Here is a 115,343-nt window from a genome sequence, read left to right on the forward strand (position 1 = left end):
CACCGCATCATTGACAGCCTAAGCGATATGGTTGCCGTCTTTGGTGCCAAAAGGCAAGCCGCCCTGTGCCGTGAGCTGACCAAAACCTTTGAAACCATCAAAAAACTGCCTTTGGGCGAGTTGCTCGATTTTGTCCAAAATGACGGCAATCAACAAAAAGGAGAAATTGTTTTGGTGGTCGCAGGCAGCACTGACGAGCATCAAGCACAAGATTATGACGATTGGTTGCTGCGTATCGCCAAAGAGCTGCCGCCCAAAAAAGCCGCTGGCATCGTCGCCGATGTGCTGGGGCTAAAAAAATCTGCCGTCTATGATCGCCTGATGGCACTACAAAATCAGCCATCTTATTAATAGTTTGATTAGTTTAATTAATTATTTAAATTTACCACAGATTAAAGGAGTCTATTATGACGCTAAAAAATTCACTCACCGAAGCGGTAAAAACTGCAATGAAAGCCCGTGAAATGGACATTGTCAAAATCCTACGCAATGTGCAAGCAGTAATCAAAAAAGTAGAAATCGACAACCAAACCGAGCTTGATGATAAGGCAGTGTTAGAATTACTACAAAAACAAATCAAACAAAGACAAGAATCTTTGGAAATTTATCAAGCCAATGGCCGTGAAGATTTGGCCGCCAAAGAGCAGCTGGAGATTGAAGTGATTGGTCAGTTTTTGCCAGCACAGCTTGACGAATCGGCACTGACCGCCATCATCGCTGCCGCCATCAGCGAGCTAAACGCTGAAGGCATGAAAGATATGAGCAAAGTGATGAATCTGGTCAAAGAACAAACGGTCGGTCAAGCCGATCCTTCGGTGATTTCAGGCTTGGTCAAAAAAGCTCTAACTGCTTGATTTTATTATTTTAAATTGACAAAAACGCATCTGGGTGAAAGATGCGTTTTTTTGTTTTGGTGGATAAATTATCAACTATTTATTCCAAATCTTTTTGTATTTTGCCAACAGCTCATCTGGCGTTTCGGCTCGCTCATCGTCTTTGATGATGCAATCAATCGGGCAGACTTTATCACAGGTCGGCTCATCATAAAAACCCACGCACTCGGTACATAGATCTGGATTGATGACATAGGTTTTTTGACCTTTTTGGTCATAGCTGATGGCATCGTTTGGGCATTCTGGCTCGCAGATGTCACAGTTGATGCAGTCGGTGGTGATTTTTAGTGCCATAGTGTGGGGTTTGTATTATATTTTAATTATTTGTAGCGTATGCCTTTAATTTTCATTGCTTACAATCTGTGTTAGAATTAGCGAGTAGTATCATTGATCTTTAAACCGTAAATTTTAGTATTGATGCAATATACATCATCAAGAACGATCTCTTTATCAACATGACCAATCTTCATCTTACGATTGTGGCAAGTGTTTCGATAATTTCAATTTGAAATGTTTTTGACATGATAAAAACTTAGACAGTTTATGAACCTTTATTTTAACACAAAATTGGCAGAAAATTATAAAAGCCCTGCCCAGATTATTCGTATTCTCACCGAAGATTGGCTCATTCATAATGTCTATTGTCCTTGCTGCGGAGCATTTCCTGTCAATGCTTTTAACAACAATAAGCCTGTGGGCGATTTTTATTGCTCTTTGTGCGCAGAGCAATTTGAGCTAAAAAGTAAAAATAGTAAAACATTGGGTAAAAGTGTTGCCGATGGTGCTTATCACACCATGATTGAGCGTATCAATTCTGATACCAATCCAAATTTTTTCTTCTTAAATTACAGCAAACATGATTATTCTGTCAAAAATTTGGTCATTGTACCCAAGCACTTTTTTACATCTGACATCATTATTCCCAGAAAAAATGGTATCCCCAATCGCCCCAATTATATCATGTGTTCAATTAATACAGCCGCATTGCCCAATAATGGTAAAATTAGCATCATCAATCAAGGGCAAATTGTCGCTCAAGAAAAGGTATTGGAACAATGGCAGCAAAATTTCTTTTTGCGAAACATGAAAAAAGAAAACAAGGGCTGGCTTTTGACCATCATGAATTATTTGGATAAAATCCCCAATGGTGAATTTTCACTCAAACAAATCTATGACTTTGAGCCTGAGTTGGCACAAAAATATCCAAATAATAACCACATTAAAGATAAAATCCGCCAACAATTACAGTTTTTACGAGATAAAGGTATGATTGAATTTTTGGGCAGTGGTCGTTATCGCAAGGTGATATGATGAGTTTGATTTTTGATATTCATGAATTTAATAAGTTAAAAATGATGAATGTTGCAAATACCTTCTCAAGTAAGATAGATTTTGAGCAACAAGAATGGCACTTTATACTATCGCCCAATAAAGACCTAGATGTTAAAATCAGCTATTTATTTCAATTTGACCGCTTAGAAAATGATACTGTAGAAGTGTATTATAATGGCGTAGATGAATCTACATTACGCTATGATATTTTGGCTTTGGCTCAATACCACATACAAGATTTGAAATATCAACTAAATTAGTTGCAATCACTTATTTTATGAAAAACAGCGGCAATTTCACCAATCAGGTTACTCTTGCCGCCTGCCCATTTTAATAATGGTTTCATCAATTACCCACTAAGTATAAATCGGCTCACTCACGCTTTTCATCACCAACGCAAATTGCAGATCGTCAGCAGCGATGTCATTGAAGGGATTTTTGATTTTGGCAATCCAGCCAGAGCCTAACGCCCCATCGATGCTGGCATCTTTTTTGTCCCACATTTCGGTCAGTTTATAGGTAAGATTGCCTTTTGGTGTCATGATTTCAATATCATCGCCGACCATCAGTTTGTTCTTAATCGACAGCGTCAAAAACTCATCGCTCACTTCGCTCACTTCAGCGACGAACTGCTGATGATCGGTCTTTGATGAGCCGTATTCATAATTTTGATAATCCGAATGCACATGGCGGCGTAAAAAACCTTCGGTATAGCCACGATTAGCAAGCCCATCAAGAGCGGTAATCAGACTGGTATCAAACGGCTTGCCTGCCACAGCATCGTCGATGGCACGGCGGTACACTTGAGCGGTGCGAGCAACATAATAATGCGACTTGGTACGCCCTTCGATTTTTAAAGAATGCACGCCCATATTAACCAAATCAGGGACTAGCTCCACCGCACGCAAGTCCTTAGAGTTCATGATATAAGTGCCATGCTCATCTTCATACATCGCCATCAGCTCGCCTTTGTGGCCTTGCTCTTCGATTAGCACCACTTCATCGGACGGTTTTTGGACATAATCATCACCCATCACCACATCGCCGTTGAGATTGACCGTGCCGATGGCGTTGTCTTGGGCGGCTTGATTGGGGATAAACACCTGCGGATTTTCTTGGGTATTTTGCACAGGGACGATGTCGCCTGTCTCATTTTCCACCGCTTGATAAGTATTATACGACCAGCGGCAGGCATTGGTGCAAGTACCTTGGTTGGCATCACGCTTATTGATATAACCAGACAGCAGACAGCGTCCAGAATACGCCATGCACAACGCCCCATGGACAAACACTTCAATCTCCATATCAGGGACTTCTGCGATGATTTGTTCGATTTCTTTGAGTGATAATTCACGGCTGACAATCACACGGCTCACGCCCATTTGTTGCCAAAATTTCACCGTCGCCCAGTTCACGGCATTGGCCTGCACCGATAAGTGAATCGCCTGCTCAGGGAAGGCTTCTCGCACCATCATAATCATGCCAGCGTCCGACATGATGAGTGCGTCAGGCTTCATCTCAATCACAGGGCGAATGTCTTCGATAAAAGTTTTTAGCTTGGCGTTATGGGCTTGGATATTGACCACCACATAAAACTTCTTGCCAAGCGAATGGGCATAAGCGATGCCCTTGGCAAGGTTTTCTTCATCAAAATCGTTATTTCGCACACGCAAAGAATAGCGTGCCTGCCCTGCATAGACAGCGTCCGCCCCATAAGCAAAGGCGTATTGCATATTCTTAAAAGTGCCTGCTGGGCAAAGCAGCTCGGCTTTTTGGGTGGGTTTGTCCAAATGTTCGGTGGTCATAAGATTGCCTGTATTGGTCATTTTTTTCATATCAAATTTAATGTCAAATTGTGCCTATTATAGCAAATTTTGGACTCAGATGGTTAAAATCCTTGGGCAATTCTCCGTTTTGTGGCATTTTGATGCGATAAAATTCTGCGGCATTGGGCGGTTTTTGATTGGTAATGTTAATTGGCGTTAATTGATGGTTTTTAACTGATGACATCAAGCCATTTTTAACTTTTAATCAATTTGGCAGCTTGGTTTGATGATTTGCCTGACGGCTTATTTGGTTATTTATTTGATTTTTTTATCATATTTTTAATTTTTACTTTCTTAATAAAAAAAACAAATAATATAATTTTATTTTTATCATAGATGTGGTATATTATTGAGCAAATTATTATAATATTACATTTTGCACTGTTGAGAGATTATTTTAGAGTATTGTTTTTGTTATTTTTTTAGAGATTATTATGAAAAAACTCATTCCTGTGGTGGTGATTATTGGTATCATCGCCTTAATTGTGGCACTGATTAACCGCCCCAACCCACATCAGCAAACCACTACCCAAAACACCAGTGATGGCGATGATAAACAAACGCTCACCGTGGTAACGCCTTGGGAGCTGACTTCCACCGATCCCAGCACTTCAGGTTTTATTTATCAGCGACTGGGCATCGCTGAGACTTTGGTTGATGTCGATGAACAAGGCAAGCTGATACCTGCTTTGGCAAGTGATTGGCACAGCGACGATCATGGCAAAACTTGGTATTTTCGCCTGCGTGATGGTATCAAATTCCACGATGGCAGCACTTTGGACAGCGATGCAGTGGTCAATGCCCTAACCATTGCCCTAGGCAAACCAACCGCACTGGAATCGGCACATATCCAAGCCATCAACGCCACCGATGCCGACACCGTGCAATTTGTCCTACAATCACCACTGCAAGCATTCCCTGCTTATTTGGCACACGCCACCGCCATTATCCTATCACCAAAGGCTTATGATGCAAAAGGCGAAGTTGCCCAAGTTATCGGCACAGGTGCTTATCAGGCCACGCTCATTGAGCCGCCACAAAAGGTGGAGCAAGTGGCTTTTGATGGCTATTGGGGACAAAAAGCACACATCAAGCACATCACTTATCTGGCAAACTCTCGCAGCGAATCACGCACACTGCTTGCCCAAAGCAGCCCAAACCATCTGGTATATAACCTTGATGCAGCAAGTCTGGCACGCCTGCAAGCTGATGACAATTTGCAAGTGCATACCAAATCCATCGCTCGCACCATTCAATATAAAGTCAATGCCAAAGCCGCTCCATTTGATGATGTCAAAGTGCGTCAAATCCTAAGCCAAGCCATCGATCGCCAAGGCATCAGCGAATCTATTCTACAAATCGACGGCGGCATGGCAGAGCAGATTTTGCCGCCATTATTTGCCGATTGGCAGCTTGATTTGTCCCACAAAAAACCAGATTATGACGCACTCAAGCAAGCACTGTTTGAGCTGGGCTTTAGCCAAAATGCCGAAGGCAAACTGCTAGACAGCCACGGCAAGCCTGTCAAATTCACCCTAAAAACTTTCTCTGATCGCCCTGAGTTGCCTTTGGTTGCCACCGCATTGCAGGCACAATTTGCCAAGCTGGGTATCGATGTCGATGTCGCCATTGGCAATTTTTCGGACATTCCTGCATCGCACCAAAACGGCACATTACAAATGGCACTGTACGCACGCAATTATGGGCTAATCCCCGATCCTATCGGCACGCTGATGGAAGATTTTGACGCCAAAGGCAGCGACTGGGGCGTGATGAATTGGCAAAATCCAACTTTGACCACTTTATTAACCCAACTCAATAACGGTCAAGGCGGCGAGAGTAACGACATCGCCACCAAAAAACAAATTTCGCAAATTATCCACGATGAACAGCCCATCACGCCGATTGTGTATTATCAGCAACAAGTGGTTGCCAATAAAAAGTTGAGCGGCGTAACCTTAGATCCTTTTGAGCGTCATTTTCATCTAAATCAGCTGTCGTGGTAACTTATGCTTGAATTACTCATTAAGCGGCTGGTGCAGCTGCTTTTGGTCATCTGGTCGGTCGGCACGCTGACATTTGTGCTGACTTATAATCTGCCCGGCGATATGGCATATCGTATCGCTGCCAGTCGCTACGGCTACGATCAGACTAACGCCGCCGCTGCCGAGCTTGTCCGTGCCGAGCTTGGCTTGGATCAATCGTGGTGGCAGTCGTATTTTGGCTGGTTTGTTGATTTGTTGCAGTTAAATCTTGGCAAATCGCTGGTCAGTGGCGAGTCGGTGTGGGTCGAAGTCCAGCATCAATTCGGGCATACGCTCAATTTGGCTTTGGTGGCTTTGCTGATTTCTGCAATCATCGCCCCACCCATTGGGCTGTGGCTGGCTGGCAAAACTGGCAGCATCGCCGATCGTGTCAGCCTTGGCATCAGCATCGTGATCCGCTCACTGCCTGTGTTTATCATCGGCATTTTATTTATCAGCGTGTTTGCAGTCAAATTACAATGGCTACCTGCGGCAGGTTATGGCTCGTGGCAGCATTTTATCCTGCCTGCTTTGACGCTTGCCACAGGTCTTACTGCCATCGCTGTCCGTGTCAGTCGCCAAGCCATGATTGCTGTGGCCAATTCGCAATATTATCATCATGCCAAGCTCAAAGGCCTAAGCCACTGGCAAAGATTTTATCGGCATGGTCTTAGAAATGTCGCCATTCCCATCATCGCCTACCACTCAGTGCAGCTGATTTATCTGATCGAAGGCGTGGTGATTGTGGAGACTTTATTTGCTTGGCCAGGCAGTGGTCATGCCTTGGTGCATGCCGTCATCGCTCGTGATATTCCGCTGATTCAGGGAACGGCACTGGTGATGGGCGTGTTGTTTGTTTTGTTAAATTTGTGCGTTGATATGCTAAGCAGTCTGATTGACCCACGCATTGATGAACCCTAAACCAAGGAAAATCACATGAAAATTATCCATATTTGGCGGTATTTTTCGCCGCTACAAAAGCTGGGCATGATAATCTTGGTTGGGTTGTTTGCTTTTGGTTTTTTGCAGCCGTGGTATTATCCTGTGGACGGTGCTGCCCAAAATTTGAATGCCATTTTGCAAGGCTCAAGCCGCCTGCACTGGTTTGGCACGGATCATTTTGGGCGTGATATGCTCTCACGGATTGCCGCTGCCATTCGTCTGTCTTTGGGCATGGTCGTGGTCAGTGTCGGCTTGGCGTTGGTGTTTGGGCTGCTGGCAGGCATCGTGGCAAGTCTTGGTACGCTGTATGACAAAGTGTTAAGTTTTATTTGCGATGTCATCATGGCACTGCCCGGCTTATTGTTTGTGCTGTTATTTGCTGCCATCGCCCCAAATTCATTTTGGGCATTGTATTTAGGCATCGCTTTGGTGATGTGGGTTGAGTTTTTTAAGATGGCTCGTGCTATCGCCAAAACTTTGGCCACAAGTCCACAGCTGGAGTCATCACGGCTGATGGATATGGGATTTTGGTATTGTATTAAGCGGCATTATCTGCCAAGTCTGTTGCCCATGCTGCTGCCCTTGGCGGCTTATGGGGCAGGCAATGCCATCTTGGCGTTGGCGACGCTGGGCTTTATCAATGTCGGACTGCGTCCGCCCACCGCCGAACTGGGTCTGATGATGACCGAACTTTTTGCCTATTATTATCAAGCACCTTGGATTTTTGTCCAGCCGATTATCGTAACTTTGCTGCTGGTGCTAAGTTTTCATCTGCTTTCGGGAAATACACAATCATGATAACCGCCGACACACAAACCGCACCGCCTTTGATGCGTATTGACACGCTGTCTGTGCATACGCCTGATGGGGTAGCTTTGGTTGAGCCGATAAGTTTTGATTTGCACGCCAATCGTGCGTTGATTATCCTAGGCGAAACTGGCTCTGGCAAAAGCCTGCTGGCTCAAGCGATTATGGGTGCTTTGCCAGACGGTTTGCACACCAAAGGTAAGATTGACTACCAAGGCGAACCGCTCACTCCCCAAAGCACTGCCAAACTTTGGGGGCGAAAACTTGCCATGCTCGCCCAAGAGCCGACCTTGAGCCTAGATCCGACCATGACGGTGTTTGGGCAAGTTTATGAAGGCTTTTATTATATCGCCAAGCAGCCCAAATCTACCGCCCAAGCCAGCACCCAAAGCAAATTATCACAGCTTGGTCTAAAGGATTTTGGTACGCATTATCCGCATCAGCTCTCTGGTGGCATGGCACAACGCAGTGCCTTTGCCACGGTCAGCACTGGCGGTGCTGACATCATCATTGCCGATGAGCCAACCAAAGGGCTGGATAGCAAAAATCGGCAAATCGTTGTCGATTTATTAAAGCAAATCATCACAGATGGTGGTACTTTGCTCATCATCACCCACGACATCGAAGTCGCCAGCAGTTTGGCCACCACGCCTAACGCCGCCTTGATGGTGATGAAAAAAGGCCAGCTGCTTGAGCAGGGACTGGCAAGCGAAATTTTAGCACGCCCCACCGCCGACTACACCAAACAAATGCTAAAAGCCGCACCAAGCCACTGGCAGGCATTGGGCAAAACTAAGCCTGTGCATTGTTATCATAATGCTCAAAATGATATTAAAAATACCCAAACAAGCACGCCAAAAACGCCACTTTTGACCACCGAAAACCTTGGCATCAGCCGTGGCAAAACAACGCTGTTTTCTGGGCTAAATTTCACACTTTATCATCAAGACATTATCGGCATCACAGGTGCTAGCGGCATCGGTAAGAGCTCACTGGGTGATGTGTTGTGCGGACTTTTACCACCCAGCACAGGGCGGCTACACTGGCACCAAACGCTCAAGCGTCATCAACTGCTCAAGCTGTACCAAGACCCTTCATCGGCATTTGCCACGCACATCAGCTTACAGACCTTGCTTGATGATGTGGTTAAAAGACACCGACTAAATACCAGCAAAATCCCAAAACTGCTGGACGCTCTACACCTTGAGCCAGAGCTGCTACACAGAAGTGCCAGCCATGTCTCAGGCGGTGAGCTGCAGCGGTTTGCCATTTTGCGGGCGTTATTACTTGAGCCTGTGGTGCTGTTTGCCGATGAAGCGACTTCACGGCTTGACCCCATCACCCAAGAAATCACCATGGATCTGCTCGTGGAACAATGCCAAAATAACCGCTGTGCCTTGGTGATTGTCAGCCATGATTTGGATTTGGTGCGGCATTATAGCCGACAAACCATTGATTTGACCGATTATTTGCCACAATCCGCCCATATTTAGTGAGTCAGTCGGTGGCGTATTGGCTAATTTCTAACAAATTGCCGTCAGGATCATAGCAATACACCGAGCGAATACGCCCCACAGCTCCTGTTCTGTCCACGATACCACCTTGCAATATTTCAACGCCAAAACTTGTTAAAATATCCATCACCTGTATCAATGGCGTATCGGTTAAAAGACACAAATCCGCCGTGCCAGTGTCGGCATGGCGAGCATTGGGCTTGATTTCGTGGTGCTTTTGGTGCAGGTTAATTTTTTGCTTGCCAAATTGCAACGCCTTGCGATTATCACCAAAAGTCACCACCGCCATGCCCAGCACTTGCGTATAAAAACGAATGCTGGCATCAATGTCCGCCACGGTCAGCACCAGATGATCCAGTGCAGTAATTGCAATTTTGTCGGCTTTGGGTTGGGTAAATTTATCCATCTTACAATTCCGTCAGTTCAAATTATTCTACAAGCAAACATTATCCACTGATATATAAAACCTGACAAGTTAATTTTTATGACAAAATCCATTAAAAAACTTGCGATAATCTGCTATCATAAGCATTTGCACACTTTGTTACAGCCGAGTAAATTATGAGTACACATCAAGCATTTTTAGACGCCGTCGCCGCCCAACTGCCCAATGTCGCCATCAAAACCGACAGCGAGTCTTGTGGTCATTGGGGTCGTGATTGGACGGTGCATTTTTCGGTCGATTGTCAAGCCGTCCTATTTCCAAAAACCACCGAAGATGTCGCTGCCATCGTCCGCTTGGCGAACGAACATCGCACGCCACTGGTTCCTAGCGGTGGACGCACTGGACTGTCGGCAGCGGCGGTAGCGGCGTTTGGTGAGATTGTGGTGAGCTTTGATAAGATGAACCAAATTGGTAAATTTTATGAAGCTGATCGCATGGTCGAAGTGGAAGCTGGCGTGGTAACTAAGGCATTGCAAGAATTTGCCGAATCCAAAGATTTGTACTATGCGGTGGATTTTGCATCATCTGGTTCAAGCCAAATCGGTGGCAATATCGGTACTAACGCTGGCGGCATCAAGGTGATTCGCTATGGCATGACTCGCAACCAAATCCTAGGGCTGACGGTCGTTACTGGCAAAGGTGATATTTTACAGCTCAATGGCGGTATGCTAAAAAACGCCACAGGCTACGACTTACGCCACCTATTTATCGGTGCTGAAGGTACGCTGGGCTTTGTTACTCATGCTTTGATTAAGCTAGAAAAACAGCCTGTCAATCTGACCGCCATGGTGCTGGGCGTGAGTGAATTTAGCCATGTGGTGGCACTGCTTGACCGCTTTGGCAAGGCGTTGAATTTGACTGCTTTTGAGTTTTTTGACCAAATTGCTGTGGATAAAGTCGTCAGTGCAGGCCATACCAAAGCCCCATTTGATAGCCGCACGCCATTTTATGTGCTGCTGGAATTTGAAGCACTCAGCGATGAAGTCTTGGATACGGCGATGGGCGTGTTTGAGTCGTGTGCCGAAGACGGCTTGATTGTCGATGGCGTGATGAGCCAAAGCGTCGGACAACTGCAAGAGCTGTGGAAATTGCGTGAATCCATCTCAGAAACCATCTCGGTGTTCACTCCTTACAAAAACGATGTGTCGGTGCTTATCAATCATTTGGGTGATTTTATCAGCGATATCGAGAGTATCGTCAAAAACAATTACCCAGGTTTTGAAATTTGCTGGTTTGGGCATATCGGCGATGGCAATTTGCACCTAAATATCCTAAAACCTGAACACCTAAGCAAAGATGAATTTTTTGGCAAATGCCAAACAGTCAATCAATATGTGTTTGATACCGTCAAAAAATACCAAGGCTCAATCTCTGCCGAGCATGGTGTTGGCATGACCAAAAAACCTTATCTGGGCTATACCAGAAGCCAAGCCGAGATTGACTACATGAAAGCCATCAAAGCAGCTTTTGACCCCAACGGTATCATCAATCCAGGCAAGATTTTTGATTGATTTGCCCCACTGCTGCGAGCGTCCCAATTACCAATGATTTTAATTATTTATTGATAATAAATTAAGATTTATTGGCTTTTGTGAACTGTGGGTCAAATAAAACCCAACAAAACTGCCATCAAATGCGGTATGATGGCAGTTTTTCAGCGGTAAATTTTAGCCGTAAACTTCAACTGTAAATTTCAGCGGTAACTTGTAACTGCAAATTTTAGCCGTAAATTTTATTGCCATTCATATTGACATTGACATTAATATTGACACCAATTATGCCGAGCCAAACCGATAAGCTAAAAAAATACTTCGAACCCATCAAACTGGGGCAGACCGAACTTGGTAATACTTTGCTTGTTGGGCTAAATTATCAATTTAGCCAACCAAAAAAGCAAGGATTGGCTGCCATGCTTGCCAAATTGCCCCTGCCGATTTATCTGCTTCGCCAAAAAACTTTGGCCGTCGATGTGGATTTGTCCTGCTTTGTGCTGGACAAAAAACAAACCATCATCGAAACCATCTGGTACGGCAATCTTAGAAATGCCAGCCAATCGATTCGCCATCAAGGTGATGCTCTCATCGGTGCCAAAAGTTTTGCCGATGCACTACTGCCCCAAGAGCAGATTTTGCTTAAGATGGATAAGACGCCAGACGCTGCCCATCAGCTGATTTTTGTGCTAAGCAGCTATCACAATCAGCCGCTCAAAACTGCCGAAAAAGGCATGGCGTATTTTGGCGATAAAGAAAAACCCAAATGCCACAGCGTGGATTTTGGGCAGGTAGATGACGACTGCCAGTCGCTGGTTTTGTGGCAAATGACTCGCTGCGATAGTGATTGGCAATTAAGCTCACCTATGTACAATCTGGGCATCAAAAAACTTACTGGCAAATCCATCGATACGCTGACATCAGCGGTGAATGATTATGTACAATCACAACAGCGTTGGTGATTCATCGGTTTTTAAATGCTTTGAATTTATCAACAAGTACATCAGTACATTTTACCAACTGACAAATTAGCAAAACCATAAAATCCACACTATATAAAACGGCAAGCCATGCAATATTGGTTGCCGTTTTTTTATGGAGTTTGTGGCTTTTTTAGCTCAGACAAATTGCCCCATCGCCCAAATCCTTTTGCCTTGCACGGTTTTGGTTTGGGCGTTTGAGCATTTGAATATTTGGGCGTTTGGGTGTTTTAGCCATCTAAAACATTTAAACCATTTTGGCGATTTACACCATCTAAACTATTTGAGCAAATTTTTTATCACACCCATCAAGCCACGACTGATGGCACGAGTGGCTTGTTTGTTCAGCTGATTGCCCAATTGGTCGGCGACATTGTACGCCACGCCTTGGCCAGATTTTTTACGGCTGCCCATCAAACCACCGATAAAACCGTCCAATGCCGTCGCCGCTTTGCCATCATCAGCTTTGGCGGATTTTTGGGCGGTTTGAGTTTTGGAAGTTTGAGTGTTTTGCGTGCTTTGCTCGGCAATTTGGTCTTGCTCGGCTTCAGTTTTTGCCACATCATTGAGTGCTTCAAATGCCGAATAATTATCCACCATATCTTTATAATAGCGATACAAAATATCACCCTGATACGCCTGATTTCGCTCATCATCACTAAGTGGTGTCAGCTGTGATGATGGCGGTAAAATAAAGGCACGCTCAACCACGGTTGGCATACCTTTATCGTCCAAAAACGACACCAACGCCTCGCCCACACCCAGCTCACTGATGACACTGGCGACATCGAGCTGTCCATTGCTGCGGAAGGTTTCGGCGGCAGATTTGACCGCTTTTTGATCTCGTGGCGTAAAGGCACGCAAGGCATGCTGAATGCGATTGCCCAACTGCCCCAAGATGGCATCGGGCAAATCCAGCGGATTTTGGGTAACAAAATACACACCCACGCCCTTTGAGCGAATCAGACGCACCACTTGCTCAATTTGCTTGGTCAAAGCCTGCGGCATGCCATCAAACAACAAATGTGCTTCGTCAAAAAACAGCACAAATTTTGGCTTATCCAAATCGCCCACTTCTGGAAAAGTCTCAAAAATCTCCGCCAAAAACCACAACAAAAAAGCCGCATACAAGCGTGGCGATCGCATCAGTTTTTCAGAATTTAGGATATTAATCACACCTTTGTCGCCATCGGTTTGTAGCCAATCTGCCAAATTCAGCGACGGCTCACCAAAAAACTGTTTCGCCCCTTCGCTCTCAAGTTGTAGCAGCTGGCGTTGGATTGCTCCGATACTTGCCGCTGAGATGTTGCCGTATTGCACACGAAATTCTGCGGCATGCTCTGAAACATAGACCAGCATACTGCGTAAATCTTTCAGATCAAGCAAATGCCAGCCTTTATCATCGGCAACTTTAAATACCAGATTTAATAAGCCTTCTTGGGTGTCATTCAGCCCCATCAGGCGTGATAATAGCGAACTGCCCAGCTGTGAGATGGTAACTCGCACAGGAATGCCAGTCTCGCCATACACGTCCCAAAAACGCACAGGAAATCCTGTCAAATAATCGTCCGTCAGGCCAAATTCTGCCATTCGCTCGCCAACTTTACCTGTCGCTGTGCCACTTTTTGCGATGCCTGACAAATCGCCTTTGACATCTGCCAAAAACACAGGCACACCTTCACGGCTAAAGCTCTCTGCCATCTTTCTTAGGCTGATGGTCTTACCTGTACCTGTCGCCCCTGCGATTAGCCCATGGCGGTTTGCCATCTTAGCAATGACGCCCAAGTCGGCTTTGGTGTCGGTGGTTTTTGCAAGATTTAATTGCATGATGTATCCTTGGTGCTGTACTTTTAAATCGCTTATTATACCGTCAGTGGCTCTGTTGCGGCAGTGGATTTTTGTAAATTTGGAAAATTGCCACCAAGACATTGTCGGATTGGTAAAAAACAAGTCCAACACCCAAATAGACAAATCCCCCAGCCATCAGACTGAGGGATTTGCTTAGGTTAGTTAGCTAATCGGTTGGGATTAGATAATTTGGATACCTTGCTGGATATAAACAACTTCGTCATTGACTTGACCAGTTGAACCTTGGTATTGGTATTTATCATATACCACACCATCTTTAACAATATTGGCATCGGTTTTTTCCCATACATTCCAGTTTTGTTGCAATGCACCGCCACTGTCTTTGAATTGGATTGCACCATTACCACCTTGTTTGGTTGCTTCACCATTGCGGCCAAAGTCCACGGTATCGTTAACATCACCTTTAATGTACAGTTCTTTAACTGTATCACCTTCTCGTTGCAGGTCGTCTAAAGTTAAGCTAACTGTTTGGTTACCTATGGCACCAACGATAGCACGCATATCAATGGTTTCAAAGTTCAATACTTGGCTGTAATCTAAGTTTAGATCTTCACCTCGCAAGACCAGTGTGTCGTTACCTTCACCACCATCAATACGACCTTGAGCGGTATTCACTTGGCTACCAGTAATCGTCAAGCTATCATCACCAGCACCGAAGTTAATTTTGACATTATCGGCACCTGTTTTGGCAATGCTATCAACAGTCAGACTGTCGTTGCCATCACCAAATTCAATCGTACCACCGGCAAGTGTGCCTTTGATATTCATGGTGTCGTTGCCGTTACCGAAGGTAAATGTACCATCTGTATCAACATTATTACCCACTTCAACCAAGTTATCACCATCACCGAGGTTAAAGGCTTGTTTTTGACCTGCAATAGTGCTGATATCACCTTTTACTGAGATGACATCATCGCCACTACCTGTGGTAAAGTCAATTTTCTTAACAAGGTCATTGCCACCTTTTGGACCATAACCAACACGCAGAGTGTTATTACCTTCGCCCAGATCGATATTTTTGGTACCATCATAGTCACCGCCAACATCGATGGTGTCGTTACCATCGCCACCATAAATATTAGTGGTCGCTGCATTTACAATATCACCACCGACACGAAGAATGTTGGTATCCCCAGCTTGGTCAACGCCTTTACCTAGGTCAAAACTATAGGTACCGATAACAAAACCACGTTCAAGAGAGATGCGGTCACTACCCGAGCCAGTTGCTACCAAACCAGCGTTCATTGATTGACCAGTACCACGGAATTGAAGGCTATCATCACCTGCCCCAAGATCAACTTTAAGATCATAACCAACGGTTGAGCCAAGCGAGCCATTTGACACACCAAAGCCACCAAATGGTTTATAATCCAAGCCGACAATAATGGTATCGTTACCATCAGTTGCCGTAATCGCACCTTGTTCAGCCGTACCTGTTTTTTGTTTACCTAGGAGTTTTCCGTTGGTAATCAAAGATTGGTCAAAGTCTTTATCCGGATTGGTTAATGGACCACCATCGGTAGTTAAATCACTGAATAAGTTACGCAACAAGCTCACTTTGCTTTCAGACACATTACCTGCCGCATCAGTAACACGCAGTTCTAATGTGCCAGCAACTTTACGGTCGATATTTGGCAAGGATAGGTGGTATTTGCCATCATTTTCAGCAGAAACTTTAACCCAATCAGTTTTTCCTGTACCGGCAGTATATCGATATTCAATGGTTGCTTCGACTTCAGACAAGCCAGCTGGTACAAACACCACTTCACCGGTTGCAGGATCGAATTTCTCAACTGACATTTGCTCGACTAAGGTATCCAAGCGGAAGTCAAATGTGCCTTTGTCGCTGGTTGATAGCTCATCGCCATTTTTATCTTCAATAACCACTTTATAACGGTAGCTGGTGTTGAAAGTATCACCCAACACATTGTCACCTTTTGGTGTTAATGTGTAGTTCAAACCGTTATGAGTTAAGTCGGCAGACACATCGTTTTTGTCAAACTCGGTAAATTCTTTTACTTCTACAGGTTTTCCATCTGCCCCTGTCACTACTTTTGTCCCTTCAGACAAGGTGTAACGATAGACTTTAACCGTTTGCCCTGCTGCTGGCTCTTTATCCAATGTAAAGGTTAATGTTGCATCTTTATCGTTGGTTAAGCCAGTAGCTAAGTTTACTGCATCGTCTGGATTAGCCGCACTTGTAACATCACCCACAAATTTCGGATCGTTGTCTTTGTAGAAATTGCTATACTGATATTTGCCTGCTACAAGCGGTTCGTCAGTCAAATTATCGTGCAATTTGATGTCGGTTACTTGTGGTGTGCCGGCAGTATTGTCAATATCAGTCGCTGTTTTACCGTCCGCTGAATTGCCTGTTGCTTTTACGCTGTACTCTTTGGTTTGTGAGTAATTTGCTAACGCATTAGCTGGGAATGTTACAGTCCACTCACCTTTTTCAGACGGCATTGCTTTGGCGGTTGCCAATACTTGCTCTGAACCTTTTTCAGTGATGGTAACAGTTACTTCACCTTTAATATTTTGGCTAATACCTTTCACTAAGAAACCTGCGGCAGCTTCGGCTGGGCTGATTTGTGCGTACACATCACCAGCTGCAGAGCCATCATCTTTTGCAGCTGCTGCTTGTTTATCGCCTGAAATTTCGGTGATATCAATAGTTGGTTTCACTTCATTGGTAGAAGTATCTTTCACCGTCACTTCATTACCATCAATGCCACCCACTTTGAATTTACCTTTTTCTACGCCTTCGGTAACATTATCTGCTTTTACCGGCGTGGTGATGGTAAATTCTTTAACACCAGCTGGTACATTCAATGTGCCGTCTTCGTTCAAGGTTACGTCTTTAGAGAACTCTGACTTATCAAAATCATCTTTGCCTAATTGACCTTCACCTGTGCCGTTTGGCAACTCGAACGGTAGATTTTTATTACCATTGTTGTTAGTCAACTTAACAGTGGTAACAAAATTTGTACCCTCATCTGTGGTGTCTGGTGTAGTTACCACACCTTTACCATCTTTAGGATCAACATTGGCTGGGATATTGTCATCTGTTGTGGTGTCTTTATCCATACCCGGTTTAGCAGCAGGATCACCATTTGTACCTTCTGCTTTCACCTCTGATTTGTCTTTCACTGCTTCAGGATCGATGGTTACTGTACCGTCTGACTCAACTTTTACACCCGCTGGTTTGGTTGTACCTTCTTTAAGTGTCCAAGTATCGTCTGCACCTTTAACGATGGTTACTTCTTGTGGCTTCTCATCTTCATCAGTGAATGTTACTTTCACTTCAGTGTTGTCAGGGCCCGGAATAACATGCGCACCGCCGTTACCTTCAGCCACAACATTTGGATCGTTCGCTGGTGGAGTAGGTGGAACGGCTGGATCGTTAGAAGTGTCGTTTACGGTCACTTCGTTACCTTCAACGCCACCGACAGTGAATTTACCTGTTTCTGGGCCTTCAGTAACATTATCTGCTTTCACAGGCGTGGTGATGGTAAATTCTTTAACGCCGGCCGGAACCTTCAATGTACCGTCTGGATTTTGGGTTACGCCGTTAGAGAACTCTGGCTTATCAAAGTCATCTTTGCCTAATTCACCAGGTTTTGTGCCGTTTGGTTGAGCAAATGACAGGCTTGGATTACCGTTTTCATTGGTTAATTTAACGGTTGTTACTAGCTCTTCACCTTCGTTTTTCGGTGTTGTAGTTTGTACACCTTTGCCGTCTTTGTTATCAACACCAGCAGGTTCTGGCGTAGGCTCTGTTGGCATAGGATCTGTTGGTGTAGGTTCTGTATGTACAGCAGGAACTGTGCCAGTGCCTTTATCTGAAGGTGTTTTCTCTGGTGCTTTTGCAACCACTTCTACTTTATCACCTTCTTTTAATACAGGTACATCAACGCTATATTTGCCGTCTTTATCTGCTTTGGTGGTTTGGGTTGAGCCATCAGGCAAGGTTACAGTTACATCTGCATTTGGATCTGTTTTACCTGAAATGGTGGTTTTATCATCAGCACCATTACCATCGGTATCTTTGTTGGATACATCAACGGTTGGGGTTGTGGTTTTTTCAGGTGTAGGTGGTACAACAGGAACGACAGAAGTATCCACGGTCACCGCTGAAGAACCTTCAGCAGAGGTGTTGCCCGCTGGATCCTCAACTTTAGCGGTAACTTTAATTTCGCCGTCTTGTTTTACCGGTACATCAACGGTGGTAAAGCCATCTTTCAACATTTCTGCTGTTACAGGGATTTCTTTCGTTTCTGGACCTTCTGGGGTCGTAATGGTTACTTTAATAGTGTCACCAACTTCGGTCTTATCCGGGATTGTGATGTAAACTGGTGTAGTTTCCTCACCATCTTTTGAACCCAATTCTTGTTTATTCAATTTACCGTCAAGGTTGCCATCTTCACCGAATACGATATTTGGTGCACCGTTTTCGTTGGCTGGCACTTTTTGACCATTTGGCAATTCTACTTCTTTGCCTGAATCATCATTATCGTCTACTTTACCATCGCCATTAGTATCACCAGGGATTTTGGTATCCACAGAAACGGTTTTTTTGCCTTCGCCAGAAGTGTTGCCTGCTGGGTCAGTTACTTTGGCGGTTACTGTGATATCACCGTCTTGGTCTTTGGCAACCGGTACAGACTCTTCAATATAACCTTTAGCAATATCTTCTTGAGTCAATACCACATCTTTTTCAGTGGTTTTGCCATCTGGTGTAGTCACTTTAACGTGTACGGTATCGCCAGCTTCGGTGTTATCTGGAATAGTGATGTAAACCGGTGTTTTGTCGGCTGGATCTTTTGAACCTAATTCTTCTTTGTTCAATTTGCCGTCGTCATTTTTATCTTCACCGAATACGATGTTTGGTGCACCATTATCGTTTGCTGGCACTTTTTGACCGTTTGGCAATTCTACTTTCTTGTCTGAGTCATCAGTGTCATCAAGTTTGCCGTCGTTATTGCTGTCGCCTGGGATTTTGCTATCCACAGAAACGGTTTTGCTACCTTCGCCAGATGATTGACCGGTAGAATCGGTTACTTTGGCGGTTACTGTGATATCACTGTCTTTGGTAACAGGCACTGATTCTTCGATATAGCCTTTGGCAATATCATCTTTGGTTAATACCACATCTTTTTCTCTGACTTCGCCATATGGGACTCCGCCATCTGGTGTAATCACTTTAATGTGCACGGTATCGCCAGCTTCAGTGTTATCTGGAATGGTGATGTAAACCAGTGTTTTATCGGCTGGATCTTTTGAACCTAATTCTTCTTTGTTCAATTTGCCGTCGTTGTTTGCATCTTCACCAAAAATGATGTTTGGTGCACCGTCGGTATTTACAGGTACTTTCTGACCGTTTGGCAAGGTAATTTCTTTGCCTGAATCATCATCACCATCAATTTTACCATTGTAATTGCTATCGCCTGGGATATTATCGACCGCCACAGCTTTATCTGCATCAGCTGTGTTGTCTTTGTCATCTGTACCTCTGGCATTAACATCAGAACCATCTTTGACTTTATCCGCTGGGATAGTGAATGTGCCGTCTTGGTTTTTGACTAAATCAGGGTTGTCCGTACTCCAGTTGCCGTCTTTGTCTTTGGTCAAAGTGACTTCTTTTTGGCTGTCGTCTGCGTCGATGTATGTCACTTCAACTTTAGTGTTGTCTGGACCTGGTTTAACAGTGACTGAACCGTCATCTTTCGCAGTTAAGATTGGCTTGTCGGCTGTGGTGTCGGGGTTATTACCCACTGATGCCGGTTCGGCTTCTGCTGGTGTATTATGATTGTTGATGCCAGTTGCTCCAACCTTAGAGCCGTCTTCAATCAACTCAGCTGGAATGGTAAAGGTTGCATCTTTGCCCGGGCCGCTGATTATCACTCTGTCATCATCTTCAGGCTCTGGCGCCCATTTTTCACTTTGTGAATCATATTTCACCACAACTTTTTGTGGTTCACCATTTTCATCGGTAAATTTCACCACAACTTCGGTATTATCTTCACCAGGGGTGACAGTGATGGAGCCATTGTCATCAGCCAAAGTGGGCTTGTCGGCATCATCTTTAGCTGTTACTGTTTTGGTGGCGGTATTGCCGTTGTCATCAGTAGAAGTGGCGATTACCGGTGTATTAAACTCCACTTGTTTTGGCGGAATGGTGGTTTTACCGCTTTCAGGGTCGGTGGTCAATGCAGGATCGTTTGAAGTCCACTTGCCATCTTCACCTTTGGTAATGGTGGCGGTATGTTCTTTGCCGTCTTCGTCGGTGTATTTGACCTCAACTTTAATATTATCACCTTTTGGTGTGATGGTGACAGAACCATCATCATTAGCCAAAACTTCAGGTGTATCAGCTGTCGTATCCACCTTAGCGGTTGCTGTTGCTTCATTTGAAGACTGGCTGCCGTCTGGGTTGGTGACTTTTGCTGTTACTTTGATTTCACTTAAGTCTGTGGTTGGTACATCGACGGTGGTAAAGCCATCTTTCAACATTTCTGCTGTTACAGGGATTTCTTGGTCTTTGCCATTGATGGTTACGATAACTTTATCGCCTTCTTCGGTGTTGTCAGGAATGGTTACATACACTGGGGTAGATTGATCGTCACCGATTTCTGTTTTATTCAAAGTACCGTCTTGGTTTGTATCTTCACCGAATACGATGTTTGGTGCACCATCGGTATTGCGTGGAACGGTTTTGCCGTTTGGCAATTTCACTTCGTTATTTGAATCGTCATCACCATCAACCTTGCCATCGTTATTGCTGTCGCCAGGGATTTTGGTGTCAGTTGGTTGTTCTGGTTCAGATGCTGGGTTGTTGCCTGCAATTGCTTTATCCGCATCGGCCATATTGCCTTTATCGTCAGTACCTTTGGCATTCACATCAGAGCCATCTTTGACTTTATCTGCTGGGATAGTGAATGTACCGTCTTGGTTTTTCACCAAATCAGGGTTGTCTGATGTCCAGTTGCCGTCTTTGTCTTTGGTCAAAGTGGCTTCTTTTGGATTACCGTCTTCATCGGTGTATTTCACAACAACTTTGGTGTTGTCTGGACCTGGTTTAACGGTGATTGAGCCATCGTCGTTAGGAGTTAAATCCGGCTTGTCTGCTGTGGTGTCAGTTTCGGGGGTAGTTGGGTTGTTGCCAGCAGTGGTAGTTCTGGTGGCTTCATTACCTTTATCGTCAGTACCTTTGGCAGTCACTTCTGAGCCATCTTTGACTTTATCCGCTGGAATGGTGATTATGCCTGTTTTTGGATCGACAACCAAGTTAGGATCGGTGCTTGTCCAGTTGCCGTCTTTACCTTTGGTAATGGTAGAAGTATGCTCAACACCATTTTCATCGGTGTATTTCACATCAACTTTGGTGTTGTCATTACCTGGTTTAGCAGTGACTGAACCATCATTGTTAGGAGTCAGATTTGGCTTGTCTGCTGTGGTGTCAGCTACAGGCTTATCGTCATCATCACTCGCCAACGCTGCAATACCACCTGCACCCAATAGACCACCGATTAGCCATGGCCAGATGGCTGCTTTGGCTTCTGTTGCACCTAGCCACCATGGAGCGGCGACTGGGTTACCACCTAGGGCTTGACCTTCGACATCACCGATTGCCAGTTGGGTGACATAGTCAGCGACTTCACCAGTATCTGGTAGGTAGTAGTAGAATTGACCGTTTTCTGCTTCACCGATTAGAGTGGCAGCGTCGTTGTCATAAAAGTCTTCGATAATCAGATCGGTTTCTTGACCTTCATCTTCTAGTGAGACATGTAGGTCTTTGCCCACACGCTTGGTGATGATGTGGTCAGGACCACGGCCAGTGGCTTGGTCGATGAATTGATAATTGACATTTTTGGCAGCTTTGATGACGGTGGCTTGACCATCATTAGTGACCAAATTGACTTGTTGTACAGTTTGTACAGCGTCATTGATTTTTACAATAATATTTTTCATAAATACTCTAAATAAAATCTATTTTAATATGTTTAAAATATAAAATAATACATAAAACAATAATCGCTTGGGGATTATTGGTTAGGAATCACAACCATCACACGGCGGTTTTCTTGACGACCTGCATCGGTGTCATTAGTTGCCACTGGGCGTGATTCGCCAAAACCTTGAGCAGTTAGGCGTGCGGGGTTGATGCCGTGGTTTTTGATTAGGGCATTGCGTACTTCGTTGGCACGACGCTCAGACAGTTTTTGGTTATAAGCATCGCTGCCTTTTGAGTCGGTATGACCTTCGATGATGGCAACAGCATCTGGGTATTGAGCCAAGAAATCAGCGGCTTTTTGGACTTCGCCTTTGTATTGGGCTTTGATGTTTGATTTGTCAAAGTCAAATAGGATATTTAGGCGGACATTTGGGCGTGTCTCAACATAGTACTCAGTCGCTGGTGCGGCAGCGACAGCCACTGGTTGTGGTGCTGGCATCGGTGCAGGCTTTGGTGCTGGGCAGTTTTCAGGATTGACACGGCTGATTTGATGGTTTTGTTTGTAAGTGCTGTTGGCTTGTAGCGTTTGAGCAGCTTGTTCTGGGGTGATTTGTTGTAGCACTGGTAGGTAGTTTTGTGCTGTGTTCACCAAGAAGTACTGTGTTTCACCAGCTTTTAGGTTGATGGTGGCAGCACCTGCAGCCAAATCGTTAATTTTTTGGGCGGTTGGTACAGCACTTAGTTTGACATCACCAGCACACACGATACCTGCTGAGTAGTGACCGTCTTGCAAGCTGGTCAAAAAGCGACCGTCTAAGCCAATGTTGGTGCTGGAGTCTGATGTTGGCACATCGTTGCTTGATGGGCGGATAAAGACAACAGCAGCGGTGCGGTCAGTCAATGCCAAATTGCTCAAATTGCCAGAGGCTGATTTGTTCCAAGCCACATGACTGCCTGGAACAACGACAGTGTTGGCTTGAGCGGATACCGCCAAAGCTGAAACGGCAATCGCTCCTGCCAGTGAAAGTTGTTTGATAGATAGCATAGTTTACCTTAGTAAATAATTAAGATGGTGTTACTATTGGCTCCATCTCTTAGTAAAATCAGCACAAAATTTAATCACGATCTAAATTTGTACTGCCTCAAATAATCATACCTTGGTCGCATTCAAATCATTAGCATGCAAAGCAACTGTTCCAAACCTAAGCCATCAACACAAATATTCTTGCAATCCAAATATTCAAATTCTTTAAAATGGCTAAATAATTTAAATTTAGTTTTGGGTGAACTTATAATTAATAAAAATAATTTTTATCGCCTTTATGCATGGTTTGATTTAAAAAGATATAAAAATTAATTGAATTAATAATAAATAATGTAGCAATCAATGCAATGATATATTGTATGACACTCGCATTATACCAACTTAATTATCCGCAATCAAAGAGATGAACTGAGCAGTCAGTTTTGGCAAATCCATATACAACTAAAGCAACTTATTGATTTTTCTTACAATTTTTTATTATTTAAAATTTGTATAATATTTTATTTATTACAAAAATACTAAAAAATTTTACCCCCCCCCTTGAGATTTTGATAGTAAATTCCCTATTTATCAATCGGATAAGGTTGTATTTTATAGAAATAATTCAGCAACATTTGGTTAATATGATTAAAAAATACCCAAATCTTACAGTTTAAATTAATAATTGTATATAAAATTGCCAAGATTTCATCTTGGATTATTCAATCCATCATACATTTCACTGATAAAAAAAACATATAGCCAGTCAGCTGAGTGCTAACTGGCTATATAAGAAATCAAAGCATTTAAGATGCTAAAGATTTAAATTTTAAAACCAAATTGGCTATCAATGAATGCCATAATTGGCAAGCAATGCTTCTAATTTTGGCTTGCGTCCACGATAGGCAACATACAAATCCATTGGTGGGCGTGAGCCGCCTTGGGATAAGATGGTGTCTTCAAACTTCTTACCGACCACAGGGCTTAGCACGCCTTCTTCTTCAAACTTGGCAAAGCCGTCCGTAGATAGCAGCTCCGACCACAGATAGCTGTAATACCCTGCCGCATAGCCACCTGCAAAGATGTGACTAAAGAAATTGGGGCGGCGTACATAGTCTGGAATCGGCGTTACGCCAATGTCTTTGGTGGTCTGCAAATACAACGCTTGAGCGAAATTATCAGGCTTATCCGCCGTGTATTCCATATTGACCTTCATATCAAAAATGGCAAATTCCAACTGGCGAGTTAAGCTGATTGCCCCTTGATAATGCTTGGCTTCAAGCAATTTATCCAGCAAATCACTTGGCAGTGGTTCGCCCGTCTGATAATGTGCCGAAATAAACGGCAAGGATTCACGATTGGTAGTAAAGCCTTCCATCAACTGGCTGGGCATCTCGATGGCGTCCCACGGCACGCCGTTTAGACCTGTTACGCCCTGCACCTGCATTTGGGTAAGCATCAGGTTCATGCCATGCCCAAACTCATGAAACAGCGTGGTTACTTCATCATGTAACAACAGCGATGGCTGACCTTCGCTGGGCTTGCGGCAATTTAGCACCAAAATCGCCACAGGCAGCTGCACACTGCCGTCAGCATGGCGAATGCGGTCAATGGCAGTCGCCATCCAAGCCCCTTCTTTTTTGTTTTCTCTAGCATACATATCCAGATAAAACGAAGCCTTATGGCGGTTTTGGGCATCAAACACTTCATAAAACCGCACCGACTTATCCCACACATCGGCTTGGGCTTCACGGATAGTCACGCCAAACAGTCGCTTGGCAATCTCAAACAATCCGCTCAAAACTTTTTGTTCAGGGAAATAGACTCGCAGTTTTTCTTTGTCAAATGAATATAAGGCATGGCGGTGCTTTTCGGTATAATAAGCAATGTCCCACGCATTGAGTTTATCAACGCCATAATTTTGTTTGGCAAAGGCGGTCAGTTCGGCAAGCTGTGCTTGTGCTTGCTTGCGACTGCGAGCTGCCAAACCATTCAAAAATTCCATCACTTCAGCAGGGCTGTCCGCCATTTTGGTTGCCAGTGAATATTCGGCATAATTTTTAAAGCCCAAAAGCTGTGCCAACTGCAAGCGTAATGACAAAATCTCAGCAATCACTGGCGTATTGTCCCACTTGCCAGCATTGGGGCCAGCATCCGATGCCTTGGTTGCAAAGGCTTCATGCACTTTGGCACGCAATGCAGCATCATCGGCATAATTCATCACCGCCACATAGCTTGTGGTATTAATACCAATGCGATAGCCTGTCTCGCCCTTGTCTTTGGCGGCCTGCTTAGCACTTTCTAAAGCAGATTCGTTTAGCCCTTTTAGAGCATCGGCATTGTCAAAGGTTTGCGACCAGCCTGCGGTAGCGTCCAACACATTGTTGCTGTATTGACTGGACAGCTCGGACAGTCTTTTTTGGATTTGAGCAAGTTTTTCTTGCTTGTCGGCTGGCAAATCAATGCCTGACAGACGAAAATCCAAAATCGCATCATCGATGGATTTTTGTTGTTCGATGTCAAAACTGGCAAATTCGGCAGAGTTTTTTAGCGTCATCACCGCATCAAATAATGGCTTGTGCATGCCACGCCAGCTATAAAAATCACTGGACAAACCCAGCATTTCATTATAAGCATCTCTTAGCTCATCGCTGTTGGCCACAGAGTGTAAATTTGACGCCACCGACCACGCACGATTGATTTGGTTGTCAATATTTGCCAAAGGATAATAGAAATTTTGCCAAGTAATCACAGGCTGGGCAGCGACAGTATCGATGACGGTTTTGGCGGTGTCAAACAAAAACTGCATTGCAGGCACGATATGCTTGGGCTTGATTTGTGAATATTTTGGCAAACCTGAAAAATCAAGCAGCGGATTGTGCTTGAGATGCTCAGGAATAGTTAAGGCAGTGGCAGGCAAATTGCCCAAAGCAAATTTTGGCAAACCTACCAAGCCCAAGGCGATGGCACTGCCCGTACCGCATAAAAAACGACGACGATTCATCATTGATACTCCATGTAAAATAACAGTCAAAATTTAAATGATAATCTTTTGGGTTGGATTATTGTAGCACATCAAAATTATAAAAAACACCCATCAACAGATGAGTGTTTGTAAAACCGCCATAGCGATTGGCAACGCCAAATGAGTAATTAACAATTGGCAATTGGCAATTGGCAATTGGCAATCAACAATCGCTTGTCAGTCTGCCGCAATGATTGCAATAAAACAATCATTGCGATTGGGCAGCGTCATTTTCTGCCTTAGGCAATGGCTGGGCGATGACGGTTGCCGACTCGCCTGCCACAGGCTGGGCGGTATTTTGTGCTTCATCACTGGCAAGCGTCGCTGTCCGCATGGCTTCACGCTGGCGGTTAAACTCAGTGATTTGCTCTGCCGTTAAGTTAGCACCGCCGCCTAGGGCTTGGTACAACTGGATTTGGCTCATCAAGCGAGCCAGCTCAAGCTGCAAAATGCCCTGCTGATTGGCAAACAATGAACGCTCAGCGTCCAATACCGTCAGATAATTATCCAAACCTGAGCGAAAGCGTGCATAAGCGATGTTATAAGTCTGCTGATAGTTGTCTTGCAGTCGAAACTGCGACTCTATCTGCTGACCCAAAGTCGCACGCTCTGCCAGCACATCGGACACTTCTTTAAAGGCGGTTTGAATGGTTTTTTCATAATTGACCAAAGCCAATTTTTGGGCAATTTGTGCCATCTCGTGATTGGCACGGCGGCTGCCTGCATCAAAAATCGGCAAGCTAATCGCTGGCCCAAACGACCAACCAAACGCACTGGATTTTAGCAAATCGTCCAAACTGCTACTACCAAAACCAATGCTGGACGATAGGCGAATTGATGGGAAATATGCCGCTCGTGCGACATTGATATTTGCCCCAGCTGCTTTTAGACTGTGTTCAGCTTGCACAATATCAGGGCGATAATACAACAGCTCACTGGGCAGACCTGTGCTAAACAAAGTCTGCGATGTGATGTCGCCCAGTCGCATATTGCGATTGACGCTTGGCAAAAGCTCATTTGGCACAGGGCGACCAATCAGCATTTGTAAGGCGTTACGAGCTTTTAGGATATTGGTATCGGCAGCATAGACCGCCAATTTTGCCGCTTCTAGCGAGCTTTCGGCTTGCAAACTTGGCGTCTTGGCATCAATTCCTGCTTCAAAGCGTTTTTTGGTGATGACCATCGCCTGCTCACGAGTTTTTAGCGTCTCTGCCGCCAAATGTCTTTGAGCCAAAGCGTGTCCCAAATTGACATAAGCCTGAGCCACGCCAGAGATGATGGAGATTTGTGCCGCATCTTTGGCAGCATTGGTTGCCAGATATTGATGCAACGCTTGCTCTTTTTGACTGGCGACTTTGCCCCACAAATCCAGCTCATAGCTACTCATTGCCAAGCCGACATTATAGCCAGTGGCTGGGTTGGCATCGATGCTGTTATTGGCTTGGCGAGTGGCAGCTGCCGAGCTGCCAACCTGTGGCAAACTGTTTGCTTGCGTAATTTGAAATTGGGCACGAGCCGACTGCACCGCCAAAATAGCCGCTTGCAAGTCTTTGTTGTTTTCAAGTGCCAACTCAATCAAGGATTTTAACTTTTCGTCAGTATAAAAATCCTGCCAACGCAGCGACGCCACACTGGGTGCTTCAGCGGTGCTGACGGTTTCGGCATCATACACTTTATAGGCATCATTCATCGGTACATTCGGCACCGCCAAAATCGGCGCCGAAGTATCCACTTTTTTTGGTATGCTGCTACACGCCGCCATACTGATGCTAAGCACTGACAATGTCAAGACATGCAAAGTGGTTGAAGTTTTCATAATAAGTCCTTAAACTTTTTCAGTAGTCTTGGCCGCAGCCACAGCTTTTGGCTTATAAGGGAACAGCGTACGAATCCACACATAGAACATTGGGATAAAGAACACGCCCAATACGGTTGCGGTAATTACGCCACCCAAAACCCCTGTACCAACTGCATTTTGACTGCCAGAACCTGCACCTGATGACAGATACAGCGGCACAACACCCATACCAAACGCCAATGAAGTCATGATAATCGGACGCAAACGCAAGCGTGCCGCCGTCATAACCGATTCTTTGAGCGATTTGCCAGATTCTTGGATTTCTTTGGCAAATTCGATAATCAAAATGGCGTTTTTGGCAGACAGACCGACCACGGTCAATAGTGCCACTTGCAAATACACATCGTTGGCAAGTCCGTGTACTTTGGTAAGCAATACCGAACCGACCACGCCCAGCGGAATGACCAAAATCACTGCAAATGGTACAGACCAGCTTTCGTACAGTGCCGCCAAGCACAAGAACACCACCAAGATCGAAATGGCATACAAGAACGGTGCTTGACCACCTGATTTTTTCTCTTCAAGCGATAAACCAGACCATTCAAAATCGATGCCTTCTGGCAGCTGTGCCGCCATCTGCTCCATTGCCGCCATCGCTTGACCAGTACTCATGCCCGGTGTCGCTGCACCTGTCAATGCCATCGACGAAAACCCATTATAGCGAGTCAAACTTGGGCTGCCATATTCCCATTTGCTGGTAGAAAATGCCCCAAAATTCACCATCTCGCCTGCGTTATTACGCACATACCATTGATTGATGTCTTCTGGTACGACACGGCTATTGGCATCGCCTTGGATATAGACTTTTTTGATGCGTCCACGGTCAATAAAGTCATTGATATAGCTGCCGCCCCACGCTTGTGAGATGGTGGTATTAATCGCTGCCAATGGCACGCCATAAGCAGATGCTTGTTCTTGGTTGATATCCACTTTCAGTTTTGGTGCATCTTCTTGACCACCCGGGCGAATCGAAGCAATCGCTGGGTTTTGCATTGACATGCCCATCAGCATATTGCGAGCTTCAAGCAGTGCTTCATGCCCCACGCCACCAACATCTTGCAGCTGCAAATCAAAGCCGCTGGCATTACCAAAGCCTTGGATAGATGGCGGTGCTACTGGGAAAATCAGGCTGGCTTCAGGAATCATCACATTCATCGCCATCGCACGACCGACAATCGCTTGGGCGGTGTTTTGTTTGCCCTTACGCTCGTCCCAGTCTTTAAGATCGACGAATGCCAAGCCAGCATTTTGACCTGTACCCATAAAGCTAAAGCCAGAGATAGTAAACACAGAGTTAATATTATCCGTCTCTTGGGTTTGGTAATAATTGGCGATTTTGTCCATGACATCATTTGTCTGCGACAAAGTTGAGCCTGCTGGTAGCTGTACCAAAGTCATCACCGCCCCTTGGTCTTCTTCGGGGACAAATGAGCTTGGCAGACGCATAAACACAAACGCCAACACGCCAACGATACCAAAATAAGTCAGCAGATAAATCAATTTGGCAGCAAAAGTTTTACCGACAAAATTTTCATAACGCTGACTGGCATTATAAAACAGGCGGTTAAACCAGCCAAAGAAACCTTTTTGGCTGTGAATATCTTGATGGGCTTTACGCTTTAAGATGGTCGCACACAAGGCTGGCGTAAACACCAACGCAATGATGGCGGATAAGGTCATACTGGTAATCAAAGTTACCGCAAATTGACGATAAATCACCCCAGTTGAGCCACCAAAGAAAATCATCGGTACAAATACCACCGACAAAATCAACGCAATACCGATGACTACTTTACTGATTTCGTCCATGGACTTGGTGGTGGCGTCAAGCACTGACATGTTTGGATCTTCTTCGAGCAGACGCTCGACATTTTCCACCACGATAATCGCATCATCGACCAACAGACCGATGGCAAGCACCATGGCAAACATGGTCAAAATGTTAATACTATAACCAAATACCGACAACACGGCAAATGTTCCCAAAATCACCACTGGCACTGCCAAAGTCGGAATAATAGTTGCACGCCAGTTTTGTAGGAATAATAGCATCACAAAAAATACCAGCACCACCGCTTCAAGCAGTGTATGCACTACTTGTGTGATGGACAAGCGAACAAATGGCGTGGTGTCATAAGGCACAACCAATTTCATGCCTTGTGGGAAATTTTTGGACAGCTCATCTAAGCGAGCACCGACTGCTTCACGCACTTCTAGGGCGTTGGCACCAGATGCCAACATAATCGCCATACCTGATGCTGGCTTGCCATTAAACTGGGCGCGGAATTGGTAGTTTTCGCTACCAAGCTCTACACGACCCACATCTTTGATGCGAATTTGTGCACCTGCAGTGTCCGTTTTTAGTAGAATGTTTTCAAAATCTGATACAGTTTGTAGATAGCTTTGGACGCTGACAACAGCATTAACCACTGTGCGATTGTCGTCAGTCGGCAAAGTACCCAATTGACCAGCCGATACCTGCACATTTTGTGACTGGATAGCACCTGCCACATCTGATGGCATCAAGCTATAAGCACGCAATTTTTCAGGATCGAGCCAAATACGCATCGCATAAGACGAACCAAAGACATTGGTACCGCCCACACCTTCGACACGGCTGATGGGATCGACGATATTGGCATTGAGATAATCGGCAATGTCCGACTGATCCATGCTGCCATCTTCGGACACAAAACCCGCCACCATCAAAAAGTCGCTGGCAGATTTTTCGACATTTAGCCCCAGACGCTGCACCATCTCAGGCAGTGAGCTGGTCGCTGCTTGCAGTTTGTTTTGGACTTGCACCTGTGCGGTGTCTGGGTTAGTGCCATTTTCAAAGGTTAGCGTAACGGTTGCTGCACCTGCCGCTGACGAGCTTGATGACATATACATCAAGCCGTCTAAGCCTTTCATTTGCTGTTCGATGACTTGCGTTACCGAGTTTTCGATGGTTTCGGCATCGGCACCGGGGTAGGCGGCATGGATAGACACCGTCGGCGGTGCGATTTGTGGGTATTGCTCCACAGGCAGACCACGAATTGCTAGGACACCCACCAACATGATTAAGATGGCGATAACCCAAGCAAAAATCGGTCTATGAATAAAAAAACGAGACATACATTACCTATTTTGTTGGATTATTTGCTTTCATCAGTGGCAGGCTCATCAGCAGCTGGAGCGGCAGGTGCTTGAGCTGGCGGTGCTCCAGCATCGGCATTGGCTTCACTGCTGGTCGCTGGTAGCTCACGCACGGTAACTTCTTGATCTGGTTTGACCTTTGAGCCGCCAATGATAACCACTTTTTCACCTGAATTGATACCGCCTGTGATGATCCAATTGCCATTATAAGTCCCTGCTGTCGTTACATTACGCAGCTCAACTTTATTGGCACCATTGACCACATAAACTTGGGTTTCGCCTTTTGGTGTGCGAATCACCGCACTTTGGGGCAGTAAAGCAGCATTATGCACCACGCTTTGGATTAGGCGTGCATTGACAAACATACCCGGGATTAGCTTGCCTTCAGGATTTGGGAAAATGGCACGCAAGGTCATATTGCCAGTGGCTTTATCCACGCTGGCATTGGCAAGTAACAATCTACCCAAGGCTGGATAAGTTTGGCCATCTTCTAGTACCAATTGCACTTCGGCACTGCCCTGACCTGCTTGACCTGATTCGATTTGCTCACGCAGGCGTAGCATTTGGGTTGATGATTGGCTGATGTCCACAAAGACTTCATTTAGGCGGCTAATAGTAACCAGTGGTGTGGGCTGATTGGCAGACACCAACGCCCCTGCCGTCACCTGCGAGATGCCTGTTACGCCGCTGATAGGTGCTTTGACAATCGTACGACCATAGTCCAGCTGACTGGCACCAAGATTTGCCTTGGCACTTTGTACCGATGATGCGGCACTGTGGACAGTGCTGTCTGCTTGGGCAACTGCCGCTCTAGCAGCTTCGACATTGGCCTGTGCGGTACGCACCGCTGTGACGGCTTGATCGTATGATTGGCGTGAAATCGCTTCAGCTTCTAACAAGCCTTCTAGTCGTGCCAAGTCTGCACGAGCTTGTGCCAAATTGGCTTCTTGAGCGGTCAAATTCGCCTGTGCCGACGCTTTGGTCGCTTGGGCATTGCTCACCGCAGCTTCGGCATTTTTTACCGCCGCTTCACCAGCTTGGATAGCACTGGTGTAACTGTCCACATTGATGCGATATAGCGGCTGACCTGCACGCACGACGCTGCCTTCTCGAAACAGCACTTCATCAACGATGCCTGTTACCTGCGGACGGACTTCGGAAGTCTCACTGGCTGCCACACGCCCTGCAAAATTTTGGATAATCGGCACTGTCTGCAAAGTAACCGTCTGAACATCGACGGTAGGGTTTGGCATTTGTTGTTGTGCGGCGGCTTGCTGGTCTGATTTGCCGCACGCAGTCATCAAGCCTGCACTCGTCATCAGCCCGATAATCACCGCTGCTTGTAAATTTAATTTCATAACAACCTACTTTATTACACTAAAATAATTTTATGGCTTTACCTACTTATCCGCCATGCCAATGCCAGCAAATCAAGCAAAACCTTAAAACCACTTGTTAGCTCCCATTGATTTAAAGGGTTTGGGAGTAAATCTGTCCATTATAGCCCATTTTTTCATCAATTAAAGGGGAATATTTCTATTATTTTTGCACATAGTGTCAAATTTTTGTCTTGCATTTTGCTGGGTTTTATGTACAACTTAATAAAAATGCGACTTTTTTATCAAATTTTTAAAATTTTGCTTGTATTTTTAAAATTTTTTGGTAAGATATCAGGACTTAAAGGGCTGGATGGCAGAGTGGTCATGCAGCGGACTGCAACTCCGTGTACGCCGGTTCGATTCCGACTCCAGCCTCCATTTTTTCGCCCGGGTGGTGAAATTGGTAGACACAAGGGATTTAAAATCCCTCGCTCTTTTGAGCGTGCCGGTTCAAGTCCGGCCCCGGGCACCACCCTATGGTGTTCAAAACCCCAATGCACTGGTATTGGGGTTTTTGTTTTGCTGTTTGGTTTTGTTGGATTATGTTTTAACGGACTGTGTTTTAACTTTAATCATGTCTTGATTTGTGCCTTGCTTTGATTGGGCTTTTTGGGCGTGATTTACCAATTGATTATTTCACCATTTGTTCATTGCACTTATGCACTCACTGCCCAAATTTGCCAATGCCTTTTATAAAATCAGTATAAAATTAGCACAGCGATGGATTGATTAATCAATCATCAGTTATTAATTATCGAGCATCTATCAATCGAAAACCAACAATATCCATCGCCCCATCAGTCAGCATGGCAAAGTCAATATCCACCTTGGCATATCTGAGCGTAAACGGTGTGTCAATTTCGCCTTGGCGGTAGGCAGGTCTTGGGTCTTGGGCAATAAGATTTTGGATAATCTCAAGGTCTGTTTGGGTAAGATTGCCTTGATTGATTAGCTCATTTAGCTTAAGCATTGCCTGCTGATTGATTCTCACCGTGCGAATCGGCGGCGTGTCTATCGTGCCACAGACCGCCTGCGGCACGCTATCAACAAATGGCAAATACGGCTTGATGTCCACAATCGGCGTACCATCAACCATGTCCGCACCGATGATGTGCAGACGCACTCGCTGCTTATCAATCTCCAGCCGATGCAGCCGCACCACCGACAAACCCAATGCCGATGGGCGATACATGCTGCGTGTGGCAAAAACGCCCATTTTGGCATTACCGCCAAAGCGTGGCGGACGCACCTGCGGACGAAAATTGTCCTGCGACTTGTTTTGGTGAAATTGCCACACTATCCACAGATGGCTGTACTGCTCGATGCCCACAAAGGCCGCTGGCGTATCATAAGGGGCGATAAACTCAATAGTACTTGCCACATTGACCAGATTTGGCTGTCTGGGAATGCCAAATTTTTGGGTCAATGGCGAATGATGACGGCCAATCACTGGCAAATGAATCATAGTCATAGAGAATTTTTCTCGTTTATGCTAAAATGCGTGTCGCTTATTCCAAATTTACCCTAAACCCAAGGCACAAAACTCGCTATCATACGCCAATGTTTTTTTCTTTGGCTTTTGTTGGCGATTTGACTGCCACCTTGATAATAAGAGAATATTATGTCTAAGTTTATCACAGAAACCGTCACTTATGTACATCACTGGAATGATAGCCTATTTACCATCAAGACCACTCGTGGCGACAGCCTGCGTTTTCGCAATGGTGAATTTGCGATGATTGGCATCATGGTTGATGGCAAACCTTTGGCTCGTGCTTATTCTATCGCCAGCCCAAACTGGGCAGAAGAGTTGGAATTTTTCTCCATCAAAGTCCCTGATGGTCCACTGACTTCACGCCTACAACACATCAAAGTTGGTGATGAATTGCTTATCAGCAAAAAACCAACTGGCACGCTGGTACTGGACGATTTGCTACCTGGTAAGCACCTGTATATGCTTGCCACAGGTACAGGTTTAGCACCGTTTTTGTCATTGTGCCGTGATCCTGAAGTTTATGAACGCTTTGAAAAAGTCATCTTGGTGCATGGCGTGCGTCATGTCAATGATTTGGCGTATAAAGACTTCTTTGAAAATGAGCTGCCAAATGATGAAATCTTTGGCGAATGGGTGCGTGAAAAATTCATCTACTACCCAACCGTCACTCGTGATGAGTTCAAAAACACAGGGCGTGTTACCGACTTGATGAAATCAGGCAAATTGTTTGCAGACATTGGCCTACCGCCAATTAATAAAGACGACGACCGTGTGATGATCTGCGGTAGCATGGCGATGAATGCCGACACCGCCGAGATTTTGGACGGTTTTGGTTTGACAGTATCGCCACGCATGGGCGAACCTGCCGACTATGTGGTTGAGCGTGCCTTTGTCGGCTAAGTGATTGATTTTATTATTATTATTATTATTAATTGTATTTAATTAATCACATTGTCCATCTGATTTTAAGATTATATTTGATAGATAAAAAGACGCATGATTTAATCAATGCGTCTTTTTGTTTTAAGCACTTGCCCTTTACTGGCTACATTAGAGCATTGGAACATTGGGATATTGAAATATCAATAATTTTTTAGATAATTTTAAATTGTTTTAAATCTATAAAATTATCGTTAAATCAAATCACGCAATCGCCGCTGACAGTTTTGCCGCCAGTGCCGCCAACGCTTGCGGATCAGCCATCGCTGTTTCATGCTTGGCAACTTCGCTAAAATGTGCTGGCACCAAATGCATGTGATAATGAAATACCGACTGCCCTGCTTGGGCGTCATTAAGCTGCATCTGTGTGATACCTTGGGTGTTTAGGACGCTGCGTTGGGCTTTAATAATTTTTTGGGCAGTGGCAATCACCGCTGCCGCATAATCCAACGGCAAGTCCGACAGCTCAACCGCTGGGCATTTGGGAATCACCAGCACATGCCCCGTCGCCACTGGCATAATGTCCATAAATGCCAAAGTTTTATCGTCTTCATAGACCTTATGGCAAGGGATTTCACCACGCAAAATCTTGGCAAAAATATTGTTGTCATCATAAGCTACCGTCATCATCGCACTCCTAGGTTGTTTTGGTGGTTGTCTTGGTAATCGTTTTATTTGACACATTGTAGCACAGCTGCGATGATAATTTAATCTGATTTTGTGGGCGGTTTTGTGGTATAGTAGTCAATTTATCAACTCCTTAAATCAATTCATTAAAGCACACCGACACCATGGATCGCACCGACAAACCTTTGCTGATATTACAAGAATTATTCGCTGACGACAGTTTTGTTTTTCGGACGCACAATGTCAAGCTCGCCAAAATCCAAACTGCCCAAGATTTGCCGCAGATGTTTTTGGCACATTATGATAGTTTGCCTGATGACATCAAGGCAGATTTGCCACTGACGCCATCGCTGCTTAAGCAAATCAACACGCCGATGACCGCCGCCCAAGCCTGCACCGCACTTGGCTTGCCGTTGGGCAGCATATCACCAGCGTGGCATATCAAAATCAGCGGCACGGCGGTGATTGCCTGCGATGCTTTATCTCTTGCTCTACATACACAGTTTACCAATACTGCAAAAAGTAGCCAAGCTGTCTATGGCGAAAAACATACACTCATCGAGCAAGAAGCCACTCGCTGGCAACTGGCTGGCTGCGTCAATGTATTGTACAAAAACGCTGCGTATCAATTAATCAGCGTGGATTTGCAAGGCGATGATTTGGAGCTGACGCCAACCGTTGATGGCTATGTTCGCCTACCAAATGCCCACGCACTGGCCACGACGCACGCCATCAACACCCTAAAAAACAACCACCCTGATAAGATGAAATATCTGCACGATGCCATCTTAGAAAAAGTAACCGCCACCACGCTATAAAGCCAAATTATTAATTCATTAACCAATGATTAGTCGGTAAAATAAATCAAAATAAATAAACCCACTTGCAAGCACACAAGTGGGTTTGTTATTAACAGTCATGATGATGCAAACCTATCACGATAATGCACTACGGCAAATCAAGCCATTAGCCTTGCTCATCATCAGACTTGGGCAATGGCAATGGACCACCCAGCAGATGCTCATCGGTCATTTCATTGTGCGAATTATGCTCGGCAGATTCTTCGGTGATGTACCATTGACTGTTGCGATATAGGGTCAGTCTATCACGACCCAAGCCACGCCACAAACAATACATCATCACAAAAATCACCAGTGCAAATGGCAAACCTGCCACAATCGCCGCCGCTTGTAATGCCCCCAAACCGCCTGCTGCCAGTAGCACCGCTGCCACGATGCCTTCAGAGCTGACCCAAAACAATCGCTGAATCTTTGGCGGATCGGTCTCACCGCCAGCGGTCAGCATATCCACCACAAGGCTAGCACTATCTGCCGATGTTACAAACCACAGAATAATCATCACCAACGCCACACTGATTAAACCTTGGGTAAATGGATAATATTCCAGCAGTTTAAAAATCGCACTACCATAATCTGCCTGCACCGCTTCAAGCAAGCCAAACGAGCCATTTAGCTCCATGTGGATTGCCACGCCACCAAAGGCAGTGAACCACAAAAACAGCAGCAGCATCGGCACAAGCAGCACACCAAACAAAAACTCTCTGATGGTACGCCCACGAGAAATGCGAGCGATAAAAATCCCCACAAATGGCGACCAGCTGATCCACCACGCCCAATAAAACACCGTCCATGATGCCTGCCAATCGGTGTCTTTATAGGCTTCATTCCACAGACCCAGCTCAATGAGATTGCCGGCATAATTACCGATATTTTCGACAAAACTGTCCAAAATAAACTGCGTTGGCCCCATGATAATCATAAACGCCAAAAACAGCAGCGTTACGATGATGGTAATGTCGCTCAATCTTTTGACGCCCTTGTCCAGCCCTGCCATCACCGAGATGGTCGCACAAGCGGTAATCACCGCAATCAGAGCGATTTTTAGCATCAAACTGGGCGTTAGACCCCACAGCTGCACCAAACCTGTCTCCAGCTGCATCACGCCCAAGCCAAGCGAAGTTACCACGCCAAAAATCGTACCAAAAACCGCCAAAATATCGACCGTATGCCCCCAACCGCCGTAGATTTTTTTACCAATTAAGGGAAAAAGCACCGAGCGAATCGACAGCGGTAAACCACGCCGATAATGAAAATACGCCAAAGACAACGCCACCACCGCATACACCGCCCATGCGTGCAGCCCCCAATGCAAAAATGAGATTTTCATCGCATCAACCGCTGCCGCCATCGTTTCAGGTTCGGCCTTTGGCGGTGCAACGAAGTGATATAATGGCTCTGCCGTTCCCCAGTACAAAAGCCCAATGCCAATGCCTGCCGAAAACAGCATACCAATCCACGAGCCAAAACTGTATTCAGGCACTTCGGTCTGATGCCCCAAGCGAATATCGCCATAGCGACTCAACGCCAAATAAATACAAAACACCACAGCGGCATTCATCAAAATAATCAGCACAAAGCCAAATTTATGGCTAATCAGGCTCTGCATTTGCCCAAAAATCTGCCCTGCCTGCTCACTAAACAGCGAGCCATACAGCATAAACAGCACTACGAGCAACGACGAAATGGCAAAAACAGGCACACTGACCTTGGGGAAAATGCCAAATCGGCTGATTTTCACCCCTTCGGTCATGATGTGAGTGTCGCTTTCGTGCTTGCTGGTGGGTTTTTTGGGTGGTGTGTCGGATACACGCATTCATCTCTCCTTGGTCTGTAATTTTTGTGAGTTTGACTGTTGATTTATTGCTCATTAAAATTTAAGTTTAACTTAAAAAGTTTTGATAAAATTTATGATAACTTTTAAAATTTTAACTTAAAAAAAATTTAACAAATATCAAACAAATCCTAAGCAATCAGACAGTTGGACAGATTTTTAATTGTATTATCAAGCCAATCAATATGGCTGATGTGTCGGCAAATGTCAAATTATCCTTTGGCGTTTGCCAGCGTTTGTACCAATCCTAGGCAAAAATACAATTAAAAATCAATCAAAAATAACTTAAATACACCATAATAAATACCACAAAAAGCCAATCCTGTGGCTCAAAAATTGATACGCCAACGGATTAACCATTTATCAGTAAACGCCCTAAGCCTAGCAAGAATTGCGATATTTTGCAAATATTGTGATATATTATTGGTAAATTTTTGGGAAATTTATCCAATTTTAGCCAAAATTATTGATTTAACTATTTGATTTATATTGGTTTTTTATAAAGTCGTGAATTTGTTGCTCTTTTGTAATTTTATGATATTATCCAATAAATTGCTTTAAAACCATACAAAAACACCACTTATAACCAAAATTTATAATCTTGCCAAAAAATCAAGCAAGTTTTTGCTCGTAAAAAATGCTAAAATACCAAGAAAATTGTTAGCCAACCGCCAATTTAGCATTGGATTTGTTAGCATAAATTTACATGAAAATAGGAAAAACAATTATGCCAATCTATCGCTCCAAAACTTCCACCGCTGGCCGCAACATGGCAGGGGCTCGTGCGTTGTGGCGTGCCACAGGCATGACTGATGGCGATTTTGATAAGCCGATTATCGCCATCGCCAACTCTTTTACCCAATTTGTCCCAGGTCATGTGCATCTGAAGGACATGGGTCAGCTGGTCGCTCGTGAAATCGAAAAAGCCGGCGGCGTCGCCAAAGAATTTAACACCATCGCCATCGATGACGGCATCGCCATGGGGCATGGCGGTATGCTGTATAGCTTGCCAAGCCGTGATTTGATTGCCGATAGCGTTGAATATATGGTCAATGCTCACTGTGCCGATGCGTTGGTATGTATCTCAAATTGCGATAAAATCACCCCGGGCATGCTGATGGCCGCCATGCGTCTGAACATTCCAACCATCTTTGTCTCTGGCGGCCCGATGGAAGCTGGTAAGGTCTTGGCAAGCGAGCTGCACGATGGTCATACCGCCCACGAGACGGTGGTCAATGACAGCGGTCAAAAAGTGCGTAAGCTGGACTTGGTCGATGCAATGATTGATGCTGCTGATGATTTGATCAGTGATAATGATGTCGCCAGTGTCGAGCGTTCGGCTTGCCCAACTTGTGGCTCATGCTCTGGTATGTTTACCGCCAATTCTATGAACTGCTTAACCGAAGCACTGGGTCTGTCGTTGCCGGGTAATGGCTCGCTGCTTGCCACGCACGCCAAACGCAAAGAGCTGTTTTTGGAAGCTGGACGAATGATTGTTGAGATTACCAAGCGTTATTATGAACAAGATGACCATTCAGTATTGCCAAAAAGCATCGCCACCAAAGCCGCCTTTGAAAACGCCATGAGCCTAGACATTGCTATGGGTGGCTCAACCAATACCATCTTGCACCTATTGGCAGCTGCCAGTGAAGCAGGCGTGGACTTTAAGATGGCGGATATTGACCGCCTAAGTCGCTTGGTGCCTTGCTTATCAAAAGTCGCCCCTGCCACCCAAAAATACCACATGGAAGATGTGCATCGTGCTGGTGGCGTGATGGGGATCTTGGCTGAACTAAACCGAGCTGGGCTACTAGCCACCGATGTCTCAACCGTACACGCTGCCACAATGGCGGACGCCTTAGCCAAGTGGGATGTCATGAATCCTGACAACACTGATGCTCGTGAACGCTACATTGCCGCCCCCGGTGGCGTGCGTACCACTCAAGCCTTTAGCCAAAATAAAGTCTGGAGCAATCTGGATCTGAACCGTGAATCTGGCTGTATCCGCTCCAAAGAATTTGCCTACTCTCAAGATGGCGGTTTGGCGGTGCTGTTTGGCAATATCGCCGAGCGTGGCTGTGTGGTCAAGACCGCTGGCGTGGACGAAAGTATCCTAAAATTCACTGGCCGTGCCAGAGTGTTTGAGAGCCAAGACAGTGCGGTAGAAGCGATTTTGGCAGATAAAATTGTTGCAGGCGACATCGTCATTATCCGCTACGAAGGCCCCAAAGGCGGCCCCGGCATGCAAGAAATGCTCTACCCAACCAGCTACCTAAAATCCAAAGGCTTGGGCAAAGCCTGTGCATTGCTGACCGATGGTCGTTTCTCAGGCGGTACTTCTGGATTATCGATTGGACACGCCAGCCCAGAAGCTGCCGAAGGCGGTGCGATAGGCTTGGTCGAAGAATTTGACACCATTCACATTGACATTCCAAATCGCAGCATTCATCTAGATATCAGCGATGACGAACTTGCCAATCGCCGTGCCGCCATGGACGCTCGTGGCAAAAACGCTTGGAAACCTGTCAATCGTGAACGCCATGTTTCCCAAGCCCTGCGTGCCTACGCCGCCATGGCAACCAGTGCCGACACAGGGGCGGTGCGTGATGTATCACAAGTAGAATAATCCGCTTTTGTCCCAACATTAAGCCAATGGACAAAACCCATCGGCAAAACACAGACTACAATGAGCGATAAGACATGGGTCAAAATACACGGTGAATATATTTTACCAATATTTTGCCCATGTTTTTTTTATGATGAAGTTTTGTAAATTTGGCATAAATATGCATGATTTGTGCCAAATTTCTGTTATCATATAGCTATCTTTGGTCCACTCATTAAGGATATGTTATGAAAAGTCTAAAAATCGCCGCTGCCGCTGCCATCATCGCCCTGTCAGGCTGTGCAGTTACAACAACCGACGCTCAAAAATCAGCCGCTCACAATGCTGGCGTTGCCAGTGCAAACCTGTTTAACAATGCCGTTAAACAAACCTGCCAAACTCAACTGGCCAACAATCAATACTGGAAAGCCGCTGCAGCTACCATGAAAACCGAAACGCAAGCCAAAGTCGTTGACGCTACCTGCAGCTGCGTTGTCAAAAAGGCCCCAGAAGTAGTGAACTTGACCGAAGTGCTAAACGCTGCCATCAACGCCGACACTCGTGCCACTGTCGCCCAAAAAATTGTATCGCATTCTTTGAAAGCCTGCGTAACCGACACACTAAATAACAAATTGGACACACTGCTTAAGCCTTAATTGGTTAAGTTTTAGTTAAATAAAACCACCTTTGGATTGTCCGAAGGTGGTTTTATTTGGCTTACAATGTTTGGCTTGTGGTATTTGACTTATGACATTTGACTTGTCATTTTATTGAATCCGTATGGTTAAATCAATTTATCGCATCAATTAACTTAGATTAAATTAACTTTTTCAAATGATTACAATTTTAAAAATTCATCACAGTCCAATTTCACCAATGAATGGCAAATGGCGGTATTTTTGGTCATAATCCAAGCCATAGCCTACAATAAATCTGTCTTCAACTTCAAAACCACAGAAACTCACCGCCATTGGGATTTCTCGGCGTGATGGCTTACTCACCAAAGTGCAAATTTCGATGGAATTTGGCTCACGAGTTTGTAAAATCTCAACCACTTTTGACAAAGTACGCCCAGAATCGATAATATCTTCGACAATCAGCACATCTTTGCCTTTGATTTCGCTGTCCAAATCTTTGATAATTTTAACATCGCCGCTTGAGACGGTGGTTTTGTTGATATAGCTTGACACGGTCATAAAGTCAATTTCGTGCGGCTTGGCAATTTGACGGCACAAATCCGCCATAAAAATCACCGAACCACGCAACAAGCCGACCAATACCAATTCTTTATCGCTGTTGGCATAATGGGCATTGATGGCTACGCCCAGCTCTTCGACTTTGGCGGCGATTTGTTCGGCAGAAATCATCACATTCAATTCTCGTGGTTCGCTCATGGATACTCCAAATATACGCTTGTTAAGATTATTAAAACTATAAAAACTGTTAAAATTGTTAAAACTATTAAAATGATTGATATGATTAATCAATGCTAAAATTTATCACTGCTGAAATTTTGCCAATGCCAATTCCGACAGAGCAAATTGGCGAATGTCGTTGAGCATTGTGGTATCAAAATTATGAATAAAAGCAAATGCCAGCTGACGCTGTGGATCGCAAAACGCCACCGAGCCATTATAACCCATATGTCCGTACGCTTGCTTGGCATCTTGTAGGCTAAATACACGATGAAAACCCAGTCGCCACTGCATATCCGCTGGCATCACCGCATCAAAGCCGCTCGCCTGCACCGCTCGCAGCTGTGCCATAGTATCGGCATCAATCAAGGTCTGACCCTGCCAGCTGCCACCAGCGGCGTGCATGGCGTAGATGCGAGCCAGTGCGTTGGCCGTTGAGATGCCATTGGCGGCAGGAATGGTTGCCATCAGCACCGCATCACGGTGATACTCCAGACCGTCTTTGGCGTTGGGCATGAGAGCATTTTTATAATTTGCCAAATTCATGCGACTGGTGTCAAAATACAGACGGTTAATATTGGCAGTGTTGGCAGTCGTATCGCCCAATGCTGCTTGCCACAATTGACTCACGGGCAAATTGGCAAAGGTCTGCAAAGTCGCTTGGCTGTCAGGCTTTAGCACTGGCTTATGGCGTGGCGTGTTGTCATTTGGCGACTGATAAAAATACCGCACAGGCTTGGCAACTTGATCAAGCAGCTCACTACCAATCCCATAATACAGCTCGCCCACCACACCCAAAGGCTGTGCCAGATAATGATTTAGGGCTTGATTGACCGTCATGCCTGTTACTCGCTCCACCAAGCCGCCCAGCACCCAGCCTGACACCAAAGCACTGTAAGCACTGGCATAGTGGTGCGTTTCTTGGTTTTTTGGCGTGCCAATGGGCATGGCAGCGATGTGGGTTAGCATAAATTGCCAATCCAACAACGCTTGAGCGTCGGTTGCCACCGATGTGATGTCAAATAGCCCTGCTCGATGGCTAAGTACTTGTTTTAGCGTGATATTTTGTTTACCATTTTGGGCAAATTCTGGCCAATATTTGCTCACACAAGCATCATAATCCAAAAGCCCTTGGGATACCAAAACAGCGATTAGGGTTGCCATCACGCCCTTGCCGATGGAGAAATTCACCGACAAAGTCTGCACAGACCAAGGCTGATTTGGCAAGGCTTGCCCTATGGCGGCATTGACCACCAATTTGCCCTGATGATAAATCGCCAAAGCACCGCCAGCTGGGGCATCGTCCAGCTGCAACGAATCCAGTACCGACTGAAAATCTGTTTGTAACATGAAACACTTACCGCACAATCAATATCAATGATAAATCATCAACAAATCATGAAAAAAAAATTATAACAATCAAAAACTTACAAAAAAGCCACCGTACCCAACAGGTGCGTTTTGTCCGCATCTTTGGCATATAAGCCAAACTCAATGCCCAGCTGACAAGGTGCATCACTTAATAGCTCAACCTTTGATGGCAAAAATACTGGCAACTTGAACGACACATCAACTCGATATGCCGCTGGCAAATCAAACTGGCGACTGATGGCAGCCAATGAGCGTGCCTTTGTCCACATGCCGTGAGCAATCGCCTTAGGAAAGCCAAACGCTCGTGCCGACAAGGGGTGCAAGTGAATGAGATTAAAATCACCAGAAACAAAGGCATAACGCCGTCCGATGTCTTCGGCAATCTCTAGACTTAGGCAGATGCCGCCTTCGACAGCTTCAGGCTTGGCAGGCGTTGGTTTTTTGTCCGTGGTTTTGTCGTTTTTGGCGGCTTGGCGGTCGGCTTTGGATTTTTTTTGACGAGATAAATAAGTGGAAACGCCCTGCCAGACCAGCTCATCACCCACCATCACCGTGGTCAAAAAATCAAACTGCTGTCCTTTGTCATGCACACGCAAATTGTCCAAGCGTACCGACATACTCACCGTTTCGGTGTCAAAAATCACTCGGTGCTGGGTAACGCTGTTTTCTAAATGCACCAGCCCCAACATCGCAAAAGGAAATTCGCCTGTTGCCATCATATTCATCTGCAAAGTCTGCGACAGCACCGCAAAATAAGTGGCAGGCACTCGCCCATCGTCCACAAAGCCACAAATTTTGCGATAATCACGCAAATTGCTTTGGTCAATCGCCAGCTTATCCACGGTATAGACCGACTCAGGCAAGCTTAGCGCTGCCGTCTGGGCAGATGGCAGTAGGCTTTTGATGACATTGGCGTAAGTCGTGTGCATTTTGGGCAATTCGCTAAAATGTTTGTCCGACATAAAATTTCCTTTGGCTAACTGGCTAATGGGCAAAACCCAATGAAAAATCAGCGATAAGTTTGGTAAATCGTGCCTGCGATGCTTGAGCTTTAAATTTGAAATAATGAAAAATCACCGCTCAAGCATCAAAATTTAAATTAACTCAATTAAATTGCAATCACGCACCCAACAGGCTTTGACCGCAGACACGCACGACATTACCATTGATACCGCCAGCTTGTGGCGACAGCAGCCAAGCGATGGTCTCGGCGACATCGACAGGCTCGCCGCCTTGGCTCATCGAGTTCATGCGGCGGCCAGCTTCACGGATAGCAAATGGGATTTGACCTGTCATTTTGGTCTCAATAAAGCCCGGAGCGACAGCGTTAATGGTGCGTGATGAACCTTCTAATAGCTTGGCGGTTGCTTCAACCAAGCCGATCACGCCTGCCTTACTGGTGGCATAATTTGACTGACCCAAATTGCCAGCAATACCTGAAATGGACGACACACACACGATGCGTGCCGATGGGCTAAGTCCTTGATTGGCGAGCAAATAATCGTTAATGCGTGCGATGGCAGCAAGGTTAATCCCCAGTACCAAATCCCACTTGTCTTCGCTCATCTTCGCCAAAGTCTTATCACGAGTTACGCCAGCGTTATGCACCACGCCGTCAAGCTCACCACAAGCACGGACAATCTGCTCGGCAGCATTGGCATCAGTGATGTCCAATGGCAATGCCTGACCGCCAATGCGTCCAGCAACTTTTTGTAAATCCGCCAAACTGGCTGGTACATCAAGACAATACACCTTTGCCCCATCACGAGCCAACACTTCGGCAATCGCCTGCCCAATGCCACGGCTTGCCCCAGTAACTAGGATTTTTTTGCCTTGCAAGGTGTCGGCATTTGTTTGTTCGGCATTTGCTTGGCCAATATAAATCGGCTGAGCAGACACATAGGCAGATTTGGCAGACATAAAAAAGTTTAGCGTGTGTGCCAGCTGATTTTCTGCCCCATTTTGCACATACAGCACTTGGGCGGTGATGCCTTTTTTGAATTCTTTGGCGATGGATTTGACAAAGCCCAATAATGCTCGCTGTGCTAGGGCAAAATGCACATCCGTGCCTGTGCAGCAGCTGGGGCGAGCGATGATGATGACTCGCCCTGATGATTTGATACGGCGTGCCAATGGCTGAAAAAATTCATACACTTGCTTTAATTCATCGGCATTTTTGATATTGGTGGCATCAAAAATCACCACCTTAAAGCGGGCATTTTCGTCATCAAGACGAGCGGACAAATCGCTGCTTTTGGCAGGGTATTGTGCCGTTTGGTTGCAGGCAACTTTGGCATCGTGAGTCGTCAAAATCTGTGCCAACGCTTCACGCACCGCCACATCATCGCCCACCGACAGCCCCAACGCCACTTCGCCACGCACCACTGGCTGACCCAGCTCAAACCGATCCAGCTTGATGGGCATTGGCAAGCCTAGGTTTTTTGCCACTTTTCTGCCCAAAGGGGATTGCACCAACTCTCCGTAACGATCGCTCATCTTGCTCTCCTGATTTGCTTGTGTATTTGCCGAAAATTCTAGATAGTTAAATTCCAGACAATTCCAGAATAAATCAAATATCCATTGGCAAAGATAAATTTGTAATATAGCACCCTATTGTATCACAGAATCGGCATAATCAAAAATGGTTGGCGGCTTTTGCCATATTTTTTTAACAATTTTCCATCAATTGACACAAGCTCCCACAAATGCCACCAAATACGGATTATGCCAAGTGTTTGTCATGGTTCGTTACTGATTGGCGACTGGGATTAATCATGACTTGATGGTCAATGGTATGTTTTTATAAAAAATAGTAATTTAAAATAATTTTTGTATAATATTTTGTTATTTATTATCGGAAAATTCCCACAGGACGAATTAATAGTGTTAAGCTAACTGGGTCTTGATGGTCAATTTTGCCATTTGTGCCGTCTGATTTTGGCGTTATTTGGTATCAATTGATAATAAATTCACAAAAATTTAAGGATAAACCATGAGCATTCAAAAAGTCGCCATCTTAGGCGGTAATCGCATTCCTTTTGCACGCAGTAACGGTGTCTATGCCGACGCCAGCAATATCGATATGCTGTCGGCGGCGTTAGATGGCTTGGTGGCTCGCTTTGAATTGGCGGACAAGCCAATCGGCGAAGTGGTCGCAGGCACGGTACTCAAGCACAGCCGAGATCTGAACCTAACTCGAGAATCGGTGCTAAATACCGATTTGTCGCCAACCACGCCTGCTTATGACATCTCACAAGCGTGCGGCACAGGCCTGCAGGCGGTGTTTGCTGTGGCAAATAAAATCGCCCTAGGCATCATCGACAGCGGTATCGCAGGCGGTACGGATACCACATCGGACGCACCGATTGCACTGGGAGACGGTCTGCGTAAACCATTATTACGCCTAAGCAACGCCAAAAACGCCAAGCAACGCCTATCTGCCATCAGTAGCATCAACCCCAAAGACCTATTGGCACTGCCCCAAAATGGCGAACCCCGCACTCGCCTATCCATGGGCGAACACCAAGCCATCACTGCACTGGAGTGGGACATCGGCCGTACCGAGCAGGACGCCTTGGCATATCGCAGCCACCAAAACCTTGCCGCTGCCTATGAAGCTGGGTTTTTTGCCGATTTGATGACGCCTTATAAAGGCTTGGTGCAAGATAACAACCTGCGAGCCGACACCACGCCAGAAAAGCTTGCCAGCCTAAAACCTGTCTTTGGCAAAAAAAATGCCAACCCCACGATGACCGCTGGCAACTGCACGCCACTGACTGATGGTGCATCGTGCGTGCTGTTATCCAGTGAAGCGTGGGCGGCAGAGCATGGCTTTGAGCCGTTGGCGTATCTGACGCATCAGCAAACGGCTGCTGTCGATTTTATCGGCAAACAAGGCCTGACCGAAGGCCTACTCATGGCACCTGTCTATGCCGTACCAAAAATGCTGGCTCGTGCTGGTCTTAGCTTGCAAGACTTTGATTTTTATGAAATTCACGAAGCATTTGCATCACAAGTGCTGTCCACCTTGGCCGCTTGGGAAGATGAAACTTTTTGCAAAACTCGCCTAGGCTTGGACGCACCACTGGGAGCGATTGACCGCAGCAAGCTTAATGTCAATGGCTCAAGCCTAGCTGCAGGACACCCCTTTGCTGCCACTGGTGGGCGTATCATCGCCACCGCTGCCAAGCTGCTTGCCCAAAAAGGCTCAGGCCGTGCCTTAGTGTCTATCTGTGCTGCTGGCGGTCAAGGCGTGGTGTGCATTTTGGAGCGTTAAGTGTTAAGTATCAAAAATCAGGCATAAAAGCTCAAATTTGCCAAAAAAACACCATCTGCCAATTTTGTGGTAGATGGTGTTTTTATTTAAAATTATATTAAATATATTGAATTTTAATTTTGATGAATAAACCAATTGGCTAAATTTTATTATTCAACCAAGGCGGTTGATTGTTATGATGTTCTAGGGCGTGATTGCTCAAAGTCGGCATCATCTGCCGGCCAAATTGCTTAACTTCTGCCATACTCAGCCCCATATCGGTGAGTTGTTTGGCAGCATCTTTGAACGCTCTAAAAAATTCAAAGGTGTAATTGACTGTAAATTGCCCTGTTGAGATACCGACAGCACCGACATCGCATAGCCTTTTAAAGACTGCTTTATCATTCAATCTGCCACCGTTTTCCCAAGTTACCGCCAGCGACAATGCCAAATCCCTTGGAAAAAAATAACAATTGGTATCGATATGTCTGGGGGTGACTCGGTTAAATTTCATCTTAAGTTTTTGATTCTTTGATAAAATATCAAGATAAACTTCGCTTGGCAAGCTGTCGTAATCGCCCACTGATTCCCAATGATCAGGGCAAATCAAATCGCCAGATTCATCACAAAAATTACGCAAGGCATAGGCATAATGTGCTTGGCTCTTCTGCAAAGTATGCACCAAACTTGCAATATGGTTTGGCTCATACCAGTTATCATCGTCCAAATAGCAGACATAATCTTCTTGGGTCAAAAACGGTGCAATGGCGTTAATTGTGCTGTTAATTTTGCCGTTAGCCCCAGTATTCATCGGCAAATACACCGTGACGACTTCAGGATATTTTTTAACAATTGCTCGCACTCTGTCGGCGAATTGATCGCCATCGACAATCACATAATGCTTGGCAGAATAAGTCTGGGCTTTGACGCTTAGGATTGCACGCTCCAATTCGCTGCGCCCGGTACTTGATGTGATAACGGCGACGGTTTTTTGATGAGAATTTTTGACTATCATGCGTGTTGATTTCCTATAATTTGCGACCAATCCTGCGAATAATAAAACCAATACAATTCACGCAAACGAGTGTGAAATAGATTTTTCCAAGGCTTGGCTGCGGTAGAATAATGGACAATTAATGGCAATCTCTGCCCAAAATCATCTTGGCTTTGGTTGGTGATTTTGTGCATTTTATGCATAAAATCAATACCAACTTGATAATTAAATCCCCGTGCCAATTTCAACCAACGATCACGAAATAGCTCATTTAGCACTTCTTGATCGCCATCGGTAATCAAGTCTTTGTATTCGGTGGTATAAGCCAATGCCTTATCGCAAATCTCTTCACCACGCCACAGTTTGCTATTAATCAACAGCACGCCTGCGTTAAATTCGCCTTTATATTGATAAATTTCGTTGGCAATTGGGTCTTTGACTGCCGCCACAAAATGCTTGCCAAGCTCAATATCAAACAAATCACGCAAAGAACCATTGACCACCAAATCACAATCCAAATACAAAACCTTATCAAAATCAAGCAGTTGTGGAATAAAATAGCGAAAATAAGTGGCGTCTGAATTGATGTGCGGATAAGTTTTAAATTGCTTGATGGTTGGGTTGTCGATTTTGATGTCCGTGATGGTACTGTCAAATGCTGATAATTTCATCTGAATTGCTTTGAACCACTCACTGGGAAAATCACGATTTAACACATAAAAATCCACCTGCCTGTTATGATAACAGATGGATTTTAGGGTAACGACCAACTGCTCAGCATAGCTAAAATCTGCACCAAAAACAACTTTGATTCTATTCATCGATTTTATCCGTCTTATCCATCGTTAATATCGCTAATCTTACAGAGTGCGTGATGATTACAATTCGTCCAGCCACGCCATTTGGATTGCTTCCAAGATACGCTCATTGGATTTGTTCGGATCATCGCCAAACTCCGCCAGCTCGCAGACATAGCGGTGCAAATCGGTAAAGCGAATGTATTGCACATCTTCATCGGGGTATTTTTCTGCCAAGGCGATTGCGATATCCAAAGTGTCTTGCCAAGTAAGCATCGTCATCTCCGCTTTTTATTCAATGATTTAACCAAATTTTCAATGGTTTAAAAAATGATTTATAAATTGGCTTGTCAAATTAGCCGTAAAATTTGGCAAATTATAGCACACATGGCACACATTGCCCAGTTAAGTCGGTGTTATGCCTTAATTCTATCGCCAAACATAAGCACCAATAAGCCAACCAGCATCACCGCCATGCCCAGATATTTGTACCAAGACAAAGGTCGAACAGGCATCTGAATCAAACCAAACAAATCAATCGCCATGCCTGCAACCAGCTGCCCTAAGATGACCAAAAATACCATATTTACCAAACCAATCTTTGGGGCAAGCATCGCCATCGAAAACACAAAACCTGCACCAATGATGCCGCCAAGCCACCGCCACCACGGCTGAGTTGATAAATTATCCAGCAGTCCGCTAAAGTTGTTTTGATACAGCATCACCGCCGCCAAGCACAGCGTACCGATAAGAAACGACACAAACGCCGCCGACAGCGTCTGATTGCCCAAGCCGTGTGCCAATCTGGCGTTAATCGCTGCCTGCACCGCCGAACCCATGCCCACGGCAAAGGCCATCAACCAATAAACATATTGCATCATTGCACCTGTATCTGATTAATAAGTCGCCATCATACACCAAAACACTCCATTTGCCAAAACAAACACGCCCTGCCAAGCGGTCAGAGCATGTTTGGTGGTGGTGTGTTTTGATGGCTATTTGTTAATGAATATCAAAACAATTTAGCTGTTCATCATCAAATATTCAAAGGCAGACAGGCCAGCTTTTGAACCTTCGCCCATGGCAATGTTGATTTGCTTATATGGCACGGTGGTTACATCGCCACAAGCAAAAATCCCCGGTTTGTCAGTGCGGCATTTGGTGTCAATCTCAATCTCACCTTGGGCGGTGGTTTTTACCAAGCCTTTGGCGATTTCAGAGTTTGGTACCAAGCCGATTTGGACAAATACTGCCGACAGTGGCAAGGTTTTGTTTTCGCCTGAAGTGCGATCTTGATAAATCAAGGCATTGACCTTGCTGCCATCTGTGGTAATCTCTTGGGTGGCGGCAGATTTGATGATGGTGATATTATCACGAGCTTGGGCTTTGTCCACCAGTACTTGGTCGGCACGCAAAGTATCGCCAAACTCAAGGATAGTTACATGCTTGACAATACCTGCCAAATCCAACGCCGCTTCCACACCTGAGTTGCCGCCGCCGATAACCGCCACATCTTTACCCTTAAAGAATGGACCGTCGCAATGTGGGCAATACGCCACGCCATTACCAATGTTCTCATCTTCGCCTTTGACGCCAAGTTTACGCCATTTTGCCCCTGTGGCAAGGATAATGGTGCGTGAAGTCCAGCTAGCACCTGTATTTAGCGTAACTTGATAACCGCCCTTGACTTCTTCGATGGCTGACACGCTGACATGCTCTTTGACGGTGATGTTATATTCTTTGATGTGCGTTGCCAAATTTGCCGCCAAAGTGTTGCCATTGGTCAAAGGAATAGAAATCAAGTTCTCAATATCTTGCGTGTCCTTGACTTGACCACCGATGCGATCGGCAACCATCGCCACACGCAGCCCCTTACGAGCGGTATAAATCGCCGCCGCCGAACCTGCAGGACCGCCGCCGATGACGGTTACATCTTGGGTTTCAAGCTGTGGCTCATCGCTGGCTGCCAGCAAATCTGGATATTGCTCTTGCAATTTTTCGATCAATTTGGCAGTGTCCACTTTACCGTTGGCAAATGGTTTGCCGTTCAAAAATACCGCTGGCACGCCCTGAATGCCTTTTTCGGCAACCAATTCAGGGAATACGCCGCCGTCAATCATTTCGTTTTCGATGCCGTCATTTAAGATGGCAAATTGGTTCAACGCCTGCACCACATCTGGGCAGTTGTGGCACGATAGTGAAACAAAAGTTTGGAATTTTAGCGGTGCTTTGATGCGTTTGACCAAATTTTGGATACCTTCGTCCAATTTTAGCGTGTGTCCGCCTGCCTGCAAAATCGCCAAAATCAATGAAGTAAACTCATGACCACCCGGAATGCCACTAAAAACGATGCCTGTATCACGGTTTTCGGTAGTGATTTTAAAACTCATTGGCGTCAAGTTGGCATCAGTGATGGCAGCATCAAAGGTGATTTTGTCGGTTGTGCCAGCGATTTTGGTCAAAAAATCCACCAATTCGCCACGCTTTGGGTGTTCACCTTGACCGATAACCAGCTGGATTGGGCGAGTCATGTTGCTGCTATAAGATTTGACAGCGTCTAATAAACCTTGATCTAACATATTGCTCTCTCTGTGTCTTTGCTGTTGTTGATGAATGTTGTCATTAATGATGAAATGGCTGCTTGCCACAATATGCGTTCATTATAACAAAACCATCATGATTAAAAAATTTAGGAATTTAAAACACTGTTATCACAATCATCAAATCATCAACGCCTTTTGCCAAACCTTTGGCACAAAAATTACAAATGATGTTGATTTAACTTGATAATTGGCGGCATTCTTGCTAATATAATCACAAGATTAACACTAAAAATGCTGGCGTTTATCTGTGGATACTCCATTGATCGTTCATTGGTGATTCGTTGATGCTGTCGGCACAATCCTTGGGAGAATACCATGTTACCAGAATACAGAGATTTGATGACCAAGCTAAAAGCTGAAGGTGATCTACATTTCCAAAAACTTTTTGACGAGCATAACGAGCTGGACACTGAAATCGAAAAACTAGAAAGCGATCCAGTGGCTTCTGTTAGCCGTAAAGCTGAAATTGACGAAATGAAACACAAAAAACTTCACCTAAAAGATGAGTTGCGTGTTTATCTAGAAAGCCTAGAAAGCGAAGCATAATTCGCCAATTGATTGCTGATTTTATCAGTTAATCATGCCCATTAAGCCTGTGCCTTGCGTGCAGGCTTTTTCTTGTGATAAATTTTGCTAAACTCTTGGCAAATCACCAATTTCAAACCCAAAATGTCATTTAAAAATGATAAGCAATGATGAGCAAACAAAAACCCCAAACCATCAAGGCTTGGGGTTTATAACTAATATTATCTAAAAAGATAAATTAGATTTTACCAACTAGGTCTAGGCTTGGTTTCAAAGTTTCTTGACCCGCTTCCCATGCTGCTGGGCAAACTTCGCCGTCGTTTTCACGCACATATTGAGCGGCTTTGACTTTGCGAACCATGTCTTTGGCAGAACGGCCGATGCCTAGATCGTGGATTTCAGCAACTTTGATGAAACCATCTGGATCAACTAGGAAAGTACCACGCAATGCAGCGTTGTCTTCTTCGATCATGATGTTAAAGCCACGAGTGATTTTGCCAGTACCGTCGCCAAGCATTGGGTATTGTACTTTTGAAATCGCTGGTGATGAATCGTGCCATGCTTTGTGTACAAAATGCGTGTCAGTAGATACGGCATACACTTCTACGCCAAGTGCTTTTAGCTCTTCGTAATGAGCTGCCATGTCTTCAAGCTCAGTTGGGCAAACGAAAGTAAAGTCGTGTGGGTAGAATAGGAAAATCGCCCAGCCGCCTTTGACATCTTCAGAAGTGATGGTTTTGAACTCGCCGTTTACATAGGCTTGGGTTGAAAACTCAGGAATTTGTTGATTGATAATTGCTGCCATAATATTACCCTTTTTAGTTTGGCTAAATTGACTAAACAACCAAAACGAAAACCGCTCGGCTTTGTCTTGGCTCATGGTTATAATACAACAAAATTATCCATTTTCAACAGTTAAAACTTCCAAATATGTTGTTTTATTTTATCAAACTTAGGTACAATAGCAGCAATTAGCCATGGCAATATTTATTGGTAATATTGATTGATGGTATTCGTTGATAGCATTATTGCCAAAAATTACCAAAACGCTTTTTTAGCCCAGACTTTATAAGGATAAGGACGATTATGATTACGCTTCGCCAATTAGAATTTGCCCTTGCGGTTGCCAAGCATCGCCATTTTAAGCGAGCTGCCGAAGAATGCAACATCTCACAATCTGCACTCAGCCTAGGCATCGCCGAGCTAGAAAAACAACTGGACACCCAGATTTTTGAGCGTAATAACAAGCAAGTGCTAATCACACCCATCGGCGAAGAGCTGCTGGAGCGAGCACAACGCATTTCTAGTGAAATCAATGACTTAATCACCAGAGCTCACAGCCACCAAGTGCCGCTGGCGTATCCGATGACCATCGGCATCATTCCAACGATTGCCCCTTATCTGCTGCCCAAAGTATTGCCAACGCTCAAAAGCCAGTATCCGAATTTTGAGCTGTCGGTCATCGAAAAGCAGACCGAGCGACTCATCGACCAAGTCCGCTATGGACACATTGACACCGCCATCATCGCCCTGCCGTATCCACTGGACGGCTTGCACGCTTTTGAATTTTGGGCGGAAGATTTTTTTGCCATCTTGCCAGAAAACGATACGCACATCAGCATGGGCAAAATTAACAGCGATGATTTGTCAAAAACCAATCTGCTACTATTGGGCGAAGGGCATTGTTTGACCGACCAAGTGCTGTCGGTGTGCGCCTTGAGCAAAAGCGAAATCCGCTCAAGTTTTTCAGATGCCAGTCTTAATACGCTGATTCAGATGAGTCTGGCTGGCATGGGGACGACGCTGGTGCCAAAAATGGCATTGGATCAGCTTAATGACAATAAGGCCATTCACGCTGTGCCACTGGCAGAGCCGGGGCCGCACAGACGCTTGGCGTTCATCACTCGCCTAAACTACGCTCGGGTCAATGATGTGCGACTGCTTAGCGAAATTTTCCGCCAGACGCTCAATCAAAGCGAACAAAGCCAAAACTAAAAATCAAAGCTAAAAGCTAAAGACTGCCGTGTCGTGATTTGAGTAAGCCATGCCAATACTGATAATCTGGCATGGCTTTTTTGACGCTCGCCCAAAATGCCTGACTGTGATTGGCGTGGTGCAAATGGCACAATTCATGCACCAAAACATACGCCAAACAGCCGACAGGATAGGCGGCCAAATTGGTACTTAGGGCAATTTTGGCGGTGCGTACATTGCAGCTGCCCCAGCGACTGGACATCTTTTTTAGGCAGATGGCTGTGGCGGATTTGCCGACCACAGGCTGCCATTTGTCCAATAACTCTGGCAAAAGCCGTGAAATTTCATCTCGATAAATCCAATCCAGCAGCATCTGCTCATCGTCCAAAGTGTCCAGTCGGCGAAAAGTGCGTGCATGAATCAGCGTCCGCCGCTCGTGCAGCCACGCTTTGGCATCAAAAATCTCGCCCCATAGTCGTGGCGGTGATTGGTTTTTGGCAATCAAAGCCTGATGTGTCCGCACCGCCCAATCCATGCGACTGTCTATCGCTGCTATCAGCCGCTCTTGGCTGATGTGGCGTGGCGTGCTGATGTGCAGCCCATCGGCTTTGATGCGAAAATTGATATTTTTTACCGCTTTATTAGTGATAAACAGCGACATGCCATGATTGGCAAAACGCTCATTCAGCTCAATCATGGCAGCGGATAACGGGTGCATTGGGCGGATAAATTACAAAGTCTGTGCCAAAATACGCACACACAATTCGGCAAAATCAATGCCACGAGCCTTGGCAGCCATCGGTACAAGACTGTGATCGGTCATGCCCGGCACGGTGTTTAGCTCAAGCAAATACAAAGTGCCATCATCGCCCTTCAAAAAGTCCACACGAGACCAGCCCTTACCACCGATGGCGGCAAATGCTTGTTTGGCGATTTTTTGCATTTGTTGTTCTTGCTCGGCGGTCAAGTCCGATGGGCATTGATACACTGTATCATCACGCAGATATTTGGCTTCGTAGTCGTAGAATTTGCCTGTTGGGATAATGCGAATGCTCGGCAAGGCGTCATCGCCCAGCAATGAGCAGGCATATTCGCCACCTGTGATGGCTTTTTCTGCCAAAATCGCCCCATGATATTGCTTGAGTGTCGGATAAGCCTTGGCAAGACCACCTGCTTCTTCGATCATCATCACGCCCACGCTACTGCCTTCGGCGGCTGGCTTGACAAACAACGGCAAACCCAGTTGGCGTTCAACGGCATCAAAATCCGTCTCATCGTCCAGCACCACATACGGCACATTGGGCAAATTCAACGCCTGCCACAGCAGACGGCAGCGAAATTTATCCATAGCAATGGCAGATGCCAACACGCCACAGCCTGTGTAGGGAATCTTAAAACCGTCCAACACGCCTTGCAAGCTGCCATCTTCGCCAAAAGTGCCGTGCAAGACATTAAACACACGGTCATAACCACGCAAAGTCGAAATGTCGGTTTCAGCTGGGTCAAAATGATAAGCGTCCACACCTTTTGATAATAAAGCATTTAGCACAGCTTTGCCGCTATTTAGCGATACTTCTCGCTCACTGCTAAAGCCACCACAGACGACAGCAACTTTACCAAAGTTTTGTGGATTGATGGATTGAGTTGTCATATATTTTCTCTTTTGTTTTCTCTTTAAGCTATTTTTATTAAGGATAACTAATAAATTACTGGAATAAATTAGACCGCTGCATCTGCATTTAGGTACAAATCATTATCTCTTAAATCCAGACAAATTTGCCCCACATTGCCCGCACCTTGAGTGATAAGCATATCGCCTGCTCGCAGCACACGCTGCATGACAGGGGCAAGGTTATCTTTATCCACCAAAGTCGGCTCAACTTGACCACGATGGCGGATACTGCGTGCCAACGCCTTGGTGTCTGCACCGACAATCGGCAACTCACCAGCAGGATAAACATCGAGCAGTAGCAGCTCATCAACGCCAGACAGTACTTCCACAAACTCATCAAAGCAATCACGAGTGCGGCTATAGCGGTGCGGCTGGAACATCAGCACCAAGCGGCGTTCAGGGTAACTTTGGCGAGCAGCCTTGATGGTCGCTGCCACTTCGGTCGGGTGATGGCCATAATCATCAATCAACAAAACATCGCCATCATCAATGACGACAGTCGCTTGATGCTCAAAACGACGACCGACACCTGCAAATTTTGACAACGCACGGATAATGGCATCATCGCCCACGCCTTCATCAGTTGCCAGTGTAATCGCCGCTAGAGCATTATAAACATTATGCTCACCTGGAATGTTCAGCGTCAGACGCAGCGGCTCACGGTCTTTACGCAGTACGGTAAAATGCGTTTTTGTGCCTTCAACCGATAAATCCACCGCCTGCACATCATTATGCGACTGCAAACCAAAGGTCAGCACTGGGCGAGCAATATCATCAATCATGCTAAGCAGCACTTCATCATCGCCACAGATTGCCGCCAAGCCATAAAATGGCATATTTTGCAAAAATTGGATATAGGCTTGTTTGAGCTTATCAAAACTGCCTTCATAAGTATCCATATGGTCTTCGTCAATGTTGGTTACAATCGCCGCCATCGGACGCAAGGACAAAAACGATGCGTCCGATTCGTCAGCTTCTGCCACCAAGTAGCGAGATTGCCCCAATGCGGCATTTTTGCCAGATGCGTTTAATTTACCACCAATCACATAGGTTGGATCCAGTCCAGCTTCGGTCAGCATCATCGTCAGCATGCTGGTGGTGGTGGTCTTGCCATGCGCCCCTGCCACAGCGATACTATGGCGATAACGCATCAGCTCGCCCAGCATATCGGCACGGCGTACCACAGGCAAGCGAGCTTGTAGTGCTGCTTGGATTTCAGGATTGCTCTTGTCAATGGCAGATGACACCACCACCACATCGGCATTACTGATATTGCCTGCATCGTGTCCGATATAGACGACAATACCCAGGCTAACCAGTCGGTCAGTTACCACACTGGTCTTGATGTCCGAACCTGTTACTTTATAGCCTTGGTTGGCAAGCACTTCAGCGATGCCACACATGCCAGCTCCACCAATTCCCACAAAGTGAATGGTTTTGATGCGTCGCATTTCTGGAATTTCAATTAAGCGTTTTGGGAGCGATTTGGTTTCTGACATTCTAAGATTATCCTTGATAAGGTGGTAAATAGGAATGATGTTATCGGTGGTTGTATCAATTACTGTGTTAATTTTTATAACAATTGTTTTATCAGTTATTTGACAAAACTTGCAATCACATCGGCGACTTGCTTATCAACACAATCACGAGCCTGTAACCTAGCGGCGATTGCCATTTGTCGGCAAGTATCACGATCAAGCCCATCGATTATCTCGGCAAGCGTCTGCCCTGTCAGCGTGGATTGCGGCATCAAAATGGCAGCGTCCGCATCAACCAGCACACGAGCATTGGCTGTCTGGTGATCATCGACAGCGTGCGGCAATGGCACAAAAATCGCCGCCACGCCAGCGGTCTGGATTTCGGTAACGGTCAATGCTCCCGCTCGGCAAACAATCACATCTGCCCACGCATACGCCGCCGCCATGTCATCGATAAATGGCATCAGCTCAAGGGTGTGTTTGTTGGCATCGATTTGGGCTTGTGAATAAGCCACCAGCATCTGCTCATGGTTGTCCTTGCCGCACTGATGGCGAACAGATAGCGGACGATTGACAACGCCAAGCATCTCAACAATGGCTTGGTTAATCGCCATCGCACCCAGCGAACCGCCAACCACCAGCACTTTTAGTGGAGATTCGTCCTGCAAATAACGCTGCTGTGGCGGCATGATATCACTGATGGCTCGGCGAACAGGATTGCCCACGGTGATGACCTTTTTGGCATCTGCCACAAACGCCCCATCAAACGCCTGCAACACCTTATCGGCATGGCGTGCTAGGTTTTTATTGCTCATGCCAGCGATGGCGTTTTGTTCGTGGATAATTAGCGGCACTTTGCACAGTTTGGCAGCCAGACCACCGGGAGCAGTTACATAGCCACCAAAACCCACCACCACATCGATTTGCTGGCTTTGGATAATATTGCGTGCCGCCAACACCGCCTTTAGTAGCATAAATGGCAGCTTCACCATGCGTGCCAAGCCCTTACCACGCAAGCCCTGCATCTCGATGGTGTGCATCTGATAACCATGCTTGGCAACCAAGCCATTTTCCATACCAGTTGGCGTACCCAGCCAGTGAATCACCGCCCCACGGCGTGCCAGCTCATCTGCCACCGCCAACGCAGGAAAGACATGACCGCCTGTACCTGCCGCCATCATTAGCACATTCATTTTTTTTGTCATAAAAGCGTCCAACTTATCAATCTTAGCATTATCAATGTGCTATTTTGAATGACTTTTTGCCCAAACTCAAGTTATTTTTTGCGAAAATTTATCAAGCAAATCTTACCAAAATATATTATTTTTATTGATAATTAATTCAATATTTATTAAATAATCTGGTCAAGTTGCCCATCACTGGCGGCACTCAATGTTGTTTTCGATAAACGCCACAAAATCTACCGCAATCTGCGTACCACATTGCTCATCAATCTCACGCACGCAAGTTGGGCTGGTAACATTAATCTCAGTAATCAAGCCACCGATGACATCTAAGCCCACAAAATACAAGCCTTTATCCAACAAAACAGGGGCAACCGCTTCGGCAAGCTGTCGCTCACGCTCGGTCAGCGGCATCGCCACGCCACGCCCACCTGCTGCCAGATTGCCACGAGTTTCGCCCTGCGATGGAATGCGTGCCAAGCAATAATCCACAGGCTTACCACCCACAATCAGCACACGCTTGTCGCCTTCGGTGATGGCAGGAATGTATTTTTGTGCCATGATGGGCAAGCTGCCAAGCTCGGTCAGCATCTCAAGCGTTGAGCCGATGTTTGGACTGTCCGCCGTCAAGCGAAAAATCCCCATGCCGCCCATGCCGTCCAAGGGCTTAACAATCACATCTTGATGCTCATTGATAAACGCACGGATATGCGTCTGCTTGTTCGTTACGATGGTTGGCGACATCAGCTGGCTAAACTGCGTGGCAAACAGCTTTTCGTTGCAGTCTTTGACACTCAAAGGATCATTGACCACCCACACACCAGCACGCTTGGCATAGTCAAGCAGATGCAAAGCGTACAAAAATTTCATATCAAACGGCGGATCTTTACGCATCAAAATCACATCAAAATCAGTCGCATCGTGAGTCTGCATCTCGCCCAAATCATAAAAATGCTCAGGATTTTTATAGACACTGACCGCTTGACTGTCTACTTTCAAACTACCCTTATCCAGCCACAAATCAGCAATCTGGCAATAATGCAGCCCATGCCCACGCTCGCTAATTGCCCACATCATCGCCAAAGTGGTGTCTTTTTTGTAATTAATCGTTGTAATGTCGTCCATCACAATCAAAAAATTCAAGGTTTTCATTCTCTTATCCAACAGTCAAAGTGATTTTAATAATTTAGTTATTTTGGTTAAATATGAATTAAAGTTAAATTTATTCGCTAACGCCGTATTGCTCACGGTAAGCCTGCATTTGTGCCAGCTGTTCGGCAGTGCCATGTTTGGCAACATAATCGGTGATGTCGTCCATCGTAACCAATGCCAAAACAGGCACTTGCAAAGACTCTGCAAGCTCTTGAATGGCGGATTTGTCGCCCTGACCTTTTTCTTTGCGATCCAGTGCCACGATGATGCCAGCAACTTTTGCTCCTACCTTGTCAAGCAGTGCCACCACTTCACGCATCGCTGTGCCTGCGGTCATCACATCATCAATCACCCATACCGATTTGCCTGACAAATCAGCACCAACCAACATACCGCCTTCGCCGTGATCTTTGGCTTCTTTGCGGTTATAGCCCCAGTTGGCGTTGATGTTGTGATGCGTCCACAGGGCTTGAGCGGTTGCTGCCACAAAAGGAATGCCCTTATACGCCGCCCCAAAAATCACCAAATCATCGGTATCGGTATGAGCTGCCAAAGCATCAGCATAGCCAGTCGCCAGCACACTGAGCAACTCGCCAGTTGCCAGCAATCCTGCATTAAAAAAATACGGACTGACACGGCCAGATTTTAGGGTAAAACTGCCAAAACGCAGCACATTATTTTTTAGGGCAACTTCAATAAATTGTTGGGGGTTAAAAGATGACATACAAATTCCTTAGTATAAATGACCTGTGCCACTGGTGTATCAAATCACTGCCTATTGTACTCTGTATGGATATTTTTTACAATTCAAAGACGACACAAAACCCAGCTTGATACACAAACTGGGTTTTGTTTTTGCGATAAAATCTTAAGGCAAAATTAGGCTTTTGCGGCAGCTTGAGCAGCAGCAACTTCAGCAGCGAAGTCTTCTTGCTTTTTCTCGATGCCTTCGCCAACTTCTAGGCGTTTAAAGCTGATAACAGTTGCACCTTCGGCTTTTAGCACATCGCCAACTTTTTTGTCATTGTCCATAACATAAGGTTGGTTTACCAAAGTTACTTCGTTTAGGTATTTTTGGATACCACCAGTAATCATCTTTTCAATTACCGCTTCTGGCTTGCCAGATTCTTTTGCTTTGGCTTCGATGATGTCTTTTTCACGAGCTAGAATATCGGCAGGAACATCGGCTTCGTTTACCGCCAATGGGTTGAATGCTGCAACTTGCATTGCAACCGCTTTACCCACTTCTTCTGAACCGCCTTCATAAGACACCACAACACCGATACGCAAACCGTGGCGGTATGCTGCTAGGTTAGCACCTTCGATAACTTCGGCACGGCGAACTTGGATATTTTCACCGATTTTTTGTACCAATGCCACACGAGCTTCTTCAACAGAAACACCGTCAGCGTATGGCAATGCTGAAATGGCAGCCACATCGGTAACATTGTTTGCCAAAGCAAGTTCGGCAACTTGGTTAGCAAATGCAGTGAAGTTTTCGTCTTTTGCCACGAAGTCAGTTTGGCAGTTTACTTCTAGCAATAGAGCCTTGCCTGCACCTTGGGCGATGATGATAGCACCATCAGCAGCGATGTTGCCTGCTTTTTTGGCAGCTTTGGCTTGGCCTGATTTACGCAGGTTGTCAATCGCAAGTTCGATGTCGCCATTTGCTTCTTCAAGTGCTTTTTTGCACTCCATCATACCAAGACCAGTACGGTCACGCAGCTCTTTTACCAGCTTTGCAGAAACTTGAGTCATTTAGATTACCTTAAATTTGTATTGATAATAAGCTCGATAACAGTATGGCATCAGATGCCAAAACCCAGCTACCGAGCTTAAATGTTAAATCTTGAATAATTGAATAAATAATTACTCAGCAGCTTGTTCAGCTTGTGCTTCAACCGCAGCTACATCAGCACCGCCTTGAGTTTTTGCATACTCTTTACCAGCGATGATGGCATCAGCCATTGCAGTAACATATAGGTTTACGGCACGGATAGCGTCGTCGTTTGCTGCGATGACATAATCAACATTGTCTGGGTTTGAGTTGGTATCAACGATGCCGATAACTGGAATGCCAAGGTTTTTGGCTTCTTTGATAGCGATGGCTTCATGATCCACATCGATAACAAACAAGGCATCTGGCAAGCCACCCATGTCTTTGATACCGCCCAAAGCACGCTCTAGTTTTTCCATTTGACGGGTACGCTCTAGTGCTTCACGCTTGGTTAGCTTAGCAAAAGTACCGTCTTCAGCTTGCTTTTCTAGCTCTTTTAGGCGAGTGATTGACTGGCGAAGTGTTTTCCAGTTGGTTAGCATACCGCCCAACCAGCGATGATCAACATAAGGCATGCCCGCACGCAAAGCTTGCTCACGGATTACCGCACTGGCGGCACGCTTAGTACCAACGAACAAAATCTTGTTGCGAGCTGCTGCTTGCTTGTTTGCAAAAGTCAAAGCTTCGTTAAATTGCTTAACAGTATGCTCAAGGTTGATGATATGAATGCGGTTACGAGCACCAAAGATGTATTGGCTCATTTTTGGGTTCCAAAAACGAGTTTGGTGGCCAAAGTGAGCACCTGCTTCTAGCAAGTCACGCATTGAGATTTGAGTTGGGTTTTTGTCTGACATAAAAAATCCTAAAAGTTTGGGTTACGCCTCCACGAAACCAAAATATCGAATCTGCCAGCACGCATTCATCAGCAAATTGATGAATTATTCAAACTGACAAACACCCCGATATTTGCGATAATTTCGTGTGTGTAGTTTCAAGTGAGTTAAAAAATACGCCCATTGATAAAAATGGACGCATCATTATAGCAGATAAACCGCCAAAAGCCAAGGGTAAACTTGACTAATTTATCCGATTTTATCCGCTAAACGCTTGGCTCAAGGTATTTTTCGGCTTCTTGTAAATCAACAGTAACCAAACTTGAGATGCCAGCGGTTGGCATCGTGATGCCTTTGAGTTCTTGAGCGGTCTGCATGGCAAGTTTATTATGGCTAATAAAAATAAACTGCACATCGTCAGCAAGCTCATGAATCAGCCCTGTAAAGCGAGCGACATTGGCATCGTCAAGCGGTGCGTCCACCTCATCAAGCACACAAAACGGTGCAGGGTGCTGCTTAAAAATCGCAAAAATCAAACTCAGTGCCGTCAAAGTCTTCTCACCGCCAGACAGCACCGCTAGGCGTGAATTTTTCTTGCCTTTGGGCTGTGCCATCAGCACCAGACCCGCTCGCCATTTGTCCGCCTTTGATAAGCTGTCATCTTCCATCAGGCTAAGACTTGCCTGACCGCCGCCAAACACCTTAGAAAACAAGGCATTCAGCTCTTTATTGACCGCTGCCAGTGCCGTCAAAAACAGCGATTTGGTTTTTTCATCAATGGCACGAATGGCATCTTCAAGTTTTGCCATGCTTTGGGTGATGTCGGTGATTTGCTCGTCCATCGGCGAAACACGCAGCTCAAGCTCGGCAAGCTCGGCAGCAGCTGCCAAATTCACCGCCCCAAGTCGTGCGATTTGAGCTTTGATTTTTTCACGCTCATCGCTATTATCCACAAAGTTTTGCTCAGGTTTGGCACGAAAATCCGCCAACATCGCTGGCAAATTAAACGCCGTATCCAATCGCAAAAGCTCATCGCCCAAATCCTGCAAGCGGCTTTCGCCCACGGCAGCGTCCGCACTGATTTGTGCCGATGCAGCTTGGGCGGCGGCAAATTGGCTGTGTGCCTGCGTCAGCTCATCTTGCAATTTACTTTGTCCGATTTGCAAGGCTTTGGCGGCAGCTTCGTATTCATCACTGGTGATTTTTAGCTCATGACTGACCAGCTTGGCAGATTTTAGTGCTTCTTCAAGTTTTGGTAATTTTTCATTCAAAATCGCCTGCTGCTTTTGGGTGGCACTGATGTCACCTTGGGTTTGGGTGGCACTGTGCTGTGCCATTTGTAGCAGTCGCTCGGCATGGGTTTTGTTTTGGCTGAGTGTGCCAAATTTCAGTTGCAAGGTTTGATAAGCTTCGTTTTGGGCTTTTAGTGCCAAATTGCTCTCATCAATGCGTGCCGTCTGCACACTCATCGCTTGATTGGCCTGTTCAAGTTTTGGGGCAAATGCTTGTAATTTGTCCGTGCAATCTTGCAATTCGGCATTCAATTCGCTCAATTCTCGCTCAATATCCGCTCGCTCATCGTCCAGCTGGGCTTGTTGTTTGCCAAAATTTTCGTGGCGAATTTGTGCTGCTTGGATTTTGGCGGACAAGGCGGCAATGCTTTGCTCGGCGTGGTGCAGCTGCTGAATCGTGGCGGTTTTTTGGGCGATGATTTCTTCTAGTGCCACTTTATTATGCTCAAGCTGTCCTGTGGCTTGCTTGAGCTGTTTTTGGGCGGCTTGCAGCTCATCTTCAAGGGCGTTTAGCTCATCTTCTAGCACTTCTAACCGCTCAAGGTGTTTTTTTCTCTCTGCCAAAAACTGGCTGTCGGACGCTCCCAATTTGCTGATGTGCAGCATACCAAAACTACCAATCAGCCAGCCTGCTTTGGTCACAATCATCACGCCAAGCAGCTTACTAGGCTCAAGCTCAAGCGTCGCCAGTGGCTCATCGCCTGTGTACAAATAGCAGCGGCCAAACAGCTCAAGCGTCGGCGTGCTAAACAGTTTATCAAAGCGAATCAACTGCTCGCTGATGGCTTTTGGCAAATTTGCCACCAATTCACTGGCGTACAATGCCGACGACGCCATGCCGCTGTCGCTTTTTTTGCCAGTTTTTAAAATCAAATTGACATCTTTGTCAATCCAAGTCTGGCTGATTTGTGTTGGCAAATTGTCGCTTAACTTGGCACTTAGCCAAAAGCCCAAAAATTTATCCAAAACATCGGCATAGTCAGCACCCACACTGGTCAATGCCAATTTATCCTGCAATGTCGGCAAAGCCTGATATGCCAAGGCATCATCACCCATCGGTGCTGGCGGCGGATTGCTCACGGCTTTGGCGTGTACCAGTTTGTGCAAAATCTCGTACTCGCCCATCAAAGTGGCATGGCGTTTTTCTTGGCTTTGTGTGCTTGTTTGTAAGGTTTTGACGGTTTCGCCCAATTTTTCGACAATTTGCCTTAGTTCGTCATCGTCTTGCAAATGCTCAAGCCGCTGTCTTAGCGTGTCTGCCAAGGATTGTTGGTGCGTCAAATCGGCTTTGTCGCTGTCCAAATTGGGCATATTTTGCAATGCTTGCTTTAGCTCATCGCTGCGTTTTTGCCATTTGTCAAAATTGATCTGCACACGCTGTTTTTGTGATTGCGCCAATTTTTGGCGATTATCCAATTGGTTTTTTTCTTGGGTTAGGGCGTGAAGTTCGTCTCGCTGTTTTTGCCAAGCGATTTGGGCATCGCTTTGGTTTTGTTTGGCGGCATCGAGTTTGGCTTGCATTTGTGCCACATCTGGCGAAATGGCGTCCAGCTCATCGCTGATTTGCACCAATTCGGCTTGCGATTGCTCGATATTTGCCAAAGCATCGGCGTGCTGCACACTTAGGCGGGCGATTTTTTCTTCGTTCTGGGCAATCTCACCATTGACCGTAAAAAAGTTATGTTGGGCGGTTTGCTCTGCCATTTGGGCGTTGTGATATTTATCACGAGCTTCGTCCTTGAGCCATTGCCCTTCGGCGACTTTTGCCGAAAACATATCCAGCTCATGCCGCACTTTGTTTACTTGTGCTTCAAGTTTTGCCAAGCTCTCGCCCGATTTGCCTTGCTCGCCTTTTTTTATTTCGTGGTACTGCCATGCTTCAAACAGACGGCGGATTAGGTCTTCTTTTTGTAGGCTTTGTAATTGATCATTTAACGCTTGGTACTGCTTGGCAGATTCGGCTTGACGCATCAGCGTCTTTTGTTGTTTTTTTAGCTCACCTTGCAAATCGGACAGTCGATTGAGATTTTCTTTGGTCTCAATCAGCTTTTTTTCGGTATCGGCACGGCGAACCTGATAGCGAGACACGCCTGCCCCTTCTTCGATAAATTCACGCAGCTGCATCGGACTGGATTCGACAATTCGCCCAATCATGCCCTGCTCAATCACCGCATAGCTACGAGCACCAAGCCCTGTCCCCAAAAACACATCAACCACATCACGGCGACGCACACGCTGTCCGTTGATAAAATAATCGGATTTGCCTTCTTTGGTAACTTGACGGCGTAGCGACAATTCTTGGTACAAATTCAGCTCATGGCGAATGCCGTGCGTCTCATCTTGGGTATGCTCAAAAACCAGCTCAACACTGGCAAGACTTTTGGCAGCACGCCCTTCCACGCCTGCAAAAATCACATCGCTCATCGCACCGCCACGCAGCTGCTTGGCAGAAGTTTCGCCCAGCACCCAGCGGATCGCATCGATGACATTGGACTTGCCGCAGCCGTTTGGCCCCACGATGGCGGTGATGTCGTGCTTAAAGGTGAAAGTGGTCGGATTGGCAAAGGATTTGAATCCCGCCAATTTTAGGGATTTTAGTCGCATAAAATCTCAAGGTTTGGGTAAAAGTGGGTTATTTTAACAAAATTTATGCCGCATTGCTTGGTGCAATTGGTTTAAATTTTCTTGTTTATTTTTTATTCAAAAGTTTTTTTAATTAAAATCACATCAAAAAACCATCATCAACTGATGATGGCTTGGTAAATGATGGAATATCATGGGTTGTTTGCTTGGTTGGCAGGCACTGCCTCAATCAGCTCACTTAAGGCTTTTTGGTACACATTTCGCTTAAATGGCACAACGCCAGTCAAAGGAAACCAATAACTCACCCATTGCCAATCGTCAAATTCTGGCACACTCACATCAAAACGAATGTGCTTGGTGTTCGCCTCATCAAGATACAACAAAAACCATTTTTGTTTTTGTCCAATACACATCGGCTCTTGGCCTGCACGCACATAGCGTTTTGGCAAGCGATAACGCAGCCAATCTCGGGTTACTGCCAGCACTTCTACATGCTCAGGGTGCAGCCCCACTTCTTCGTACAGTTCTCGATACATCGCTTCAAGCGGCGTCTCTCCACGGCTGATACCGCCTTGGGGAAATTGCCAACTGTCATGACCGATACGCTTTGCCCACAAAAGTTGCCCGTGTGTATTTACCAAGATGATGCCGACATTTGGACGAAATCCGTCTGCATCAATCATAACTTAACTCTTAATTTATAAATTTAATTTAAATGCCGCCAAAATGCATGGCGGATTACTTGATGACTATTAAACCAAAAAATGGCCAAAAAGTGTAATGTTTTTTAAAATAAATTCGTATTTTGCGTGTTTTTGTGCAATTGGTGAAATTTTGTGAGCAATCCAAGCAAACAATTTGCCAAAACCCGCCAAACCAAGTACAATAAATCGTTTGGTCAATTTGGCTTAATTTTAATCAATACATGAATAAAAATGGGTGTTTTATGGCACAATTAAATGCAGAATTGGTTTGGCAAGATGGCGTGCATTTTGTCGGTACATCACCATCAGGTCATAGCGTGCATATTGATGGCGACAAAAACGCTGGTGCCAGTCCAATGGAGCTGATTTTGCTCGGATTGGGCGGCTGTGCCAGCTATGATGTGGTCAGCATCATGAAAAAATCACGCCAAGACATTCACGATGTCCGCTGCCAGATGCGTGCGGTGCGTGCCGATACTGTGCCAGCCGTTTATACCGATATTCATTTGCATTTTGTGGTGACAGGCAACAACATCAAAGAGTCGCAGCTTGCCAAAGCCATCGAACTGTCTGCCGAAAAATACTGTTCTGCTTCCAAAATGCTATCAGATGGCGGCGTAAATATCACGCACGATTATCAGATTGTCGCAGCCTGATGCTTGTGCCATTGTTTGTCTAATTGTTCATGTGATCATGGTGTGATGGCTGTATGATAATTGCATTATTCGCCAATACTGGCATCAAACTGACCGTGCTTTTGGTGCTGTTTGCTTGCCTATTGCCCTATGTCTGTGCGGTATTTGCCAATGCTGCACAGCAAAATCATATGCACCAAACACAGACAGCGACAAATTTTTATCATGCCAAAATCAGCAGTTTTCAAAGTTTACCAATATTTTTGGGCAGTGTCGTCGTTGCCTTGTACACCTTTGTGCCTGCTGGTGTGATTAATATGCTGTCGCTGGGTTTTGTGCTGTTTCGGCTGGGCTTTATTGTCAGCTGTTTGGCAAAGTGGCAACTGTTTGGCAAAGTTACCGCCACACTTGCCATCGCCTGCTGTGTGATGTTGTTTGTTTTGGCGTATCAAATTGGCGTATAGGATAAGTTAAGTGCTTAGTTAAAATCTGTAAAGTGATAAGTTCAGCGGAATATTCCTATTTAAATTTTAAGATTTTATTTTTTTGACAATTTAATATTGGTATCTACCATGTAGCTTAAATCAACGCTGACATCAGGCGTATCAGCCAACAATATCGCCAATTTTGTACTGGGTGCGTGCAAGGCAGGGGTGATGTCATCAAAGGGTCTCTTAAGTGTTAAATCTCCTATCTTAAACCTACAAACTAAACCACAAACAAGAAATAAAGAAAAAATATCAAATATATTACAATCATTAATAAAAACCAATAAAATCTCCATATTTTACTATCATTTGATTTTAGCTTATTTCCAAGTATGAACATATCTCTGTTGTGAACATAATCATAAATATTCACAAAAACCGTCCAAGAAATAAATAAAAATATAAAAAATTCATAAATATCAAAATAATATTTCTTATCCAACTCAATTGATACGATAGTGCTTATAACAAAAGGGGCGATAATAAGGATTTTATTTGCACTCATGTTTATTCTCTCCTTTAGCATTTTGGGATATACAGCTATCATATATCGCATCGGAGATAGTGTCATTTATACCAATCGGATCAATAGCTGTGTGATTTGGCAAAGGTATAAAACCTTGATAGGACTTGGTCAATTCCAAAAACAGATTAACATAACTTGAGCTGCGATGTGTAACATTGTTTTTTATCAAGCAATATCATGCCTTGCCATCTAAAAATATTTGACCATTCTTATTTGCAAATCGTTTAACCAAACTTCAGCTAACAATCAGTCCCAAAATTAACCGCCAATTTAACCCAAAATCTAACCAAAATACCGCTGCAAGCCTTTTAATAACAGCTCTTCATCAACCGACACGCCCGACAGATGCGGCTTTAGCATGGACGCACCGCCGCCTGTCAAAATCATCTCAAAATTTGGATAAGCCTGCTGCACACTCGCCACCGCACCAACCACGCCAAATAACACGCCATGATTGACCGCATCATCGGTGGTTGTTCCCAGTGATAAGGTGTCAAATCGCCCTTGCTTGACGCCAATCTGCTGTGTGCCAGCATACAGAGCATGACGCTGCATATATAGATTTGGCAAAATATAACCGCCCAAATGCACACCGCAATCAATCACATCAATGGTCAATGCCGTGCCACAGCCAATCACGCACTGCTTGCGGTGCTTATCCACCACGCCCAGCATCTGCAGCCAGCGATCCACGCCCAACTGTGTTGGCTCATAACGACTGCTCAACATCGCATGCTTGTCATCGACTTTGGCAAATTCAAACGCCACACCAATCTCACCCAAAGTTTTGGCGATGGCGTAATTGATTTTTTCACCCAAAACGCTAGAAATGCCCACAAAACTTGGGCGAAAATGGCGAAATGTCCCAAGTAAGCCCAAAAGCAACTCATCAGGGGCTTTTAGGTGTTCTTTGGCATCAGATAGGACGATTTGCCCATCTTTAATCAGCCAATATTTTAGGCGTGTATTGCCCAAATCTAGCCATAATACGGTGGTTGTTTGTGTTGTCTGCGTTGTTTTTTGTATCGCTTTTTGCATATTACCCATTCTCAATATCGTCCGCCACCTGCACCATACCAGCAAAAACGGTCTCAACACCATTGGCGTTTTTTAATAATAACGCCCCTTGCTCGTTAATGCCCAAACATCGCCCAGACTGGCTGACCGTTTGCATGTCATCACGAGCATAAATACACACATCACGCCCCATTAGCACATGAGCATCATTAAACGCCGTGATAAATGCCGCCATCGCAGTCGTGTCTTGACCATCTTGGGCGTGATTATCTTGAGCATGGGTGATTTGGTTGTGCCGATAAATCGCCTGATAAATCGCTTGGCAAATCGGACGGTATAACTCATCAGCATCAGGCAGCTGCCCCAAATCCGCTTGCCATAATGCCTTTAGGCTGCTTGCTTGATACAGTCCATCGGCGATGGTCGGGCAGTTTTTGACATTCAGACCCACACCGACCACCACGCCTGCCAGCGTTGATTTTTGTTGAATCTGGGTAAAAACTGGCTCAATCAAAATACCAGCCAATTTTTGGAATAAATGCCGCTCATCATCATAATGGCCAATGTCATTTGCCCATTTGACGCCAATTTTGGGTAAATTTTGGGCAGCTCGTGCGGCATTGATTTGGGTAATCACTGGCATTTTGGCAAGATAAAACCCCACCAAAAGCGACACCATGCCTGTCAATTTAGCAAGTCCCAAGCCGTCCGTCTGCCCCTGCATCGGCACATAAACAGACAAAAACACATTACCCCCAGCACTCACCCAAGAACGCCCATGCTGCCCACGCCCTGCCGTCTGCGTGTCGGCGGTGAACAAATGCCACTTGCCATGATCGCATTTGCCTTGGGCGATGGCGGTGATAAGCTGCGTGTTGGTGCTGTCGGTCAAGGCGTCATGGCGGTGCTGGGTCTGAATCTGCTGCCAAAGCAAGTCAAATGGATAATCCGTGATGGTCATAGCTTAAGATGGTTTGATGGTTAAAATCGTTTAAATGGTTGAATGATTAAAATGGGTTAAATGGCTGATAAATTGGCTAAAATCGATAAAATTGCGTTATAATACCATAAATTGGAATAAATAATGGATAAATGTCAATGATCTATTTATGGTTTGTTTTGGCAGGATTGGTCGCAGGGTTGTGTGCAGGATTGTTTGGTGTTGGCGGTGGTATGATTATTGTGCCAGCGTTGATTTGGATTTTGTCCTATTATGGCATGTCGGGTGAGATTGTGCCACATGTCGCTGTGGGGACGGCATTGGCAACCATTATCCTAACTTCCATCAGCTCAATGAGCGCCCACCATCAGCGTGGCGGTGTGCGTTGGGAAATTTTTCGCCACATGGCAAAAGGCTTGGTACTGGGCAGTCTGGTTGGTGCGTGGATTGCCACTTTGATTGATGGCTCGGATTTGCAGGCGATTTTGGGCGGTGGGGCGTTTTTGATGGCGGTAAAAATGCTATTTTTCCCCAACCAAGAACGCCTTGATGTAACGCCACCACCTGCCTATCAGCAAGGCATGGCAGGCGTGATTATTGGGCTGTTGTCGGCGATTTTTGGCATCGGTGGCGGCAGTCTGACCGTGCCTTATCTGAGCCAGCACGGTGTACCGATGCGACAAGCTGTTGGTACTTCGGCCGCTTGTGGATTGCCGATTGCCATCGCTGGTGCGTTGGGATTTATTTGGTTTGGTCGCACAGACAGCGTGGTTGCCGATTCTGCCGAGCTGCTTGGTTTTGTGCATATCGGTGCTTTTTTTACCATCAGTATTTTAAGTTTTATCATGGCAAAAGTCGGTGCAAAACTGGCTCACGCCCTGCCTGCTCAGATGCTCAAGCGTGCCTTTGGCGTGCTGCTGATGATTGTCGGCGTGCAGTTGATTGTCAGCGGTTTATGATTGATACTCATAATTTCAAAAGATAAAAACCAAAAATACTTTGGGCGTGTGTATATTGCCCAAAGTATTTTTTATGAATATCAAAGCAAAACTTTAAAAATCCAAGCAAAAAATTTCTCAAAGAAATTTCCAAAAAAAAATCACCCCTAAAGCATTGCCTTAAGGGTAATTGATATGGTGGCGAGAGGCAGGATCGAACTGCCGACACACGGATTTTCAATCCGTTGCTCTACCAACTGAGCTATCACGCCAATTGCTGCATATTAAACCAAAAAACCGCTGGCTTGTCAAGAAAAATCATGCCAAAAATCTGAATTTCTGATTTTATTTTACGCTTGTCCGTTCAATAAAAAAGCTCTGATAAAAACCAGAGCTTTTTTGCTTTTGCTGTGATGATTTGGGTAGATTGTTAAAATCGTTGGTTGATTTTAACAATTATCCATCAATTGTCCATCAAATCAATGAACCATACCCAATTACAGCACATTATTACAGCAGATTCACCAACAGCAAATACGACACCGCACTGATGGCAGCTGCCGCAGGCAAAGTAATCACCCACGCCAAGCCAATCGGACGCATGAGTTTCCAGTTGGTGTTTTTATTAACCAAACCGATGCCCAAAACCGCACCGACCAAAATGTGCGTACTGGACACAGGAATGCCTAGGCTTGACGCTCCCATCACCACGGCAGCGGCGGCCAGTTCGGCAGCAAAGCCTGATGCTGGGTGCATCTCGGTCAAATTGGTGCCGACCGTCTGGATAACTTCTTTACCAATAAACCACAAGCCGACAATCAACGCCACGCCAAAAGTAACCATCACAGGACCTGGTACGGTAGCATGTGCTTCGATGGCGTTAAATTTAATCACGTCCATAATCGCCACAAATGGGCCGACCGCATTGGCAATGTCATTTGAGCCATGGCTAAAGGCAAAAGCACAAGCGGTAAACACCTGCATCCAGCTGAACATCACAAAAGTCGCCTTGCCCAAATCTTCTTTGTGCTTGCCACGAATGGTCTTGGTGTAGATAAATGCCGTCAGCCAAACCAACGCCCCCAGCATGCCCATCACCAAGCACGCCTGCAGCATCGATAACGCCAAGCCAGTATTTGCCAAGCCCTTAAACACCACCATCGCCGTCATGATAACCGCACCCAAGGCGGCAATCAGCGGTACCCAAGTTTTTAGGGCTTTTAGAGTGTCGATATTTTCACGCTTACGCTCAAGCTCAAATAATGAACGGTAATAATCGGTTTCCAAATCTTCACGCTGGCAATCGCTGTCTTTATAAACTTCCTGATCACGCAGCATGGCGTTGGTGTATGGTAATTTTTCAGCTTCGCTCAATGTCTCAAAGTATTCTTTTTGCTGACGCTTAAGATTTTTCTTTTGGGCTTTGATGGCTTTGACGATAACTTCGGCTTTGTCATTATAGGCCAAAATGTTTTTCTTAATCAGGCTATACAGCACATAAGATAACGCACCGCCCAACAGTGGCGAGAGAACCCACGAGATGGCGATTTCGCCGATTTTTGACCATTTGACGGTCGAAAATGCCAATTCAGCACCACCGACATTGACACCCAACACAATCGAGCTGCCGACAATGCCGCCGATAATGGCGTGTGTGGTTGAAACTGGCAAGCCACGCTTGGTTGCCAAAAGCAGCCAAAATGCCGCTGCAACCAGTGCCGACAGCATCAAATAAATAAACTGCTTGGGCGACACGCCAAGATCTGAAATGTCCACAATACCACTGCGAATGGTGTCAGTTACCGCCGCACCCGCCAGTACCGCCCCTGAAACTTCAAAAATCGCCGCCACCGCCAAGGCTTGGGTAACGGTCAAAGTGCCTGCACCGACCGAAGTGCCAAAAGAGTTGGCAACATCGTTACCGCCGATGTTAAACGCCATAAAAATCCCAAAGAAACTGGCGACCATAAACAGCGCAACTTGCTGGTGCATGGTGTAGCCCAATCCCCATTGGATAAAATAAATACTCATGCCAGCCAACAGCAACCCAAAAAACAGGTTGGCAACCATTGGCGTGCTTTGTTTTGTTGAATTTACCATAAATCCGCCAAAAATTTCATAAAAAAGCCACCGACCAAGAGCTTTCCCTTATCGAGTGGCTGAGCCTTAAGCCGCATAACTCATCAAATTATTCTTATGGGCTTGATGATATTTTAACACAGTTATAAAAATTACACCCAAATTTTTGACAAGAAATTTGACAAAAAGTCCAAATCGGACAAAACCAACAAAAGCGGAGAAAATAGCCACCGAAGTCAAAAAGCCAAATCGGATATTTATGAAAGCATTAGGGCAAATTGTTAACTTTTTGGCTTGTTTGAGCTGCTATTGATTTTGGCGATTGTTAAAATTTTTAAAATTGAACCATCAATACAAACAACACAGTCAGCCCAAAAACATAGCGACCCACCCACGCATTTTGGCGAAAAGCGGTAAAGCACGCCAAGCGTTCACGGTTTTTTATCAACTGATACTGTCGCCAAAACATCACAAGCACAGGACAAAAACCAACCACAATCAGCCAATTGGCGATTTTTGGTGAAAAATAATGCCAAAATGCCAACTGTATCAGCAGCACAAACAAGGCATTTAGCAGCATGATGATTGCCACATCATAGCAAGCAAATAAAATCGCTGTGGATTTGACGCCGATTTTTAGATCATCATCACGGTCGCACATGGCATATTCAGTATCATACGCCACCGTCCAGCACATATAAGCAGCAAACAGCACCCAAGTCCAAGTATCCGTATGACCTTGGACAGCGACATAGGCCATCGGTATCGCCCAGCCAAACGCTGCCGCCAGTACCACCTGCGGCAAATTGGTGAACCGCTTCATAAACGGATAAACAAATGCCAAACTCACCGCCACAAGCGACCAATAAAACACCGACAACGGCAAAAACAAAAGCAAGCACGCCGCCAATAGCGACAAGCCAACAAAGCTCATCACCGCCGTGCGTGCCGATAACCTGCCATCAGCCAGCGGTCTGCCGTGGGTGCGTTTGACCTGACCATCAACTTTGCGGTCGGCAAAGTCATTAATCGCACAGCCTGCCGCTCGCATCAGCACCGCCCCCAGTGCAAAAATGATGATTAGCTTTACCGCTGGCTTTTGGTCAATGCCGACCGATGCCAATAGCACCGCCCACAAAGTCGGATACAACAAAAGCTCCGTCCCCACAGGCTTATCAAAGCGAGTCAGTTGCAGCCATGCGACACATTTATCCGCCATACTCATGGGCGTGCCAGTTTGATGATTTTTCATAAATGATGGTTTTTTATAAATTGTGGTCTGACTTTGCTAAGCTGTATAATTGCAAAGCGTGCAATAACGACATGATGGGATATTGACGGCGAATGACAGTAATGGTTTCAGCTTTTGGGCGGTGCATCTGCGACTTGGCAAAAGGCGACCATTCGTCTTTTTTGGGCAAAAATGGCTCATTTTCCAATTGGCAAATCCGTCTTTTGTGCATGAAATTTTGTAATAAAACCCAAAAAGTCATGGCAAGATACCCTATAAAATCCAATTATCCATCTAAATACTCTAATTAGTTAATTTAATTAAAATATGGCACACAATTAAGTTTTATCAACCCAATACACTCAAACTTATCACATCGGATATACTCTTCTGTTGTGATTTTTGACAAGGAATAATCCTTATCATAATAGGTTTCAAAATCAATCACGATTGGGCGTTCCCAATCTATGTTTTGTTCTAACATTTAATGCCCCCAATATCTAGAAATTAGCATGGATATTATCATCAGGGCTAGTACAACATGAAATCCAATAAAAAACCACGCTGTAATGTTGCCGTAAATACTGCCGACTTCTTGTCCTTTGGTTCTGTATCGTCTAGTATTTCTATACTGTCTAGTATTTCTATACTGTCTAGTATTTCTATACTGTCTAGTATTTCTATACTGTTTAGCCATACCTAGCTCCTTTTGTTAAAAAATGAATTCAAAATGAAAATACTACACGACATCAATCCGTCTTAGCCAAACAAAGTTATTTCATTTGTTAAAATTTGGTTAAATCTATGTCACCAATCATTTGGTTGATTTTATCATAAAATCAATAAAATCATGCCACAAATTTTCCCAATAATCATCAATAAATATTGTCAATGTACTTCGTATCTGTCAAATCTTAGCACATCATTTTTGACGCTTTGCTGCGGCAATTGTCCAGCAAAATAAGGAGCAAGAATCGGACGCTTGATGATAAGTTTGCCTGTCGTGGCCAATAACGATTTGGCATGGTCAAACAGTTTAATCTCATCGTCAAGCGGCGGCGGTGCAACCAAGTCGTGCAACACTTGCATTTGCTTATTGACTTTGGCTTTGTAGCTGTCTTTTGGGAACATGGGGTCTAAATACACGCAATCATAACAACCGCCCAGCACCGCTGTGTCGCCATGGACAATCTGAATGCCAGACAGTAGCCCCGGCCAATTTTTGTGCGTCATCATCAGTTGATATTCATAAAACAGCAACATCGCCAAAACAGGATTGGACTCGCACAATGTCAGCCTAGCCCCTGTGCTTGCCAATATCAGCCCATCATGCCCAAGCCCTGCCGTGCCGTCCAGCACCGTCATGGTGTTGTTGATTTTACACGCCTGCAAAATCAGCTCTGACTTACGCCCAGCGGTAACAATCCGCCGTGTCAGTGCTTGCCAGTTGAGCGATGACTTAATTACCGTGCGATTGTCAATTTTTATCAGTACAGGCGTATCTTTGATGATGGCAATCATCGGCATCTTGGGATAATCACTGGCAAATTGAGCAAGCAGCTTATCGCCAAACTTGGGCAGCTGATGGCAACCAAACACCAGTCCCAAGTTCTTTTCGTCATTAATGCGATAAAGTGCATCAAGGCAAGCGGACGGCCCATCAGTGAGCATCAAAATCTGCACGGTGATTTTCCTTGTTAAATTGCCAAATTGTCCAAATTCGCCAAATTAGCCTTGAATCTGATAACCAAAACCAAAAAAAGCCACCAACACCAGCACGCCAGTGATGATTCTTAGGTAAGCAAAAATCATCAAATCTTTTTTGCTGACCCATGCCACCATCCAGCGAATGCACAGCAACGCCACCACAAAGGATACCACCGTACCGACCGCCAAAACCACCCAATCATTTGCTGTTTGTAATAAATCTTTATGTTTTAATAAATCAAGCAATGCTGCCCCGACAATCACGGGAATGCCCAAAAAAAACGAAAATTCTGTCGCTGCTTTTTTTGATGTGCCAAGCAATAATGCCCCAATGATGGTCGAGCCTGAGCGTGATGTCCCGGGTATCAACGCCAAACACTGACAAAGCCCAATGCCCAAAGCGGTCTTAAAGCTGATATTTTCGGCTTCGGCAGCGTGGATTTGGCGTGGGTTTTTTTCGGCATAAATAATCACCAACGCCCCCAAAATCAGTGTAGTCGCCACCACCAATGGGTGAAATAGCGTTTTGGTGATAAAATCAGCCATCGTAAAACCAACCACCATCACTGGCAAAGTGGCGATAATCAGCGAAACCCCCAACTGGCGTGGCTTTACCATGCCTTCGGCACGCCCTGTCAAAAGCCCCATAAACGCCTGCCAAAGCCTGCCCCAATAATCATAAATCACCGCCAAAATTGCACCCAACTGGATAAAAACGATGAACAGATTGCGAAAACTGCCAGTTAAAAAATTCATCAAATCCGCTGACAAAATCAGATAGCCTGTGCTAGAGATGGGCAAAAACTCGCTGATGCCTTCAACGATACCCATGATCACAGCTTTGATAATCAACAAAATATCCATAAATGCTCTCGGTGTGATTGATTGTAGGATTGTGCTATTTTATTAAAATTAATTCAATTTATTAAAAGTTATTGATAGCTTACATAAATTTTACATTAATAATATCAAGGCTCATCAACAGCGTCGGTATTGATGCCTGTATTAATGGCGGATTGATAAACTTTTTGCAGGTTTAATGCTTACCCTGCTGTGCCAGCGTTTTCCACGCATTATCACGCAAATAAACTGGCAATGCTTGCTCGGCCACCACCGCTTGCCCTGCTTGATAAGCATGCCATGCCAAGCGAGCAATGTCCACCGCTGTCGGCTGTACTGGTGCAACAGTCGCCGCCGACTCAACCAAAGCCGTGCCATCGCCAGTGATGACATCGGCGACAAGCTGACTGCCGTAGTCCAGCAGGCCTTCGTTACCATAAGGGTTATTTGGCTGGATAATTGGCGTTGCTTTGCCGTTTTTTATCACAAAATGCCCAGCGTACAGTTGATTTTGGCGAGCGTCCATCACGGCGGTGATGCTGGTGTCATCGGCATATTGTCCACCCAATTGTGCCGTATCTGCCAGCACCGCCAGACTTGACACACCCACACAAGGAACATCAGCCGCCACTGCCAACGCCTGCACCACTGCCGTATTGATGCGAATGCCACTAAACGCACCCGGCCCACGGTTAAAGGCAAGGCAATCTATCTCATTAAGCCCAAGCCCACTTGCCGCCAACGCCACATCAACCATGGATAGGATAATCTCGGTTTGTCCACGGTTTCCAGCGATGGTTTGTTGATAAATCACGGTGTTGTCTTGGACAATTGCCAGCGAGCATTGCTCAAAAACGGTATCAAACGCCATTAAAGTTGTCATGATCTTTCCAAACTTGGCCAATCAAAAACGCTTTTTGAAATTGGGCGGCAGCTGACCTTGCATTTGTTGCATTTTTTTCTGCATCTCTTCCATGCTTGGCATGTCGTTAGGGTTTAGCCCCAAATCTTGCATGGATTTTTGCATCTGTGCCATATCCACTGACTCATCACCGCCTTTGTTGGCATTACCAAACAACGGTCCACCGCCAGACATGCCACGAGTCAAGCCCTGCACCGCTTTCATCATCTTGCCGATACCATCAGGACGGCTAATCATTTTCATCATTTTTGCCATTTGCTTGTGCTGCTTGAGCAAGCGATTGACATCTTGGATTTGCTTGCCTGAGCCTGCGGCAATGCGGCGTTTGCGACTTGGGGTGATTTTATCTGGATTTTGGCGTTCAAATGGCGTCATCGAATGAATCAAGGCTTCCATTTCTTTGACCTTTTCTTCAGGTTTAGCTTCTGCCATCGCTTTTTGGATATCGACACCGCCCAAGCCCGGCATCTTGTCCAAAAATCCTGCCATGCCGCCCAAGTTTTTCATTTGTTGAAATTGACTTAACAAATCTTCTAAGTCGAATTCACCGCCTTTTTGGATTTTTCTTGCCATTTTTTCGGCTTTTTCACGGTCGATTTTTTGCTCAACTTCTTCGACCAGACTCAGCACATCACCCATGCCCAAAATACGCTGGGCGATACGCTCAGGGTGAAACAGCTCAAGGGCGTCTAATTTTTCGCCACGACCCAAAAATTTAATCGGCTTGCCAGTGATGGCTCGCACCGACAGTGCCGCACCGCCACGAGCATCGCCATCGGTTTTGGTCAAAATCACACCTGTCAATGGCAAGGCATCATTAAAGGCTTTGGCGGTATTTGCCGCATCTTGACCTGTCATACTATCAACCACAAACAGCGTCTCAACAGGATTGACCGCCGCCGTCAGTGCTTTGATTTCGTCCATCATTTCATCATCAATGTGCAAGCGTCCAGCGGTATCAATGATAAGAATGTCTTGATACTGTAATTTGGCTTGTTCAATGGCACGATGGGCGATAGTAATCGGATTTTCGTCCGTGCTTGATGGCACAAAGCTGGCTCCCACTTGCTCGGCAACTTGCTCAAGCTGCTTAATCGCTGCTGGGCGATAGATGTCGGCAGAAACCAGCATTACCTTTTTGTTTTGCTTGTCTTGCAAAAATTTGGCAAGTTTACCTGCGGTGGTGGTTTTACCTGCCCCTTGCAAGCCAGCCAGCAGATACACCAATGGCGGCTTGCCAGTCATCTCAAGGCTTTGGTTGGCACTGCCCATCATTTCGGTCAGCTCGTCATAGACAATTTTGACAAATGCCTGACCTGGTGCCAGTTCTTTTAGCACTTCTTGACCCAAGGCTTGTTCTTTGACTTTTGCCACAAAATCACGAGCCACAGGCAACGCCACATCAGCTTCAAGCAGTGCCATACGCACTTCACGCAGCGTGTCTTTGATATTGTCTTCGGTCAGCTGTCCTGTGCCTGCGATATTTCGCAAACTGCCAGAGAGTCGTTCGGTTAAGGTATCAAACATAATCTTTCCATTTATTTATCAATTTGCAATCGTTTACAATGGTAAATTTGATGGCATTACCAAACTATTGCTACAAATACCTGCTATTTTATGCTAAATTAGGCAAATATTCCAATTTAATTGCACGATTCATGCCAATATCTGTGCTTTTTTGCTCAAATTGACCGTTAATCGGCCGTTTTTGACGAATTTAGGCGAATTTCTGGACTCAAACTTGAGTAAAACACACATTTGGTGAGAACAAAGGGGCAGTTGTGCTGTTGATTTTTTTGATTTGTTTGATGATTTATGCAGGCACAGGGCTGTATTTGGCTGGTGCTTTGTACAAAGATACGCCCATTCACAAAGGCGTGTTGGGGATTTTGTCGCTGGCCATGTTGCTGCACGGCTTTGTGCTGTATCCTGAGATTATCACGCTGTATGGGCTAAATTTTAATCTGTTTAACACCCTAAGCCTAACCAGCCTGTTTTTTGTGCTGTTTTATGTATTGTTTGGCTTGTACCGCCCAATTTTGAGCCTTGGCGTGCTGGCGATACCGATGGCATTGGCAGGCGTGAGTCTTGGCTATTTTGGTAAAGTGGCTTATGAGCCTTTGACCGATTTGTCTGGCAGTTTGCAGATTCATATTTTGCTGTCTTTTGCCGCTTATTGCGTGCTATTGATGGCGGCAATTCAGGGGCTGCTTTTACATTTGCAAATCCGTGAGCTTAAGCACCAGACCATGCACCGCTTTTGGGTCAGCCGCTTGCCGTCTTTACAGAGCATGGAAAGCCTGCTGTTTGACATGATTTTGATGGGCTTTGTGATTTTGAGCATCGCCTTGGGCTTGGGATTTGTGGCAACTTACGACATCTTAGATCAGCATTTGGCACACAAAATGGCATTTAGCACACTAAGCTGGCTGATTTATGGCGTGCTGATTGTTGGGCATTATCGCATGGGCTGGCGTGGTAAGCGTGCCGCCAATTTTGCCATGTACGGCTTTATTTTACTGGCGGTTGGCTTTGTTGGCTCAAAGGCGGTGATGGAATTTTTACTGGGCTGATTATCGTATTAGCACCACAAAAGCCGATACCTTGCAAAATCCTGCCGCTGCCCCATATAGGATTTTGTTTTTGATTTTAATTTATTTGAGTTTATTTGAGTTTAACTGTGTTAAATTTGGACAGCTTTGCCGAAATGATTAAAACGGTTAAATTTGGTTAAATTAAGTCAAATGACTAAAATTAACTTATTTAAATTATTAAAGTTTTTAAAATGTTAGGATAATAATGATGAGCCAAAACAATCAATCTGCCCTGTCGCCAAAACCTGCTCGCACCGAAATCCAAAACCCTGAGTTGTGGAATTTTCCCATGGATTATCCCATGAGTATCATCGGACACGAAGGCTATCGTGAAGAATTGCTTAATGAAGTCAAATTAATTTTGGCAGAATTATTCCCTGATTTTGACCACGCCAGTATCCAAATGCGTGCATCACGCACAGGTCGGTTTCACTCACTGCGAGTCAATCTACACCTGACGGCTGCCGATGAAGTCAATCGCCTGTACACCGCTCTTGATAAAGCCAAAACCGTACGCACGGTTGTCTAACTCTGCTAAGACCACGGATTTTGTGGTCTTTTTTTTGTAAAGCTGCCATGAATCTTTTAAAAACTCATCTCATCGATAGCAACCAAGCACCTCCCACGATACCCAAACCTGCAAACGCCCTACGCATTTTGCACACATCAGATTGGCATTTGGGCAAATTATTATATGGGCAAGCACGCTATGACGAATTTGCCAAATTTTTAGATTGGCTACAAGATGCTTTGCTGGATTATCAGGTTGATGTGCTGATTGTCGCTGGTGATATTTTTGACACCATGACACCCAGTAACCGTGCTGAGCATCTGTATCATCATTTTTTGGCGACTGCATTTTTACATCAAATCAAGCACATTGTCATTGTCGCTGGCAACCACGACTCACCCACCAACTTACAAAAAACCAAAGAAGTGCTGGGCGTGCTCAACACACAGGTCATCGGTGCGATTGATGATGAGCCACATGAGCAGCTGATTACGCTGGCCGATAGCGACAATCAGCCCATCGCCATCGTTATGGCAGTCCCCTATCTGCGAGATCGAGATGTCCGCACCAGTGGCGACGCCACGAGCATCGAACAAAAAAACCAACTGCTGCTACAAGGCGTTGCCGATTATTATCATTCATTAGCAAATCTTGCCAAGCAACAGCAAGAACAGATTAGCCAAACTTACCAAAAAACCGTGCCAATCATTGCCACAGGACACCTTTATGCCGCAGGAGCAAGCGTTTCATCGGACGATGATGGTATGCGTGATATTCAAGTCGGCACACTGGGGCAGATTAACGCCAATATCTTTGATGATGCGATTGATTATGTCGCTCTTGGGCATATTCACGCCGCCCAAATGGTCGCCAAACAAAATCGCATTCGCTATTGTGGCTCACCCATTGCCATGGGTTTTGGGGAAATTGGTCGGCATAAGCAAGTTTTGCTCGTTGATTTGCCATTGGATAAAAAGCAAATCCATGACGAAAATTTACCGCAAAATCCACCACAAATCATTGATAATAATACAATTTCTGACATTGCCATTCACAGTTTGCCCGTGCCGATTTTTCACAATCTGGCAAGAATTGTTGGCGATATGGATTTTATCAAAGCCAGTATCCATCAGCTAAAATCTTATGAGCAAACCATCTGGCTTGAGATTGAATATCAAGCAGACACACTGATTGCCAATCTTAAACAGCAAATCACCGATTTATTGGATAGCAGTCAATTGGTCGCTGTCAGCATCAAAAATAAGGGGGTTTATCAAGGCAGTCTAAAAGCACACACGCCCACCGTCAATCTTGAGCATCTGGACGAAATGGAAATTTTTTATAAACGACTTGCCAAAGAAAATCTAAATAATAATGAAGAAAAACTTTTAATTGATGCTTATCAAACTTTATTAAAGCAAATGCAAGAAACCGATGCCAACGCCCAATAATTTCATGGTAAATACTGATGAAAATCTTAAAACTGACTTTTGAAAATATCAACTCACTAAAAGGCAAATGGCAGATTGATTTTGAAGATTTGGCATTTAGTAACCATGCCTTGTTTGCCATCACAGGACCGACAGGGGCGGGCAAAACAACGATTTTGGACGCCATCTGCTTGGCGTTATACGGTGAAACGCCACGCCTAAACATCTCTGCCAACCAAAATGAGCTGATGAGCATCGGTACAGCCTTTGCTTCGAGTACGCTGATTTTTCGGGCAAATCAAAAAATTTATAAAGCCAGCTGGGCCCAGCGGCGTGCCAACCAAAAAAGCGATGGCAAGCTGCAAGCCATTCACCGTGAAATCAGCCTACTTCAGCACGCCGATGATGACAATGGGCAAATTTTGGAAGAAAAGGCCAGTCTGGTAACCAAGCAAATTGAGCAAATTTTGGGCATGAACAAGGCACAATTTACTCGCTCGGTGATGCTGGTGCAGGGGGAATTTGCGGCATTTTTACAGTCGGACGCTGCCGAGCGTGGACAAATCCTTGAGCAAATCACTGGCACGCACATCTATGCCAAAATCAGCCAAGCCGCCTTTGAGAAAAATAAAAAACAAAATCATTTATTAAAAGAACTACAAATTAAGCTGGGTGAAGTGCAGCTATTAGATTCAGAATCTTATCAAACGCTTATCGAGCAACTGCAAGACAGCAATCAGCAAAAACAGCAACTAGAAACCAACATTCAACACGCCGACAATCAGTTAAAACTTGCCAATCAATACACGCAGCTTTATGAAGAAAATAGCTATTGGCAAGAAAAACTCAAGCAAAATCAAACAGATTTTGATAATTTTTTGCCAAATCAAAAACGCCTGAACGATGCCAAACAAGCTCAGTCATTGCAATCTTTTTATCAAGCATTGACCGACAGCCAAAACAGCCATCAAGCCAAAAATCGTGAATTAAGCGAGCTGATCGCCTTATTGCCCACCCAACAAAATCAGCTTGATGAACAAATCATTATACAAAAAAATTATCAAGAAAAACTACAAAAAATCAATCTGGATTATGACAACGCCAAATCGGTATTGCACGCTGTTCGCCAATTGGATCAGCAGATCATCACCGCCAAACAAACCCAAACACATCAGCAACAAAATCTAGACAAAACACGCAATGAGCAAATCGCAAGCGAACAAGTACTGAGCGATGCCCAAGCCCAAAAGCACGCTTTGCAACAAGAAATGGTACAAATCGAGCAACAATTAAACCAAAATCATTATGACAAATTATTAGAAAAACTGCACATTTGTGATCGCCATGCCAGTCAATTTGATGGCGTGGTTAATCCAATCGTACACGCCTACGATCAACAGCTCATCAATTTAAATAAACTGCACGAAAAAATTGGGCAACTGGATAAAATGCGTGCAGATTATAAAGCTGAAAGACAAAATCTCCAACAACCACAAGACAACATTGTCCATCATAAAAAAAATATCATTAATGTATTAAAGCTAAATAATCAAGCTGATTTGTATTCATTGTCGGACTTTGAAAATATCATCAACGAGCAGCAAACAGCCATCAAAAAACACAGTGAATTACAGCACACTCTAACACAAATCAGCCAAGCCTATCAACAGTATCTGCCCATGCTTGCCGAGATGGACAGTTTGCACGATGCACAAGCCAAATTGGCACAAGAAGAAAAAACCAGCAAAGACACGCTTGAGCTTCTGACTAAAAACCTACAAAAAACCCAAGAAATTCAAAGCTCTATGGCAGAAAACTTTGAGCTACATCAACAAATTTTGCACATGAAACAGCATTTTGACAAGCTCAATGCCGGCGATGCCTGCCCACTGTGTGGCAGTACCACACACCCATACAAAGCACTGTCCCACCATCTTGATGGCAGTGATGCACAGCTTGCCAAGCAAAAATTGGACGACTGCCAGCAAGAGCTTGCAGTACTCAATCTAGAAATTGAAAACCAAAACAAAGCACTTTATAGCACCCAAATTTATCTACAAAATAATCAAGAAAAACTGGATAATCTATCCAAACAAAGCCATACAATTTATGAGCAATTGGAGCAGCTTTGGCTGTCCATCGCTATGCATTTTGGTGAATATGACAACTTGCCTGATGCCGATACCATTGCTATTTTGGTACAAAAAACCACCGCCAAAATTAGCACTCTTGAGCAAACTTATGCACAAGCCAGCCAGCTTATCAATCAGCTCAACCAAGCGATTCATTCTGAAAAAATTCTACAATCTAAAGTTGATAACCTACTGGCATTGGGGCAACAACGCAGACAAGACGCCCAAGAGCTGTACACGCACATCAAAACACAAAATGCACATTTAGCAGACGCACTGATACCGCAAGTTTGTAAACTGTTGAAGGCACAAAATGAGCTTGAACCGCATCAGGATTTGAGTGATTTTGATGTACATTTGCAGACCATTGGGCAATCACTGGGCAATTTATTGAGTCATATCAAGGGAGACATGAGTTTTGAGCATGAAAGGCTGCTACCAATTGAACTAAATCTCACAAAACTTGCCAGTGTCCGCCAAAATATTCTACACACACAACAAAACCTTACTCAGAAGGTGGATAAATTGCAGCAATTGAGCGATGTTTTGGGACAAAAACAAACTGCCGCCATTCGTCTAGATGCACAAATTGCCGAAAAAACCCACACCTTGCAGACGCTGCTGCCAGCGATTGACGAATGGCAAGCCGCCATCAATGCCAGCTGCCACGATATTCAGCAGTTAAACGGCCAACGCCATGAGCTGTTTGGTACAAAAAATCCTGATGACATTGAGCAAAATTATCAATCACAACTTAAAAATATACAGGCAGACTTAGACGGCGTGAATTTGACAATCCAAAACAGCTTTGCCGCCCTGCAAGCTCACAAGGCCAATATCCAAAGTCTAACGACGCTCGTTGATGAACTCACAATCAAACAGCAAAACAATCAAGCCGACTTTGATGCTGCATTGGCTGCATCGCCTTTTGCTTCCCAAGCACAGTTTTTGGCGGCGATATTGCCCACCGATGAGATAGCCAATTTGCAGGCAGAGTTTGACAAAATCAATCACCAGCTTAACCAAGCCACCATTTCTTTGGCCAACAATCAAGAAAAATTGGACGCTTTGGTCAATCAAAACCCCAATGTATCATCACTACAAGTTATTGAATTACAAGAAAATTTATCAAAATTACAAGCACAATGGGCAGATATTAACCAAAAAATTGGTGAGTTGACAACGCTTAAAAATAACGAAGAAAACCGCCGAACTTATCAAGCGGATTTGATTGAGCAAATCGAAAAACAGCAACAACAAAACGCCATTTGGGCAAAACTTGATGCGCTCATCGGCTCAGCAGACGGCAAAAAATACCGCAACTTCGTCCAAGGCTTGACGCTGGATTTGGTGCTGCATCACGCCAATCAAATCCTTGCCAAAATGAACGATCGCTATCTTTTGACCTTTGATGGCGATAGCGGCAAATCGCTGGAAATCTTGGTTACTGACTTACATCAAGGCGACGCTGTCCGCAGCAGCAAAAATCTCTCTGGCGGCGAAAGTTTTATCATCTCGCTGGCGTTGGCGTTGGGCTTATCGCAGATTAATAGCCAAAATGTGCAAATCGAATCGCTGTTTTTGGACGAAGGTTTTGGTACTTTGGACGAAACGGCTTTGGATTTGGCGTTGGGGACATTGTTTGAGCTACAACAAAGCGGTAAAAGCATCGGCATTATCAGCCATGTGGCAAGCTTAAAAGAACGCATCGATACACAAATTGTCGTAGAAAAACAAGCTGGCGGTAATAGTACATTAATCGGTGCAGGCGTTCGCCGTTTGCATCATTAATTATAAATATAAATTAAATAATTTATTGGATAGTTTATTTGGTTAAACTTATTTAATTAGTTTACTATTGATAAATTTCAAAGTTTGTGCGGTGTTTGTGTGGCATCTGTACATTGTCTGTACAATAACCGCAAGGCGTGCGTTAATCAGTGCTAATGAGTATTTTATATGATGCAAAATTAATCATAATTTAGCAAACAGCAAAATGTCAAAATGACGAACTGTACCCAGCTCACACCCAACCCAAAACACGCAAGCACGCCATGCCAACCGCCAGCCCAATCATGCTCACCACAGTGGTGAAGGCAAGAATGTTCGCCGCCAGCACATCGTTACCGCCCATCGCCTTTGCCATCACATAACTGGCGGCTGCCACAGGACTTGCTACCATAATAAACAGCACACCAAAATGCATCGGCGGCAAGGCAAACGCCACGCCCACAACCACCGCCAACAGTGGTGCAACCAGCACCCGCCCAATGCTTGCTTGCATTGAGATGCCTGACAAGCCCAGCATGGATTTGATGTCCAGTGTCGCCCCAGCACACAGCAGTGCCAAAGGCAGAGCAATGTGTGCCAACAACTCACCTGTGCGGACAATGGGTGTAGGCGGCGAATTAATACCTAACGCTTGATAAACAAAGGCGGCAACTAGGGCGATAATTAGCGGATTTTTAATAATTTTTTGGAAAATATCCAGACTTTGTTGTCCAAAATTTTTGACATTTTGGGTGCGTGATAGCGTGATGACTGATAAGATATTATACAAAATCGTAATCAGCCCCATATATACCGCACCAACGCTCGTGCCTTGACTGCCATAGGCATTACCCACCACTGACAGCGAAATAATCGCCATATTTGAGCGAAAAACACCCTGCACAAACACGCCTTTATCACGCTGATTTGGCACAAAATATTTGGCATAAATCTCTGCACCGATAAACAACACAAAAGTGGTAACAACGCCAGCGGTGATGAGCGTGATTTGTTCAGAGTAATTTACCTGACTTTTAATAACACTAAAAAATAGCAAACACGGTAAGCAATAATTAAACACCAGTTTTGATGCCACATCAATGAAACTGGCGTTAATCGTGCCACGCTTGTGCATCGCATACCCAAGTGCCATGATTGCTAGGTTTGGAAATACAATCATAAAAGCAAAACTGATGGCAGCAAATAATGCTTGGGCATTCATACACAAACCTTAATCAGTGATTTTACGAAATTTATTATTAAAATAAGATAAAATAAACTCAGACAAATAAGCAGTTATTTATCCAAAATCTCTTGGGTCTTTTTGAGCTTTTTTATCGTCATTGCCAGCAGGCTAATCGCTGCAGGCGTTACGCCACTGATACGACTTGCCTGCCCCAAAGTCGCTGGGCGTACTTGTGATAATTTTTGCACAATTTCATTAGACAAACCTGAAACCGCTTGATAATCAAAATCCAGTGGCAGCTCTGTATTTTCAAGGCGTTTCATCTGCTCGATTTCGTCATTTTGGCGGTCAATATAACCTGCGTATTTGACACGGATTTCGATTTGCTCGCCCACTTCTTGAGCCGCTTGACTGTCGGCCACTTGGGCAATGTCGTCAAAATTAATGTTGGGGCGTTTTAATAAATCCAGCAGCGTGTTTTCTTTGGTCAAAATCTCGCCAGTATTTGTCATAAATGCTTTGCCAATGGCGTTATTTGGCGTCGCCCAAATGTCTTGTAGGCGAGCGGTTTCACTGGCGATGGCGTCCATTTTTTGGTTAAATTTTGCCCAGCGTTCATCATCGACCAGACCCAATTCACGCCCAATGGCAGTCAGACGCTCATCGGCGTTGTCTTCACGCAGCAGCAGGCGATGCTCAGCACGACTGGTAAACATGCGATATGGCTCGTTTGTGCCGTGGGTAATCAAATCATCGACCAACACGCCAAGATACGCCTGATGTCGCTGCGGCGTCCAAGGGGCTTGATCGGACGCTTGGCGTGCGGCATTTAGACCTGCTAAAAGCCCTTGGGCAGCAGCTTCTTCGTAGCCTGTCGTGCCGTTGATTTGCCCTGCAAAAAACAGGCCGTCGATGGACTTGGTTTCTAGCGTCGGCTTAAGATTTTGGGGATCAAAATAGTCGTATTCGATGGCATAACCCGGGCGAGTGATGTGAGCATTTTCAAGCCCACGCATTGAGTGGATAAACGCCACTTGCACATCAAATGGCAAGCTGGTTGAGATGCCGTTTGGGTATAATTCGTGCGTGGTCAGCCCTTCAGGCTCAATAAAAATCTGATGGCTGTCTTTGTCAGCAAAGCGGTGAATTTTATCTTCGATACTTGGGCAATAGCGTGGGCCAACGCCTTCGATTTTGCCACTAAACATCGGTGAGCGGTCAAGGTTGGCACGGATAATCTCGTGCGTACGCTCGTTGGTGTGGGTAATGTAGCAGTTGATTTGGCGTGGGTGCATCGACACATCGCCCATGTAGCTCATCACTGGCAACGGTGTATCGCCCGGCTGCACTTGCATCACACTAAAATCCACCGTGCGAGCATCAATGCGTGCTGGCGTGCCTGTTTTTAGTCGCCCGACAGGCAGGTTTAATTCACGCAAACGATCAGCCAAGCGAATCGCTGGCATGTCGCCCGCTCGTCCGCCACGCTGCGACTCCAGCCCCACATGAATCACACCGCCCAAAAATGTCCCTGATGTCAGCACCACCGTGCGTGTATTAAACCGCACGCCAGACGCTGTTACCACGGCAACGGCACGGCCATTTTCGACAATAATGTCATCAACAGGCTGCTGGAACAAATCCAAATTGTCTTGATTTTCAAGCACATGGCGAATCGCCGCCTTGTATAAAATGCGGTCAGCTTGGGCTCGTGTGGCTCGCACTGCCGCCCCTTTTCGGCTGTTTAACACACGAAACTGAATGCCTGCTTGGTCAGTTGCCAAAGCCATCGCCCCACCCAAAGCGTCCACTTCTCGCACCAGATGCGATTTGCCAATGCCGCCAATGGCAGGGTTACAGCTCATCTGCCCCAAAGTCTCAATATTGTGTGTTACCAACAAAGTTGCCGAACCCATGCGAGCAGCTACCAACGCCGCTTCGGTGCCTGCATGACCGCCACCAATGACGATGACATCATAAGTTTTTGGGTAGTGATAAGTGTTCATGTGATTTGTTATCCAGTTGTCCAGCCAAATTATCCAGTTGCCGTTGATTGATTTAATTAATTAATTAATTTGTTAATCTATTATCAAATCGATGATTTACAATTTAACGGCACTGATAAATGTACGATCAAAGTCAAAATTTAATCAAACTGGCTATTTTAGCACACTTTTAACCAAGCCCAACAAAAATCTGGCGACAAACCACGCTTTTTGATTGCATTTGTGCCGATTATCGCTTATGATACGCCATCTTTATTTGTCATGACAATTTAATCACCGTATTAATTGTCATGACAAATGTTAATTTTATAATCATAAATTTTTTAGATAAAATTCAAACCGTTATGAAACTTTTGCACGCTTTTTTAATCGTTCTGACTTGCACCACCATGACCGCTTGCGTGCATAAAATCGTTACTGTACCTGTCAAAGTCGCCTACAAAACCACCAAAGGCGTGGTCAAAGGCACGGTCGCTGTCGGCAAAGCTCTAATCCCTGGCGATAGCGATGACGAAAAAGAAAGTAAGCACAAGAAAAAATAACGGCATTATTAGCTGTCAAAATTCAAGTTTAGCCAAACTTAACCAAACCAATTAAATACCCGCCAAGATACCAAAAATCACTTGGTAACGGCGGATAAAATGGACAGAACTTGGCTCAAAAACAGCCAATTATCGCCATCAATGCTTTAAATAATGCTTGCACGGCAATGGCAAGGTTTGGTATAATGGCAGCTGTTTTTTGAGAGCCCTTCGTTTCCCCAACTCTAAAAACAAATAAAATCAAGCATTGCTTGAGATTTTTATTTGTATTACTCTCAAACTCAACTAAATAGGTTTTATATGACTACTACTATCAGTGCTAAACCTGCTGAAGTTGTACATGACTGGTATGTCGTGGACGCTGAAGGCAAAACTCTAGGTCGTCTAGCTTCTGAGATTGCTTCTCGTCTTCGTGGCAAACATAAGCCATCGTACACTCCACATGTGGATACTGGCGATTATATCGTTGTTATTAATGCTGACAAAATTGCTGTAACTGGCAAAAAAGCTCAGGACAAAAAATACTACCGTCATACTGGTTATCCGGGCGGTATCAAGGAAACCAACTTTACAAAACTTCTTGCTCACAAGCCTGAAGATGTATTGTTTAAAGCTGTTAAAGGCATGCTTCCAAAAGGTCCTTTGGGCTATGCAATGATTAAGAAGTTAAAACTGTATGCGGGTACTGAACACCCACACACAGCTCAACAACCTAAAGTACTAGACATCTAAGGAGACATTATGGAACGCAATTACGGCACTGGTCGCCGCAAGACTTCTACCGCTCGTGTCTTCTTGTCTAAAGGCACAGGTAACATCGTTGTAAACGGCAAATCACTAGACGAATACTTCGGTCGTGAAACTTCTCGCATGGTTGTTCGTCAGCCACTAGAGTTGCTAGAACTGACCAATAGCGTTGACCTATACATCACTGTTGTTGGCGGTGGTATCAATGGTCAAGCGGGTGCAATTCGTCATGGTATCACTCGTGCATTGATCGAATCTGACGAAAGCTACAAACCTGCTCTAAAAGCAGCTGGCTTCGTTACTCGTGATGCTCGTGAAGTTGAACGCAAAAAATTGGGTCTACGCAAAGCTCGTCGTCGTCCACAATTCTCAAAGCGTTAATCTTACGATTGCCACATGCAAAAAGCTCTTGGTTTTTATCAAGGGCTTTTTATTTGCTTATGTTTTTTTGCCGTGCTTTTTAATTTCACATTTCACCAGTTCTATCTTTATTAATTTCACATTCAATTAAAGCGTTTGATTAAAATATTTGGTTAAAATATCAGATAAAATTTATTAATAAATAATAAAAACTTCATGCAATTTTTAATCACTATTCGCTAATAACTGCCATCTTAAATAAATCAAGCTGTTTTAAATTTTTAAATTTTTAGCAATTTTTTATTAATTACCCAAAACAAGCAGACAGCAATTAAGATTTTTTGTAACTTTTCTTGCAATTTTACCAAAGCAGTGCAGAAAAAAATTTTAAAATATGGTAACATTACAGAGATAATTTTTTTTCGAAAATTCTCAGTTATATCAATTTTACTACAATATTAAATTAGCTAATATTCGGTAAATTCGCTTTTTCGTTAAATCATTAAAATTTTTGCGACTTTTTTTGACAACTTTGTAAGAGAATAATTTATTTTATTACAAAAATAGCTTAAAATAGTCATATTTAGCAAAAATAGGCACAGCAAATGTGGCAAATTTAATAAAAGTGTTTTATTATAGCCACACACCCAGTATGGGAATATTCCCATTCTTTTTCTGGAGGAAGTTTTAATGAGCCATGCCGAAGGCGTGAATGTTAAACGCCGTAGAGTCCTAATCGCAAGCACAGCTGCCATTGGTGCAGTCGGTGTTGGTGCGATCGCCACCCCATTTGTGCGTTCTTGGTATCCAAGCGCCAAAGCGGAAGCCGCTGGTGCCGCTGTCGTTCAAGACATCGCAGGTATCGAAAACGGACAAATGATTACCGTGAAATATCGTGGCAAGCCCATCTTTGTCGTCAAACGCACTGAAGAGATGGTGGCAAATCTTAGTAAAGTAACCCCAAAACTTAGCGATCCAAATTCTGAAGCATCTGTTCAGCCTGAAGAATGCAAAAACGAAACACGCTCACTAAAACCAGAATTGTTGGTTGTTGAGGGTGTTTGTACGCATTTGGGCTGCGCACCAACTTTCCGTCCTGAAGTCGGTGCGGCAGATTTGGGTGGTGCTGACTGGTTTGGTGGTTTTTTCTGTCCATGCCATGGATCTTTGTATGACCTAGCCGGACGCGTGTATAGCGGCGTACCTGCCCCTGCGAACCTGCCAGTGCCGATCTATAGCATCGATGGCACAATCTTGACCGTTGGGGAGGCTTAATCATGAGTATTGCTAAGAAGTTTATGAGCTGGGTAGACGCACGCTATCCCGCCACCGAAACTTATGAATACCACATGTCCAAATACTATGCACCAAAAAATTTCAACTTTTGGTACTTTTTTGGCGTGCTATCCATGGTTGTTTTGGTCAACCAGTTGGTTACAGGTATTTGGCTGACAATGATGTTCAACCCAAGTGCCGAAGGTGCATTTGCATCGCTTGAATACATCATGCGTGATGTCAAAGGCGGCTGGCTAATCCGTTATATGCACTCAACAGGTGCGTCAGCGTTCTTTATCGTTGTCTATCTGCACATGTTCCGTGGCTTGTTATACGGCTCATACAAAAAACCCCGTGAGCTTGTTTGGCTTATCGGTATGGGCATCTACCTATGCTTGATGGCGGAAGGTTTCTTTGGCTACCTACTACCATGGGGCAATATGTCCTACTGGGGTGCGCAGGTTATCCTAAACTTGCCTGCTGCGATTCCATTTATTGGTGATGGCTTGGCAGAATGGGTGCGTGGTGACTACCTAATCTCTGGCATTACCCTAAACCGTTTCTTTGCTCTGCATGTGATTGCCATTCCTTTGGTATTGGTTGGTTTGGTATTTATGCACTTGGTTGCCTTGCACCATGTTGGCTCAAACAACCCAGACGGTATCGACATCAAAAAACTTAAAGACAAAAACGGCGTGCCACTTGATGGCGTACCTTTCCACCCATACTACACCACTCATGACATGGTTGGTATCGTGGTGTTCTTTATCTGTTTCTTTGCTGTGGTATTCTTCGTTCCTGAAGGTGGCGGCTACTTCCTAGAAAAACCAAACTTTGAAGTGGCAAACGCTCTAAAAACACCGCCACACATTGCACCTGTATGGTACTACATGCCGTTCTATGCCATTTTGCGTGCCGTACCGCACAAATTGGGTGGTGTCATTGCCATGGGTTCTGCGATTGCTGCGTTGTTTGTCCTGCCATGGCTGGATCGCTCACCAGTGCGTTCAATTCGCTACAAAGGCATTTTGTCAAAAATCGCCCTTGCCATCTTTGCTGTTAGCTTTGTCATTCTAGGCTATCTGGGCGGTACAGCTTCTACACCAACCGCTACCATCGTTGGTCGTATCTGTACAGCACTATACTTCTTGTATTTCCTATTGATGCCGTTCTACACTTCGATTGAGAAATGCAAACAACCACCAGAACGAGTTACCGGAGGTCACTAATGAAAGCACTTAATTCACTTGTAAAATTCGGTGCTGGTGCTATTTTGGCGACAGCTGGCGTTTTGATGAGCAATAATGCTCTTGCTTCGGGTGGTCATGGCTGTGGTGAATATACCGAAGCTGACGGCTCAAAAGTTACCCTAGAGTGTAGCAAAGCACCGATTGACTTGACCAATAAAGGCTCTTTACAGCGTGGTGCTGCGATGTTTATGAACTACTGTGCTGGTTGCCATTCAGCACAATATGTTCGCCACTCTCGCATTGCACAGGATTTGGACATTCCACCTGAGTTGGTTGAAAAATATCTGATGGTAACAACCAATGCCATCGGTGATCACATCACTGCTGGCATTGACCCTGAGCTACAAAGCCAGTGGTTCGGTGCAGCACCACCAGATTTGTCGCTAGAAACTCGTCTGCGTGGTGATGACTGGGTATATACTTACCTATTGTCATTCTACGAAGATCCAAGCCGTCCTTGGGGTGCAAACAACCTTGTGCTGGCAAATGCTGCCATGCCACATGTGTTGCACAACCTGCAACACTCACTTGGTCAAAAAGAGTACGAAGCACGAGTTGGCGACCTTGTAAACTTTATGGCATGGATGGCTGAGCCAGTCCGCCACGATCGTAAGGTTTATGGTGCATTTGTGGTACTGTTCTTGTTGATTCTATTAATTCCAGTATATCTACTTAACAAAGAATTCTGGAAAGATGTCAAATAAGACAGTCTAACCATCAAAAGACCGGTGATTTTTCATCGGTCTTTTTGTATTTTGCCCACCAATTTCACCAGATAGTTACAGACTTAATCAAAAAATTTTGCTAAACTAATGGCATCATTCATGCAATGGCTTATCATGGCAAAATTACCACACATTCCCTTAGCACAGTTCGTACTTTATGCCGACCATGGGCTAAATAGCCATATCGTACGCTTATTGCTCGAAGAAAAGCAGCTGGAATATCAGCTGATTATCATTGACGACGAATACCCCGAAGAGCTGATTGAGCTAAACCCTTATCGCACGCTGCCGATTTTGGTCAATCGTGATATTGCCTTGTATGAATTTAATATCATTTTTGAATATCTTGAAGAGCGACATCAGATGCCGCGCCTGCTGCCCGCCGCTCCCAATGAGCGTGCCAAAGTGCGGCAATTGGCTTGGCGTCTGCAAAAAGACTGGCTGGCTTTGGCATATACGCTGCTAACCCACCCAGACAGTTTTGATTACAATCAAGCCGAACTTGCCAAAAAATCATTGTCCGATTCACTGGTAACGCTGGCTCCGTTATTTGGCCATCAGCCTTATTTTTTGTCCGATGAATTTGGTTGGTGCGATGCGTTATTATTGCCCTTATTGTGGCGATTGCCCGAAATGCAAATTCAGCTGCCTGTGCATTTGACACGCCCATTGTTGGATTATCAATCACGGTTATTTGCTCGCCCAAGTTTTCAAGCCAGTATTCAATTCAAGGAAACTTTATGACCACACCAAAACGCCCTTATATCGTCCGTGCTTTTCATGAATGGATCGAAGATAACGACTACACGCCCTATCTGATGATTGATGCCACACACCCTGATGTTGTCGCACCACTGGAATACGCCCAAGAAGGTCGATTAGTGCTGGCCGCTTCTTATCAAGCCACGCACAATTTGCAAATTGACAATGATGCCATCAGCTTTGATGCACGATTTGGCGGCATCTCACGGCAAATTTGGATTCCCATGCCAGCTTTGATGGCAATTTATGCCAAAGAAGACCCTGAGCATGGTGCGTTTTTTGATCCCAATGAGTACGCTGACTATGCCGATGTCGTCGCTGACGATACCAACAAAGCAGCACCAAAGCCTGCCAGCAAAAAAGGCTCAGCGCTAAGAGTGCTTGACTAAATTTACAAAACTAAACGCAACAGTCACAGTTTTTTAACAATCTGGCAGGTAATTTGATAAAATAACGCTTTACCATCAAATTTATCATCAAATGATGGACTGGTTTATTTTGGATTTTTGGTTTGCATTTGTTTGTATTTATTGAGCGTACAGGTTAATCCATGCGTCTTTTGGTTGCTGCGGCATTATCTTTATCCATCTGGTCGGCATCAGTATCGGCATTGGCTCAATACAGCTATGAGCAAGCCAAAGCCGATTTGTACCGCCATTCGCCAGCTCTGCAAGCAGCAGCACTGCTTGATGAAGCCAGTCGCATTCAGGCGGACGCACTGTCAGGGCTAGGTCGTCCAACAATCTCACTCAATGCCCGAGCCATCAGCTACCATCAGCGTGCCGATGTCGCCACCGATGGCATCAAATCGGCATTGGGCGAACATCTAAATACCCAATCTGATGCCAAACTCACCGATTTGGCAAATCTTGGGTTAGATACCGATCAATTATCACAAATCGGTCAAATCAATCAGCAGTTAATCGGCAATGCCATCAACCGCTTGCCTAACGAAATCCATCTGGACGCCAAAGACAGCCAAATCACGCCCAGCATTGTCATCTCGGCACCGCTATACACTGGCGGCGTCATCAGCACCAGCAAACAAATCGCCAATCTTGGCAGCCAACGCCAAAGTCTGTCCACCCAAGAACAAAATTCACTGGTGCAACTTGAACTGATTCGCCTGTATTTTGGCACGCAGCTCAAGCACACGCTGTCGCAGGCAGCAGCCAGTAATTACCAAGCGATGCAGCAGCACGCCAACAATGCCCTAAAACTTGAGCAGGCAGGTTTTATCAGTCGTGGGCAGCGAATGCAATTTGAAGTGGCACGCAATCAGACTCAGCGAGCTTATGAGCTGGCAAAACTGGCTTATGAGCAAAGCCTGTTTGAGCTGCAAGATTTGCTTGGCAAACGCCAGCTTGATGAGTTGTCCACGCTGCTATTTATCAACCCATCGCAGTCTTTGAGCTGGCAAGATTTGCAACAAGCATTTGACACGCAGTCGCCACTGGTGCAAAAACTTGCCGCTGATGTCAGCCTTGCCAATCAGCAAGTCAAGCTACAAAAAGCAAGCAAAAAGCCCAAAGTTTTTGCCTTTGGTGAGTATGCTCCCAGTGATAATGACTGGTTTGTCGGTGTCGCTGCCAATTACCCTTTATACACTGGCGTCAATCGTGATGGGCAAATCCAAGCCGCCAGACTAAAAGCCAACGCCGCTGCCGCCGCTGCCGAGCAAGCCACCCAACAAGCCGTCAAAGCCATGCACTTGGCGTATTTGGAATTTAATAACGCTCGGCTGACGCATGGCATTTTGGTGCAAAATCGCAGTGCCGCTTTGGAGAATTTACGCATTCAAAAATTGGCATTTCAAGAAGGCTTTGGTACTGCCACCGATGTCATCGATGCCGAAAACCGCCTGCAACAAGTCCACAGCGAAACTGCCGCCAACGCCTACCGCTACATCATGGCGTTGGCAAGCCTGCTACACAGCACGGGCAATTTGGACCGCTTTGGCGATTATTTGACAGGCAGGGGCGTAATTCAGATTGCCAACTGATTGACCATTTGGCAATTTTACCATTTTCAATCAGCTTTTAATCAGTTTTGATTAAATTATTTTAAATTGATATTCAAATTAAATGTTTATTTTATTGATCAGCATTTGACAAAATCAACCACAAGTCGACACCATGAGTAAGCAAAAATCCGACACGCCGCCTGCTGATCATTCATCAAATGATGAATTTAACACGCCATCAAATCAGCCCAATGATGAGCAAATATCAATCGATGGCGAGCAAAATCAGACAACGGACAATCCGCCAAAAAGCGATGATGGCAACGACACGGACGATGTCGCACAATCGCAGCAACATCAATCGGCAGCTTATAAATCTGCCCCAAAAAAGCCAATTTTTTGGATTTTGGTGGGTATGCTGTGTGCCGCCCTGCTGATGCTGATTGGTTATGGTTTATTAAAAAGCTACCAAGGCGGCGGACAGACAGCGGCAAATACCGTTAATACCACCAGTGGCAACTCTGGCAAGCATGACGATGGCTTGGTGCAGACACTCAAGGACAAAATCGCTGGCAAACAAATCGTTACGCTACAAGGCGAAGTCCACAGCGAAACCATCAATGTCAGCACCAAATTGCCCAGTCGCATTGACACCATTTATGTTACAGAAGGTCAAGCGGTCAAGGCAGGCGATTTGCTCATCAAACTCATCAGCCCAGAAATCGAAGCCAAAAAGCAGCAAGCCGCCGCCATGCTACAATCGGCACTTGCTCTGCAATCGTCGGCCAATCGTGGCACTCGCCAAGAAAATGTCGAAACCCTGCACGCCAATTGGCAAGCGGCTGTCGCACAGGCGGACTTGGCTGCCAAAACCGCCCAGCGTGGCGATTATCTGTACCAAGAAGGCGTCATCTCTCGCCAACGCCGTGATGAAATGCAAACTGCCAACATCTCCGCCAATCAGCTGGCACAAGCTGCCCATCAACAATATCTCAAAGCCGTCCACGGTCGCACTGATGAACAAAAATCCAGTGCCGATGCCCAAGTCAAAATCGCTCAAGCCGCCGTCCAAGAAGCCGATGCCCTAGACAGCGAAACCCTGCTGCACGCCCCTGCTGACGGCGTGATTAATAAAATCTATACCAAACCCAGCGAATTGGCAATGCCTGCGATTCCAGTACTGAGCCTGCTTGATGCCAAAACCAGCGTCAAGCTAGTCGTGCGAGAAGATTATTACGCCAGCATCTATCAGCACTCAAGTCTGAGTGGCTATATCCCTGCATTAAATCGCACGGCGGATTTTCGTATCGTTGCCACCGACAGCGAAGGCGAATTTGCCACCATAAAAAGCACCAGACAAAGCGGCGGTTATGACATCAAAAGTTTTACTTTGACACTTGAGCCAATCGATGCCATCGCAGGGCTAAAAGCTGGCATGAGCGTGATTTTTGATGTGCAAATCGACACGATAAATCAGCCATGAGCAAGCAGCTGCCCAATACCAAAACACCAACAAGCCGCCACAACCAACGCCAGTTTGGTTTTTTGGGCAGTTTTTGGTGTGGCGTGCTGCGAGAGTGTCGCCGATTGTCAAGCAGTCCTTGGGATTTGTTCGTGTTATTTGGCATACCGCTGTTGGTGATTGTACTGTTTGGCAGTTTATTTATTGGGGTAAAAGCCCAGCATTTGCCTGTGATGGTGATTGACCAAGACCAAAGCACACTAAGTCGCACGATTATCCGCCATATCAATGCCAGCCAAACGCTGACAATCACTGACATCAGCACCAACCCACAGGCTGCCGAACATGCCATCAACACCTTAGCAATTGGCGGCTATCTGCAAATTCCGCAGGGGGCTGAAAAGCGTCTGGTGCGTGGTGATGACGCTGGTATCGCCATCATGCACAACCAATCTTTTTATAGCTGGGGCAGCGGCACGGCATCGGCTTTATCGTCCGCCACCCATGCTGGCGTTCGTCAGTTTTTGAGCCAAGAGCATTTTGATGGCTTATTGCCACATTTGGCACGCACACGATCGCACATCAAAATTGCCGTATTGTTTAACCCACAAATGAGCTACGAATTATTTTTGGAGCCGTTTTTGGTGCCTGCGGTGCTGCATTTGCTATTATCTTGTCTGATTGCTTTTGCCATCGGTATGGAATTTAAGCAAAACACGCTCAGTGACTGGCTGGGGCGGTCGCCTGTTTCGGCTTTTTTTGGCAAAATCAGCGTCTATGTTGCCATCATTTGTCTGTGGCATTGGCTGTGGCTGACATGGCTGGTTGGTGTGCGTGGTTATTTTATCGCTGGCAGTGGCGTGGTGCTGATTGTGGCACAGGGGCTGTTTTATTGGGCGTATGCGTTATTTGGTGCGTTGATTATTTTAATCACTCAAGACGCCAACAAAAGTTTTGGACTGCTTGCGGTTTATGGCGGTTCATCGATGAGCTTTGCCGGCGTGTCGTTGCCACTAAACAATGCGTCAGGTTTTGCCAAATTTTGGTCCAACATTATCCCATTTACCAGCTACGCCAAAATACAAACTCAAAGCTGGATTATCGGCACGCCAACCGCCAATATTTTGCCACAGTTGGCGGTTTTGATGGTATTTGTTGTTATTTTTGGGATTGCTTCCGTGTTGTTATTACAAAAATTACACCATAAACGGCACAACCAAGTGCAAAATCAAGGGCAAAATCAAGGCAATCCATCATGACAGCTTTTGTTTATCATTTGAGAGCATTTGGGCAAAATTGCCTAGAGATACTGCTATTGATTGTCAAAAATCGTTCGATTTTTTTGACTTTGGTGCTGTCGGTCTATCTTTATAGCTTTTTTTATCCTGCCGCTTATCAAGCCCAGCACGCCGAGCATGTGCCGATTGTCATTGTCGATCAAGAACAATCACCACTGACCCAAAAAATTATCCAGACCGCCAAACACAGCCCCAGCATCGAAGTGGTTGCCATCACCGAGCAATACGGCGACGCCTTTAAACTGGTACAAACCAACCAAGCTGAAGGCATTTTATATTTGCCAAACAACCTAAGTACCAGCATTCATCACGGCGACAGTGGCGGTATTGGCATTTATTTGAGTGCAGCGTACTTTTTACGCACACAGCAAGCAGGGCTTGGGCTGGCAGATAGTTTGCAAGCATTATTAAGCCAAGAGCTTGAAAAATTCACCCAAATTCATCACAAAATACCGCACGCCCCAGTGCATAAAATCCCATTGTTTAATCCGCTGTCAGGCTATGGCAGCTATGTGTTTGCCGCTGTTGCACCGCTGATTGTGCATCAGACGCTACTGCTTGGCGTTGGTATGATGATTACTCAGATTCGGCAACAGCAGCGCCGCCTAAGTCTGCACCGTTTATTTGCCATCTTTGCTGTCGTTGGCGTGATTGGTGTGTTGTCGTGTTTTTATTTGTTTGGATTTGCATTTTGGTGGCATGATTATCCCCGTGGCGGCAATTTTATTGGCATGGTGCTGACCAGCGTGCTGTTTGTTTATGGTGTGATTGCTCTAGCATTATTTATGGCATCGTTTTTTGATATGCCAGAGCGTGTCGGTCAAGTGCTGATTTTTTCGTCAGTGCCGCTGTTTTTATTGTCTGGTGTGGTTTATCCATTGGCTGCGATGCCGCCTATATTGGCGTGGTTTGCCAGACTTTTACCCAGTACCCAAGGCATTTTGGCGTTTGTGCAGTTCAATCAAATGGGCGTCACCATCGCCGATGTTTTGCCAAAACTGGTATATTTGGCGATAACCATGCTGATATTTACCATGTTGGCAATTTGGCGGCTGTGCTTTTGCTCAAATCACCCTACGAGATATAAGAGATAGTCAATTTTATGGCGATAAATGTTTAAAACGAAAAATTGACTTGGTTTTTTGCAATAAATGGTTTAGAATTGACCCAGTAGCAGCTACCACCGATACCGCTGGTGATAGCCGCTTGGTTAATTATACTTGACTTAGCTACTTGAGCGTAGTAAGATAATCAACACAAGGATAATTGCAATGCGAATAATGCTCTTCATTGCGTTACTCCTTACTGGGTGGTTGCTGCTGCTTGATAGGTGAGCAGCGGTAACCTACAAGACAGGTGCTGCTACACCTGTCTTGATGTGCCTATCATAGGCAAATAAATAAAAAAGTCAAGTATCTGCTTGGCTTTTTTATTTTTGCATTGAATTAATTTAAAAATCAAAAAAACCACCGAAATATTTTAAATATCTCGGTGGTTTTGGTTTATTTTGGTAAATTGCTCAGTTTTTTAAGCTGGCTTAATCTGAATTTAAGCTGACTGAATTAATTATACCGCAATTTATCAAAGGTAAATTGATCGTCCGCCCAGTCGATGCTGATGGTATCGCCAGCGGCAAATTCACCAGCCAGCAGCAGCTGCGCCAATGGGTTTTCGATTTCCTGCTGAATGGCTCGCTTAAGCGGTCTGGCACCAAACACAGGATCATAGCCCACCGCCACCAAGTGCGTCATCGCTTCATCGCTTAAGCTAAGGCCGATTTCACGCTCTTTTAGGCGTAAACGCAGCCGCTCAAGCTGAATTTTGGCAATGCCCACCATCTGCTCACGAGCCAAGCTATGAAAGACGACAATTTCATCGATGCGATTGACAAATTCGGGGCGAAAATGTGCTGTAACCGACGCCATCACCGCTGATTTTATCTCATCATACGCCGCATCGCTCATCTCATTGATGGTGTGGCTGCCCAGATTACTGGTCATGATGATGACAGTGTTTTTAAAATTCACCACACGCCCTTGGCTGTCGGTCAAGCGGCCATCGTCCAGCACCTGCAATAAGATATTGAACACATCAGGGTGTGCTTTTTCCACTTCGTCAAACAGCACCACGCTATAAGGCTTACGGCGTACCGCTTCGGTCAAAATGCCGCCTTCTTCATAACCCACATAACCTGGGGGTGCACCAACCAAGCGAGACACGCTGTGCTTTTCCATAAATTCACTCATATCAATCCGCACCATCGCATCTTCTGAGTCAAATAAAAAATTCGCCAGCGTCTTGGTCAGTTCAGTTTTACCAACCCCTGTTGGGCCTAAGAATAAAAACGAACCGCTCGGCTTATTAGGATCTGACAATCCAGAACGGCTGCGGCGTACAGCATTGGCGACGGCACGCACCGCTTCATTTTGACCAATCACACGCTCGTGCAATAGCTCTTCCATTGCCAGCAGTTTATTACGCTCACCTTGTAGCATCTTAGCAACAGGAATGCCTGTGGCTGCTGACACCACTTCGGCGATTTCGTTATCGGTAACTTTATTGCGTAACAATTTGGGCGTCTGTTCGCTCTCGTCCGTTTGCTCTTCGGCAAGCTGTTTTTCAAGCTCGATAATCTCGCCGTATTGTAGCTGTGATGCTCGCGCATAATCACCTTCACGCAATGCCTGCTCCAGCGTGATGCGAGCGGTATCCAGCTTGGCTTGTAGCTGCTTGCTTTTTTCGACGCCAGCTTTTTCGGCTCGCCACACTTCTTCTAGCTCGGCATATTCTCGTTGGGCATCGTCAATTTGTGCCTGCAATGATTTGACCTGTGATTTTGCTGACGCATCGTCTTCGTTTTTGACCGCTTCTAGCTGCATTTTTAGCTGAATGATACGCCGATCAAGTTTGTCCAAGCTCTCAGGCTTAGAATCCAGCTCCATCTTGATGCGACTGGCAGCTTCATCAATCAAATCAATCGCCTTATCTGGCAGCTGTCGGTCGGTGATGTAGCGATGGCTCATTTTGGCGGCAGCAATAATCGCCGAGTCCATGATTTTGACACCGTGGTGCAACTCATACCGCTCTTTTAGACCACGCAAAATCGCCACAGTATCTTCAACGCTTGGCTCATCAACCAGCACTTTTTGGAATCGGCGTTCAAGGGCAGGATCTTTTTCGATGTATTGGCGGTATTCGTCCAAAGTGGTCGCCCCCACGCAACGCAGCTCACCCCGTGCCAATGCTGGTTTTAGCATATTGCCTGCGTCCATAGCCCCACTGGTTTTGCCAGCACCCACCATGGTGTGTAGCTCATCGATAAATAAGATGACATTGCCGTCTTGTTTGGCAAGTTCGTTTAATACCGATTTTAGTCGTTCTTCAAATTCACCATGATATTTCGCTCCAGCGATTAACGAACCCATATCCAAAGATAGCACGGTTTTATTACGCAGACTTTCAGGCACTTCGCCATTGACGATACGCTGAGCCAGCCCTTCAACGATGGCAGTTTTGCCCACGCCTGCTTCACCAATCAGCACAGGATTATTTTTGGTGCGGCGTGATAGCACCTGCACCGTGCGGCGGATTTCGTCATCACGCCCAATCACAGGGTCCAATTTGCCTGCCAATGCTCGCTCGGTTAGGTTGATGGTGTATTTGTCCAATGCTTGTCGGTTTTGTTCGCTGTTTTGATTGTTCACGGTTTCACCCCCTCGAATGCTTGTAATCATTTGTTGTAAATTGCTCGCCGTCATGCCTGCCTGCGTCAAGACTTTGTGCGTGGTTTTGTCTTCAAATAACGCCAAAATTAGCCATTCTACCGCCACATATTCATCTTGGGCGTGGTTGGCGTGCTTTTCGGTAGCTTGTAGCACTTTGGCAGCATCAGGCGACAGACCCACTTGGGCAGGTGGCTGGCTGATGATGGCTTGATGTGTCAGCAGTTCACGGCTTAAGTTTTGTAAATCCGCCATGTTTGCACCGCTTGCCGTCAAAATGGCATTGCCTGTGTCGTTGTCCAGCACCGCCATCAGCAGATGCACTGGAGCAATCGCCGTATGTCGCTGGGTCATTGCTAACTGCTGTGCTTGGCGGATAATCTCTTGTAATGTACGAGTGTATTTTTCAAAATTCATCGGTTATCCTTATTATCAATGTTAATCATCGTGGCGATAATCACTGGCATTACCAGACAAATTTATTAGCCAACATAAAATATCAATCATTGATAAATGGTGATTGCATTGTTGAAAAATATATGGTAGGCGGTGATAATTTTTTCAATACTTAGATAAAGTTATCCACAAATATTTTTATAATTAATTGATTTTATTATGATTAATTATTTTTTGATAACAGACTTGTATTTGTCAAAACTCGCCCCATGTGGCAAAATTTTTAGGGCAATTTATCTTATTCTTAACAATAAAAAATAGAGCGGTGAAATTGGCTCTATTTTTTATGGGTGATTTGCTGTTGTTTTGGTTTTATTGGTTTAGCTATTTTGGTTGTTTATGACGCCAAGCCAGCAAATCTTGGACATCTTGGCTGATACCTGCCGTCAGTGCTTCGATGCTGGTATAATGCCGCTCGCCGTGCAAAAAGTGCGTCAATATCACCTGTAATTCCAGACCGTACAAATCACCTGCAAAGTGCGGCAAATGCACTTCCAGCCGCCAGTCTTTGCCCTTGACGCTGGGACGCAAGCCCACACTCACCGCCGCAAATCGGCTACCGTCCATAAGCCCTGCCACACCCTGACCTTCACCCAAATCCTGCCAGTCAAGCAACACGCCATCACGATACGCCAACACATCAGCGGCATACACGCCATGCAAGGCAGGTTTTAGGCGGTTTAGGGCGACATTGGCAGTCGGAAAACCAAAAGTTCGCCCTATCTTATCACCATGCACGACTTGACCTGTGATGCTGTACGCTCGCCCAAGCAGCGATGCCGCTTGCTCAAGCTTGCCATTTGCCAGTGCTTCACGCACCTTTGATGAGCTGATACGCACGCCATTTTGGGTGATGCTGGGCAAATTATCCACACTAAAACCCATCTTGGCCAAAAATGCCTTATCGCCCACTCTGTCATGCCCAAAGCGAAAATCATCACCCAATACCAAATGTGCGACATTCAAATTTTTTAGCAATGCTGAAAAATCTTGTGCCGACAAAGAGCGGAATGCGTCATCAAAACTGGCAACCAGCAGATAATCAACGCCCAATTTGGCAATTTGGCTGATTTTTTCGCCAATGCTGGTCAGTCGTGCTGGCGGATTGTCTGGCAAAAAAAACTCTCTGGGCTGCGGCTCAAAAACCATCACCGCTTGAGCCAGCTGCATTTGCCGAGCGTCATCGGACAATGCCGACAGCAGTGCCTGATGTCCCAAATGCACGCCGTCATAATTGCCAATAGTCAAAGCAACAGGCGGTAAAGTTGGCGGATTGTGAATATCTAATTGAATAACTTTCATGAAAATCAATGCTGCTTATTGTTTATTTGCCATGGCATCAATCACAGGCACGCCAAGTTTTTCGGCGGCGATTTCGTTGGCGGTCTTAGCGTCTGGTGATAAGCCTTTTAGTAGTGGCAAATTTTTGACTTCTTGACGCTGACGCACCGCCAAGCTCACTGGCACCATGCGAGCAAATTCGAACAAATGCAGCCACATCTCTTCGCCACCTTCTAGGCTTTCTTCGTCTGCCAGACGAATAGCGGCAATCTCCATCAAAGCACGAATCAGCTCATTTTCGTCCGCCGTCAAGCTCACGCCAGCCACGCCAATACCTGTGATATAGCCACCTGCCCAGTCTTTGAGTGCCAACACTCGCTCGTGCAGCTCATGCTCATCATCAGGCACCAGCGGCTCATAGCCATAGGCGTCGTCTTTGTCTTTTAGGGCAAAGCTGACATCTTCGGCATACTCGCTCAACAGCTCAAGTGCCGCTTCATCTGGCAGCGAAAAACTCAACGCTTCTAAAATGCGTGTCCAGCCGTCCACATCGGTGGCGTGGCACATGGTCATGATGCCTGTCATGATGCCATGCAGCTCACTGATGGACACATCACTCCAGTCGGCAAACGCCGCCGTCCAATCGTCCCAGCCAGACAGATAATCGGTACTCATAATTCCCCTTTTGGCTTATTTTGGTTTGGTTTATTTGGTCAATAATCAATACTGGTATCAATTTAAAAAACTGCTTATTATAACACAACCGCCATCGTTGTGCGGCAAAATTGTCAATGGCACACGCTGCCATGTCGACAAGCATTTTTTGGATAATTTGCAGCTCATTGATGAATATTTAATTTTTAATGGCATTAAAAATCACTTTAAACAGCCAAAAGAGCATCGAATGCGTGGTAAAAATTTGCCGATAGACAAATTGACCGTAATACGATAATATTAGTAAAATTTGTTTAACAAACTTCACATTAGGAAAAATTATGTTAGCCCAATTACAAGCCCTTGAGCAAACCATCATTGCGATGAAAAAACAATATGCCGTAACCGCCACCGAGCTTGCCAATCTCAAGCAACGCATCGCCAACGATGACAGTCCACAACAAATCAACGCCTTGCAAGCCAAACTTAGCCAAGCCATACTTGATGCCGACAACTATCATCAAAAAATCGACAGCCTAGAGCAGACACGCAGCAGCCTAGAAGACCAAATTTCTGACTTGTACCAAGCCAATCAAGCACTCATCGCCGAAAACGAAGATCTCAAAGAAAAAAATGCCAAAGCCGTTGCTCGTGTCGAAACAATTCGTGATTGGTTATCAAAAATTGATTATTCTAACTGATTGATATTATTGGTATTTTGTACAAAGATATTTTTAATGAATTTTAAGAAATTTTAAGGAATTTTTATGAATCAACAAGACACACCAAATCAAAAACCTGCCATCATCGCCCAAGAACAATTTCGCCAAATTGACATCAACATTGCTGGCACATCGCACCGCATCGTCTGTCCTGTCGGCGAAATCAAAAACTTAGAAAGCAGCGTTGAAACCATCAACCAAAAAATCCGTGATTTACGCAAAGATCTTAAGAATAAAACGCCAAGCAACGAAGAGCTGTTGGTGTTTGTTTGCCTAGATTTTTATGATCAAATCCAAGCACTACAAAACCAAATCAACGCCCTGCAAGATGAGCGAAAACAAGTGGCATCTATGATTGATAAAATTAATAGCCAAGCACGCTCAATGCTGTAATTTTAATCATTTTTAATTATTGATGGCAATAATAAATTGACAATTAATAAAAATTAATCAATAACATGACATTGGCTTTATGGTTATTGCCGTTATGGCTGTTACCATTTTGCCGATGCCATTTTTATTGGCAGCGTTTGTTAATGCGGTTTTATTGCCATTATTATCCGTTATCCATTGATAAATTTTATCAAAATATCAGTATCAGCTGACTTTGGGCAAATTTTCATCAGGGTGCGTGTCGGCATAGCTTTGCAGATGCTCGTCATTACAAAAAAATCGCTCATTTTCTTGGTTTTTTTGTAACAAAATGCCCCGATAAGTCGCCAACTGATGCCCGCAATAATGACACTGACGCAAGCTGGTATCGTCGCCTTCTTGCGGAAAAAATGCCTTGGGCGGCTTAGGATACATAAATTTTAGCAGCACCCACATCACCACGCAGATAATCAACGCATTTAAAATAAAAGCAAACATAACAATTTTTCCAAACACTCTCAAAAATGAAGAAATAAAGCATTACTATATCACAAAGTGCGGGGGTTTATGCTATACTAATGGAAAGTTTGTCAGGATTTTGGCAAACGCAAATTTTCGCCAAGTATCTGCCCAGCGTTTGGCTGTGATTTTGATGCTTTTTTGATGTATTACAAAGCACTTAGCATGATGCATGAGTTGCCAAAACAAATAGGATAAAAAATGCCAAAAACGAAAACAGCTGCACCAAGCAGCACCGAAACCAGCTTGCACACCACCGAATCTGCGGTTGGCAAAATCACTTTTGCACTGATTCAGACCAATTTTTGGGTGGGTGATATTGCCGGCAATGTCAAAAAAATGCACGCTTTGGCGATTGATGCCAAAAATCGTGGTGCTGACATTGTCGTTTTTCCTGAATTGTCGTTGGTGGGTTATCCGCCAGAAGATTTGCTGCTGCGTCCTACTTTGGGCGAGCGAGTGCGTGATGCCATGGCAAAACTTGCCGAAATTGAAGGCATTGTGATTATCCTGGGTTATCCGCACATTGACCATCACGGCACTTTTAACTCGGCGGCAATCTTACAAGGCGGCAGCCAAAAAGGTTTTTATCATAAGCAGCATTTGCCAAATTATGGCATCTTTGACGAACGCCGCTATTTTCAAAAAGGCCGCAACCAAGTCCTGTTTGACTACAAAGGTGCAACCATTGGCCTATTGATTTGCGAAGATATTTGGCATGACGCCCCCATCAAATCGCTTAAACAAGAAGGGGCTGATTTGGTCGTGGTGATTAACGCATCGCCGTTTGAGATTGGCAAACAAGCCGAACGCAAAGCCCTACTTGCCAAACAATCCGCCACGCACCAGCTGCCGATTATCTATGTCAATACGGTCGGCGCTCAAGACGATATCGTCTTTGATGGTGGCTCATTGATTATGCAGGCTGATGGCGAGATTGCCCACGAAGGTTCAAGATTTTTAAATCAACTGCTGATGGCACAATACGATGTTGCCACCAAAGCCTTTGATAATCAAGTCAAACCGCCGCTTGTGCTGTCTGAAGAATCAGAGATGTATCAAGCCTTGGTTGTTGGCTTGCGTGATTATGTCAATCGCTCAGGATTTAAGGGCGTGATTGTCGGCTTGTCTGGCGGTATTGACAGTGCTTTGACGCTGGCCATCGCTGTCGATGCACTCGGCTCGGATCGTGTCTATGCGGTGATGATGCCATATGAATACACCGCCCAAATCAGCCTAGACGATGCCGAAGCTCAAGCGGCACGGCTGAATGTGTCCTACACCGTCTGCCCAATTCACGATGCGGTCGCTGGTCTGCGTTCGGCACTGTCGCCGCTACTTGCCAATAGTGAGCCTGATGTTACCGAAGAAAACCTACAAGCTCGAGCTCGTGGCACGATTTTGATGGCTTTGTCCAATAAATTTGGACATATGGTCATCTCAACAGGCAACAAATCAGAAAATGCTGTCGGCTACTCTACGCTGTATGGCGATATGGTCGGTGGCTTTGATGTGCTAAAAGATGTCTATAAAACTGATGTTTATCGCTTGGCAAATTACCGCAACCGCCTTGAAGACAATCCTGTCATTCCTGAGCGTGTCATCACTCGTCCGCCAAGTGCTGAGCTGCGTCCGAACCAAAAAGACCAAGACAGCTTGGGCGATTATGGGACACTGGACAGTATCTTGCGAATGTACATTGACGAAGATTTGGGCTATAAAGCCATCGTGGCGGCAGGATTTGAGCCAGCCACTGTCGAAAAAGTGCTGTCAATGGTCGATCGTGCCGAATACAAACGCCGCCAAGGAGCCATCGGTACGAAGATTACCAAAAAATCCTTTGGCCGTGAACGTCGCTATCCATTGGTCAATGGCTGGTCAATCAAGGGCTGATTTAATCGTAAAATTGGCATAAAAACAAAGCTCATCGTGATGATGGGCTTTGTTTTTGCTGGCTTGTTTGTACTTGGGTATTTTGGTTGTGGTTGATTGGTAATTTTAAAATTGGTAAGTTTAAAAAGGATTAACCGCCTGCAAACCATCAATCATAACAAAATCTTTGGTATTGCGTGTTACCAAAACCAGCTCATACACCAGTGCAATGCTGGCAATCTGAGCATCTACCAAATGGATAATTCTGCCGTGCGTTTGGCGTTTGGCGTTTGGCGTTTGGCGTTTGGCGTTTGGCACATTGATAAGCACAATCACCATCAAAAGCCAAAATACGATTGGCAAAATCCACCTGCAACATCTCATCAATCAAGCGTAAATAATGCAATTTTTTTCTTACCATCTGCCATCAACAACGCCCCAGTCAATAGCTCAGCTTGGGTGATGCTGCTGATAAATAAAGGACTGTAATTATCCAACCAGTCAACCACAACCAAACTGGGATTGGGTCGCATCAATTCGGACAATATATTAGTATCAAGCAGATACATCAAAAACCGCCCATTCTGCTGGCATCGGTGCGTGCAGGCGGCACAAAGTCATCATCTGCCGCATCAGCAAAGCGTTTGGCAATACTTGATCCCAGTCGTGTCTTTCCAGTCAATGCTTCATACTCTGCCACAGACACCAAATAGGCGGTTGGCTTGTTGTGGTTTAACACAGTGACCGCTTGCGTTTGAGCTTGATGAATGATGGCGGTGGGATTTTTCTTAAGTTTGGATATGCTGACAGTTGTCATGTAATTTTCCTAATATGTCCTGTTTTATGGTCTTATCATAGCAAATTTTGTGGCAATGTGCTGTTTTTTGCTATATTTTTATCACAAATCACTATAAAAAGAAAAACCACACAAATCAATCCTGATAAGATTTGCGTGGTTTTTAAGGTGCTTTTAAGGCGATTGATGGCAAATATCAACACAACCAAGCTCAGCCAAAATCACCCCATCAACCCATCAACCCTAGGCGAGAGCAAAATGCGTGTATAAGCTACCAAAAACAGCACAAAACACACAATCCAGCACCCTTGCGATGCGGCAATCAAACCCAGATAATTGTCAAAAAACAGCGGAGCCAACACACGCAGAACAAAGCTGGCAATCATCAGCACAAACATCACAGACACCAACTTGGGCGGCTGATGGATATTTCGCCCTGTATGCCCCAGCGACACACGAGCCATCATCGCCACCGTCGTCATGCCAATGGCGGTTAATGCCAGCGAATGCACGCCCAGACTTGGATTAGCGTCTATCCACGGCAGTATGGCAATGAGTAGCAGCGACAGCACCATGCCCCAAAATGACAGATACAGCGACCACAGCAGTGGTTTTTGCCAAATGCCACGATGATACCAGTACACCAAGCGTACAACATTCACCAAAGCGACAAGCACCGCCAGCAAACTCACCAAAATCGGCTTAGGATACGCCAAATACACCACCATCAAGCCAAAAAAACCAAACAAAGACGCTTTATCCAGCAGTGCTGAATTGGCAAGCTTGACCTGAACACCGCTGGGCGTGCCATCGTTATTGACCGATATGCCTTTTTCGATAAAAAACGGCAAAACACGGCGGCCGATGGTAAACACCACACCCACAATCAAAAACAACGCCACATACAGCGACAGCTGCTGAACAGTTTGACAACCCATCAGCACACCCACGCCAAACGCAAGCTGGCAAATCAGCAGCAGAATCAATTTGGCAACGATACCAATTTGACGCTTTTGGCGGACAATCAGCACCGCCCTTGTTACTGCAAATGTCGTCAGCAGCCAAAACAGCACATCAGCGACCCAAGCCAGCACGAGCAGCACCGCACCGCCAGATGCCATCGGAGCGACAAGCCACAACACCCGGGCGACAAGCCACGGCAAAAATATCGCAAACAATCGCCAGCCCACAGGCATCGGCACGCCTGTCCACGCCTTGACCGCCGTCAATAAAAAACCAGCAATCACCGCACAGGCATAGCCAAACAGCATCTCATGCCCATGCCAATAATTGGGGATTGTCATCAGATGAAAATTTATCCGCCCCATCAACACCAAATGCCATGCCAGCATCGTGATGACAGCAAAGGCTGCCGAACTTAAGAAAAACACACGAAAGCCGAGATTTAGCACTGGATGGGGAGATTTGTCAGGTTTGGCGATATTAATCAGCATGGTTTTTGCCTTATATTAATTAAATTAATTTAACTGTTTATTAATAATTTATGATTAATGGCTGGATAATTATCCGCTGTCATTCATTGCTCTATTATAAAGATATATTTTAAATATATCTATTAAAATTTGGCGGATAATGATAAAACTGCCACAATCAAGCCGAGCGGTCAATTTCAAGGCGATATTGCAAGCGATAAGTTCGGCTGGTATCGGCATAGGCTAACAAAATCATGCTCCAAATTGCTTTTGCGATAATCTCTCTTTTGCCTTCGTCCCACAATGCTTGCCAATCAATGACATAATCCAAAGTCGTCAAATAGCCCAAATAAGCAGAATCAGCCACGACATTCATCAGCAGCATCAGCCATAATACCAACAAATATCGCTCAATCATTTTTGGGTGTCGCAGCCGATACAAATAAATCAGCACGATAAATTCCATAATGTAAAATACCACCCAAAAAGCAATGTACGCCCCCAAGCCAACCGTCATGCCAGTGTCAGCCAGCTCTGCAGCAAGTTCTAGATAGCACAAATACACTTGTTGTAGTGCAGCAACCATCTGAATAATCATAAATGCACGGATAAAAGCCCATGATTTCCACAAAGGGTGCCTACTGGCGGTATCCCGATCCACCTTTTGCCAGCGATTATTTGAATCAATCATAGTTTCTGCTGCCAAAAATTGCCGTGCCGACACGCACCATCGTTGAGCCATGCGTTACCGCCGCTGCCATATCGCCGCTCATGCCCATGCTGATACTGTCCCAGCTGGGCAGCTGATAGCGTGCCGCCATCTCATCAAACAACGCCTTGGTACGCACAAAGGCATCGCTGCCATCTTTACTAGGAATGACCATCAAGCCCCGCAAACGCAAATTATCGCACGCCAAAATAGCATCAATCAACGCTGGCACATCTTGGGGCTGGCAGCCAGATTTGCTGTCTTCATCATCAATATTGACCTGTATCAACACATTCAACGGCGGCAAGCCTGCACGCTGCTCATTCAGCCGTTTGGCGATAATATCACGCTCCAGCGTATGCACCCAGTCAAAATGCTTGGCAATGTCTTTGGTCTTGTTCCGCTGAATGCTGCCAATGTAATGCCACACAATCGGCAAATCGCCAAGCTCACCCATTTTGCCCAAGGCTTCTTGCAGATAATTTTCGCCAAAATCTCGCTGACCCAGCTCAAACAAAGCCGCAATCATCGCCGCAGGCTTGGTCTTTGATACCGCAAGCAAACTGGCAGGCTGCGTGCGATTTGCCACATGATTGGCGGTGTCCAACTGCTGCTTGACCGCTTGATAATTGGCAATGAGTAAATTTTTATCAAAATCCATAACAACACCCCAAATTAGATTTGTCGCAAATAAACACGAAATATAAATAAGAAAATCTGACCAAATTGTAGCATATTTTGGGCGATGACTTGAGAAAATGCTGGCAATTTGCTTTAATAATTGGCAAATGTAAAACTTAGAAAAATTAGGAAAATGCGATGAGCGTGCCAAATTTGCTGGATTTGTTGAGTTTTAGCCATGCCAAAGGTGCGTCAGATTTGCACCTGTCGGCTGGCAGCCCTGTGATGCTGCGGCTTGATGGTGAGCTGATGCCCGTTGGCATTGCTAATATTCATAGCGATGGCATCAGCCAGATGTTACGCTCGGTGATGACGGCGGCGGATTTTGAGATATGGCAGACCACAAAAGAACATGATTTTGCCATCAGTGTCAGCCTTCAGGGGGTGGCGGTGCGGTTTCGTGTCAATGCCTTTTTTACGCACAAAGGGGCGGCAGCGGTATTTCGCACAATACCCAGTCGCATTGCAAGCCTAGATGAGCTGTGTACTGATGCCACGATTTTACACAGCCTGCACGCCATCGCCAAGCTAAAATCAGGGCTGGTATTGGTAACTGGGGCGACAGGCTCAGGCAAATCCACCACTTTGGCGGCGATTATCAATCACATCAATCGGCACAAAAAATCGCACATTTTGACCATCGAAGATCCCATTGAATTTGTGCATGAATGCCAATTGTCTTTGATTAATCAGCGGCAAGTCGGTGCTGATACCACAAGTTTTGAGCAGGCGTTACGCTCGGCACTGCGTGAAGATCCTGATGTGATTTTGGTTGGTGAATTGCGAGATTTGCAAACCATTCGTCTGGCGTTGCGTGCTGCCGAAACTGGGCATTTGGTTTTGGCGACACTGCATACCATGAACGCCCCAAAAAGCATCGATCGCATCGTTGATGTTTTTGATAGCCACGAAAAGCACCTAATCCGCACCATGCTGGCCGATTCGCTACAAGCGATTGTCGCCCAAAGGCTTTTGCCAGCTACCACAGGCGGCCGTGTGGCGGTGTTTGAGATACTGCTGCACACGCCTGCGGTGGCAAATTTGATTCGTGAAAATAAATTGGCACAGCTGCCGTCTGTTATCCAAACAGGCATCGAGCAAGGCATGATAAGCCTAGATTATCATCTTGACAAACTGTTATCTCAAGGCAAAATCAGCCGTGATACCGCCAAAGAATACGCCCAAGCCTTGCAATTTTGATTGTTATAAATTGCCATTTTTACGGCCAATAAAAAAACAAACCCAGTCTAACGCTGGGCTTGTTTTTGGTTATTATCATACCGCTGACCGATGACAAAAATCATTTGGATTCGGCGTTGGTTTT

The 115,343-nt window shown here is 45.2% G+C and carries 95 protein-coding genes and 3 tRNA genes (2 of these 98 only partly in view); 42 read left to right on the forward strand and 56 right to left on the reverse strand.

From position 1 onward, the window contains the following. Together rsmI and ACFBZI_RS01040 are read left to right on the forward strand one after the other, a co-directional pair. Positions 1-351, forward strand: partial view of a 16S rRNA (cytidine(1402)-2'-O)-methyltransferase gene (gene rsmI / locus ACFBZI_RS01035; RefSeq protein ID WP_375714618.1) — the 3' end only. It extends 489 nt beyond the left edge of the window; only the last 351 of its 840 coding nucleotides appear in the window; its start codon lies beyond the left edge, outside the window; it ends in the stop codon at positions 349-351. A 56-nt stretch (positions 352-407) separates the two neighbouring features. Continuing rightward, the gene (locus tag ACFBZI_RS01040) at positions 408-854 is read left to right on the forward strand and encodes a GatB/YqeY domain-containing protein (RefSeq protein ID WP_375714619.1); all 447 of its coding nucleotides are present in this window, start codon (positions 408-410) and stop codon (positions 852-854) included. A gap of 75 nt (positions 855-929) precedes the next feature. Here the strand turns inward: ACFBZI_RS01040 and ACFBZI_RS01045 are convergent, their stop codons facing one another. After that, a complete protein-coding gene (locus ACFBZI_RS01045) occupies positions 930-1,187 on the reverse strand; it encodes a YfhL family 4Fe-4S dicluster ferredoxin (protein ID WP_375714620.1) in 258 nt (85 codons plus the stop codon). A 249-nt stretch (positions 1,188-1,436) separates the two neighbouring features. Between ACFBZI_RS01045 and ACFBZI_RS01050 the strand changes: the two genes are divergently transcribed. After that, on the forward strand, positions 1,437-2,204 hold the full coding sequence (locus ACFBZI_RS01050) for a DpnI domain-containing protein (RefSeq protein WP_375714621.1): 768 nt from the start codon (positions 1,437-1,439) through the stop codon (positions 2,202-2,204). Continuing rightward, positions 2,201-2,485 carry a hypothetical protein gene (locus tag ACFBZI_RS01055; RefSeq protein ID WP_375714622.1) on the forward strand — a complete coding sequence of 95 codons (285 nt, stop codon included), beginning with the start codon at positions 2,201-2,203 and terminating at the stop codon, positions 2,483-2,485. The genes ACFBZI_RS01050 and ACFBZI_RS01055 overlap by 4 nt, the downstream gene beginning before the upstream one ends. 96 nt (positions 2,486-2,581) lie before the next feature. On the opposite strand, the gene trhP is transcribed toward ACFBZI_RS01055, so the two are convergent. Continuing rightward, positions 2,582-4,030: a prephenate-dependent tRNA uridine(34) hydroxylase TrhP gene (gene trhP, locus ACFBZI_RS01060; RefSeq protein ID WP_375714623.1), complete on the reverse strand. Its 1,449-nt coding sequence runs from the start codon at positions 4,028-4,030 to the stop codon at positions 2,582-2,584. 455 nt (positions 4,031-4,485) lie between these two features. Between trhP and ACFBZI_RS01065 the strand changes: the two genes are divergently transcribed. The 4 genes from ACFBZI_RS01065 to ACFBZI_RS01080 are packed head-to-tail and all read left to right on the forward strand — an operon-like array spanning position 4,486 to position 9,317. Beyond that, complete coding sequence (locus tag ACFBZI_RS01065; protein WP_375714624.1) at positions 4,486-6,057, forward strand: ABC transporter substrate-binding protein; 1,572 nt, start codon at positions 4,486-4,488, stop codon at positions 6,055-6,057. A gap of 3 nt (positions 6,058-6,060) precedes the next feature. Next, on the forward strand, positions 6,061-6,996 hold the full coding sequence (locus tag ACFBZI_RS01070) for an ABC transporter permease (protein ID WP_375714625.1): 936 nt from the start codon (positions 6,061-6,063) through the stop codon (positions 6,994-6,996). 15 nt (positions 6,997-7,011) lie between these two features. Next, entirely contained in the window at positions 7,012-7,815 is an 804-nt protein-coding gene (locus tag ACFBZI_RS01075; RefSeq protein WP_375714626.1) for an ABC transporter permease, read from the forward strand. After that, a complete protein-coding gene (locus ACFBZI_RS01080; RefSeq protein WP_375714627.1) occupies positions 7,812-9,317 on the forward strand; it encodes an ABC transporter ATP-binding protein in 1,506 nt (501 codons plus the stop codon). Before ACFBZI_RS01075 ends, ACFBZI_RS01080 begins: the two co-directional genes overlap by 4 nt. Before the next feature lie 4 nt (positions 9,318-9,321). Here ACFBZI_RS01080 and ACFBZI_RS01085 read toward each other — a convergent pair whose 3' ends face one another. Then, positions 9,322-9,711, reverse strand: a complete 390-nt coding sequence (locus ACFBZI_RS01085) for a VOC family protein (protein ID WP_375716280.1) — start codon at positions 9,709-9,711, stop codon at positions 9,322-9,324. A 188-nt stretch (positions 9,712-9,899) separates the two neighbouring features. On the opposite strand from ACFBZI_RS01085, the gene ACFBZI_RS01090 reads away from it, so the two are divergent. After that, on the forward strand, positions 9,900-11,294 hold the full coding sequence (locus tag ACFBZI_RS01090) for a D-2-hydroxyglutarate dehydrogenase (protein WP_375714628.1): 1,395 nt from the start codon (positions 9,900-9,902) through the stop codon (positions 11,292-11,294). A 266-nt stretch (positions 11,295-11,560) separates the two neighbouring features. Beyond that, complete coding sequence (locus tag ACFBZI_RS01095) at positions 11,561-12,235, forward strand: TerD family protein (protein ID WP_375714629.1); 675 nt, start codon at positions 11,561-11,563, stop codon at positions 12,233-12,235. A 297-nt stretch (positions 12,236-12,532) separates the two neighbouring features. On the opposite strand, the gene ACFBZI_RS01100 is transcribed toward ACFBZI_RS01095, so the two are convergent. The 7 genes from ACFBZI_RS01100 to ACFBZI_RS01130 form a co-directional block, all read right to left on the reverse strand. Then, on the reverse strand, positions 12,533-14,080 hold the full coding sequence (locus ACFBZI_RS01100) for a helicase HerA-like domain-containing protein (RefSeq protein WP_375714630.1): 1,548 nt from the start codon (positions 14,078-14,080) through the stop codon (positions 12,533-12,535). A 201-nt stretch (positions 14,081-14,281) separates the two neighbouring features. Then, entirely contained in the window at positions 14,282-22,093 is a 7,812-nt protein-coding gene (locus ACFBZI_RS01105) for a hypothetical protein (protein ID WP_375714631.1), read from the reverse strand. A 74-nt stretch (positions 22,094-22,167) separates the two neighbouring features. Next, positions 22,168-23,121 carry an OmpA family protein gene (locus ACFBZI_RS01110; RefSeq protein ID WP_375714632.1) on the reverse strand — a complete coding sequence of 318 codons (954 nt, stop codon included), beginning with the start codon at positions 23,119-23,121 and terminating at the stop codon, positions 22,168-22,170. Between the two features lie 826 nt (positions 23,122-23,947). Continuing rightward, positions 23,948-26,107, reverse strand: a complete 2,160-nt coding sequence (locus ACFBZI_RS01115; protein ID WP_375714633.1) for a M3 family metallopeptidase — start codon at positions 26,105-26,107, stop codon at positions 23,948-23,950. A 226-nt stretch (positions 26,108-26,333) separates the two neighbouring features. Continuing rightward, complete coding sequence (locus tag ACFBZI_RS01120; RefSeq protein WP_375714634.1) at positions 26,334-27,941, reverse strand: efflux transporter outer membrane subunit; 1,608 nt, start codon at positions 27,939-27,941, stop codon at positions 26,334-26,336. Positions 27,942-27,950: 9 nt separating this feature from the next. Beyond that, complete coding sequence (locus ACFBZI_RS01125; RefSeq protein WP_375714635.1) at positions 27,951-31,100, reverse strand: efflux RND transporter permease subunit; 3,150 nt, start codon at positions 31,098-31,100, stop codon at positions 27,951-27,953. A gap of 20 nt (positions 31,101-31,120) precedes the next feature. Then, positions 31,121-32,479 carry an efflux RND transporter periplasmic adaptor subunit gene (locus ACFBZI_RS01130; protein WP_375714636.1) on the reverse strand — a complete coding sequence of 453 codons (1,359 nt, stop codon included), beginning with the start codon at positions 32,477-32,479 and terminating at the stop codon, positions 31,121-31,123. Positions 32,480-32,804: 325 nt separating this feature from the next. Between ACFBZI_RS01130 and ACFBZI_RS01135 the strand changes: the two genes are divergently transcribed. Beyond that, positions 32,805-32,878 (forward strand) — tRNA-Cys (locus ACFBZI_RS01135). A gap of 7 nt (positions 32,879-32,885) precedes the next feature. Beyond that, positions 32,886-32,972 (forward strand) — tRNA-Leu (locus tag ACFBZI_RS01140). A gap of 279 nt (positions 32,973-33,251) precedes the next feature. Here ACFBZI_RS01140 and tsaA read toward each other — a convergent pair. Further along, a complete protein-coding gene (tsaA, locus tag ACFBZI_RS01145) occupies positions 33,252-33,971 on the reverse strand; it encodes a tRNA (N6-threonylcarbamoyladenosine(37)-N6)-methyltransferase TrmO (RefSeq protein WP_375714637.1) in 720 nt (239 codons plus the stop codon). Between the two features lie 150 nt (positions 33,972-34,121). On the opposite strand from tsaA, the gene ACFBZI_RS01150 reads away from it, so the two are divergent. After that, positions 34,122-34,895 (forward strand): ferredoxin--NADP reductase, encoded by a 774-nt coding sequence (locus tag ACFBZI_RS01150; RefSeq protein ID WP_375714638.1) that lies wholly within the window; start codon positions 34,122-34,124, stop codon positions 34,893-34,895. Positions 34,896-35,138: 243 nt separating this feature from the next. Here ACFBZI_RS01150 and ACFBZI_RS01155 read toward each other — a convergent pair whose 3' ends face one another. Continuing rightward, a complete protein-coding gene (locus ACFBZI_RS01155; protein ID WP_375716281.1) occupies positions 35,139-35,561 on the reverse strand; it encodes an HIT family protein in 423 nt (140 codons plus the stop codon). A gap of 164 nt (positions 35,562-35,725) precedes the next feature. On the opposite strand from ACFBZI_RS01155, the gene ACFBZI_RS01160 reads away from it, so the two are divergent. Beyond that, positions 35,726-36,379: a hypothetical protein gene (locus ACFBZI_RS01160; RefSeq protein WP_375714639.1), complete on the forward strand. Its 654-nt coding sequence runs from the start codon at positions 35,726-35,728 to the stop codon at positions 36,377-36,379. Positions 36,380-36,527: 148 nt separating this feature from the next. Here ACFBZI_RS01160 and ACFBZI_RS01165 read toward each other — a convergent pair whose 3' ends face one another. Beyond that, positions 36,528-38,171: a BCCT family transporter gene (locus ACFBZI_RS01165; protein ID WP_375716282.1), complete on the reverse strand. Its 1,644-nt coding sequence runs from the start codon at positions 38,169-38,171 to the stop codon at positions 36,528-36,530. Positions 38,172-38,979: 808 nt separating this feature from the next. Here ACFBZI_RS01165 and ilvD point away from each other — a divergent pair. Beyond that, the gene (ilvD, locus tag ACFBZI_RS01170) at positions 38,980-40,878 is read left to right on the forward strand and encodes a dihydroxy-acid dehydratase (protein ID WP_375714640.1); all 1,899 of its coding nucleotides are present in this window, start codon (positions 38,980-38,982) and stop codon (positions 40,876-40,878) included. Positions 40,879-41,105: 227 nt separating this feature from the next. Then, positions 41,106-41,513 carry a hypothetical protein gene (locus ACFBZI_RS01175; protein ID WP_375714641.1) on the forward strand — a complete coding sequence of 136 codons (408 nt, stop codon included), beginning with the start codon at positions 41,106-41,108 and terminating at the stop codon, positions 41,511-41,513. A gap of 201 nt (positions 41,514-41,714) precedes the next feature. Here ACFBZI_RS01175 and hpt read toward each other — a convergent pair whose 3' ends face one another. From hpt to ACFBZI_RS01195, 4 genes are all read right to left on the reverse strand, one after another. Further along, positions 41,715-42,251 carry a hypoxanthine phosphoribosyltransferase gene (hpt, locus tag ACFBZI_RS01180; RefSeq protein WP_375714642.1) on the reverse strand — a complete coding sequence of 179 codons (537 nt, stop codon included), beginning with the start codon at positions 42,249-42,251 and terminating at the stop codon, positions 41,715-41,717. A 105-nt stretch (positions 42,252-42,356) separates the two neighbouring features. Beyond that, positions 42,357-43,622: a serine hydrolase domain-containing protein gene (locus ACFBZI_RS01185; RefSeq protein WP_375714643.1), complete on the reverse strand. Its 1,266-nt coding sequence runs from the start codon at positions 43,620-43,622 to the stop codon at positions 42,357-42,359. Between the two features lie 77 nt (positions 43,623-43,699). Next, a complete protein-coding gene (locus ACFBZI_RS01190; RefSeq protein WP_375714644.1) occupies positions 43,700-44,605 on the reverse strand; it encodes a MaoC family dehydratase in 906 nt (301 codons plus the stop codon). A gap of 157 nt (positions 44,606-44,762) precedes the next feature. Beyond that, on the reverse strand, positions 44,763-46,139 hold the full coding sequence (locus ACFBZI_RS01195) for a 3-oxoacyl-ACP reductase (RefSeq protein WP_375714645.1): 1,377 nt from the start codon (positions 46,137-46,139) through the stop codon (positions 44,763-44,765). A 496-nt stretch (positions 46,140-46,635) separates the two neighbouring features. Between ACFBZI_RS01195 and ACFBZI_RS01200 the strand changes: the two genes are divergently transcribed. Further along, positions 46,636-47,919, forward strand: a complete 1,284-nt coding sequence (locus ACFBZI_RS01200) for an acetyl-CoA C-acetyltransferase (protein WP_375714646.1) — start codon at positions 46,636-46,638, stop codon at positions 47,917-47,919. Between the two features lie 139 nt (positions 47,920-48,058). Here ACFBZI_RS01200 and ACFBZI_RS01205 read toward each other — a convergent pair whose 3' ends face one another. The 5 genes from ACFBZI_RS01205 to ahpF form a co-directional block, all read right to left on the reverse strand. Beyond that, entirely contained in the window at positions 48,059-48,913 is an 855-nt protein-coding gene (locus ACFBZI_RS01205; protein WP_375714647.1) for a glycosyltransferase family 2 protein, read from the reverse strand. Beyond that, positions 48,910-49,713 (reverse strand): glycosyltransferase family 8 protein, encoded by an 804-nt coding sequence (locus tag ACFBZI_RS01210; RefSeq protein ID WP_375714648.1) that lies wholly within the window; start codon positions 49,711-49,713, stop codon positions 48,910-48,912. Before ACFBZI_RS01210 ends, ACFBZI_RS01205 begins: the two co-directional genes overlap by 4 nt. A gap of 57 nt (positions 49,714-49,770) precedes the next feature. Continuing rightward, positions 49,771-49,971, reverse strand: coding sequence for a Fe-S cluster assembly protein IscX (gene iscX / locus ACFBZI_RS01215; protein ID WP_375714649.1), 201 nt, complete (start codon positions 49,969-49,971; stop codon positions 49,771-49,773). 134 nt (positions 49,972-50,105) lie between these two features. Continuing rightward, positions 50,106-50,567, reverse strand: a complete 462-nt coding sequence (locus ACFBZI_RS01220) for a DMT family transporter (RefSeq protein WP_375714650.1) — start codon at positions 50,565-50,567, stop codon at positions 50,106-50,108. 144 nt (positions 50,568-50,711) lie between these two features. After that, on the reverse strand, positions 50,712-52,268 hold the full coding sequence (gene ahpF, locus ACFBZI_RS01225) for an alkyl hydroperoxide reductase subunit F (RefSeq protein ID WP_375714651.1): 1,557 nt from the start codon (positions 52,266-52,268) through the stop codon (positions 50,712-50,714). A 339-nt stretch (positions 52,269-52,607) separates the two neighbouring features. Here ahpF and ACFBZI_RS01230 point away from each other — a divergent pair, with 339 nt between their 5' ends. Next, positions 52,608-52,838: an HP1242/YdcH family protein gene (locus ACFBZI_RS01230; protein WP_375714652.1), complete on the forward strand. Its 231-nt coding sequence runs from the start codon at positions 52,608-52,610 to the stop codon at positions 52,836-52,838. Between the two features lie 217 nt (positions 52,839-53,055). Here ACFBZI_RS01230 and ahpC read toward each other — a convergent pair whose 3' ends face one another. Next, positions 53,056-53,622, reverse strand: coding sequence for an alkyl hydroperoxide reductase subunit C (gene ahpC / locus ACFBZI_RS01235; RefSeq protein ID WP_375714653.1), 567 nt, complete (start codon positions 53,620-53,622; stop codon positions 53,056-53,058). A gap of 281 nt (positions 53,623-53,903) precedes the next feature. Here ahpC and ACFBZI_RS01240 point away from each other — a divergent pair, with 281 nt between their 5' ends. Continuing rightward, the gene (locus ACFBZI_RS01240) at positions 53,904-54,812 is read left to right on the forward strand and encodes a hydrogen peroxide-inducible genes activator (protein ID WP_375714654.1); all 909 of its coding nucleotides are present in this window, start codon (positions 53,904-53,906) and stop codon (positions 54,810-54,812) included. A gap of 16 nt (positions 54,813-54,828) precedes the next feature. Here the strand turns inward: ACFBZI_RS01240 and ACFBZI_RS01245 are convergent, their stop codons facing one another. The 10 genes from ACFBZI_RS01245 to ACFBZI_RS01290 form a co-directional block, all read right to left on the reverse strand. Further along, entirely contained in the window at positions 54,829-55,509 is a 681-nt protein-coding gene (locus ACFBZI_RS01245) for a M48 family metallopeptidase (RefSeq protein ID WP_375714655.1), read from the reverse strand. 12 nt (positions 55,510-55,521) lie between these two features. Beyond that, the gene (locus ACFBZI_RS01250; protein ID WP_375714656.1) at positions 55,522-56,442 is read right to left on the reverse strand and encodes a D-alanine--D-alanine ligase; all 921 of its coding nucleotides are present in this window, start codon (positions 56,440-56,442) and stop codon (positions 55,522-55,524) included. Positions 56,443-56,510: 68 nt separating this feature from the next. After that, a complete protein-coding gene (gene murC / locus ACFBZI_RS01255) occupies positions 56,511-57,962 on the reverse strand; it encodes a UDP-N-acetylmuramate--L-alanine ligase (RefSeq protein ID WP_375714657.1) in 1,452 nt (483 codons plus the stop codon). A gap of 95 nt (positions 57,963-58,057) precedes the next feature. Next, positions 58,058-59,146, reverse strand: a complete 1,089-nt coding sequence (gene murG, locus ACFBZI_RS01260; RefSeq protein WP_375714658.1) for an undecaprenyldiphospho-muramoylpentapeptide beta-N-acetylglucosaminyltransferase — start codon at positions 59,144-59,146, stop codon at positions 58,058-58,060. 171 nt (positions 59,147-59,317) lie between these two features. Further along, the gene (gshB, locus tag ACFBZI_RS01265) at positions 59,318-60,277 is read right to left on the reverse strand and encodes a glutathione synthase (protein WP_375714659.1); all 960 of its coding nucleotides are present in this window, start codon (positions 60,275-60,277) and stop codon (positions 59,318-59,320) included. 70 nt (positions 60,278-60,347) lie between these two features. Continuing rightward, positions 60,348-61,001 carry an orotate phosphoribosyltransferase gene (pyrE, locus tag ACFBZI_RS01270; protein ID WP_375714660.1) on the reverse strand — a complete coding sequence of 218 codons (654 nt, stop codon included), beginning with the start codon at positions 60,999-61,001 and terminating at the stop codon, positions 60,348-60,350. A 155-nt stretch (positions 61,002-61,156) separates the two neighbouring features. Further along, entirely contained in the window at positions 61,157-62,035 is an 879-nt protein-coding gene (gene tsf / locus ACFBZI_RS01275; RefSeq protein WP_375714661.1) for a translation elongation factor Ts, read from the reverse strand. Between the two features lie 111 nt (positions 62,036-62,146). After that, positions 62,147-62,908 (reverse strand): 30S ribosomal protein S2, encoded by a 762-nt coding sequence (rpsB, locus tag ACFBZI_RS01280; RefSeq protein WP_375714662.1) that lies wholly within the window; start codon positions 62,906-62,908, stop codon positions 62,147-62,149. A gap of 245 nt (positions 62,909-63,153) precedes the next feature. Further along, positions 63,154-66,783 carry a chromosome segregation protein SMC gene (gene smc, locus ACFBZI_RS01285; protein WP_375714663.1) on the reverse strand — a complete coding sequence of 1,210 codons (3,630 nt, stop codon included), beginning with the start codon at positions 66,781-66,783 and terminating at the stop codon, positions 63,154-63,156. 170 nt (positions 66,784-66,953) lie between these two features. Then, positions 66,954-67,445 carry an RNA pyrophosphohydrolase gene (locus ACFBZI_RS01290; protein ID WP_375714664.1) on the reverse strand — a complete coding sequence of 164 codons (492 nt, stop codon included), beginning with the start codon at positions 67,443-67,445 and terminating at the stop codon, positions 66,954-66,956. A 263-nt stretch (positions 67,446-67,708) separates the two neighbouring features. On the opposite strand from ACFBZI_RS01290, the gene ACFBZI_RS01295 reads away from it, so the two are divergent. Together ACFBZI_RS01295 and ACFBZI_RS01300 are read left to right on the forward strand one after the other, a co-directional pair. Then, complete coding sequence (locus tag ACFBZI_RS01295) at positions 67,709-68,122, forward strand: OsmC family protein (protein ID WP_375714665.1); 414 nt, start codon at positions 67,709-67,711, stop codon at positions 68,120-68,122. A 53-nt stretch (positions 68,123-68,175) separates the two neighbouring features. Next, a complete protein-coding gene (locus ACFBZI_RS01300) occupies positions 68,176-68,565 on the forward strand; it encodes an MAPEG family protein (protein WP_375714666.1) in 390 nt (129 codons plus the stop codon). A gap of 832 nt (positions 68,566-69,397) precedes the next feature. On the opposite strand, the gene ACFBZI_RS01305 is transcribed toward ACFBZI_RS01300, so the two are convergent. Further along, complete coding sequence (locus ACFBZI_RS01305) at positions 69,398-70,153, reverse strand: pantothenate kinase (protein ID WP_375714667.1); 756 nt, start codon at positions 70,151-70,153, stop codon at positions 69,398-69,400. A 1-nt stretch (position 70,154) separates the two neighbouring features. Then, positions 70,155-71,093, reverse strand: a complete 939-nt coding sequence (locus ACFBZI_RS01310; RefSeq protein WP_375714668.1) for a biotin--[acetyl-CoA-carboxylase] ligase — start codon at positions 71,091-71,093, stop codon at positions 70,155-70,157. A gap of 137 nt (positions 71,094-71,230) precedes the next feature. Here ACFBZI_RS01310 and ACFBZI_RS01315 point away from each other — a divergent pair, with 137 nt between their 5' ends. Further along, positions 71,231-72,031, forward strand: a complete 801-nt coding sequence (locus ACFBZI_RS01315; RefSeq protein ID WP_375714669.1) for a sulfite exporter TauE/SafE family protein — start codon at positions 71,231-71,233, stop codon at positions 72,029-72,031. A gap of 175 nt (positions 72,032-72,206) precedes the next feature. Here ACFBZI_RS01315 and ACFBZI_RS01320 read toward each other — a convergent pair. The 8 genes from ACFBZI_RS01320 to ffh form a co-directional block, all read right to left on the reverse strand. After that, positions 72,207-72,282 (reverse strand) — tRNA-Phe (locus ACFBZI_RS01320). A gap of 238 nt (positions 72,283-72,520) precedes the next feature. Continuing rightward, on the reverse strand, positions 72,521-74,110 hold the full coding sequence (locus ACFBZI_RS01325) for an inorganic phosphate transporter (protein WP_375714670.1): 1,590 nt from the start codon (positions 74,108-74,110) through the stop codon (positions 72,521-72,523). A 313-nt stretch (positions 74,111-74,423) separates the two neighbouring features. Beyond that, the gene (ubiA, locus tag ACFBZI_RS01330) at positions 74,424-75,341 is read right to left on the reverse strand and encodes a 4-hydroxybenzoate octaprenyltransferase (protein ID WP_375714671.1); all 918 of its coding nucleotides are present in this window, start codon (positions 75,339-75,341) and stop codon (positions 74,424-74,426) included. Positions 75,342-75,354: 13 nt separating this feature from the next. Then, on the reverse strand, positions 75,355-75,582 hold the full coding sequence (locus ACFBZI_RS01335; protein ID WP_375714672.1) for a hypothetical protein: 228 nt from the start codon (positions 75,580-75,582) through the stop codon (positions 75,355-75,357). A 626-nt stretch (positions 75,583-76,208) separates the two neighbouring features. Then, complete coding sequence (locus tag ACFBZI_RS01340) at positions 76,209-77,003, reverse strand: class I SAM-dependent methyltransferase (protein WP_375714673.1); 795 nt, start codon at positions 77,001-77,003, stop codon at positions 76,209-76,211. A gap of 45 nt (positions 77,004-77,048) precedes the next feature. After that, positions 77,049-77,891 (reverse strand): undecaprenyl-diphosphate phosphatase, encoded by an 843-nt coding sequence (locus ACFBZI_RS01345; RefSeq protein ID WP_375714674.1) that lies wholly within the window; start codon positions 77,889-77,891, stop codon positions 77,049-77,051. Positions 77,892-78,063: 172 nt separating this feature from the next. Beyond that, on the reverse strand, positions 78,064-78,750 hold the full coding sequence (gene tsaB, locus ACFBZI_RS01350; protein ID WP_375714675.1) for a tRNA (adenosine(37)-N6)-threonylcarbamoyltransferase complex dimerization subunit type 1 TsaB: 687 nt from the start codon (positions 78,748-78,750) through the stop codon (positions 78,064-78,066). Between the two features lie 21 nt (positions 78,751-78,771). Beyond that, the gene (ffh, locus tag ACFBZI_RS01355) at positions 78,772-80,316 is read right to left on the reverse strand and encodes a signal recognition particle protein (protein WP_375714676.1); all 1,545 of its coding nucleotides are present in this window, start codon (positions 80,314-80,316) and stop codon (positions 78,772-78,774) included. A gap of 254 nt (positions 80,317-80,570) precedes the next feature. Here ffh and ACFBZI_RS01360 point away from each other — a divergent pair, with 254 nt between their 5' ends. From ACFBZI_RS01360 to ACFBZI_RS01375, 4 genes are all read left to right on the forward strand, one after another. Continuing rightward, complete coding sequence (locus ACFBZI_RS01360; protein WP_375714677.1) at positions 80,571-81,362, forward strand: cytochrome C assembly family protein; 792 nt, start codon at positions 80,571-80,573, stop codon at positions 81,360-81,362. A gap of 226 nt (positions 81,363-81,588) precedes the next feature. Beyond that, entirely contained in the window at positions 81,589-81,912 is a 324-nt protein-coding gene (locus ACFBZI_RS01365) for a YbeD family protein (protein WP_375714678.1), read from the forward strand. A gap of 47 nt (positions 81,913-81,959) precedes the next feature. After that, entirely contained in the window at positions 81,960-83,345 is a 1,386-nt protein-coding gene (locus tag ACFBZI_RS01370) for an exonuclease SbcCD subunit D C-terminal domain-containing protein (RefSeq protein WP_375714679.1), read from the forward strand. Between the two features lie 17 nt (positions 83,346-83,362). After that, positions 83,363-87,247, forward strand: a complete 3,885-nt coding sequence (locus ACFBZI_RS01375) for an AAA family ATPase (RefSeq protein ID WP_375714680.1) — start codon at positions 83,363-83,365, stop codon at positions 87,245-87,247. Positions 87,248-87,479: 232 nt separating this feature from the next. Here the strand turns inward: ACFBZI_RS01375 and ACFBZI_RS01380 are convergent, their stop codons facing one another. Both ACFBZI_RS01380 and mnmG read right to left on the reverse strand, forming a co-directional pair. Further along, entirely contained in the window at positions 87,480-88,448 is a 969-nt protein-coding gene (locus ACFBZI_RS01380; RefSeq protein ID WP_375714681.1) for an AEC family transporter, read from the reverse strand. Positions 88,449-88,522: 74 nt separating this feature from the next. Then, positions 88,523-90,418 carry a tRNA uridine-5-carboxymethylaminomethyl(34) synthesis enzyme MnmG gene (gene mnmG / locus ACFBZI_RS01385; protein WP_375714682.1) on the reverse strand — a complete coding sequence of 632 codons (1,896 nt, stop codon included), beginning with the start codon at positions 90,416-90,418 and terminating at the stop codon, positions 88,523-88,525. A 344-nt stretch (positions 90,419-90,762) separates the two neighbouring features. Between mnmG and ACFBZI_RS01390 the strand changes: the two genes are divergently transcribed. The 12 genes from ACFBZI_RS01390 (at position 90,763) to ACFBZI_RS01445 (ending at position 101,896) form a co-directional block, all read left to right on the forward strand. Then, the gene (locus ACFBZI_RS01390; protein WP_375714683.1) at positions 90,763-90,960 is read left to right on the forward strand and encodes an NF038104 family lipoprotein; all 198 of its coding nucleotides are present in this window, start codon (positions 90,763-90,765) and stop codon (positions 90,958-90,960) included. 300 nt (positions 90,961-91,260) lie between these two features. Continuing rightward, positions 91,261-91,692 carry a 50S ribosomal protein L13 gene (gene rplM / locus ACFBZI_RS01395; RefSeq protein ID WP_152708197.1) on the forward strand — a complete coding sequence of 144 codons (432 nt, stop codon included), beginning with the start codon at positions 91,261-91,263 and terminating at the stop codon, positions 91,690-91,692. A gap of 9 nt (positions 91,693-91,701) precedes the next feature. After that, a complete protein-coding gene (rpsI, locus tag ACFBZI_RS01400; protein ID WP_076554328.1) occupies positions 91,702-92,088 on the forward strand; it encodes a 30S ribosomal protein S9 in 387 nt (128 codons plus the stop codon). A gap of 669 nt (positions 92,089-92,757) precedes the next feature. Continuing rightward, positions 92,758-93,342 (forward strand): ubiquinol-cytochrome c reductase iron-sulfur subunit, encoded by a 585-nt coding sequence (gene petA, locus ACFBZI_RS01405; RefSeq protein WP_375714684.1) that lies wholly within the window; start codon positions 92,758-92,760, stop codon positions 93,340-93,342. 23 nt (positions 93,343-93,365) lie between these two features. Next, positions 93,366-94,571, forward strand: coding sequence for a cytochrome b (locus ACFBZI_RS01410; protein ID WP_375716283.1), 1,206 nt, complete (start codon positions 93,366-93,368; stop codon positions 94,569-94,571). Beyond that, positions 94,571-95,296, forward strand: a complete 726-nt coding sequence (locus ACFBZI_RS01415) for a cytochrome c1 (RefSeq protein ID WP_375714685.1) — start codon at positions 94,571-94,573, stop codon at positions 95,294-95,296. Before ACFBZI_RS01410 ends, ACFBZI_RS01415 begins: the two co-directional genes overlap by 1 nt. 135 nt (positions 95,297-95,431) lie before the next feature. Continuing rightward, the gene (locus ACFBZI_RS01420; RefSeq protein ID WP_375714686.1) at positions 95,432-96,061 is read left to right on the forward strand and encodes a glutathione S-transferase N-terminal domain-containing protein; all 630 of its coding nucleotides are present in this window, start codon (positions 95,432-95,434) and stop codon (positions 96,059-96,061) included. Continuing rightward, complete coding sequence (locus tag ACFBZI_RS01425; protein ID WP_375714687.1) at positions 96,058-96,468, forward strand: ClpXP protease specificity-enhancing factor; 411 nt, start codon at positions 96,058-96,060, stop codon at positions 96,466-96,468. The genes ACFBZI_RS01420 and ACFBZI_RS01425 overlap by 4 nt, the downstream gene beginning before the upstream one ends. A gap of 161 nt (positions 96,469-96,629) precedes the next feature. Then, on the forward strand, positions 96,630-98,081 hold the full coding sequence (locus ACFBZI_RS01430; RefSeq protein ID WP_375714688.1) for a TolC family protein: 1,452 nt from the start codon (positions 96,630-96,632) through the stop codon (positions 98,079-98,081). Positions 98,082-98,214: 133 nt separating this feature from the next. After that, the gene (locus ACFBZI_RS01435; protein WP_375714689.1) at positions 98,215-99,525 is read left to right on the forward strand and encodes an HlyD family secretion protein; all 1,311 of its coding nucleotides are present in this window, start codon (positions 98,215-98,217) and stop codon (positions 99,523-99,525) included. After that, complete coding sequence (locus ACFBZI_RS01440) at positions 99,522-100,763, forward strand: ABC transporter permease (protein WP_375714690.1); 1,242 nt, start codon at positions 99,522-99,524, stop codon at positions 100,761-100,763. Before ACFBZI_RS01435 ends, ACFBZI_RS01440 begins: the two co-directional genes overlap by 4 nt. 17 nt (positions 100,764-100,780) lie before the next feature. Continuing rightward, positions 100,781-101,896 carry an ABC transporter permease gene (locus tag ACFBZI_RS01445; protein WP_375716284.1) on the forward strand — a complete coding sequence of 372 codons (1,116 nt, stop codon included), beginning with the start codon at positions 100,781-100,783 and terminating at the stop codon, positions 101,894-101,896. Between the two features lie 468 nt (positions 101,897-102,364). Here ACFBZI_RS01445 and clpB read toward each other — a convergent pair whose 3' ends face one another. The 3 genes from clpB to ACFBZI_RS01460 form a co-directional block, all read right to left on the reverse strand. Beyond that, positions 102,365-104,941, reverse strand: a complete 2,577-nt coding sequence (clpB, locus tag ACFBZI_RS01450) for an ATP-dependent chaperone ClpB (RefSeq protein WP_375714691.1) — start codon at positions 104,939-104,941, stop codon at positions 102,365-102,367. Positions 104,942-105,304: 363 nt separating this feature from the next. After that, complete coding sequence (ribF, locus tag ACFBZI_RS01455; protein WP_375714692.1) at positions 105,305-106,282, reverse strand: bifunctional riboflavin kinase/FAD synthetase; 978 nt, start codon at positions 106,280-106,282, stop codon at positions 105,305-105,307. A 15-nt stretch (positions 106,283-106,297) separates the two neighbouring features. Further along, positions 106,298-106,936 carry a UPF0149 family protein gene (locus ACFBZI_RS01460; RefSeq protein ID WP_375714693.1) on the reverse strand — a complete coding sequence of 213 codons (639 nt, stop codon included), beginning with the start codon at positions 106,934-106,936 and terminating at the stop codon, positions 106,298-106,300. Positions 106,937-107,256: 320 nt separating this feature from the next. On the opposite strand from ACFBZI_RS01460, the gene ACFBZI_RS01465 reads away from it, so the two are divergent. Further along, positions 107,257-107,616: a hypothetical protein gene (locus tag ACFBZI_RS01465; protein WP_375714694.1), complete on the forward strand. Its 360-nt coding sequence runs from the start codon at positions 107,257-107,259 to the stop codon at positions 107,614-107,616. Between the two features lie 66 nt (positions 107,617-107,682). Continuing rightward, positions 107,683-108,030: a cell division protein ZapA gene (locus ACFBZI_RS01470; RefSeq protein WP_375714695.1), complete on the forward strand. Its 348-nt coding sequence runs from the start codon at positions 107,683-107,685 to the stop codon at positions 108,028-108,030. A 204-nt stretch (positions 108,031-108,234) separates the two neighbouring features. Here the strand turns inward: ACFBZI_RS01470 and ACFBZI_RS01475 are convergent, their stop codons facing one another. Then, the gene (locus ACFBZI_RS01475; protein ID WP_375714696.1) at positions 108,235-108,507 is read right to left on the reverse strand and encodes a hypothetical protein; all 273 of its coding nucleotides are present in this window, start codon (positions 108,505-108,507) and stop codon (positions 108,235-108,237) included. Positions 108,508-108,729: 222 nt separating this feature from the next. Between ACFBZI_RS01475 and ACFBZI_RS01480 the strand changes: the two genes are divergently transcribed. Next, positions 108,730-110,421, forward strand: a complete 1,692-nt coding sequence (locus tag ACFBZI_RS01480) for an NAD+ synthase (RefSeq protein ID WP_375714697.1) — start codon at positions 108,730-108,732, stop codon at positions 110,419-110,421. 120 nt (positions 110,422-110,541) lie between these two features. On the opposite strand, the gene ACFBZI_RS01485 is transcribed toward ACFBZI_RS01480, so the two are convergent. The 6 genes from ACFBZI_RS01485 to ACFBZI_RS01510 form a co-directional block, all read right to left on the reverse strand. Further along, the gene (locus ACFBZI_RS01485) at positions 110,542-110,763 is read right to left on the reverse strand and encodes a PIN domain-containing protein (RefSeq protein ID WP_375714698.1); all 222 of its coding nucleotides are present in this window, start codon (positions 110,761-110,763) and stop codon (positions 110,542-110,544) included. 20 nt (positions 110,764-110,783) lie between these two features. After that, on the reverse strand, positions 110,784-110,969 hold the full coding sequence (locus ACFBZI_RS01490; RefSeq protein WP_375714699.1) for a PIN domain-containing protein: 186 nt from the start codon (positions 110,967-110,969) through the stop codon (positions 110,784-110,786). Then, positions 110,969-111,217: a type II toxin-antitoxin system Phd/YefM family antitoxin gene (locus ACFBZI_RS01495; RefSeq protein ID WP_375714700.1), complete on the reverse strand. Its 249-nt coding sequence runs from the start codon at positions 111,215-111,217 to the stop codon at positions 110,969-110,971. The genes ACFBZI_RS01490 and ACFBZI_RS01495 overlap by 1 nt, the downstream gene beginning before the upstream one ends. 200 nt (positions 111,218-111,417) lie before the next feature. Then, positions 111,418-112,650, reverse strand: coding sequence for an NnrS family protein (locus ACFBZI_RS01500; protein WP_375714701.1), 1,233 nt, complete (start codon positions 112,648-112,650; stop codon positions 111,418-111,420). Positions 112,651-112,807: 157 nt separating this feature from the next. Then, positions 112,808-113,320, reverse strand: coding sequence for a hypothetical protein (locus ACFBZI_RS01505; RefSeq protein ID WP_375714702.1), 513 nt, complete (start codon positions 113,318-113,320; stop codon positions 112,808-112,810). Beyond that, entirely contained in the window at positions 113,313-113,999 is a 687-nt protein-coding gene (locus ACFBZI_RS01510; RefSeq protein WP_375714703.1) for a YggS family pyridoxal phosphate-dependent enzyme, read from the reverse strand. The genes ACFBZI_RS01505 and ACFBZI_RS01510 overlap by 8 nt, the downstream gene beginning before the upstream one ends. Before the next feature lie 158 nt (positions 114,000-114,157). Here ACFBZI_RS01510 and ACFBZI_RS01515 point away from each other — a divergent pair, with 158 nt between their 5' ends. After that, entirely contained in the window at positions 114,158-115,219 is a 1,062-nt protein-coding gene (locus tag ACFBZI_RS01515; protein ID WP_375714704.1) for a type IV pilus twitching motility protein PilT, read from the forward strand. A 100-nt stretch (positions 115,220-115,319) separates the two neighbouring features. On the opposite strand, the gene fur is transcribed toward ACFBZI_RS01515, so the two are convergent. Beyond that, on the reverse strand, positions 115,320-115,343 hold the final stretch of the coding sequence (gene fur / locus ACFBZI_RS01520) for a ferric iron uptake transcriptional regulator (protein ID WP_375714705.1). Its footprint extends 417 nt past the window's final position; 24 of the gene's 441 nt are visible here — the last part of the coding sequence; its start codon lies off the right edge, out of view; its stop codon occupies positions 115,320-115,322.

This window comes from Moraxella marmotae (assembly GCF_042219885.1).
Lineage (GTDB): Bacteria > Pseudomonadota > Gammaproteobacteria > Pseudomonadales > Moraxellaceae > Moraxella > Moraxella marmotae.

Coding starts and splice junctions, on each gene's coding strand:
- ACFBZI_RS01185 (WP_375714643.1), bottom strand. CDS start 43,622: ATGTTACAAACAGATTTTCAGTCGGTACTGGATTCGTTGCAGCTGGAC.
- ACFBZI_RS01120 (WP_375714634.1), bottom strand. CDS start 27,941: ATGAAAACTTCAACCACTTTGCATGTCTTGACATTGTCAGTGCTTAGC.
- ACFBZI_RS01495 (WP_375714700.1), bottom strand. CDS start 111,217: ATGACAACTGTCAGCATATCCAAACTTAAGAAAAATCCCACCGCCATC.
- murG (WP_375714658.1), bottom strand. CDS start 59,146: ATGACAAAAAAAATGAATGTGCTAATGATGGCGGCAGGTACAGGCGGT.
- ACFBZI_RS01490 (WP_375714699.1), bottom strand. CDS start 110,969: ATGTATCTGCTTGATACTAATATATTGTCCGAATTGATGCGACCCAAT.
- ACFBZI_RS01310 (WP_375714668.1), bottom strand. CDS start 71,093: ATGACCATCACGGATTATCCATTTGACTTGCTTTGGCAGCAGATTCAG.
- murC (WP_375714657.1), bottom strand. CDS start 57,962: ATGTCAGAAACCAAATCGCTCCCAAAACGCTTAATTGAAATTCCAGAA.
- tsaA (WP_375714637.1), bottom strand. CDS start 33,971: ATGACTATGATTCATTTGCCAGTGATTGGCCGTCATCATTCGCCATTG.
- ACFBZI_RS01240 (WP_375714654.1), top strand. CDS start 53,904: ATGATTACGCTTCGCCAATTAGAATTTGCCCTTGCGGTTGCCAAGCAT.
- ACFBZI_RS01110 (WP_375714632.1), bottom strand. CDS start 23,121: ATGCTATCTATCAAACAACTTTCACTGGCAGGAGCGATTGCCGTTTCA.
- ACFBZI_RS01390 (WP_375714683.1), top strand. CDS start 90,763: ATGAAACTTTTGCACGCTTTTTTAATCGTTCTGACTTGCACCACCATG.
- ACFBZI_RS01365 (WP_375714678.1), top strand. CDS start 81,589: ATGATGAGCCAAAACAATCAATCTGCCCTGTCGCCAAAACCTGCTCGC.
- ACFBZI_RS01440 (WP_375714690.1), top strand. CDS start 99,522: ATGAGCAAGCAGCTGCCCAATACCAAAACACCAACAAGCCGCCACAAC.
- ACFBZI_RS01220 (WP_375714650.1), bottom strand. CDS start 50,567: ATGCAATATGTTTATTGGTTGATGGCCTTTGCCGTGGGCATGGGTTCG.
- ACFBZI_RS01200 (WP_375714646.1), top strand. CDS start 46,636: ATGAGCATTCAAAAAGTCGCCATCTTAGGCGGTAATCGCATTCCTTTT.
- ACFBZI_RS01175 (WP_375714641.1), top strand. CDS start 41,106: ATGAAAAGTCTAAAAATCGCCGCTGCCGCTGCCATCATCGCCCTGTCA.
- ACFBZI_RS01500 (WP_375714701.1), bottom strand. CDS start 112,650: ATGCTGATTAATATCGCCAAACCTGACAAATCTCCCCATCCAGTGCTA.
- ACFBZI_RS01380 (WP_375714681.1), bottom strand. CDS start 88,448: ATGAATGCCCAAGCATTATTTGCTGCCATCAGTTTTGCTTTTATGATT.
- petA (WP_375714684.1), top strand. CDS start 92,758: ATGAGCCATGCCGAAGGCGTGAATGTTAAACGCCGTAGAGTCCTAATC.
- ACFBZI_RS01115 (WP_375714633.1), bottom strand. CDS start 26,107: ATGATGAATCGTCGTCGTTTTTTATGCGGTACGGGCAGTGCCATCGCC.
- ACFBZI_RS01080 (WP_375714627.1), top strand. CDS start 7,812: ATGATAACCGCCGACACACAAACCGCACCGCCTTTGATGCGTATTGAC.
- iscX (WP_375714649.1), bottom strand. CDS start 49,971: ATGACGATGCTTACTTGGCAAGACACTTTGGATATCGCAATCGCCTTG.
- ribF (WP_375714692.1), bottom strand. CDS start 106,282: ATGAAAGTTATTCAATTAGATATTCACAATCCGCCAACTTTACCGCCT.
- ACFBZI_RS01160 (WP_375714639.1), top strand. CDS start 35,726: ATGGATCGCACCGACAAACCTTTGCTGATATTACAAGAATTATTCGCT.
- ACFBZI_RS01305 (WP_375714667.1), bottom strand. CDS start 70,153: ATGCAAAAAGCGATACAAAAAACAACGCAGACAACACAAACAACCACC.
- ACFBZI_RS01230 (WP_375714652.1), top strand. CDS start 52,608: ATGTTACCAGAATACAGAGATTTGATGACCAAGCTAAAAGCTGAAGGT.
- ACFBZI_RS01250 (WP_375714656.1), bottom strand. CDS start 56,442: ATGACAACTCAATCCATCAATCCACAAAACTTTGGTAAAGTTGCTGTC.
- ACFBZI_RS01460 (WP_375714693.1), bottom strand. CDS start 106,936: ATGAGTACCGATTATCTGTCTGGCTGGGACGATTGGACGGCGGCGTTT.
- ACFBZI_RS01325 (WP_375714670.1), bottom strand. CDS start 74,110: ATGGTAAATTCAACAAAACAAAGCACGCCAATGGTTGCCAACCTGTTT.
- ACFBZI_RS01090 (WP_375714628.1), top strand. CDS start 9,900: ATGAGTACACATCAAGCATTTTTAGACGCCGTCGCCGCCCAACTGCCC.
- ACFBZI_RS01470 (WP_375714695.1), top strand. CDS start 107,683: ATGAATCAACAAGACACACCAAATCAAAAACCTGCCATCATCGCCCAA.
- ahpF (WP_375714651.1), bottom strand. CDS start 52,268: ATGTTAGATCAAGGTTTATTAGACGCTGTCAAATCTTATAGCAGCAAC.
- ACFBZI_RS01065 (WP_375714624.1), top strand. CDS start 4,486: ATGAAAAAACTCATTCCTGTGGTGGTGATTATTGGTATCATCGCCTTA.
- ffh (WP_375714676.1), bottom strand. CDS start 80,316: ATGTTTGATACCTTAACCGAACGACTCTCTGGCAGTTTGCGAAATATC.
- ACFBZI_RS01345 (WP_375714674.1), bottom strand. CDS start 77,891: ATGGATATTTTGTTGATTATCAAAGCTGTGATCATGGGTATCGTTGAA.
- ACFBZI_RS01210 (WP_375714648.1), bottom strand. CDS start 49,713: ATGAATAGAATCAAAGTTGTTTTTGGTGCAGATTTTAGCTATGCTGAG.
- ACFBZI_RS01290 (WP_375714664.1), bottom strand. CDS start 67,445: ATGATTGATGCAGACGGATTTCGTCCAAATGTCGGCATCATCTTGGTA.
- ACFBZI_RS01300 (WP_375714666.1), top strand. CDS start 68,176: ATGATAATTGCATTATTCGCCAATACTGGCATCAAACTGACCGTGCTT.
- trhP (WP_375714623.1), bottom strand. CDS start 4,030: ATGACCACCGAACATTTGGACAAACCCACCCAAAAAGCCGAGCTGCTT.
- pyrE (WP_375714660.1), bottom strand. CDS start 61,001: ATGTCATCTTTTAACCCCCAACAATTTATTGAAGTTGCCCTAAAAAAT.
- mnmG (WP_375714682.1), bottom strand. CDS start 90,418: ATGAACACTTATCACTACCCAAAAACTTATGATGTCATCGTCATTGGT.
- ACFBZI_RS01480 (WP_375714697.1), top strand. CDS start 108,730: ATGCCAAAAACGAAAACAGCTGCACCAAGCAGCACCGAAACCAGCTTG.
- ACFBZI_RS01295 (WP_375714665.1), top strand. CDS start 67,709: ATGGCACAATTAAATGCAGAATTGGTTTGGCAAGATGGCGTGCATTTT.
- ACFBZI_RS01050 (WP_375714621.1), top strand. CDS start 1,437: ATGAACCTTTATTTTAACACAAAATTGGCAGAAAATTATAAAAGCCCT.
- ACFBZI_RS01075 (WP_375714626.1), top strand. CDS start 7,012: ATGAAAATTATCCATATTTGGCGGTATTTTTCGCCGCTACAAAAGCTG.
- ACFBZI_RS01315 (WP_375714669.1), top strand. CDS start 71,231: ATGATCTATTTATGGTTTGTTTTGGCAGGATTGGTCGCAGGGTTGTGT.
- smc (WP_375714663.1), bottom strand. CDS start 66,783: ATGCGACTAAAATCCCTAAAATTGGCGGGATTCAAATCCTTTGCCAAT.
- ahpC (WP_375714653.1), bottom strand. CDS start 53,622: ATGGCAGCAATTATCAATCAACAAATTCCTGAGTTTTCAACCCAAGCC.
- ACFBZI_RS01430 (WP_375714688.1), top strand. CDS start 96,630: ATGCGTCTTTTGGTTGCTGCGGCATTATCTTTATCCATCTGGTCGGCA.
- hpt (WP_375714642.1), bottom strand. CDS start 42,251: ATGAGCGAACCACGAGAATTGAATGTGATGATTTCTGCCGAACAAATC.
- ACFBZI_RS01070 (WP_375714625.1), top strand. CDS start 6,061: ATGCTTGAATTACTCATTAAGCGGCTGGTGCAGCTGCTTTTGGTCATC.
- ACFBZI_RS01510 (WP_375714703.1), bottom strand. CDS start 113,999: ATGGATTTTGATAAAAATTTACTCATTGCCAATTATCAAGCGGTCAAG.
- ACFBZI_RS01125 (WP_375714635.1), bottom strand. CDS start 31,100: ATGTCTCGTTTTTTTATTCATAGACCGATTTTTGCTTGGGTTATCGCC.
- ubiA (WP_375714671.1), bottom strand. CDS start 75,341: ATGAAAAATCATCAAACTGGCACGCCCATGAGTATGGCGGATAAATGT.
- ACFBZI_RS01335 (WP_375714672.1), bottom strand. CDS start 75,582: ATGACTTTTTGGGTTTTATTACAAAATTTCATGCACAAAAGACGGATT.
- gshB (WP_375714659.1), bottom strand. CDS start 60,277: ATGAAAACCTTGAATTTTTTGATTGTGATGGACGACATTACAACGATT.
- ACFBZI_RS01515 (WP_375714704.1), top strand. CDS start 114,158: ATGAGCGTGCCAAATTTGCTGGATTTGTTGAGTTTTAGCCATGCCAAA.
- tsf (WP_375714661.1), bottom strand. CDS start 62,035: ATGACTCAAGTTTCTGCAAAGCTGGTAAAAGAGCTGCGTGACCGTACT.
- ACFBZI_RS01505 (WP_375714702.1), bottom strand. CDS start 113,320: ATGATTGATTCAAATAATCGCTGGCAAAAGGTGGATCGGGATACCGCC.
- rpsB (WP_375714662.1), bottom strand. CDS start 62,908: ATGTCAGACAAAAACCCAACTCAAATCTCAATGCGTGACTTGCTAGAA.
- ACFBZI_RS01435 (WP_375714689.1), top strand. CDS start 98,215: ATGAGTAAGCAAAAATCCGACACGCCGCCTGCTGATCATTCATCAAAT.
- ACFBZI_RS01415 (WP_375714685.1), top strand. CDS start 94,571: ATGAAAGCACTTAATTCACTTGTAAAATTCGGTGCTGGTGCTATTTTG.
- ACFBZI_RS01420 (WP_375714686.1), top strand. CDS start 95,432: ATGGCAAAATTACCACACATTCCCTTAGCACAGTTCGTACTTTATGCC.
- ACFBZI_RS01245 (WP_375714655.1), bottom strand. CDS start 55,509: ATGCACCCGTTATCCGCTGCCATGATTGAGCTGAATGAGCGTTTTGCC.
- ACFBZI_RS01150 (WP_375714638.1), top strand. CDS start 34,122: ATGTCTAAGTTTATCACAGAAACCGTCACTTATGTACATCACTGGAAT.
- ACFBZI_RS01465 (WP_375714694.1), top strand. CDS start 107,257: ATGTTAGCCCAATTACAAGCCCTTGAGCAAACCATCATTGCGATGAAA.
- ACFBZI_RS01410 (WP_375716283.1), top strand. CDS start 93,366: ATGAGCTGGGTAGACGCACGCTATCCCGCCACCGAAACTTATGAATAC.
- ACFBZI_RS01370 (WP_375714679.1), top strand. CDS start 81,960: ATGAATCTTTTAAAAACTCATCTCATCGATAGCAACCAAGCACCTCCC.
- ACFBZI_RS01055 (WP_375714622.1), top strand. CDS start 2,201: ATGATGAGTTTGATTTTTGATATTCATGAATTTAATAAGTTAAAAATG.
- ACFBZI_RS01165 (WP_375716282.1), bottom strand. CDS start 38,171: ATGACCGAAGGGGTGAAAATCAGCCGATTTGGCATTTTCCCCAAGGTC.
- ACFBZI_RS01425 (WP_375714687.1), top strand. CDS start 96,058: ATGACCACACCAAAACGCCCTTATATCGTCCGTGCTTTTCATGAATGG.
- ACFBZI_RS01475 (WP_375714696.1), bottom strand. CDS start 108,507: ATGTTTGCTTTTATTTTAAATGCGTTGATTATCTGCGTGGTGATGTGG.
- rplM (WP_152708197.1), top strand. CDS start 91,261: ATGACTACTACTATCAGTGCTAAACCTGCTGAAGTTGTACATGACTGG.
- ACFBZI_RS01045 (WP_375714620.1), bottom strand. CDS start 1,187: ATGGCACTAAAAATCACCACCGACTGCATCAACTGTGACATCTGCGAG.
- tsaB (WP_375714675.1), bottom strand. CDS start 78,750: ATGACAACTTTAATGGCGTTTGATACCGTTTTTGAGCAATGCTCGCTG.
- ACFBZI_RS01195 (WP_375714645.1), bottom strand. CDS start 46,139: ATGAGCGATCGTTACGGAGAGTTGGTGCAATCCCCTTTGGGCAGAAAA.
- clpB (WP_375714691.1), bottom strand. CDS start 104,941: ATGAATTTTGAAAAATACACTCGTACATTACAAGAGATTATCCGCCAA.
- ACFBZI_RS01155 (WP_375716281.1), bottom strand. CDS start 35,561: ATGACGGTAGCTTATGATGACAACAATATTTTTGCCAAGATTTTGCGT.
- ACFBZI_RS01130 (WP_375714636.1), bottom strand. CDS start 32,479: ATGAAATTAAATTTACAAGCAGCGGTGATTATCGGGCTGATGACGAGT.
- ilvD (WP_375714640.1), top strand. CDS start 38,980: ATGCCAATCTATCGCTCCAAAACTTCCACCGCTGGCCGCAACATGGCA.
- ACFBZI_RS01105 (WP_375714631.1), bottom strand. CDS start 22,093: ATGAAAAATATTATTGTAAAAATCAATGACGCTGTACAAACTGTACAA.
- ACFBZI_RS01100 (WP_375714630.1), bottom strand. CDS start 14,080: ATGCAATTAAATCTTGCAAAAACCACCGACACCAAAGCCGACTTGGGC.
- ACFBZI_RS01205 (WP_375714647.1), bottom strand. CDS start 48,913: ATGATAGTCAAAAATTCTCATCAAAAAACCGTCGCCGTTATCACATCA.
- ACFBZI_RS01375 (WP_375714680.1), top strand. CDS start 83,363: ATGAAAATCTTAAAACTGACTTTTGAAAATATCAACTCACTAAAAGGC.
- ACFBZI_RS01095 (WP_375714629.1), top strand. CDS start 11,561: ATGCCGAGCCAAACCGATAAGCTAAAAAAATACTTCGAACCCATCAAA.
- ACFBZI_RS01040 (WP_375714619.1), top strand. CDS start 408: ATGACGCTAAAAAATTCACTCACCGAAGCGGTAAAAACTGCAATGAAA.
- rpsI (WP_076554328.1), top strand. CDS start 91,702: ATGGAACGCAATTACGGCACTGGTCGCCGCAAGACTTCTACCGCTCGT.
- ACFBZI_RS01190 (WP_375714644.1), bottom strand. CDS start 44,605: ATGTCGGACAAACATTTTAGCGAATTGCCCAAAATGCACACGACTTAC.